Annotated in this window: 101 protein-coding genes, 1 tRNA gene and 3 pseudogenes (1 of these 105 running past the window's edge); 59 read left to right on the top strand and 46 right to left on the bottom strand. The window is 57.1% G+C overall.

The features are described from left to right. Positions 1-512, top strand: partial view of a chalcone isomerase family protein gene (locus tag V6F78_RS21270; RefSeq protein WP_047293091.1) — the 3' portion only. Its footprint begins 52 nt before the window's first position; only the last 512 of its 564 coding nucleotides appear in the window; the start codon falls outside the window, past its left edge; the stop codon is at positions 510-512. A gap of 151 nt (positions 513-663) precedes the next feature. After that, a complete protein-coding gene (locus V6F78_RS21265; protein WP_332728180.1) occupies positions 664-1,962 on the top strand; it encodes an MFS transporter in 1,299 nt (432 codons plus the stop codon). Between the two features lie 77 nt (positions 1,963-2,039). On the opposite strand, the gene V6F78_RS21260 is transcribed toward V6F78_RS21265, so the two are convergent. Next, positions 2,040-3,503 (bottom strand): glyceraldehyde-3-phosphate dehydrogenase, encoded by a 1,464-nt coding sequence (locus V6F78_RS21260; protein ID WP_047274047.1) that lies wholly within the window; start codon positions 3,501-3,503, stop codon positions 2,040-2,042. A gap of 286 nt (positions 3,504-3,789) precedes the next feature. On the opposite strand from V6F78_RS21260, the gene mfd reads away from it, so the two are divergent. After that, positions 3,790-7,239 carry a transcription-repair coupling factor gene (gene mfd, locus V6F78_RS21255; protein ID WP_047293086.1) on the top strand — a complete coding sequence of 1,150 codons (3,450 nt, stop codon included), beginning with the start codon at positions 3,790-3,792 and terminating at the stop codon, positions 7,237-7,239. A 24-nt stretch (positions 7,240-7,263) separates the two neighbouring features. Then, positions 7,264-9,966, top strand: coding sequence for a DEAD/DEAH box helicase (locus V6F78_RS21250; RefSeq protein WP_094990704.1), 2,703 nt, complete (start codon positions 7,264-7,266; stop codon positions 9,964-9,966). A gap of 66 nt (positions 9,967-10,032) precedes the next feature. On the opposite strand, the gene V6F78_RS21245 is transcribed toward V6F78_RS21250, so the two are convergent. The 3 genes from V6F78_RS21245 to V6F78_RS21235 all read right to left on the bottom strand — a co-directional run bounded on the left by V6F78_RS21245 (position 10,033) and on the right by V6F78_RS21235 (position 12,670). Beyond that, a complete protein-coding gene (locus V6F78_RS21245) occupies positions 10,033-10,770 on the bottom strand; it encodes an S-methyl-5'-thioinosine phosphorylase (RefSeq protein ID WP_047274042.1) in 738 nt (245 codons plus the stop codon). 12 nt (positions 10,771-10,782) lie between these two features. Then, positions 10,783-11,793, bottom strand: a complete 1,011-nt coding sequence (gene nagZ, locus V6F78_RS21240) for a beta-N-acetylhexosaminidase (protein ID WP_262380832.1) — start codon at positions 11,791-11,793, stop codon at positions 10,783-10,785. 169 nt (positions 11,794-11,962) lie between these two features. Next, on the bottom strand, positions 11,963-12,670 hold the full coding sequence (locus V6F78_RS21235) for a TetR/AcrR family transcriptional regulator (protein WP_047275664.1): 708 nt from the start codon (positions 12,668-12,670) through the stop codon (positions 11,963-11,965). A 259-nt stretch (positions 12,671-12,929) separates the two neighbouring features. On the opposite strand from V6F78_RS21235, the gene lexA reads away from it, so the two are divergent. Further along, positions 12,930-13,538: a transcriptional repressor LexA gene (gene lexA / locus V6F78_RS21230; RefSeq protein WP_047274037.1), complete on the top strand. Its 609-nt coding sequence runs from the start codon at positions 12,930-12,932 to the stop codon at positions 13,536-13,538. 12 nt (positions 13,539-13,550) lie between these two features. Next, positions 13,551-14,024 (top strand): SOS-induced cell division inhibitor SulA, encoded by a 474-nt coding sequence (gene sulA / locus V6F78_RS21225; RefSeq protein WP_047274035.1) that lies wholly within the window; start codon positions 13,551-13,553, stop codon positions 14,022-14,024. A gap of 64 nt (positions 14,025-14,088) precedes the next feature. On the opposite strand, the gene V6F78_RS21220 is transcribed toward sulA, so the two are convergent. From V6F78_RS21220 to V6F78_RS21190, 7 genes are all read right to left on the bottom strand, one after another. Further along, positions 14,089-14,325, bottom strand: coding sequence for a hypothetical protein (locus tag V6F78_RS21220; RefSeq protein ID WP_047275661.1), 237 nt, complete (start codon positions 14,323-14,325; stop codon positions 14,089-14,091). Between the two features lie 118 nt (positions 14,326-14,443). Continuing rightward, complete coding sequence (locus V6F78_RS21215) at positions 14,444-14,965, bottom strand: DUF6586 family protein (RefSeq protein ID WP_047293080.1); 522 nt, start codon at positions 14,963-14,965, stop codon at positions 14,444-14,446. Positions 14,966-15,234: 269 nt separating this feature from the next. Next, positions 15,235-17,862, bottom strand: a complete 2,628-nt coding sequence (gene topA, locus V6F78_RS21210) for a type I DNA topoisomerase (RefSeq protein WP_094990702.1) — start codon at positions 17,860-17,862, stop codon at positions 15,235-15,237. 114 nt (positions 17,863-17,976) lie between these two features. Beyond that, the gene (locus V6F78_RS21205; RefSeq protein WP_047274027.1) at positions 17,977-18,213 is read right to left on the bottom strand and encodes a DUF1653 domain-containing protein; all 237 of its coding nucleotides are present in this window, start codon (positions 18,211-18,213) and stop codon (positions 17,977-17,979) included. A gap of 107 nt (positions 18,214-18,320) precedes the next feature. After that, positions 18,321-19,496, bottom strand: coding sequence for an acetyl-CoA C-acyltransferase FadA (gene fadA, locus V6F78_RS21200; RefSeq protein WP_047274026.1), 1,176 nt, complete (start codon positions 19,494-19,496; stop codon positions 18,321-18,323). A 27-nt stretch (positions 19,497-19,523) separates the two neighbouring features. Then, positions 19,524-21,671 carry a fatty acid oxidation complex subunit alpha FadB gene (gene fadB, locus V6F78_RS21195; RefSeq protein ID WP_047274025.1) on the bottom strand — a complete coding sequence of 716 codons (2,148 nt, stop codon included), beginning with the start codon at positions 21,669-21,671 and terminating at the stop codon, positions 19,524-19,526. 301 nt (positions 21,672-21,972) lie between these two features. Further along, entirely contained in the window at positions 21,973-22,410 is a 438-nt protein-coding gene (locus V6F78_RS21190) for a hypothetical protein (protein ID WP_047274023.1), read from the bottom strand. Positions 22,411-22,516: 106 nt separating this feature from the next. Here V6F78_RS21190 and V6F78_RS21185 point away from each other — a divergent pair, with 106 nt between their 5' ends. Further along, positions 22,517-22,969, top strand: a complete 453-nt coding sequence (locus V6F78_RS21185) for a universal stress protein (RefSeq protein WP_047275652.1) — start codon at positions 22,517-22,519, stop codon at positions 22,967-22,969. A gap of 74 nt (positions 22,970-23,043) precedes the next feature. On the opposite strand, the gene V6F78_RS21180 is transcribed toward V6F78_RS21185, so the two are convergent. Beyond that, on the bottom strand, positions 23,044-24,957 hold the full coding sequence (locus V6F78_RS21180; RefSeq protein ID WP_048376947.1) for an ATP-binding cassette domain-containing protein: 1,914 nt from the start codon (positions 24,955-24,957) through the stop codon (positions 23,044-23,046). Positions 24,958-25,173: 216 nt separating this feature from the next. Here V6F78_RS21180 and V6F78_RS21175 point away from each other — a divergent pair, with 216 nt between their 5' ends. Further along, positions 25,174-27,102: a transglycosylase SLT domain-containing protein gene (locus V6F78_RS21175; RefSeq protein WP_047274019.1), complete on the top strand. Its 1,929-nt coding sequence runs from the start codon at positions 25,174-25,176 to the stop codon at positions 27,100-27,102. Positions 27,103-27,150: 48 nt separating this feature from the next. Here the strand turns inward: V6F78_RS21175 and V6F78_RS21170 are convergent, their stop codons facing one another. Beyond that, positions 27,151-27,957, bottom strand: a complete 807-nt coding sequence (locus V6F78_RS21170) for an MOSC domain-containing protein (protein ID WP_332728170.1) — start codon at positions 27,955-27,957, stop codon at positions 27,151-27,153. Between the two features lie 61 nt (positions 27,958-28,018). After that, positions 28,019-28,954, bottom strand: a complete 936-nt coding sequence (locus V6F78_RS21165) for a chemotaxis protein CheV (protein WP_047274015.1) — start codon at positions 28,952-28,954, stop codon at positions 28,019-28,021. Positions 28,955-29,559: 605 nt separating this feature from the next. Between V6F78_RS21165 and V6F78_RS21160 the strand changes: the two genes are divergently transcribed. The 3 genes from V6F78_RS21160 (at position 29,560) to V6F78_RS21150 (ending at position 31,949) form a co-directional block, all read left to right on the top strand. After that, positions 29,560-29,988 (top strand): hypothetical protein, encoded by a 429-nt coding sequence (locus V6F78_RS21160; RefSeq protein ID WP_047275646.1) that lies wholly within the window; start codon positions 29,560-29,562, stop codon positions 29,986-29,988. 414 nt (positions 29,989-30,402) lie between these two features. Further along, entirely contained in the window at positions 30,403-31,293 is an 891-nt protein-coding gene (locus V6F78_RS21155) for a sensor histidine kinase (RefSeq protein ID WP_332728168.1), read from the top strand. After that, a complete protein-coding gene (locus V6F78_RS21150; RefSeq protein WP_047274009.1) occupies positions 31,290-31,949 on the top strand; it encodes a response regulator in 660 nt (219 codons plus the stop codon). The genes V6F78_RS21155 and V6F78_RS21150 overlap by 4 nt, the downstream gene beginning before the upstream one ends. Here V6F78_RS21150 and yegS read toward each other — a convergent pair. Continuing rightward, positions 31,933-32,832 carry a lipid kinase YegS gene (gene yegS / locus V6F78_RS21145; protein ID WP_047274007.1) on the bottom strand — a complete coding sequence of 300 codons (900 nt, stop codon included), beginning with the start codon at positions 32,830-32,832 and terminating at the stop codon, positions 31,933-31,935. The two genes, V6F78_RS21150 and yegS, sit on opposite strands and share 17 nt — an antisense overlap. A gap of 416 nt (positions 32,833-33,248) precedes the next feature. Here yegS and V6F78_RS21140 point away from each other — a divergent pair, with 416 nt between their 5' ends. The 12 genes from V6F78_RS21140 to V6F78_RS21085 all read left to right on the top strand — a co-directional run bounded on the left by V6F78_RS21140 (position 33,249) and on the right by V6F78_RS21085 (position 48,386). Next, a complete protein-coding gene (locus V6F78_RS21140) occupies positions 33,249-34,685 on the top strand; it encodes an undecaprenyl-phosphate glucose phosphotransferase (RefSeq protein WP_047274005.1) in 1,437 nt (478 codons plus the stop codon). Then, positions 34,686-36,143, top strand: coding sequence for a mannose-1-phosphate guanylyltransferase/mannose-6-phosphate isomerase (locus V6F78_RS21135; RefSeq protein ID WP_332728166.1), 1,458 nt, complete (start codon positions 34,686-34,688; stop codon positions 36,141-36,143). Between the two features lie 67 nt (positions 36,144-36,210). Next, complete coding sequence (locus tag V6F78_RS21130) at positions 36,211-36,987, top strand: polysaccharide biosynthesis/export family protein (RefSeq protein WP_047274001.1); 777 nt, start codon at positions 36,211-36,213, stop codon at positions 36,985-36,987. Between the two features lie 19 nt (positions 36,988-37,006). Beyond that, the gene (locus tag V6F78_RS21125) at positions 37,007-39,001 is read left to right on the top strand and encodes a GumC family protein (RefSeq protein ID WP_332728165.1); all 1,995 of its coding nucleotides are present in this window, start codon (positions 37,007-37,009) and stop codon (positions 38,999-39,001) included. Further along, on the top strand, positions 39,001-40,191 hold the full coding sequence (locus tag V6F78_RS21120; protein WP_169839821.1) for a glycosyltransferase: 1,191 nt from the start codon (positions 39,001-39,003) through the stop codon (positions 40,189-40,191). The genes V6F78_RS21125 and V6F78_RS21120 overlap by 1 nt, the downstream gene beginning before the upstream one ends. Next, positions 40,181-41,509, top strand: coding sequence for a cellulase family glycosylhydrolase (locus V6F78_RS21115; protein WP_332728163.1), 1,329 nt, complete (start codon positions 40,181-40,183; stop codon positions 41,507-41,509). Before V6F78_RS21120 ends, V6F78_RS21115 begins: the two co-directional genes overlap by 11 nt. Next, positions 41,506-42,723, top strand: coding sequence for a glycosyltransferase family 4 protein (locus V6F78_RS21110; RefSeq protein WP_047293053.1), 1,218 nt, complete (start codon positions 41,506-41,508; stop codon positions 42,721-42,723). Before V6F78_RS21115 ends, V6F78_RS21110 begins: the two co-directional genes overlap by 4 nt. Beyond that, on the top strand, positions 42,714-43,814 hold the full coding sequence (locus V6F78_RS21105; RefSeq protein WP_047293051.1) for a glycosyltransferase family 4 protein: 1,101 nt from the start codon (positions 42,714-42,716) through the stop codon (positions 43,812-43,814). Before V6F78_RS21110 ends, V6F78_RS21105 begins: the two co-directional genes overlap by 10 nt. Beyond that, a complete protein-coding gene (locus V6F78_RS21100; protein ID WP_332728161.1) occupies positions 43,814-45,208 on the top strand; it encodes an O-antigen ligase family protein in 1,395 nt (464 codons plus the stop codon). The genes V6F78_RS21105 and V6F78_RS21100 overlap by 1 nt, the downstream gene beginning before the upstream one ends. Beyond that, the gene (locus V6F78_RS21095) at positions 45,205-46,026 is read left to right on the top strand and encodes an acyltransferase (protein WP_048376928.1); all 822 of its coding nucleotides are present in this window, start codon (positions 45,205-45,207) and stop codon (positions 46,024-46,026) included. The genes V6F78_RS21100 and V6F78_RS21095 overlap by 4 nt, the downstream gene beginning before the upstream one ends. Positions 46,027-46,035: 9 nt before the next feature. Beyond that, a complete protein-coding gene (locus V6F78_RS21090; protein WP_047293046.1) occupies positions 46,036-47,460 on the top strand; it encodes a lipid II flippase MurJ in 1,425 nt (474 codons plus the stop codon). After that, positions 47,457-48,386: a glycosyltransferase family 2 protein gene (locus V6F78_RS21085; RefSeq protein WP_047273984.1), complete on the top strand. Its 930-nt coding sequence runs from the start codon at positions 47,457-47,459 to the stop codon at positions 48,384-48,386. The genes V6F78_RS21090 and V6F78_RS21085 overlap by 4 nt, the downstream gene beginning before the upstream one ends. A gap of 59 nt (positions 48,387-48,445) precedes the next feature. On the opposite strand, the gene V6F78_RS21080 is transcribed toward V6F78_RS21085, so the two are convergent. Both V6F78_RS21080 and moaB read right to left on the bottom strand, forming a co-directional pair. Continuing rightward, positions 48,446-49,633 carry a molybdopterin molybdotransferase MoeA gene (locus V6F78_RS21080; protein WP_169862859.1) on the bottom strand — a complete coding sequence of 396 codons (1,188 nt, stop codon included), beginning with the start codon at positions 49,631-49,633 and terminating at the stop codon, positions 48,446-48,448. 22 nt (positions 49,634-49,655) lie between these two features. Further along, positions 49,656-50,195, bottom strand: a complete 540-nt coding sequence (gene moaB / locus V6F78_RS21075; RefSeq protein WP_047273979.1) for a molybdenum cofactor biosynthesis protein B — start codon at positions 50,193-50,195, stop codon at positions 49,656-49,658. Between the two features lie 79 nt (positions 50,196-50,274). Here moaB and mobA point away from each other — a divergent pair, with 79 nt between their 5' ends. Next, a complete protein-coding gene (gene mobA / locus V6F78_RS21070) occupies positions 50,275-50,844 on the top strand; it encodes a molybdenum cofactor guanylyltransferase MobA (RefSeq protein ID WP_047293041.1) in 570 nt (189 codons plus the stop codon). A 103-nt stretch (positions 50,845-50,947) separates the two neighbouring features. After that, positions 50,948-51,169: a YgdI/YgdR family lipoprotein gene (locus tag V6F78_RS21065; RefSeq protein ID WP_047273975.1), complete on the top strand. Its 222-nt coding sequence runs from the start codon at positions 50,948-50,950 to the stop codon at positions 51,167-51,169. 73 nt (positions 51,170-51,242) lie between these two features. On the opposite strand, the gene V6F78_RS21060 is transcribed toward V6F78_RS21065, so the two are convergent. Further along, the gene (locus V6F78_RS21060) at positions 51,243-52,133 is read right to left on the bottom strand and encodes an RluA family pseudouridine synthase (RefSeq protein ID WP_047293039.1); all 891 of its coding nucleotides are present in this window, start codon (positions 52,131-52,133) and stop codon (positions 51,243-51,245) included. Positions 52,134-52,333: 200 nt separating this feature from the next. Here V6F78_RS21060 and V6F78_RS21055 point away from each other — a divergent pair, with 200 nt between their 5' ends. Continuing rightward, positions 52,334-56,599: a dermonecrotic toxin domain-containing protein gene (locus tag V6F78_RS21055; RefSeq protein ID WP_332728157.1), complete on the top strand. Its 4,266-nt coding sequence runs from the start codon at positions 52,334-52,336 to the stop codon at positions 56,597-56,599. A gap of 85 nt (positions 56,600-56,684) precedes the next feature. On the opposite strand, the gene V6F78_RS21050 is transcribed toward V6F78_RS21055, so the two are convergent. Together V6F78_RS21050 and V6F78_RS21045 are read right to left on the bottom strand one after the other, a co-directional pair. Next, positions 56,685-56,921, bottom strand: coding sequence for a glutaredoxin family protein (locus V6F78_RS21050; RefSeq protein ID WP_047293035.1), 237 nt, complete (start codon positions 56,919-56,921; stop codon positions 56,685-56,687). Positions 56,922-56,999: 78 nt separating this feature from the next. Continuing rightward, positions 57,000-58,097, bottom strand: a complete 1,098-nt coding sequence (locus V6F78_RS21045) for an acyltransferase family protein (protein ID WP_047293033.1) — start codon at positions 58,095-58,097, stop codon at positions 57,000-57,002. A 174-nt stretch (positions 58,098-58,271) separates the two neighbouring features. On the opposite strand from V6F78_RS21045, the gene V6F78_RS21040 reads away from it, so the two are divergent. The 9 genes from V6F78_RS21040 (at position 58,272) to V6F78_RS21000 (ending at position 69,276) form a co-directional block, all read left to right on the top strand. Further along, complete coding sequence (locus tag V6F78_RS21040; protein ID WP_047293031.1) at positions 58,272-60,008, top strand: cation:proton antiporter; 1,737 nt, start codon at positions 58,272-58,274, stop codon at positions 60,006-60,008. Between the two features lie 127 nt (positions 60,009-60,135). Beyond that, complete coding sequence (locus V6F78_RS21035; RefSeq protein ID WP_047273963.1) at positions 60,136-60,450, top strand: DUF883 family protein; 315 nt, start codon at positions 60,136-60,138, stop codon at positions 60,448-60,450. A gap of 2 nt (positions 60,451-60,452) precedes the next feature. Then, positions 60,453-60,827 carry a phage holin family protein gene (locus tag V6F78_RS21030; RefSeq protein ID WP_047273962.1) on the top strand — a complete coding sequence of 125 codons (375 nt, stop codon included), beginning with the start codon at positions 60,453-60,455 and terminating at the stop codon, positions 60,825-60,827. After that, a complete protein-coding gene (locus V6F78_RS21025; RefSeq protein ID WP_332728153.1) occupies positions 60,824-61,165 on the top strand; it encodes a hypothetical protein in 342 nt (113 codons plus the stop codon). The genes V6F78_RS21030 and V6F78_RS21025 overlap by 4 nt, the downstream gene beginning before the upstream one ends. Before the next feature lie 144 nt (positions 61,166-61,309). Beyond that, positions 61,310-62,641: a deoxyguanosinetriphosphate triphosphohydrolase gene (locus V6F78_RS21020; protein ID WP_314400044.1), complete on the top strand. Its 1,332-nt coding sequence runs from the start codon at positions 61,310-61,312 to the stop codon at positions 62,639-62,641. Between the two features lie 369 nt (positions 62,642-63,010). Next, entirely contained in the window at positions 63,011-63,637 is a 627-nt protein-coding gene (locus tag V6F78_RS21015) for a response regulator transcription factor (RefSeq protein WP_047273956.1), read from the top strand. Positions 63,638-63,645: 8 nt separating this feature from the next. Beyond that, complete coding sequence (locus V6F78_RS21010; protein WP_332728197.1) at positions 63,646-65,220, top strand: transporter substrate-binding domain-containing protein; 1,575 nt, start codon at positions 63,646-63,648, stop codon at positions 65,218-65,220. Between the two features lie 21 nt (positions 65,221-65,241). Then, the gene (locus tag V6F78_RS21005) at positions 65,242-66,915 is read left to right on the top strand and encodes a recombinase family protein (RefSeq protein ID WP_332728150.1); all 1,674 of its coding nucleotides are present in this window, start codon (positions 65,242-65,244) and stop codon (positions 66,913-66,915) included. Between the two features lie 522 nt (positions 66,916-67,437). Then, on the top strand, positions 67,438-69,276 hold the full coding sequence (locus V6F78_RS21000; protein ID WP_332728149.1) for a hypothetical protein: 1,839 nt from the start codon (positions 67,438-67,440) through the stop codon (positions 69,274-69,276). A 58-nt stretch (positions 69,277-69,334) separates the two neighbouring features. On the opposite strand, the gene V6F78_RS22535 is transcribed toward V6F78_RS21000, so the two are convergent. After that, positions 69,335-70,147, bottom strand: a complete 813-nt coding sequence (locus V6F78_RS22535) for a methyl-accepting chemotaxis protein (RefSeq protein ID WP_420876386.1) — start codon at positions 70,145-70,147, stop codon at positions 69,335-69,337. A gap of 45 nt (positions 70,148-70,192) precedes the next feature. Beyond that, positions 70,193-70,948 (bottom strand): annotated as a pseudogene (locus V6F78_RS22530) (MCP four helix bundle domain-containing protein); the annotation flags it as partial. Positions 70,949-71,404: 456 nt separating this feature from the next. Between V6F78_RS22530 and V6F78_RS20990 the strand changes: the two are divergent. The 4 genes and pseudogenes from V6F78_RS20990 (at position 71,405) to V6F78_RS20975 (ending at position 79,154) form a co-directional block, all read left to right on the top strand. Further along, the gene (locus V6F78_RS20990; protein ID WP_048365704.1) at positions 71,405-72,319 is read left to right on the top strand and encodes a replication initiation protein; all 915 of its coding nucleotides are present in this window, start codon (positions 71,405-71,407) and stop codon (positions 72,317-72,319) included. A 941-nt stretch (positions 72,320-73,260) separates the two neighbouring features. Continuing rightward, positions 73,261-73,644, top strand: coding sequence for a hypothetical protein (locus tag V6F78_RS20985; RefSeq protein WP_043864217.1), 384 nt, complete (start codon positions 73,261-73,263; stop codon positions 73,642-73,644). A gap of 379 nt (positions 73,645-74,023) precedes the next feature. After that, a pseudogene (locus V6F78_RS20980) lies at positions 74,024-76,105 on the top strand (ATP-binding protein); the annotation flags it as partial. A 97-nt stretch (positions 76,106-76,202) separates the two neighbouring features. Next, positions 76,203-79,154, top strand: coding sequence for an HD domain-containing phosphohydrolase (locus V6F78_RS20975; RefSeq protein WP_332728139.1), 2,952 nt, complete (start codon positions 76,203-76,205; stop codon positions 79,152-79,154). Here V6F78_RS20975 and V6F78_RS20970 read toward each other — a convergent pair. Then, a complete protein-coding gene (locus V6F78_RS20970; protein ID WP_047275604.1) occupies positions 79,151-79,633 on the bottom strand; it encodes a GAF domain-containing protein in 483 nt (160 codons plus the stop codon). The two genes, V6F78_RS20975 and V6F78_RS20970, sit on opposite strands and share 4 nt — an antisense overlap. Continuing rightward, on the bottom strand, positions 79,626-80,519 hold the full coding sequence (locus tag V6F78_RS20965) for an ATP-binding protein (RefSeq protein WP_332728137.1): 894 nt from the start codon (positions 80,517-80,519) through the stop codon (positions 79,626-79,628). Before V6F78_RS20965 ends, V6F78_RS20970 begins: the two co-directional genes overlap by 8 nt. Before the next feature lie 165 nt (positions 80,520-80,684). Here V6F78_RS20965 and V6F78_RS20960 point away from each other — a divergent pair, with 165 nt between their 5' ends. Beyond that, positions 80,685-83,000 (top strand): response regulator, encoded by a 2,316-nt coding sequence (locus V6F78_RS20960; protein ID WP_332728135.1) that lies wholly within the window; start codon positions 80,685-80,687, stop codon positions 82,998-83,000. 28 nt (positions 83,001-83,028) lie between these two features. Here V6F78_RS20960 and V6F78_RS20955 read toward each other — a convergent pair whose 3' ends face one another. Next, complete coding sequence (locus V6F78_RS20955) at positions 83,029-83,514, bottom strand: glutathione peroxidase (RefSeq protein WP_332728134.1); 486 nt, start codon at positions 83,512-83,514, stop codon at positions 83,029-83,031. Positions 83,515-83,537: 23 nt separating this feature from the next. Further along, entirely contained in the window at positions 83,538-83,933 is a 396-nt protein-coding gene (gene msrB, locus V6F78_RS20950) for a peptide-methionine (R)-S-oxide reductase MsrB (RefSeq protein ID WP_070413044.1), read from the bottom strand. Positions 83,934-84,151: 218 nt separating this feature from the next. On the opposite strand from msrB, the gene V6F78_RS20945 reads away from it, so the two are divergent. Both V6F78_RS20945 and htpX read left to right on the top strand, forming a co-directional pair. Beyond that, positions 84,152-85,363: a pyridoxal phosphate-dependent aminotransferase gene (locus V6F78_RS20945; RefSeq protein ID WP_047273941.1), complete on the top strand. Its 1,212-nt coding sequence runs from the start codon at positions 84,152-84,154 to the stop codon at positions 85,361-85,363. A 313-nt stretch (positions 85,364-85,676) separates the two neighbouring features. After that, positions 85,677-86,564, top strand: coding sequence for a protease HtpX (gene htpX / locus V6F78_RS20940; protein ID WP_047273939.1), 888 nt, complete (start codon positions 85,677-85,679; stop codon positions 86,562-86,564). Between the two features lie 64 nt (positions 86,565-86,628). On the opposite strand, the gene V6F78_RS20935 is transcribed toward htpX, so the two are convergent. Further along, a complete protein-coding gene (locus tag V6F78_RS20935; protein ID WP_203305708.1) occupies positions 86,629-87,288 on the bottom strand; it encodes a thiopurine S-methyltransferase in 660 nt (219 codons plus the stop codon). A 101-nt stretch (positions 87,289-87,389) separates the two neighbouring features. On the opposite strand from V6F78_RS20935, the gene V6F78_RS20930 reads away from it, so the two are divergent. Continuing rightward, entirely contained in the window at positions 87,390-88,157 is a 768-nt protein-coding gene (locus V6F78_RS20930) for a DODA-type extradiol aromatic ring-opening family dioxygenase (protein WP_047273935.1), read from the top strand. A 97-nt stretch (positions 88,158-88,254) separates the two neighbouring features. Here V6F78_RS20930 and V6F78_RS20925 read toward each other — a convergent pair whose 3' ends face one another. Next, positions 88,255-89,916, bottom strand: coding sequence for a DEAD/DEAH box helicase (locus V6F78_RS20925; protein ID WP_047275591.1), 1,662 nt, complete (start codon positions 89,914-89,916; stop codon positions 88,255-88,257). Between the two features lie 373 nt (positions 89,917-90,289). Beyond that, entirely contained in the window at positions 90,290-91,045 is a 756-nt protein-coding gene (locus V6F78_RS20920; RefSeq protein ID WP_047273931.1) for a spermidine synthase, read from the bottom strand. A 161-nt stretch (positions 91,046-91,206) separates the two neighbouring features. Between V6F78_RS20920 and V6F78_RS20915 the strand changes: the two genes are divergently transcribed. After that, positions 91,207-92,553 carry a class II 3-deoxy-7-phosphoheptulonate synthase gene (locus V6F78_RS20915; protein ID WP_169839832.1) on the top strand — a complete coding sequence of 449 codons (1,347 nt, stop codon included), beginning with the start codon at positions 91,207-91,209 and terminating at the stop codon, positions 92,551-92,553. 44 nt (positions 92,554-92,597) lie between these two features. Here V6F78_RS20915 and V6F78_RS20910 read toward each other — a convergent pair whose 3' ends face one another. After that, positions 92,598-92,777, bottom strand: a complete 180-nt coding sequence (locus tag V6F78_RS20910) for a DUF1127 domain-containing protein (protein WP_047273927.1) — start codon at positions 92,775-92,777, stop codon at positions 92,598-92,600. Between the two features lie 96 nt (positions 92,778-92,873). Between V6F78_RS20910 and V6F78_RS20905 the strand changes: the two genes are divergently transcribed. Then, positions 92,874-93,731: a LysR family transcriptional regulator gene (locus V6F78_RS20905; RefSeq protein ID WP_332728129.1), complete on the top strand. Its 858-nt coding sequence runs from the start codon at positions 92,874-92,876 to the stop codon at positions 93,729-93,731. On the opposite strand, the gene V6F78_RS20900 is transcribed toward V6F78_RS20905, so the two are convergent. The 3 genes from V6F78_RS20900 to earP form a co-directional block, all read right to left on the bottom strand. After that, complete coding sequence (locus V6F78_RS20900) at positions 93,721-94,473, bottom strand: sulfite exporter TauE/SafE family protein (RefSeq protein WP_047293004.1); 753 nt, start codon at positions 94,471-94,473, stop codon at positions 93,721-93,723. The genes V6F78_RS20905 and V6F78_RS20900 overlap by 11 nt on opposite strands. Positions 94,474-94,615: 142 nt before the next feature. After that, positions 94,616-95,188 (bottom strand): elongation factor P, encoded by a 573-nt coding sequence (locus tag V6F78_RS20895; protein ID WP_047273922.1) that lies wholly within the window; start codon positions 95,186-95,188, stop codon positions 94,616-94,618. A 49-nt stretch (positions 95,189-95,237) separates the two neighbouring features. Next, the gene (gene earP, locus V6F78_RS20890) at positions 95,238-96,371 is read right to left on the bottom strand and encodes an elongation factor P maturation arginine rhamnosyltransferase EarP (RefSeq protein WP_169839833.1); all 1,134 of its coding nucleotides are present in this window, start codon (positions 96,369-96,371) and stop codon (positions 95,238-95,240) included. 135 nt (positions 96,372-96,506) lie between these two features. Here earP and V6F78_RS20885 point away from each other — a divergent pair, with 135 nt between their 5' ends. Together V6F78_RS20885 and V6F78_RS20880 are read left to right on the top strand one after the other, a co-directional pair. Then, positions 96,507-96,902, top strand: coding sequence for a hypothetical protein (locus V6F78_RS20885; RefSeq protein ID WP_094990676.1), 396 nt, complete (start codon positions 96,507-96,509; stop codon positions 96,900-96,902). Between the two features lie 24 nt (positions 96,903-96,926). Further along, positions 96,927-97,409, top strand: a complete 483-nt coding sequence (locus tag V6F78_RS20880; protein ID WP_047293001.1) for a GreA/GreB family elongation factor — start codon at positions 96,927-96,929, stop codon at positions 97,407-97,409. A gap of 19 nt (positions 97,410-97,428) precedes the next feature. On the opposite strand, the gene V6F78_RS20875 is transcribed toward V6F78_RS20880, so the two are convergent. Next, the gene (locus V6F78_RS20875) at positions 97,429-97,683 is read right to left on the bottom strand and encodes a hypothetical protein (RefSeq protein ID WP_047275577.1); all 255 of its coding nucleotides are present in this window, start codon (positions 97,681-97,683) and stop codon (positions 97,429-97,431) included. Between the two features lie 177 nt (positions 97,684-97,860). On the opposite strand from V6F78_RS20875, the gene V6F78_RS20870 reads away from it, so the two are divergent. From V6F78_RS20870 to V6F78_RS20850, 5 genes are all read left to right on the top strand, one after another. Beyond that, on the top strand, positions 97,861-98,181 hold the full coding sequence (locus V6F78_RS20870) for a DUF883 family protein (protein ID WP_332728126.1): 321 nt from the start codon (positions 97,861-97,863) through the stop codon (positions 98,179-98,181). A gap of 169 nt (positions 98,182-98,350) precedes the next feature. Then, positions 98,351-99,553, top strand: a complete 1,203-nt coding sequence (locus V6F78_RS20865; RefSeq protein ID WP_047293000.1) for an MFS transporter — start codon at positions 98,351-98,353, stop codon at positions 99,551-99,553. Between the two features lie 112 nt (positions 99,554-99,665). Further along, a complete protein-coding gene (locus V6F78_RS20860; protein WP_047275572.1) occupies positions 99,666-99,962 on the top strand; it encodes a DUF6388 family protein in 297 nt (98 codons plus the stop codon). Positions 99,963-100,079: 117 nt separating this feature from the next. Continuing rightward, entirely contained in the window at positions 100,080-100,409 is a 330-nt protein-coding gene (locus tag V6F78_RS20855; RefSeq protein ID WP_052959383.1) for a hypothetical protein, read from the top strand. A 110-nt stretch (positions 100,410-100,519) separates the two neighbouring features. After that, the gene (locus V6F78_RS20850; RefSeq protein WP_047292998.1) at positions 100,520-100,936 is read left to right on the top strand and encodes a low affinity iron permease family protein; all 417 of its coding nucleotides are present in this window, start codon (positions 100,520-100,522) and stop codon (positions 100,934-100,936) included. Between the two features lie 30 nt (positions 100,937-100,966). On the opposite strand, the gene V6F78_RS20845 is transcribed toward V6F78_RS20850, so the two are convergent. Then, positions 100,967-101,506 (bottom strand): DUF4142 domain-containing protein, encoded by a 540-nt coding sequence (locus V6F78_RS20845; RefSeq protein ID WP_047273904.1) that lies wholly within the window; start codon positions 101,504-101,506, stop codon positions 100,967-100,969. Positions 101,507-102,182: 676 nt separating this feature from the next. Between V6F78_RS20845 and V6F78_RS20840 the strand changes: the two genes are divergently transcribed. Further along, positions 102,183-102,869, top strand: a complete 687-nt coding sequence (locus V6F78_RS20840) for an S-type pyocin domain-containing protein (RefSeq protein ID WP_262374185.1) — start codon at positions 102,183-102,185, stop codon at positions 102,867-102,869. Next, complete coding sequence (locus V6F78_RS20835) at positions 102,857-102,994, top strand: hypothetical protein (RefSeq protein ID WP_254658336.1); 138 nt, start codon at positions 102,857-102,859, stop codon at positions 102,992-102,994. The genes V6F78_RS20840 and V6F78_RS20835 overlap by 13 nt, the downstream gene beginning before the upstream one ends. A gap of 250 nt (positions 102,995-103,244) precedes the next feature. Here the strand turns inward: V6F78_RS20835 and V6F78_RS20830 are convergent. Next, positions 103,245-103,334, bottom strand: a tRNA-Ser gene (locus V6F78_RS20830). A gap of 296 nt (positions 103,335-103,630) precedes the next feature. Between V6F78_RS20830 and V6F78_RS20825 the strand changes: the two genes are divergently transcribed. The 3 genes from V6F78_RS20825 to V6F78_RS20815 all read left to right on the top strand — a co-directional run bounded on the left by V6F78_RS20825 (position 103,631) and on the right by V6F78_RS20815 (position 106,379). Beyond that, positions 103,631-104,320: a crotonase/enoyl-CoA hydratase family protein gene (locus V6F78_RS20825; RefSeq protein ID WP_094990674.1), complete on the top strand. Its 690-nt coding sequence runs from the start codon at positions 103,631-103,633 to the stop codon at positions 104,318-104,320. Positions 104,321-104,535: 215 nt separating this feature from the next. Continuing rightward, entirely contained in the window at positions 104,536-105,324 is a 789-nt protein-coding gene (locus tag V6F78_RS20820; RefSeq protein WP_047294901.1) for a lysophospholipid acyltransferase family protein, read from the top strand. 83 nt (positions 105,325-105,407) lie between these two features. Next, on the top strand, positions 105,408-106,379 hold the full coding sequence (locus V6F78_RS20815; RefSeq protein WP_047273894.1) for a magnesium and cobalt transport protein CorA: 972 nt from the start codon (positions 105,408-105,410) through the stop codon (positions 106,377-106,379). A gap of 46 nt (positions 106,380-106,425) precedes the next feature. Here the strand turns inward: V6F78_RS20815 and V6F78_RS20810 are convergent, their stop codons facing one another. Then, entirely contained in the window at positions 106,426-107,154 is a 729-nt protein-coding gene (locus tag V6F78_RS20810; protein ID WP_047294902.1) for an amidotransferase, read from the bottom strand. A gap of 602 nt (positions 107,155-107,756) precedes the next feature. On the opposite strand from V6F78_RS20810, the gene V6F78_RS20805 reads away from it, so the two are divergent. Then, positions 107,757-108,206 carry a rhodanese-like domain-containing protein gene (locus V6F78_RS20805; RefSeq protein ID WP_047280139.1) on the top strand — a complete coding sequence of 150 codons (450 nt, stop codon included), beginning with the start codon at positions 107,757-107,759 and terminating at the stop codon, positions 108,204-108,206. Then, on the top strand, positions 108,203-109,024 hold the full coding sequence (locus tag V6F78_RS20800) for a c-type cytochrome (RefSeq protein WP_094990673.1): 822 nt from the start codon (positions 108,203-108,205) through the stop codon (positions 109,022-109,024). Before V6F78_RS20805 ends, V6F78_RS20800 begins: the two co-directional genes overlap by 4 nt. Before the next feature lie 173 nt (positions 109,025-109,197). Here the strand turns inward: V6F78_RS20800 and V6F78_RS20795 are convergent, their stop codons facing one another. From V6F78_RS20795 to V6F78_RS20755, 9 genes and pseudogenes are all read right to left on the bottom strand, one after another. Beyond that, a complete protein-coding gene (locus V6F78_RS20795; RefSeq protein ID WP_047273886.1) occupies positions 109,198-109,539 on the bottom strand; it encodes a ribonuclease E inhibitor RraB in 342 nt (113 codons plus the stop codon). A gap of 262 nt (positions 109,540-109,801) precedes the next feature. Then, positions 109,802-110,410, bottom strand: a complete 609-nt coding sequence (locus tag V6F78_RS20790) for an START domain-containing protein (protein WP_047294911.1) — start codon at positions 110,408-110,410, stop codon at positions 109,802-109,804. Positions 110,411-110,457: 47 nt separating this feature from the next. Continuing rightward, a complete protein-coding gene (locus V6F78_RS20785; protein WP_047273881.1) occupies positions 110,458-110,712 on the bottom strand; it encodes a YkgJ family cysteine cluster protein in 255 nt (84 codons plus the stop codon). A 153-nt stretch (positions 110,713-110,865) separates the two neighbouring features. Further along, positions 110,866-111,330: a hypothetical protein gene (locus V6F78_RS20780; protein WP_047275553.1), complete on the bottom strand. Its 465-nt coding sequence runs from the start codon at positions 111,328-111,330 to the stop codon at positions 110,866-110,868. 103 nt (positions 111,331-111,433) lie between these two features. Continuing rightward, positions 111,434-112,873, bottom strand: a complete 1,440-nt coding sequence (locus tag V6F78_RS20775) for an aminotransferase-like domain-containing protein (RefSeq protein WP_047273873.1) — start codon at positions 112,871-112,873, stop codon at positions 111,434-111,436. A 198-nt stretch (positions 112,874-113,071) separates the two neighbouring features. Further along, positions 113,072-113,884 (bottom strand): OmpA family protein, encoded by an 813-nt coding sequence (locus tag V6F78_RS20770; protein WP_047273872.1) that lies wholly within the window; start codon positions 113,882-113,884, stop codon positions 113,072-113,074. Beyond that, positions 113,881-114,237, bottom strand: a complete 357-nt coding sequence (locus V6F78_RS20765; protein WP_047275549.1) for a DUF4398 domain-containing protein — start codon at positions 114,235-114,237, stop codon at positions 113,881-113,883. Before V6F78_RS20765 ends, V6F78_RS20770 begins: the two co-directional genes overlap by 4 nt. A gap of 9 nt (positions 114,238-114,246) precedes the next feature. Then, positions 114,247-115,065 (bottom strand): substrate-binding periplasmic protein, encoded by an 819-nt coding sequence (locus tag V6F78_RS20760; RefSeq protein WP_047294915.1) that lies wholly within the window; start codon positions 115,063-115,065, stop codon positions 114,247-114,249. Positions 115,066-115,204: 139 nt separating this feature from the next. Continuing rightward, positions 115,205-115,343: pseudogene (locus V6F78_RS20755) on the bottom strand (hypothetical protein); the annotation flags it as partial.

The following is a 115,343-nucleotide window of genomic DNA, read 5'->3' as shown; positions in this document are numbered from 1 at the left end:
CCGACGAGGCAAAACCGATCAAGGAGGCGAACTTTCCTACTCAATTAAAAGACGGTTCTCAAACCCTACAGCGCAAAGGTCAAATCGTGCTGACGTACCTGTGGGCCGATGTCTACGCCGCGGCCCTGTTTGCACCTGCCAACATCAGCCCCCGGGACGCCTTTGAGCAGTTGCGCGACCTGCGCCTTGAGCTGTTTTATCTGCGCGACCTTGATCACAGCGACATCACCACCGCCTCTGCCACCATCCTCAAGCGTCAACACTCGCCTGCCACGCTGAGGACCCTCGAAGCGGGATTAAAAAAGCTACAGGGCAGTTTTGCCAACATCCAGCGCGGTGACCGCTATGCCCTGGATTACGACCCCGCTCGCGGCCTGAACCTGGAACGCAATGGTCAGGTCATCTTTACCAGCACTGACAAAGCGCTCGCCAAAGCGTACCTGGGCATTTGGCTCGCGCCCGAAGGCTTGCCCGAGCCACTGCGTCAAACCCTCTTGGCGCAAACACCCTGAGCACTCGGTAGTCACTTCATTAGTTGCCTACACATCTTGATACACATATGGTTACAAAACTGTTTGTCTGACTGGCGCAGGCCCGGACCAGGCAGTGTGGACGACTAAAAACATGGATACGCATAAAACAGATAACAGCGGGTGATTTCTGATGGCCTCCAGCGCAGGTAAAGGCAAGGCGATTTTTCGCGTTGTCAGCGGTAACTTCCTCGAAATGTTCGACTTCATGGTCTTCGGCTTTTACGCCACAGCCATCGCCAACACCTTCTTTCCAAGCAATAACGCCTTCGCTTCCCTGATGCTCGCGCTGGCCACGTTCGGTGCCGGCTTCTTGATGCGCCCGCTGGGTGCAATCTTCCTGGGCGCCTACATTGACCGCCATGGCCGACGCAAAGGGCTGATCATCACCCTCGCCCTGATGGCCATGGGCACTGTGCTGATTGCCTGTGTGCCGGGTTATGCCACGCTGGGCGTGGCGGCGCCGCTGCTGGTGCTACTGGGGCGTTTGTTGCAAGGGTTCTCCGCCGGTGTGGAGCTGGGTGGCGTCTCGGTTTACTTGTCAGAAATCGCCACGCCGGGCCGCAAAGGCTTTTTTGTCAGCTGGCAGTCCGCAAGCCAGCAGGCCGCGGTGGTCTTTGCCGGGCTGCTCGGCGTCTGCTTGAATCACTGGCTCAGCCCACAGGACATGGGTGAGTGGGGCTGGCGCATTCCGTTTTTGCTGGGCTGCATGATTGTCCCGGTGATTTTCGTCATTCGCCGCTCAATGGAAGAAACACCCGAGTTTGAAGCGCGCGAACATCGCCCTACCCTGCGGGAAATCATTCGTTCGATCAGTCAGAACTTTGGACTCGTCCTGGGCGGCATGGCGCTGGTGGTCATGACCACCGTGTCGTTTTACCTGATCACGGCCTACACCCCGACCTTCGGTAAAGCTGAACTGAACCTGTCGGATTTTGATGCACTGCTGGTGACGGTCTGCATCGGCGCCTCCAATTTCTTTTGGTTACCGGTGATGGGCTCACTGTCTGACAAGGTCGGCCGCAAACCCTTGCTGCTGGGCGCGACCATTCTTGCGATCCTGACCGCCTACCCGGCGTTGTCCTGGCTGGTGGCCAACCCGAGCTTCAGCCACTTGCTGATCGTCGAACTGTGGCTGTCCTTCCTGTACAGCTCGTACAACGGCGCGATGGTGGTGGCGCTCACCGAAATCATGCCGGTCGAGGTGCGGACCACGGGCTTCTCGCTGGCGTATAGCCTGGCGACCGCAACGTTCGGTGGCTTTACCCCGGCGGCGTGCACCTACTTGATCCACGTACTGGACAACAAGGCGGCCCCTGGTCTGTGGCTGACCGGCGCCGCCGTGCTGGGACTGATTGCCACCGTGGTGCTGTTCCGTGGCAACACACATGAACGGCGTACAGCCAAATCGGCCGTGACCAGTCACGCGTGATATCGCTGTACTGACGCCATAACACACCTACAAAAACGCCCCGAACCAGTCGGGGCGTTTTCAAGTGCGGCAGTCGCTTAGCGCGGGAACGCTGGCGGGTTAACCCCGGCCATGTCTTCCATCACGCGAACCACCTGGCAGCTGTAACCGAACTCGTTGTCGTACCACACGTACAGCACAACGCGGTTGTCGTTGCAGATTGTTGCTTCCGCATCAACCACACCCGCATGACGCGAGCCAACGAAGTCAGTGGAAACCACTTCCTGCGAGCTGACAAAGTCGATCTGCTTGTGCAGTTCGGAGTGCAGCGCCATGTGACGCAGGTACTCGTTCATTTCTTCACGGGTAGCCGGCTTCTCAAGGTTCAGGTTGAGGATGGCCATCGACACGTTAGGCGTAGGCACACGGATCGCGTTACCGGTCAGCTTGCCAGCCAGCTCAGGCAGCGCCTTGGCCGCAGCAGTAGCAGCGCCGGTCTCGGTGATAACCATGTTCAGCGCAGCCGAACGGCCACGGCGATCGCCTTTGTGGAAGTTGTCGATCAGGTTCTGGTCGTTGGTGTACGAGTGAACCGTTTCAACGTGACCGTTCACAATGCCGAACTTGTCATTGACGGCTTTGAGCACCGGCACGATGGCGTTGGTGGTGCAGGAAGCAGCCGAGATGATTTTGTCGTCAGCGGTGATCTCACCGTGGTTGATACCGTGAACGATGTTCTTGAGTTTGCCTTTGCCAGGCGCGGTCAGAACCACACGATCAACGCCAGGGCACGCCAGGTGCTGGCCGAGACCGTCGGCGTCACGCCATACACCGGTGTTGTCCACCAGCAATGCGTTTTGAATGCCGTACTGGGTGTAGTCCACCTCGGTCGGATTCTTCGCGTAGATCACCTGAATCAGGTTGCCGTTGGCGGTGATGGTGTTGTTTTCTTCGTCAACCACGATGGTGCCGTCAAACGGGCCATGCACGGAGTCACGACGCAACAGACTGGCACGCTTGACCAGATCGTTATCGGCGCCTTTGCGCACTACGATCGCACGCAAGCGCAGGCCGTCGCCGCCGCCGGTTTTTTCGATCAGGATGCGCGCCAGCAGGCGGCCGATACGACCAAAACCGTACAGCACAACGTCGGTGCCTTTACGGGCGTCAGCGTTTTGCTGACCCACAACGTCGGCCAGTTCTTCACGCACGAACTGCTCGGCGGTACGGCCATTGCCTTCGGTCTTGAACTTGACGGCCAGCTTGCCCAGGTCTACCGAAGCAGCACCCAGCTTGAGTTCGCTCATCGCTTTGAGCAGCGGGAAAGTTTCGTGCACGGACAATTCGATGTCATCGGACTGACGATGACGCGCAAAGCGGTGAGCTTTGAGAATCGCAATGACTGAACGGTTGATCAGGCTGCGGCCATAGATCGAGCTCACCACGTTGTTATTGCGGTAAAGCTGACCAATCAGCGGAATCATCGCTTCTGCGAGTGCTTCACGGTCGATCCATTCACCAAGACACTGGTCGGGCTTCTGAGTCACGGGAACCTTCCACATGTAGGGGCTGAAAAAAGGGGCTACATTATGCCGCCGCCTCTGGCCATGGGCAATGTGCGCCTGTCATGCGGGCTGACTGAAACGATTAAGCCCCAATATTTACAGGTGAAAAAAAACACTATGCACCGTTTTCCCTCGCCTTCTAAGGGCTTGCCAAGGGGGGACGGACTGCGTTTTACCGTTTCCCCGAAGGATTTGGCGCGCCATTAAAGACGGCGACTGACAGCCAACCCCTAGGCCCGTTACAATCGGCCTCTTTGCCGCAACGCTTGGAGCTCAACCTTCCGTGCCCGTCCTGCGACTACCCAAACTTCCTGCTACGGCAGGCAAACAGCACTGGGGCAACCTGCCCGGTGCCGCCCTGAGCCTCGCCATTGCCGAGGCCGCCAGCGCCGCCAAGCGCTTCACCCTGCTCCTGACCGCCGACAGCCAAAGCGCCGAACGCCTTGAGCAGGAGTTGAGGTTCTTTGCACCCGAGCTGCCCGTCTTGCATTTCCCGGACTGGGAAACCCTGCCCTACGACCTGTTTTCGCCGCATCAGGACATCATTTCCCAGCGCATCGCCAGCCTGTACCGGTTGCCCGAGCTGGATCATGGCGTTTTGGTAGTGCCGATCACCACGGCCCTACACCGCCTGGCACCGACCAAGTTTCTGCTCGGCAGCAGCCTGGTGCTGGACATCGGCCAAAAACTGGATGTAGAGCAGATGCGCACCCGCCTGGAGGCCAGCGGTTATCGCTGTGTCGACACGGTGTACGAGCACGGCGAGTTCGCCGTACGCGGCGCTTTGATCGATCTGTTCCCCATGGGCAGCAAGCTGCCTTACCGGATCGACCTGTTCGACGACGAAATCGAAACCCTGCGCACCTTCGACCCGGAGAATCAGCGCTCCATCGACAAAGTCGATTCGGTTCGCTTGCTTCCCGCACGGGAATTCCCCCTGCAGAAGGATGCCGTGACACGCTTCAAGGCACGGTTCCGCGAACGGTTCGACGTCGACTTTCGACGCTGCCCGATCTTTCAGGATTTGAGCAGCGGGATTACGCCAGCAGGTATCGAGTACTACCTGCCGCTGTTCTTCGACGAAACCTCCACCCTGTTCGATTACCTGCCCGGCGACACCCAGGTGTTCTCGTTGCCCGGCATCGAACAGGCCGCCGAGAACTTCTGGTCCGACGTGCGCAACCGCTACGAAGAACGCCGGGTTGACCCCTCCCGTCCTTTATTGCCGCCCGCCGAACTGTTCCTGCCGGTCGAAGACTGCTTCGCCCGCCTGAAAAGCTGGCCGCGGGTGGTCGCCAGTCAGGATGACCTGGACACCGGCAGCCGCCGCGAACGCTTCCCGGCGCAGCCATTGCCCAATCTTGCGATCGAGGCCAAGGCCAATCAGCCGCTGGCCGCCCTCTCGGGGTTTCTTGAGCAATTTGAAGGTCGCGTGCTGTTTACCGCCGAGTCCGCCGGTCGCCGCGAAGTCTTGCTGGAGCTGCTTGAGCGATTGAAACTGCGCCCCAAAACCGTCGACAGCTGGCCGGACTTCGTGTCCAGCAAGCATCGCCTGGCTATCACCATTGCCCCGCTCGATGAAGGCTTGTTACTGGACGATCCGGCGCTGGCCCTGATCGCCGAGAGCCCGCTGTTCGGTCAGCGAGTGATGCAACGCCGACGCCGTGAAAAACGCGCCGACGCCAACAATGACGCCGTAATCAAAAACCTGACCGAGCTGCGCGAAGGTGCGCCGGTGGTGCACATCGACCACGGTGTTGGCCGCTATCAAGGCCTGGCTACCCTGGAAGTCGACAATCAGGTGGCTGAATTCCTGACCCTCGAATACGCCGAAGGCGCCAAGCTCTATGTGCCCGTGGCCAACCTTCACCTCATTGCCCGCTACACCGGCAGCGATGACGAGCTGGCGCCCCTGCACCGCCTGGGCTCCGAAACCTGGCAAAAGGCCAAACGCAAAGCGGCCGAACAGGTTCGCGATGTGGCTGCCGAACTGCTCGACATTTATGCCCGTCGCGCCGCCCGCGAAGGTTACGCGTTCGACGACCCAAAAGCCGACTACGCAACCTTCAGCGCGGGCTTCCCGTTTGAAGAGACCCCGGATCAGCAGACCGCCATCGAAGCGGTGCGCGCCGACATGCTCGCGCCCAAGCCCATGGATCGCCTGGTGTGCGGTGATGTGGGCTTCGGCAAGACCGAGGTGGCCATGCGCGCGGCGTTCATCGCCGTGCATGGCGGGCGACAGGTCGCCATTCTGGTTCCCACTACCCTGCTGGCACAGCAACATTACAACAGCTTCCGCGACCGATTCGCCGACTGGCCAGTGCGGGTAGAAGTCATGAGCCGCTTCAAATCGGCCAAAGAGATCAATGCGGCGGTCGCCGATCTGGCCGAGGGCAAGATCGACATCGTGATTGGCACCCACAAACTGTTGCAAGACGACGTCAAAATCAAAAACCTCGGGCTGGTCATCATCGATGAAGAACACCGGTTCGGCGTGCGCCAGAAAGAACAGCTCAAGGCCCTGCGCAGCGAAGTCGACATTCTGACCCTCACCGCCACGCCGATCCCGCGCACGCTGAACATGGCGGTTTCGGGCATGCGCGACTTGTCGATCATCGCCACGCCGCCCGCCCGCCGCCTGTCGGTGCGCACCTTCGTCATGGAGCAGAACAACAGCACGGTCAAAGAAGCCCTGCTGCGTGAACTGCTGCGTGGCGGGCAGGTTTACTACCTGCACAACGATGTGAAGACCATTGAGAAATGCGCGGCCGATCTGGCCGAACTTGTACCCGAAGCCCGTATCGGGATTGGCCACGGCCAGATGCGCGAGCGCGAACTCGAACAAGTGATGAGCGACTTCTATCACAAGCGCTTCAACGTGCTGATCGCCTCGACCATCATCGAGACCGGTATCGACGTGCCGAGTGCGAACACCATCATCATCGAACGCGCCGACAAGTTCGGCCTGGCGCAATTGCACCAGTTGCGCGGCCGTGTGGGCCGCAGTCACCACCAGGCCTACGCCTACCTGCTGACGCCTCCACGCCAGCAAATCACCGGGGACGCGCAGAAGCGCCTGGAGGCCATCGCCAATACCCAAGATTTGGGTGCAGGCTTTGTACTGGCCACCAACGACCTGGAAATCCGTGGCGCCGGCGAGCTTCTGGGCGACGGCCAAAGTGGCCAGATCCAGGCCGTGGGTTTCACCCTGTACATGGAAATGCTCGAACGCGCCGTCAAGTCGATCCGCAAGGGCGAACAACCGAACCTCGACCAGCCGTTGGGCGGTGGCCCGGAGATCAACCTGCGGGTGCCCGCGCTGATTCCCGAGTCGTACCTGCCGGATGTGCATGCGCGACTGATTCTGTACAAGCGCATCGCCTCAGCGACCGACGAAGAAGGCTTGAAGGACTTGCAGGTCGAGATGATCGACCGCTTCGGCCTGCTGCCGGAACCGACCAAAAACCTGGTGCGCATTACCTTGCTCAAGCTGCACGCCGAACAACTGGGCATCAAAAAAGTCGATGCCGGGCCGCAAGGCGGGCGCATCGAGTTTGCCGCGGACACCCCGGTCGATCCGCTGGTACTGATCAAACTGATTCAGGGCCAGCCCAATCGCTACAAGTTTGAAGGCGCGACGCTGTTCAAGTTCATGGTGCCCATGGAACGCCCGGATGAGCGCTTCAATACCATCGAGGCGCTGTTTGAGCGCCTGACACCGAAGCCTTCTTGATGGGGCCCGCACAATGAAGTCCCCATGCCCCTGAACCCGACACCCCGACTGACCAAACCGCTGGCGTCAACGTGGGTCAGTCGGTTCAAAGAGCAAACCCTTGAGCGCGGCCGTCGCTACGCCAGGGAAAATCGCGTCAGAATCGCCAGGATCGGTGACAGCCAGATCACGTCCAGCTGTCAGGGTTCAGGCGAAAACCCCTACCGTCAAACCATTGAGTTGCGCGAGTCTGCCAAAGGCTCGTTGCTGCTGGTGGGCGCGACGTGCACCTGCCCTGTGCGCACCCACTGCAAGCACATCGCGGCCGTACTACTGAAGATTGAAGACACTTTGAATTACCCTGCTGCTGCCCAGGACGCCGAGCTTCTGGAAAAACTGCAAGCGGTGCTCGACGCGCGCCGTCCTGCCAACCTGCCCGAACAACTGATCGATGACGTGCAACCGGTGCCGCGCTTGTGGCTGGCCAGTGCCGAGTTCAGTGCGTTCGAGCCGCGCAACGGCAAAATGCAGCGTTACATCCAGCACCGCGCAGCGCTGTCTTTCAACTACCGGGAGCATTACGTCTCGGGGCAGAAAAACGCCGACGTGCTGATTCGCCAGGATGACCACGTGTTGCGCATCAAGCGCCACCCCGAAACCGAAAACGCCTACCGCGAGCAACTGCGTGCCCTGGGATTCAAAATCGCTACCCGCCAGAGCAAAGCCCTGCCTGAAAGTGCCGGCGAACTGTTTGAAATGGTCAACGACAGTGCCTGGCTGAATTTCACCCTCAACCAGATGAACAGCTTGCGAGACCAGGGCTGGGAGTTACAGATCGACGAGCATTTCGGCTTTGACCTGAGCCCTGTCGAAGACTGGTATGCCAACGTCGATGAAGCGCCGGAACGTGACTGGTTCGACCTGGAACTGGGGATCATCGTCAATGGCCAACGCCTGAGTTTGCTGCCCATCTTGCTGAACCTGATGCGCTCGCACACCGAGCTCCTCAGCCCCGAAAAACTGGCCAAACGCCGTGACGATGAACTGATTCTGGTGAACATCCCGGCCATTCCCAACAGCACCCACGTGCCGTTGCAAGTGGCCTTGCCCTATGGCCGCCTGAAACCCGTGCTGGCCACCCTGGGTGAGTTTTACCTGGGCGAACCGGGCGCCACGACCTTGCGCATCAAGAGCGCTGACGCGCCACGGCTCAATGCCCTGGACGCTATCCCCCTGCGCTGGGAGGGCGGTGAGCAGATTCGCGGGTTCGCCCAACGCTTGCGCGACATCAAGGATTTCAGCGTGGCGCCGCCACAGGGGCTCAATGCCACGTTGCGCCCCTATCAGCTTGAAGGCTTGAGCTGGATGCAGTCATTGCGCCAGCTTGAAGTGGGCGGGATTCTGGCGGATGACATGGGGCTGGGCAAAACCCTGCAAACCCTGGCGCACATTCTGTGCGAAAAAAACGCTGGCAGACTGGACCGCCCGGCCATGGTGGTGATGCCCACCAGCCTGATTCCGAACTGGATGGACGAAGCCGCGCACTTCACCCCGCAGCTCAAGGTGCTGGCACTGTATGGGGCCAGTCGCAAAAAACACTACGAACACCTCACCGAATACGACCTGATCCTGACCACCTATGCCTTGCTGCCCAAAGACATTGAGCGGTTGGCCAACGTACCGCTGCACATTCTGATTCTCGACGAAGCGCAGTACATCAAAAACCCGAACAGCAAAGCCTCACAGGCCGCGCGCGAACTGTCAGCACGCCAGCGCCTGTGCCTGAGCGGAACGCCGCTGGAGAACCATCTGGGGGAACTGTGGGCGCTGTTTCACTTTTTGCTGCCCGGGTGGCTGGGGGACGTCAAAACCTTCAACCGCGACTATCGGGTGCCGATCGAGCGCCAAGGCAACGATGAGCGCCTGCAACACTTGAACGCACGTATCAAACCGTTTCTGCTGCGCCGCACCAAAGAGCAGGTCGCCACCGAGCTGCCACCCAAGACCGAGATCATCCACTGGGTGGATCTGAACGAAGCGCAGCGGGACGTTTACGAAACCATGCGCCTGGCGATGGACAAGAAAGTGCGCGATGAAATCACCCGCAAAGGCGTCGGGCGCAGCCAGATCATCATTCTTGAAGCGCTGCTCAAGCTGCGCCAGGTGTGCTGCGACTTGCGGCTTGTGAGCGATAACCCGCCGAAAAAAGGCAGCACGTCGGGCAAGCTCGACAGCTTGATGGTGATGCTTGAAGCCTTGTTCGCCGAGGGCCGGCGCATTCTTCTGTTTTCGCAATTCACCTCAATGCTCGGACTCATCGAAGCTGAATTGAAGAAGCGCAACATTGCCTACGCCCTGCTCACGGGGCAAACGCGGGACCGGCGCACCCCCGTCAAAGACTTCCAGAGCGGCAAACTGCAGATTTTCCTGATCAGCCTCAAGGCCGGTGGCGTGGGTTTAAACCTGACCGAAGCGGACACTGTGATTCACTACGACCCGTGGTGGAATCCGGCCGCCGAGAACCAGGCCACCGACCGTGCCTACCGCATAGGGCAAGAAAAACCGGTATTTGTGTATAAGATGATTGCCCGCGGCACCGTGGAAGAGAAAATCCAGCACTTGCAGCAGGAAAAATCAGATCTGGCCGCAGGGGTTCTGGACGGCCGTAGTGCGGGAGACTGGAAGTTGCAGGACGACGACATTGAGGCGCTGTTCGCGCCCCTGCCACCCAAAACCGAAAAGCGTTAATCCCGATCCTGTAGCCGCTGACCAGCAGCGCCAGGCTTCGTCTGGCGGCTACAGCAGGTAAAGGGCTTACCCTGCCAGCACACGTGCCAACGTCGATTTGACCTTGCCCATGCCGTCGCGCAGGGCTTGTTCGATTTCGGCCATGGTAATGATTGCCGTGGACTTGCCCGCTGCCGGGTTCACCACCAACGCCAGACAGGCATATTCCAGTTCCAGCTCACGGGCCAGTGCCGCCTCGGGCATTCCGGTCATGCCGACAATGTCGCAGCCGTCACGCTCAAGGCGAGCAATTTCAGCCACTGTTTCAAGGCGTGGTCCTTGGGTCGCCGCATACACACCATGGGAGCTGTAGGAACACCCCTCGGCAGCCAATGCGCCAATCAACTGCTCGCGCAGGGATTCGGTGTAGGGATGGCTGAAGTCAATGTGCGTGACATGCTCCAGATCCCCCGCAAAAAACGTGTGCTCCCGGCCACTGGTGTAATCGATCAATTGGTGCGGTACGCAGAAATGCCCGGTGCCCATGGCCATATGGATGCCGCCTACGGCATTGACCGCCAAAATCGCCTGAGCACCTGCCTGTTTCAGCGCCCAAATGTTGGCGCGGTAGTTCACCTGATGGGGCGGGACCCGATGCGGGTGTCCGTGGCGCGCCAAAAACAACACTTCACGCCCAGCGAACTCGCCGACCTGAATGTCGGCCGAGGTCGGGCCATACGGTGTATCCAGCGCCAGCGAGCGCGTAATGGTCAAGCCTTCAAGCTGGGTCAGGCCCGTGCCACCCATAATTGCGTAAACCGTCATTGAAGCGATCCCTTAATCAATCAACTGAGCATCTTTGAGCGCACCGATCGCCACCTGCCAACGCGGATCCTGGCGGTAGTCGGTGCTGGCGAAGGCCTGACTACGCATGCGTGCAATGCGGGCTGAAGGCGTGACCTTCAGGCGCTGGGCCGCCGTGAGGGCCAGCTCCGCCGCCGCGCGGTCATTGCACACCAGGCCCATGTCGCAGCCGGCCGTCAAGGCCGCTTCGATGCGACTGGCCGCGTCACCCACGACATGGGCGCCGGCCATCGACAGGTCATCACTGAAAATGACGCCATCAAACCCCAGCTCACCGCGCAGAATGTCCTGCAACCAGCGACGGGAAAAGCCAGCGGGCTGGCTGTCGACCTTGGGATAAATCACATGAGCAGGCATGACGGCCGCCAACAGCTGACTCAGACGCGCGAACGGCACCAGATCGTGGCTGCGAATCTGTTCAAGGCTGCGCTCATCGACGGGAATGGCCACGTGGGAATCAGCTTCAGCCCACCCATGCCCCGGAAAATGCTTACCCGTGGCGGCCATTCCAGCGTCATTCATCCCGCGGATGAACGCACCAGCCAGGGTTGCAGCCCGCTGCGGATCGCCCTCAAATGAGCGGCTACCGACCACGGCGCTGCGCTGGTAGTCGAGATCCAGCACGGGCGCGAAACTCAAGTCCAGACCCACTGCCAAGACCTCAGTCGCCATGATCCAGCCACATTGCTCGGCAAGGTACTCGGCATTGGGGTTATCAGCAATGGCACGCATGGCGGGCAAGCGGACGAACCCCTGGCGCAGGCGTTGAACCCGCCCGCCCTCCTGATCCACCGCCAGCAGCAGGTCGGGGCGAATGGCGCGAATCGAAGCGCACAGTTCACGCACCTGACGCGGGTGCTCAATATTTCGCGCAAAAATAATCAGGCCGCCCACTTCAGGCTGGCGCAGCAGGTGTCGATCGTCAGCCGTCAGCCAGGTGCCGGCGACGTCCACCATCAAGGAGCCTTGCAAGGCAGAACTCATGGGTAATCCTTAGAAGAAAGTGCGCGTGCTTCCCGGCCCCGAATGCAGGCAGCGGCGTGCGCGCCTGCGGTGTGGGCAGCAGCCGTGAAGTGGGGACAGGGAAGCAAGGCGGGAATGAGCATGGCGGCAAGCTTAGCGGAACTGCGCAGGCACGCCCACCCGCGTCAGGTCAAAGCTTGGGGCTGGCCTGAGACGTTTTGTTGCGCGGGCGCATTTGTGCCGCCGCCATCGCAGGATCGACCACGCCACTTTCGGCACGCATGCCAGCGGCCAGAAAAGGCACCATCAAACGCATGACTTGCTCGATCGAGGTGTTAACCCCGAAATCGGTTTCGGCAATTGCGCGCAGCGCCTTGATTCCGGACATGCTGAACGCAGCCGCCCCCAGCATGAAGTGCACGCGCCAGAACAGTTCAATCGGCGGGATTTGCGGCGCAGCTTCATTGACCAGCAGCATGTAACGGCGAAACACCTTGCCATACATGTCTTCAAGATAGCGGCGCAAATGCCCCTGGCTCTGACTGAACGCCAACCCCAGCAATCGCATAAAGATGGACAGGTCGTTGCCGCTGCGCGGCTGAATCACCAACGCTTGCTCCACCAGCATTTCCAGCAGCTCTTCAAGCTCGGGACGGCTGTCCGGCCTGGCCTGACGCCGTTCCAGCTCACGGTCGAGGTTGGCGCAGAAAGGCCCGAGAAAGCGCGAAAAGACAGCCTGGATCAGCGCTTTTTTAGACCCGAAATGGTAATTCACAGCCGCCAGGTTGACCCCGGCTTTGCTGGTGATCAGCCGCAATGAAGTCTCGGCAAAACCTTTTTCCGCGAACAGCTGCTCAGCAGCATCAAGGATACGTTCAACGGTTTCCGACTGGGCCATGTCTACTCCGGCTGACAAACACTTAAACAGTTGTTTGAAACATACGTTTCAGTTTGTAAAAAGTCAAGGTGGGCATTCTTTTTGCGACCGGCCAGTCCGGCATTTAACCACAGCCTCGGAGGACGCGGTCTGTGCTGATAAAGTAGCCGCCTCACTGCTCATCGACGACCGTCCAGCGGACGGTTAAAAATGGAGCATTGCCAATGAGCCTTCACTGTATATAATCCCAGTCACTGTATAAAAAGACAGAGCGATCAACATGCTAAAACTGACGCCACGCCAAGCTGAGATCCTGGCCTTTATCAAACGCTGCCTGGATGACAACGGCTACCCGCCCACCCGTGCTGAAATCGCACAGGAGCTGGGCTTCAAGTCACCCAATGCCGCCGAAGAACACCTCAAAGCCCTGGCCCGCAAGGGCGCCATCGAAATGACGCCGGGCGCTTCCCGCGGCATCCGGATCCCCGGTTTCGAGGCCAGTGCCGACGAGTCCACCCTGCCCATCATCGGTCGAGTGGCTGCTGGCGCTCCCATACTGGCGCAGGAACACGTTGAAGAGTCCTGCAACATCAACCCGACCTTCTTCCACCCGCGCGCCGACTACCTGTTGCGCGTCCAGGGCATGAGCATGAAGGACGTTGGCATCTTTGATGGCGACCTGCTTGCCGTCCACACGTGCCGCGAGGCAAGAAACGGGCAAATCGTGGTAGCCCGTATTGATGACGAAGTAACGGTCAAACGATTCAAGCGAGAAGGCAGCAAAGTCTGGCTGATCGCCGAGAACCCCGATTTCGCGCCGATTGAGGTCAACCTCAAAGAGCAGGAACTGGTTATCGAAGGCCTGAGTGTCGGCGTTATTCGCCGTTAATAAGGAGGCGTCATGCAGTTCCCGCACACATCGCTACCCGCACAACTTCCTTTATTCGAGGCATTCATGGCTCAACCCATGCCCGCCACGATCAAGACTGTGCTTGATTCACCCTGGCGCGCAGAACCTGAAGTTTTCAGTGAACTGTCGCTACGCGGCGCTGCCGAGAACTGCTTGAGCCTGCTGGCCCCCATGCTTCGCGAACTCAGCGAGCAACAAGATGAGCGCTGGCTGACACTGATCGCTCCACCCGCCAGCCTGACGCAAAGCTGGCTGCGCGATGCTGGCCTGAACCGCGAACGCATTTTGCTGCTCCAGCCCAACGGCAACAAGAGCGCTTTGCAATTGACCTGTGAAGCGCTGCGCCTAGGCCGCAGCCACACGGTGGTGAGCTGGATAAACCCGCTCAACAGCACCGCACGTCAACAATTGATTGGCGCAGCCCTGATGGGTCAAGGGCAAAGCCTGAATATTCGATTGGGCTAAACAGCCCAGCACGGGGCTTCTATAGAACACAGAAGCCAGCCGTTGAACGGTTCACCCAAAACACTCAGTGAAGGATGCGCGGTCCTTCATCCTCTTTTTCAAGCTCGCCTTCGGCCAGCCGCCCCGCCATTTGCACACCAACACTCAACATGGCTTTTGCCACTTCAACATGCTGCCCCTGAAGAAAGGCCTTGGCGTCTTCAGAGAAGTTCAGCGTCACCAAAGACCCCTCGTCCTCAGCCCGGCGCAATTCGATACGGCCGTCAGGCAATTCGACAATTTCTAGAAAGGACGTTGGCATAAAAGTTGGTTCTCCACGAAAGCGCGGGATTATATCAGTCATCCCTCAGGAATTTGCCACGTTCTATGGCGCTTTAATGACGTCCTGATGAATGACCGTACAGTTTCAAACCCGACTTTTAGCACTCATTGAGTCCATCGCGAAAGCGCAGGGCCATTTTCTTAAGGCTTTGACGCCATTGCTCAAGGGTTTCGTGGCTGAGTGTTTCCTGCACGTCATCTTCCAGACTGACCACGTCAATCAAGGGTTGAAACACATCGACCTTGACCTTTTTAGGCGCCTGCAAGGGTTGATACAGGGCTGCATGCGCGGCCACTAACTGCGCCAGCCAAGTGCCCGGAGCCCGCGCCAGCTCCACCATTTCGGCCAGTTCTGGAATAGCGTTGGCGTCCAATACGTCTTGCGTCAGCAACAACTCCACACGATTAGCGTGAGCCTGCGGCAACCGATAGAAACCCGCAATTTCATGACACAAACCCAGCAGCGCGCCATACAAGTGAAACACTGCCGACTCACACTCTGCCTGTCGCAATGCTTGCGCATTCATGGCCCCGCCGTGTGATGCCTTATTCATGGCTTCCAGCGCCAAGCCCGCAAAATAAATTTTCTGATTGGTGCGGGTATAGAGTTCGTGAGCCATACAGGCGCTCCACAGCAAAAGGGTTAGGGCAGGTCGAGCAGTCTCAAGGAAATGAGGTGACAGGCGCAAGGGGCTTCACTCTTCTCGCCCTGAATCTGCGGCAACCGGATTGTTGCCTCTATAGCCTTTGACGCCTAGCGGGGCGTCCAGCGACGAAGTCGTCGCACGAAAGCATCAGTCTCCTGCCTGGTCGAGACCTCAACCACAGGTCAAAAAAAACCGCGCGGGGCATGCAGCCCTCGCGCGGTTTTTAGCCGTTCAGCAACGGATCAAGCGTCTTTGTCTTTGCGCTTGTCTTCAACTTTCCAGCTGGAACCGTCGTAGAACGCGCGCCAGCCTGTCGGCTTGCCGTCCACTTCAGTTTGCACGTATTGCTCCTTGGTCTTACGGCTGTAACGGATCACAGCAGGTCGACCTTCCGGGTCTTTCTTCGGCGCTTCACACAAGAAGTGGTACTTCGGATCGATTTCATCCTTATGCGCAATGATTTCAATCACCAGCGGTGCGCGGGTCTCACGGTTTTTCGGGAACTGGCTAGCTGCCAGGAACAGCCCCGACGCACCGTCACGCAGAATGTAGGTGTCATTGACCTTCTCGCACTTGAGCTCCGGCATTTTCACCGGGTCCATTTTCGGCGGGGCCGCTTCACCGCTTTTCAGCAGCTTGCGTGTGTTTTTACATTCCGCATTGGTGCAGCCGAAGAACTTGCCGAACCGGCCGGTCTTGAGCTGCATCTCGCTGCCGCACTTGTCACATTCCAGGCTCGGGCCTTCATACCCTTTGATGCGGTAGCTGCCTTCTTCGATTTCGTAGCCAGCGCAATCCGGGTTGTTACCACAGATGTGCAGCTTGTGCTTCTCATCCAGCAGGTAAGCATCCATCGCGGTGCTGCAAATCGGGCAACGGTGCTTGCCCAGCAAAACCCGCGACTCAGACTCACCCTCATCGTCCGCTGCGATCTCGTCGCCCGGCACCAGGTTGACGGTGGCCTTGCAACGCTCTTTGGGCGGCAGGCTATAGCCCGAGCAACCAAGGAATACACCGGTCGATGCGGTACGGATCTGCATCGGGCGCCCACATTCCTTGCACGCAATATCAGTCATCACCGGCTGGTTGGCACGCATGCCACTGTCCGGGTCCGCCGCCACTTCAAGTTTTTTCTTGAAGCTGCCGTAGAACTCATCCAGCACGTTCTTCCAGTCACGCTCGCCGTGCGCCACGTCATCGAGGTTTTCTTCCATACCGGCGGTGAAGCCGTAGTCCATCAGGTCGGAGAAACTCTCGGACAAACGCTCGGTAACGATGTCGCCCATTTTTTCGGAGTAAAAGCGGCGGTTGTGCAAGGCCACATAGCCGCGATCCTGAATGGTCGAAATGATGGCTGCATAGGTCGATGGACGACCAATGCCACGCTTTTCCATCTCTTTGACCAGGCTGGCTTCGGAGTAACGTGCCGGTGGCTTGGTGAAGTGCTGGGTCGGATCAAGGTTGATCAGTTTCAACACATCGCCCTGAGCCATGTCCGGCAACACATCGTCGTCGCCCGGCTTGGCAATTTGCGGCATGACCCGGGTGTAACCGTCGAACTTGAGGATGCGGCCTTTGGCGCGCAGCTCAAAATCACCGGCCGCCACACTCACGGTGGTGGACAAATATTTGGCCGGCAGCATCTGGCACGCCACAAACTGGCGCCAGATCAGCTCGTAAAGGCGCTCAGCGTCGCGCTCCATGCCCGACAGCTTGCTCGGGTGCATGTTCACGTCAGAAGGACGAATCGCTTCGTGAGCCTCTTGTGCGCCTTCCTTGCTGCTGTAGACGTTAGGTGCTGGCGGCAAATACGACGCGCCAAACTCACCTTCGATGTAGGTGCGGGCCATTTCAACCGCATCCGCCGACAGGTTGGTGGAGTCGGTACGCATATAGGTGATGTAGCCCGCTTCGTACAAGCGTTGAGCCATCATCATGGTTTTCTTCACCCCGAAGCCCAGGCGATTACTCGCGGCTTGCTGCAGGGTGGAGGTGATGAACGGTGCCGACGGCTTGCTGCTGGTCGGTTTGTCTTCACGCTTGGCGATGGTGTAGCTGGATGCCTTGAGCTTCTCCAGTGCTGCCATGGCTTGGGCTTCATTCAGCGGCTTGAAGGCCTCGCCTTTTTCGCGGGCCACATCGAAGCGCACTTTTGCGCCTTTGGCCGTGCCCAGGTCCGCATGAACTTCCCAATATTCTTCAGGGTTGAATGCCCGAATTTCGCGCTCACGCTCAACCACCAGCTTGACGGCCACCGATTGCACACGACCTGCCGACAAACCACGGGCAATTTTTGCCCACAGCAACGGCGAAACCATGTAGCCCACCACGCGATCGAGGAAACGGCGCGCTTGCTGGGCATTGACGCGGTTGATGTCCAGCTCGCCCGGTTTGGAGAACGCTTCCTGAATGGCTTTTTTGGTGATCTCGTTGAACACCACGCGCTTGTAGCGACTGTCATCCCCACCGATGGCTTCGCGCAGGTGCCATGCAATGGCCTCCCCCTCGCGATCCAAGTCGGTTGCGAGATAGATGGTGTCAGCATCCTTGGCGAGCCGGCGCAGCTCTTCGATGACCTTTTCCTTGCCGGGAAGGATCTCGTACTTGGCTTTCCAGCCGTGCTCCGGATCGACGCCCATGCGCGAGATCAGCTGCTTTTGAGCTTTCTCTTTCGGCGACAAAGCAGGCGCTTCGCCCACCGCGGCCTTGCCACGCTTGGCAGCCGGCTCTTTGCTGGCGCTAGCCGAACCGCTGGTGGGCAGGTCTCGGATATGGCCGATACTCGACTTCACCACGTACTCGTTACCCAAGTACTTGTTGATGGTCTTGGCCTTAGCCGGGGATTCCACAATGACCAGCGATTTGCCCATGGATCAGAAAATTCCTGAATTCTAGAAGTGAAAGGCGGTTCGCGCCTGACGCGGCACCGCTATATATAGTGGCAACAAGATGAGGTCAAGCGCAGGGTGCTGCGCAACGCCCGCTTATGGCCGGGAAAAAAGACTGGGTTCGGCCTCAATCAGTGCAAAGCGCGGTACTTGCTCGCCATCCACTTCGACCGTTTCCAAAAACATGCTCAATGGGCGCACCCAAAAACCGAAATCCCCATACAGGGCTTGGTAGAACACCACTTCCTCTTCGGTTTCAGAATGGCGAGCCACGTTGAATACCCGATATTGCGGCCCTTTGTAATGCTGATAGAGGCCCGGTTGTAGCGGCATGTTGCGACACCTTCTTTACAAATAAAAAAAATTAAAGCCCATGACGATTAAAAAGTCATAAAAACAAAAACCGGGGCACTTGGCCCCGGCTTCTGTCAACGCAACGCTTAGACGCGTTCGAAGACAGTTGCAATGCCCTGGCCAAGACCAATGCACATGGTGGACAACCCGAAGGTGCCGCCATTTTGTTTCATGACATTGAGCAAGGTGCCGGAGATACGCGCACCCGAGCATCCAAATGGATGACCCAGAGCAATGGCGCCGCCGTGCAGGTTAACCTTCTCATTCATCTTGTCGAGCACTTTCAAATCTTTCAGCACCGGAAGCGCCTGTGCAGCGAACGCTTCGTTGAGTTCGATGAAGTCAATATCGGCCATGCTCAAGCCCGCGCGCTTCAAGGCTTTCTGCGTCGCCGGAACAGGACCATAACCCATAATTGCAGGGTCTACACCTGCAACAGCCATCGAACGAATCACGGCCAGAGGCTCCAGACCCAGGTCTTTTGCACGCTGAGCGGACATCACGATCATGCACGATGCACCATCAGTGATTTGCGACGACGTACCGGCGGTTACCGTGCCGCCTTTAGGGTTGAACGCAGGTTTCAACGCCGCCAGGCTTTCCATTGTCGTTTCCGGACGAATGGTCTCATCGTAGTCGAAGGTTTTCAGGAAGCCATTTTCGTCATATCCCTGCATCGGAATAATTTCGTCTTTGAACTTGCCTTCAATCGTCGCCTTGTGGGCCAACTGGTGCGAACGAACGCCGAAAGCATCCTGTTGTTCACGCGTAATACCGTGCATCTTGCCCAGCATTTCAGCGGTCAGGCCCATCATGCCCGACGCCTTGGCCGCATACAGCGACATGTGCGGGTTAGGGTCGACGCCATGCATCATGCTCACATGACCCATATGCTCGACGCCGCCCACCACGAATACGTCACCGTTGCCGGTCATGATCGCTTGCGCCGCAGTGTGCAACGCGCTCATGGATGAACCGCACAGGCGGCTCACGGTCTGGGCTGCTGAGGTGTGCGGGATCTGGGTCATCAACGACGCCATGCGCGCGATGTTCCAGCCCTGCTCCAGGGTCTGGTTAACACAACCCCAAATCACATCTTCCACTTCGTTCGGGTCAACCTTGCTGTTGCGCTCCAGCACTTTGCTGATCAGGTGCGCAGACATGTCTTCAGCACGGGTGTTGCGGTGCATGCCACCCTTGGAGCGGCCCATCGGGGTGCGACCGAAGTCTACAATCACCACGTCTCTAGGATTCAAGCTCATAATTTCACTCTCACTCTAATGGGGCGCTTAACCGAAGAAGCTCTGGCCGTTTTTGGCCATTTCACGCAGCTTCGCCGTCGGGTGGTACAGCGCGCCCAGTTCAGCGTACTGATCAGCCAGGGCCACGAACTCTGCAACACCGACCGAGTCGATGTAGCGCAGGGCGCCGCCACGGAATGGAGGGAAACCGATGCCGTACACCAGGCCCATGTCGGCCTCGGCGGCGGTTTCAACGATGCCGTCTTCCAGGCAACGCACGGTTTCAAGGCACAGCGGGATCATCATCCAGTTGATGATGTCTTCGTCGGTGACGTCACGCTGCTCGTAAACGATCGGCTTGAGCACCTCAAGCACGCTTGAGTCGACGACTTTCTTCTGCTTGCCGCGCTTGTCCGCCTCGTAAGCGTAGAAACCCTTGCCGTTTTTCTGACCCAGACGCTTGGCTTCGTACAGCGCATCGATCGCTGAACGACGGTCATCTTTCATGCGGTCCGGGAAACCTTCCGCCATCACGTCGCGACCATGGTGGCCAGTGTCGATGCCGACCACGTCCATCAGGTACGCCGGGCCCATTGGCCAGCCGAATTTTTCCATGACCTTGTCAATGCGCACGAAGTCGACGCCAGCGCTGACCAACTTGGCGAAACCGCCGAAGTACGGGAACAGCACACGGTTGACCAGGAAGCCCGGGCAGTCGTTGACGACGATCGGGTTTTTACCCATTTTCTTGGCGTAGGCAACCGTGGTGGCCACAGCCAGGTCACTGGATTTCTCGCCACGAATCACTTCAACCAGCGGCATCATGTGCACCGGGTTGAAGAAGTGCATGCCGACGAAGTTTTCCGGACGCTTGAGGGCTTTTGCCAACAGGCTGATGGAAATGGTCGAGGTGTTCGACGCCAGAATGGCATCTTCCTTGACGTGGTCTTCAACTTCAGCGAGTACCGCCTGCTTGACCTTCGGGTTTTCAACGACCGCTTCGACCACCAGGTCCACGTGACCGAAATCACCGTAGGACAAAGTAGGACGAATACCATTGAGCACTTCAGCCATTTTGGCGGGGGTCATACGACCTTTATCAACGCGCCCCACCAGCAACTTGGCGGCTTCAGCCAGACCCTGCTCGATGCCGTGCTCGTTGATGTCTTTCATCAGGATCGGCGTGCCTTTGGAGGCCGACTGATAGGCAATACCGCCCCCCATGATGCCCGCGCCCAGAACGGCAGCCTGCTTCACGTCTTTGGCGATCTTGTCGTGGATCTTGGCTTTTTTCTTCAGTTCCTGATCGTTCAGGAACAACCCGATCAGGCATTGCGAGGCAGAGGTCTTGGCCAGCTTGGCAAAACCTGCCGCCTCCACTTCCAGTGCTTTATCGCGACCGAAGTTCGCAGCCTTCTGGATGGTTTTGATCGCTTCAACCGGCGCCGGGTAGTTCGGACCGGCTTGACCGGCCACGAAACCTTTGGCGGTTTCGAATGCCATCATTTGTTCGATGGCGTTCAGCTTGAGCTTCTCAAGTTTTGGCTGACGCTTGGCCTTGTAGTCCAGCTCGCCGCTAATGGCACGCTTGATCAGGTCCAAGGCTGCAGCGCCCAGCTTGTCGGCCGTCACTACAGCGTCAACGGCGCTGACTTTCAGCGCATCTTCAGCACGGTTTTCTTTGCCGGAGGCGATCCACTCAACAGCGTTGTCCACACCAATCAGGCGCGGCAGGCGAACCGTGCCGCCAAAGCCCGGATAGATGCCGAGCTTGACTTCGGGCAGACCGATTTTGGCGCTGTCGGCCATGACACGGAAATCCGCCGCCAGGCACATTTCCAGACCACCGCCCAGTGCAATTCCGTTGATGGCTGCTACGGTTGGGACATTGAGGTCTTCGAAGTCACTGAAGATCTTGTTGGCTTCGAGGTTGCCAGCAATCAGCTCGGCATCCGGCAACTTGAAGTTTTCGACGAATTCGGTGATGTCCGCGCCGACGATGAAAACGTCTTTGCCGCTGGAAACAATAACGCCCTTGACCGAAGCATCTGCCTTGATCGCATCGACTGCCTGACGCAATTCGTTCAGGGTTAGACGGTTGAACTTGTTGACGGACTCACCCTTGAGGTCGAACTTCAGTTCGACGATGCCACTTTCAAGAGCCGTAACCGTGATGGCTTTACCTTCGTAAATCATCAACTGATCTCCAGGATATGGAAGCTGAACAGTACACGTCGGACGCTAGCGTCTGGCTGGCAATGACGACACCGTCAATGCTAACGCCAATCCACCAGGCACACCCGCCAACGCGATATTCGGGGTTATGCGAACGCTGCCTGCACGGCAAACACTCGATTCATACGCCCGTTTGATTTGGGTGTCACACCTTCACGGAAAAGCGTGCGCTTGTCAATTGTCCGAAACAACGATGACAAAACGACCCATCAGTCAGTTCTTGCTCGCCTGCGCACGCCGCCGCGAGACGGTGGCAGCCCGCTCACGCGAGGGCTTTGAGGACTTCATCGATCGCCACCAGGACCTGCGATTCGCCTTTCTCGCCCCAGTACAGGGCGATCATCTGCTTGCCTGCTTCCACTTTGTATACGTTCGCCGGCAGCTTGCGAAACTGCGCCAACAAGCGCTCATCGGTGCAGACTTCACGCCATTGATTGACCCATATTCCCGGCGCGGATTGCCAATAACACCACACCTGCGGGTCGTTGCCGCGCCGCGGACGATGAAACTGCGCACATGAGCCGGGCGGCTCCGGCTCCAGCCAATGCGGCCATTCCTGAGGCGTCAATTGCATGGCCAAACCCATCCGCCGTGCTTCCATGCGCAGCGCCATACGCCCGCTTTGACGACGCGAAGGACGCAGCCAGGCAAGCGGACTCAAAATCAGCGCCAGGATTGACACCACTATCCATACCGTCATATGTGTACTCTCACTGCCTTCAAATTAATGCATTGACCCTGACTTGAACCAAGGCTCTGCAAAAGAGCCATACTCACGCCCATGACCGTTTACAGGAGCGCCTCACATGTCCACACCCAAACCCTACACGCATATTTTGGTTGCCGTAGACCTGACCGAAGAGTGCGACCCGGTGATTTATCGCGCCAGCGCCAGCGCAGAAGCCAATGGCGCCACGCTGTCTTTGATCCACATCGTCGAACCCATGGCCATGGCCTTTGGCGGGGATGTGCCGATGGACCTGTCACAGTTGCAACAACAACAGTTTGATCAGGCCAAAGAGCGCCTTGATCGGCTGATCGATATCTATCCGCAACTCACAAAAGAAAATTGCAAGCTGGCCTATGGCCAACCCCGACAAGAAATTCACAGTTTTGCCAAGGAGCATCACTGCGACCTGATCGTCGTCGGCAGCCACGGCCGCCACGGCCTTGCCCTGCTATTGGGCTCCACCGCCAACGACGTGCTGCATGGCGCGCCTTGCGACGTACTGGCGGTCAGCCTCAAAAAGCCCGACTGAGCACCCCCCGCGAGCAAAAAAGCCCGACCTTTTGATTAAAAAGGCCGGGCTTTTTCAGTTCAGCGACAGCTCAATCAGGCATCCAGCTCAGCCCAACGCTCCACCAGTTGCTCAAGTTCCGCTTGCAACGCTTCAAGCTTGGCAATCACTTCAGCCGTTTGTGCAGCAGGACGCTGATAGAAGCCCGCGTCAGCCATTTCAGCTTCGACTGCGGCAATCGCCTGCTCCTTGGCATCAATCTCGCCCGGGAGCGCTTCCAGTTCGCGCTGCAGCTTGTAGCTCAGCTTCTTTTTTGCCGCAACAGGTGCCGCCGGCGCTTGCGCGGGAGCTGCTGTGACCACGGCCGAGGTGAGGTCCGCCTTGCCGGATTTGCTTTCAGTCACGCCGAGCAAGCGCGGCGAGCCGCCCTGGCGCAGCCAGTCCTGATAACCGCCCACGTATTCACGCACCTTGCCTTCGCCTTCAAAGACCAACGTGCTGGTGACCACGTTGTCGAGAAATGCCCGGTCGTGACTGACCATCAATACGGTGCCCTTGAAGGTCAGCAAGACCTCTTCAAGCAGTTCGAGGGTTTCGACGTCGAGGTCGTTGGTCGGTTCGTCGAGGACCAGCAGGTTGGCAGGCTTGCTGAACAACTTGGCCAGCAGCAAGCGCGCACGCTCGCCCCCTGACAGCGCCTTGACCGGCGTGCGGGCACGCTGCGGGCTGAACAGGAAATCACCCAGGTAGCTGAGGACGTGGCGGCTTTGGCCATCGATATCGATAAAGTCACGGCCTTCAGCCACGTTATCGATAACGGTTTTTTCCAGGTCCAACTGATGACGCAACTGGTCGAAGTACGCCACGTCGATGCGCGTCCCCTCTTCCACCTTGCCGTTGGTAGGCTGCAAACCGCCCAGCATCAACTTGAGCAGGGTCGTTTTGCCCGTACCGTTGGCGCCCAGCAGACCGATACGGTCGCCGCGCTGCAACACCATCGAGAAGTCCTTGATCAGGAACGGACCTTCCGGGTGCGCGAAGCTGACGTTTTCCAGCACCATCACTTGCTTGCCGGACTTGTCAGCGGTGTCGAGCTGGATATTGGCTTTGCCGGTGCGCTCACGGCGCTCGCTGCGTTCAACACGCAGGGCCTTGAGCGCACGCACACGGCCTTCGTTACGGGTGCGACGCGCCTTGATGCCCTGGCGAATCCACACTTCTTCCTGGGCCAGGCGCTTGTCGAACAGCGCGTTCGCGGTTTCTTCCGCTGCCAGGCTGGCTTCCTTATGGACCAGGAAACTGGCGTAGTCGCCGTTCCAGTCAATCAGGCCGCCACGGTCCAGCTCCAGAATCCGGGTCGCCAGATTTTGCAGGAATGAACGGTCGTGGGTAATGAACAGCACGGCCCCCTGGAAGTCCTTGAGGGCTTCTTCGAGCCAGGCGATGGCACCGATGTCCAGGTGGTTGGTCGGTTCGTCGAGCAGCAGCAGGTCCGGCTCGGACACCAGCGCTTGCGCCAACAGAACACGACGACGCCAGCCGCCGGACAATTCGGCCAGGGTTTTGTCCGCCGGCAATTGCAAGCGGCTCAGGGTGCTGTCGACCAGTTGCTGCAAGCGCCAGCCGTCACGGGCTTCGAGGTCTTGCTGGACGTGCATCAACTTGTCCAGATCGGCGTCGGTGACGATGTTCTGGCTGAGGTGGTGGTACTGAGCCAGCAGCTCGCCCACACCGTCGAGGCCTTCGGCCACCACGTCGAACACCGTCCGTCCGTCGGCAACCGGCAACTCTTGCGGCAATTCGCCAATCTTGAGGCCGGGTGCGCGCCAGACAGAGCCGTCGTCGGGCTTTTGATCACCTTTTACCAGCTTCATCATGCTGGACTTGCCGGTGCCGTTGCGGCCGATGATGCACACCCGCTCTCCACGGGCGATCTGCCAGGACACCTTGTCCAACAACGGCGTAGAGCCGAAAGCAAGGGACACATCGCTGAATTTGAGCAGGGTCATGAGCTTCTCCAAAAACTGGGCGCGCATTCTACCTGATTTGCGCCTTCAGGCGGCCGGCTATTTATTGTTGGCCCTGCGCTTGCCTCCATTCAGTCGCAAGTTTCACCGCTGGGCCTGCAAGGCGTTCACGCGCTGCTGGCAAAAGGCTAAGCTACGACTCAATCAGTGCCGGGCTCCCCCTGCACACACCGCGTTTTTCATCTGTACGGAAGCCCCATGCGCAGTCGTCTCTTCAACTTTTTGTCCTGCCTGCTTCTCACCAGTTGCGCCGTGCAAGCCGCACAGGCCGCAGACCTGACCCAACAACGCCAACTGTACGACGAGGCCAAACGCGCCTTGGCCAAAGGCGATTCCGGCCCCTACTTCCGAAATGCCGATGCCCTGCGCAGCTACCCGCTGACGCCGTATCTGGCCTACGACGAACTCACCGCCCGCCTGAAAAGCGCCAGCAACGCTGAAATCGAGCAGTTTTTGGCGGCGCATGGCGACCTGCCGCAAGCCAACTGGATGAAACTGCGCTGGTTGCGCTGGCTGGCTGATCGCGGCGACTGGGCGACCTTTGCCAAGTATTACGACCCCAAGCTCAACTTTACCGAGCTGGACTGCCTGAACGGCCAGTACCAACTGGCGCACAACCAAAAAGCCGAAGGTTACGCCAGCGCGGAAAAACTCTGGCTGGTGGGCAAAGCACAACCGGCGGCGTGCGACGCCCTGTTCAGCCAGTGGGCCGCCGACGGCCAACTGACCGAACAAAAACGCTGGCAGCGGGTAAAGCTGGCGGCTGAAGCCCGCAATTACGGCCTGGCCACCACCCTGGCTAACGGCCTCAACACGCTAGGCCCACAAGCCAAAGTGATGATTGAAGTGGCGCAAAAGCCCGATCTGCTCAGCCAACCATCGCGCTTTCTGCCAGCCAGTGAGGCCATGTCTGACGCCGTAGGCCTGGGCTTGCGACGTTTAGCGCGACAGGACCCTGAGAAAGCGGCAGCACTGCTCGACACCTACGCCACCAACATGCATTTCTCACGGGATGAAAAGGTCGCCATCGCCCGTGAGATTGGTCTGACGTTTGCCCGCCGCTATGACAGCCGCGGCTTGGACATCATGACCAAATATGACCCCGAGCTGCGCGACAACACCGTCACCGAATGGCGCTTGCGCCTGCTGTTGCGCCTGGCACGCTGGGAAGATGCCTATCAACTGACCCGCCAATTGCCGCAGGATCTGGCCACCAGCAACCGCTGGCGCTACTGGCAGGCGCGCAGCCTGGAGCTGGCCGAACCGAAAAATCCGCAAGCGCAAGTGCTGTTCAAAAATGTGGCCCGCGAACGTGATTTCTACGGCTTCCTGGCAGCCGATCGGGCGCAGACCCCTTATCAGCTCAACAACAAACCGCTGGTGCTCAGCCCGCAACTGATTAACAAAGTGCGCAACACCCCCGGGGTACAGCGCGCACTGGAATTTCATGACCGCGGGCAAATCGTCGATGGCCGCCGTGAGTGGTATCACGTCAGCCGCCACTTCAATCGCGACGAAATGGTGGCGCAAGCCAAATTGGCCTACGACCGCAAATGGTATTTCCCGGCCATTCGCACCATCAGTCAGGCGCAGTATTGGGACGATCTGGACATCCGCTTCCCGATGGCGCACCGCGACACCCTGGTGCGCGAGGCCAAGGTGCGCGGCTTGCATTCCAGTTGGGTATTCGCCATCACCCGTCAGGAAAGTGCCTTTATGGATGACGCGCGTTCCGGTGTGGGCGCAAGCGGATTGATGCAATTGATGCCAGCCACAGCCAAAGAAACCGCCAGAAAATTCAGCATTCCGCTGGCATCGCCCCAACAAGTGTTGAACCCGGACAAGAACATCCAGCTGGGCGCCGCCTACCTGAGTCAGGTGCATGGCCAGTTCAACGGCAACCGGGTATTGGCTTCAGCGGCGTATAACGCAGGCCCGGGCCGTGTTCGCCAATGGCTGCGGGGCGCCAACCACCTGGGCTTTGACGTGTGGATTGAAAGCATTCCCTTCGACGAAACCCGCCAGTACGTGCAGAACGTGTTGTCGTACTCGGTGATCTACGGTCAGAAACTCAACGTGCCCCAGCCTCTGGTGGACTGGCATGAGCGGTATTTTGACGATCAGTGACCGCGGGTAATCCCCTGCAGGAGCGAGCGCACCTGCAGGGGCAACGCGTTATTCCAGCACAGTCACCGGCATGCCGACCTCCAGCAGGCCGTGGCTGTCGTTCACCAGGTTCTGCCCGAACATCGTGCCGCCTTCCTGCTTGCGGTAGCTCATCAGGGTATTCAAGGGTTCACGCTGGGCGTCACGCTCGCCGGTGTGCGGATCAATGGTGGTGAGGATGCAACGCGAGCATGACTTCACCACGCGAAACTCCACCTCGCCAATACGCACACGCTTCCAGCCATCTTCGGCAAACGCTGCACTGCCGGAGACAACGAGGTTGGGACGAAATCGCAGCATCTCCAAAGGTCGACCGACCTTGTCTGAAATGTCGTCGAGCGATGCCTGACCAATGAGCAACAACGGGTAACCATCGGCGAACGCCACTTTGTCGTCATCGCGGCCATAACCGGACTCGGTGGTCCGCGCCCGCTCCAGCGGCACATGCACCAGCCTCACGCTCTGGTTGATAAAGTGGCTCAACCACTGCGCCGCCTCATCGCCTGCATCGGGCACACGCAACGTGTCGCGCCAAATGGTCACACCGCGCAGGTCACTGTCGGCCTGAGGCAACGGCACGTCCAGCGCCTCAAAACCTTCGGTCGTCAGCGTCAGGCCGCCATTGGCATTCCACAAGGCCGAGAGTTGGCTCATCTGCGGGTGGGAGCGCTGGGTCAAAAAGCGCCCGGAGGCTTCATCCACCAGCATCCAGCGTCGATCACCCTCTACGCCCAACGTGTCCAGGCGCACCTGAGACAAGCTTTCGCCTTTGCCGGACTTGAGCGGGAATCGGTATATCGAACTTAGCTGCAGCATGAATCAGCTCCCTGCGGATTAAAAACGCCACAGTATACGAGCCGATCCTGCGTGCAAAGAATCAGGCGGGCACTTGATCCAGCATCAGACGCTGACGGACCACATCCACCAGTTTGTCCGGCTGGAATTTGGACAGGAAATTATCACAGCCCACCTTCTTGACCATGGATTCGTTGAAGCTGCCCGACAGCGAGGTGTGCAGCACCACGTATAGACCGCGCAGGCGCGGATCGTTACGAATCTCAGTGGTCAGGCGATAGCCATCCATCTCGGGCATTTCAGCATCGGTGAAGATCATCAACAGCTTGTCGGTCATGACCTGCCCGGCATCTGCCCAACCCTTGAGCATGTTCAGTGCCTTGAGGCCATCGCTGGCCACGTGCATCTTGACCCCCAACTGCGAAAGGGTTTCGCGCAATTGAGACAGGGCGACTTTGGAGTCATCGACCAGCAGCACTTCGCGGCCCCGCGCATGCTCCAGGATCGGATCTTCGAGCTTCTCGCGCGAGACCTTGGCGCTGTAGGGCACGATTTCGGCCAGCACTTTTTCAACGTCGATAATCTCGACCAGTTGCTCATCGACCTTGCTGATGGCGGTCAGGTAATGCTGACGCCCGGCGCTGGTGGGCGGAGGCAGGATGGCTTCCCAGTTCATGTTGACGATGCGGTCGACCCCGCCCACCAGAAACGCCTGAACCGAGCGGTTGTACTCGGTCACGATGATCGTACTGTCAGGACCGGGCACCAGAGGCCGCATACCGATGGCCTGCGACAAATCAATCACGGGCAGGGTCTGGCCACGCAGATTCACCACACCACACACAAACGGGTGTCGCTGCGGCATCAGGGTCAATTTGGGTAATTGCAGAACCTCTTGCACCTTGAACACGTTGATCGCGAACAGCTGCCGACCCGCCAGACGGAACATGAGAATTTCCAGTCGGTTTTCACCGACCAACTGGGTGCGCTGGTCTACCGTGTCGAGAATGCCGGCCATGAATAACTCCTGGGCGTGGGGGCTGAGTGTGTGGGGTCTGTTTGCGTTTGTTCGCAGCGGCGACGAACACCCGCCCTGCGCCATGCCTGGCTAAAGGTGACCCAGCGACGCTGGCTTACATTGAAACAGGAACAGACCCTAGCCTTATCGGCAGCAAAATCAGGACCTTGACCCCCTGCGCCAAACCGCCACACAAAGTGATGGCACTTTAACATCATCTAGTGCCATTATTGCTGCCTGCGCTTGACCCGAGCCCCCCTCACCTTTCTCCCTCGCGGGCCCCTCCTAAGGGATTCCCTGAGCAGCACTCAGGAAGGCCCTGATATTCGTGCTATTCGATTGCCATTATTGTGACCCCCTTCGCATTATATGAATCACGGCAGGAACTTTTTATTACTGAAACAGCGCTGTCTTGTGCCGTGAGGTGCATATCTGCGCACCGTGCTTTTTAAAACTTCCGAAGCGAACACATCCACTGCTTACACCCAAAAAGTTGCACTTAAATTCACCCAAAACGCTGATCCAGTTGCCATGCTCATGGGTGGCTTTTGCACGATGAGCCCGGACATTTACTTAAAAGGCGTTCCAGAAGAGTGAGAATAAGCATGTTCAATGGCAATGACCGGCCATTAGCGCTAGCCGACTTTTTAATCGAAGCTCAGGTGTTATTGACCACCGCAGAAGAATGCCTGACTCACTTGCGACTGATTCACCACGACGAAGACGCGATCGACTGCATGGTCAAGACCCTCTCCAGGCTGGAGAAACGCGCCAAAGCGTTGACCATCGCGCCCATTGCAGGCTTTTGCCAAACCCTGCGCAGCTTGCTCAGGCAGGCAAGAAACCTGGGCGCCCTGCACGAACCAACGGTCGAGATCCTGAAGGACTGCTTCAGTCTGCTGGCCTGGCAGGTTGAGTTGATAGACCCCCACACGGGCCAACTGACCCTCGATGACAGTGAACAAAAGCTGCTGATTACCTCTTTCACCGAACAGATCGAAGCCATGCAAACGGCTCCGCCGCCCCTCGGCTAGCCTCGTCCGCCCGCCTTCTCCCGGTCCATTTATTCAACGCCCGGCAGAAAGACAGCGTGCGCTGAATACATCATATGTCGATCATCTTGTAAGTTAATTCGCATATCAGACTATAGGCGCCGTTCAGGTGTTTGCAGTTAAGCGCCAACTAAGCTATCGACTTATTTCCTATTTAAGCGCGCACGCAAAACCTGTAATACGCCAACTAACACCGCTGGGCAGGGCGCCATTTAAATTGCGTCAAAGGCGACCCGCTTTAAATGAAGTGATACCATGCGCGCCGATCGTTGAGCCGGACGTCTGTGTCGCAGATCCGTTCAGGCTTCGCATCAGCCATGAACGTTGATCCCGTTAACTCTTTACCTGCCAGCCATCTGCCAGGTCCTTCAGCGAACACCTTTGGCTCCACACGCTATGCACGCCAGTCTCAAGTCATTCAAGCCTTTGTGCCCAACGGGTAAAACCGCTCGCCGGCTGACGGCAGCGCTTTGTCTTTGCTCTGCACTTTCAAGCCTCATCGTCTACTGGACCTGCGACGCATTGCCCACCCCGTTGATGCTGCTCGACCTGACCGCCCTGGCCAGCGTCGGGTGGCTGCTGCGGGACTCGCGCCACGCCATCCAGCTGCAACCCAAAGAACTGGCGGCCCGGATGATCGAAGTGCAGGAAAACGAACGCCAGCACTTGAGCCGCGAACTGCATGACGACATTGGCCAATTGCTGACCGCCGCCACCCTGCAAACCCACTGGCTGCAACGCCGGGTTCCCGACGACTTGCAAGCGCACTGCCTGAGCCTGTGCACGTTGCTGGAAGAAACCCTGACCAAGGTGCGCGATGTGTCCGCGGCGTTCAATCCACGCCAGATTGCCAGTCTCGGTATCGAAGTCAGCCTGCGGGCACATTTGATCAAGACCCTCGAAAACGCTTCGCTGGGCTGGACCTTCGAGTGCCACCCGCGTTTGAGCGATATTCAGGAGGAGATGGCGGTGGTCATCTTTCGCGTCACCCAGGAGTCCGTCACCAATGTGCTGCGCCATGCCAGGGCCAGCAACCTGCTGGTGCAACTGCGGCGCCAGGCTGACGGCCTGCAGTTGAGCGTGCGCGATGATGGCGTCGGCTTTGTCCCCGCCTGCAACCCCGCAGCGGCCGGGCAACGCGGCATGGCCGGGATGCTGGAACGGGTCGCGCAACTCGGTGGCACCCTGCGCGTGATCAGCGAACCCGGCGCGGGCGCCCACATTGACGTGTTATTGCCCTGGCCCCGGCGCACGCGGCAACGGGCACAGCTAGGCCCAACCTCATGACCTGCAATCTGCTGCTGGTGGATGACCACCTGTTGATTCGCGCCGGGGTCAAGGCGCTGGTCAACGACTTGCCGGGCTACGCGGTGATTGGCGAAGTCGAGGATGGCGGGCAACTGGTGGAGGCCGCCGAGCGACTTCAGCCGGACATCATTCTGCTGGACTTGTCGATGCGCCATACCGGCGGCCTCGAAGCCCTGCGTCAACTCAAGGCGGTTCTGCCACACAGCAGCGTGCTGATCCTGTCGATGCACACCGACCCGCACCTGATCATGCAAACCCTGGAAAGCGGCGCCCACGGTTACCTGCTCAAGGACACCAGTGCCGTGGAACTCGAACAGGCGCTGGGCGCGCTGCGCAACAATGAGCGCTACCTGAGCCCGGCCATTGCCCATACCGTGATCAATCAGGCGCTCAACCGCGGCCCTGACCCGTGCGCGACCCAGGCCCGGCAGCACAACCTGACAGAGCGTCAACTGGAGATCCTGCGCCTGATCGTGCGCGGCAAGTCCACCCGCGAAATTGCCTGCGGCCTCGGCCTGAGCATCAAAACCGTCGAAACCCACCGCGCCCAGGTCATGAAGCGTTTGCAGATCCATGACGTGGCCGGGCTGGTGCTGTTTGCCGTACGCGAGCAAATCATCAGCCTTGATGACTGACCAGCGGCGAATCGTCGGGCAAATGCACCTGCAAAGCGCCCTGACGCACTGAGAACCGGCTCGCTTCCTGCGCCATCGGCTCGCCGTCGAGGTTAATCGACAGCCCTTGCGCCGACGTGATTTTCACCCATGGCAGGCGTGCCCGGACAAACAGGTTGTCCATGCCCCAGCCCCCTTCCATCAGGCCCTTGAGGGTGCCGACCACTTCCTGCGGTGCAGGCAAGATGCTGATGTCCAGCAAGCCATCATCGGCCACCGCCGAGGGGCACAACTCATGGCCGCCCCCGGCCTGACGACCATTCCCAATGCCCAGCGCCAACAGATCGCCTTTCCAGTGAAAATCGGGGCCTTGCAATTCAGCGTAGGCCGCGTGCAACTCACTGAAGCGTGACAGGCCGGTAAACAGATAAGCCGCCCCGCCCAGCACCTTTTTCAAGTCCTCGGACGTATTGGCCGTCACCTGACTGCCAAAGCCGCCCGTGGCCATGTTCAAGAACAGTTCGCCGTCAGCATCGCCCAGGTCAATGCGCCGGGTCGGGGCATCCAGCAGTGCCAGCGCGTGCAGTGGCTCCAGCGGTACCCCGGCAGCCCGCGCAAAATCGTTGGCAGTGCCCAAGGGCAGCAGCACCAGACTCGCCTGCGCATCCGCTTTGGCCATCGCCTCGGCAATATCACGCAGGGTGCCGTCTCCCCCTCCGGCAATCAGGTGGGTATACCCCGCGTCGAGCGCTTCGTGCACCAGACGCTGCGCATCCCCCGCTTCCCAGGTCAGCCGCACGGCCAGCTCCCAGCCTTGCGCCCGCTGGTGTTCAACAGCAGCCCGCACGTCTTCGTTGAGTGCCTGCTTGCCATGCAAGATTAAAAAGGCCTTTGCTGCGCTCATTCATCGTCCCTCAAACAGTGAGTCTGGTGGGTTGGACAACAGCCAGATGAAAACGGCCTGTTGTTTTTTTAAAAGCGCATCGGCCCGGTCTACACGGCTCAAAACACGATTGAAAAACGGATCCAAAAATTTGTATTCGCGACAATCTGTTTCAAGTTCTTTACTACTGTTCATTCGCTGATACAGCCCCGCCTGACGCCTGCCAAACGCCGGAATACAAGGGTTTCAGCTTTGTTGTCACACAAAAAACAATCGCGTCTACACTGCTGATCAGACGCAAAACGTCAAGTAAAGAGTGATCAAAAACCACCGCAGATTCAGCGTCTGCTGGCTATCTGACGTAAAGCAGCATGGATGAATGGCATTGCTTTGCAGTCCGCGCCGTCGACAGGGGGCGCGATTAAGAAGGGATCCTTATGCGCTTGCAGCCCGTTGACAGCTTGTCCCTCACCCGCCCGAGCATGGTCGAGTACTTCTTGTTCGCCATTCGCGTGGTGCACGGCCTCACCGCCATCCTGCCCGGCCTGTTACTGCTGTTTTATTTGCGTGAGCAGCACCCGGAAACCACCAAAAGCTATTTCGCCGTGCTGATATTTTTCGGGGTGGTGAGCGTGCTGTTTTTCCAGGCGCTGGGGGTCTACGCCGAAAACATCTTCAGCAACCGCTGGCGCCTGCAACTCACCTTGTTCGCCTGGTCGGCGGCGTTTTGCCTGCTGTTGTTCATGCACCGCGCGCTGGACCTGTTCAACTACATCAGCAACGCCGAATTACTGGTGTGGTACCTCGGCAGCCTGCTGCTGTTCGGGGTCGAGCGGATGATTTTGCTGACCCTGTTCAAACGCCTGATGAGCCGCGGGATCTTCTTGCAACAGGCGGTCATTTTGGGTGCCACCGAAAACGGCGTGCGCCTGGCCGAATACCTGGCCCAGCATCAGGACATCCGCAGCGGGGTGATCGGTTTTATCGATGACCGCATGGCCCGCCTGCCCGACACCGTGGCCCACCTGCCGGTGCTCGGCAATACCCAGGACCTGGAAAAAATGATCCGCGAAGAGCGCGTCACGCAGATTCTGGTGGCGCTGCCCTGGTCGGCTGAAAACCGTCTGGATTACATCATCCGCAACCTGCGCAAGTTCCCGGTGAACGTACTGCTGGTGCCGGACATGATTGCCTTTCGGCATGCCCACAACCGCATCAGCGAAGTGGCCAATCTGCCGATGTTCAACGCTTCCGAAGTGCCCTTGCGCGGTTGGTCGCCGGTGTTCAAGCGCATTGAAGACATGGTGTTGTCGAGCGTCGCACTGATCCTGCTGTCGCCGGTCATGCTGCTGGTGGCGCTGGCGATCAAACTCGATTCGCCGGGCCCGGTGCTGTTCCGGCAAAAGCGTTATGGCTACAACAACCGGTTGATCGAAGTGTTCAAGTTTCGCTCGATGTACCAGAACCAGTCAGACTTCACCGCCGACAAACAAACCACCCGGGGCGACCCGCGAGTGACCCGGGTCGGGCGTTTCATCCGCAAGACCAGCCTTGATGAACTCCCGCAACTGTTCAACGTCTTCGCCGGCAGCATGTCCATGGTGGGTCCGCGCCCGCACGCCACGGCCACCAAGGCCGCCGGCATTTTGTTCGAAGAAGCGGTCCAGGAATACACCGCGCGCCATCGGGTCAAGCCCGGCATCACCGGCTGGGCGCAGATCAACGGGTATCGCGGCGAAACCGACACCTTGGAAAAAATCGAAAAACGTGTCGAGTTCGACCTCGAATACATCGAAAACTGGTCGGTCTGGTTCGACCTGTACATTTTGTTCCGCACGGTTCCGGCGGTCATCCTGACAAAAGAGGCGTTTTGAATGAGCACACTCATTCCGTGCATTATCGCCGGCGGTGCTGGCACACGACTGTGGCCTGTTTCACGGGAGGCCATGCCCAAGCCGTTTATGCGCCTGCCGGACGGTGAAAGCCTGTTGCAAAAGACCTTCTGGCGCGCCACTGGCTTGCGCGATGTGGGCCAACTGCTGACCGTGACCAACCGCGAGGTGTTTTTTCGCACCCTCGACGACTACCGGCAACTGAACAAAGGGGGCGTCGAATTGGACTTCATCCTCGAACCCTTTGGCCGCAACACTGCCCCCGCCATTGCCGCCGCAGCCCTGCACGTGGCACAGCGCTATGGCGAAGACGCGCAATTGCTGGTACTGCCTGCCGACCACCTGATTAAAGACATCGAGGCGTTCGCCAAGGCCGTCGACAATGCCCGCCAATTGGCCGATGAAGGCTGGCTGGTAACGTTTGGCATCGTGCCAGCCAAGGCCGAAACCGGCTTCGGCTACATCGAAAAAGGCCCTGCGCTGAACAGCGAAGCCTATGAAGTGGCCCGCTTCGTGGAGAAACCCGATGCCGCCACCGCACAGCAGTATCTGGACGGCGGTTTGCACCTGTGGAATGGCGGCATGTTCTGCATGCGCGTCGACAGTGTGCTGCGCGAGTTCAAGGCCTACGCCCCCGACGTACTGGCGGCGGTCAGCCATTGCCTGGAACACAGCCAGGTATTTCAGGGCAAACAGGAAATCCACCTCGAACTGGACAGCACCACCTTCGCCCTGGCGCCGGACATTTCCATCGATTACGCGTTGATGGAGCGCTCGAAAAAGGTCGCCGTGGTGCCCTGCAATTTGGGCTGGAGTGACATCGGCTCGTGGGAAGCGGTGCGCGAACTCAGCCCGGCTGACGCCAATGGCAATCAGTGCAACGGCGAAAACGTGCTGCATGACGTACACAACTGCTACATCGATTCGCCCAAGCGTCTGGTGGGCGGGGTCGGGCTCAATGACCTGATCATCATTGACACCCCGGACGCCCTGCTGATCGCTGACGCCAAGCGCAGCCAGGACGTGAAATACATCGCCCAGACCCTCAAGCGCCAGGGCCATGACGCTTATCGCTTGCACCGCACCGTCACCCGGCCGTGGGGCACCTACACCGTGCTCGAAGAAGGCCGCCGCTTCAAAATCAAACGCATCGTGGTCAAGCCGCAGGGCACGTTGTCCCTGCAAATGCACCACCACCGCAGCGAACACTGGATCGTGGTCAGCGGCATGGCCAAGGTCACCAATGGCGACGATGAATTTCTGCTCGACACCAACGAATCCACCTTCATCAAACCCGGCAAGACCCACCGTCTGGTCAACCCCGGGGTGGTTGACCTGGTGATGATCGAAGTGCAGAGCGGCGAATACCTGGGGGAAGACGACATCGTGCGTTTTACTGACATCTACGGACGTGTGCCGGTCGACGCCAGCAAAAACTGACTCAGGTTTTCCATTTGCCCAACACCCGCAAGGGAGCTGTGACCATGCATGCCAGGAAGCGCGAACAATGAAAAAAATCCTGTTGCTGTTGAGTGCCGTGTTGTTGAGTGCGTGCGGCTTGCCGTCCAAAGTGACACTGCCGGACGATGACGTCCTGCGCGAAGGCCACCGCGCCGGGCAAGCCCTGGCCGGAAAACCCTTACCCCTTGAACGCATCCGGGCAGGCGACACCTTGCGCATTGTGCGCAACACCGGGGAAGCGCCGTCGATCTCGGCATTCACCGCCAATTCGATCTACGAACTGACCCTGTTCAACGTGCGCACCGACGGCACGTTTTCTTACCCCTACATCGGCAGCGTCAAGGCAGCGGGCTTGACCCCCGACCAACTGACGGCCGTGCTGGAGAAGAAGCTGACCCACGTCTATCAAGACCCGTCGCTGACCATCAACTTCTCGCAAACCCCGAGCAACACCGTGTACGTAGGCGGCGCGGTGCAAAACCCGGCCACCCTGCAAGTCAACATCGCCACCACCCTGGAACAGGCCATCGTCGGCGCCGGGGGCGTGCTGCCCGTGGGCGACAGCAACAACGTGGCGCTGCTGCGTCAGGAAGACGACGGGCGCTACAACACGTATTTCTTCGATTACAAAAACTCCATCGCGCGGGGCAACAGCATGCAGGCACCGGTTTTGCTGCAGCGCGGCGACGTTGTGTTTGTGCCCAAGTCGTCAGTGGGCAATGGCATCGAGTGGGTCGACCTTTACCTCAACCAATTGATTCCGTTCACCAAGTCAATTGGCATCGGGGCGTCCTACGAACTGCGTAAAAACGACAATAACTAATCGCCAAAGGACTGCAGACATGATCAATATCCGTTCCTTCCGCGATGTGTTGCGCCTGTTCTTCATCTTCAAACGCGAAGTCAAAATCACCGTGCTGGTGACCTTCATCATCATCGTGCTCGGCGCGTTCCTGTTGCCCAACCGCTTTGAGTCCACGGCTTTACTGCTGGTCAAACCCGGCCGCGACACCAGCACCCTGCCGATCGAAATTGCCGACCGCCAGGCGGTGGTCATCCCCAGCGCCATGCGCGACCCGATCATCGACGAAGAACGCATCCTTACTGGCCGCCCGATCGTGCGCAAGGTGGCCGAAAAGTACCTCGATGACCTCTCACGGCAGCCACAGCCCACCGGCCCCATGGCGACGATCAAAAACGCCCTGAAAGCCACTGTGCAAGGGCTGGTCGACATCGGTCGCGGTTTTCTGCAAATGCTCGGGCTGGTGGAAAAGCAAACCCCGGTCGAGCGTCTGGCTGAGCAGTTGAGCAAAAATTTCAGCGTCACCCACGCCCCCGGCTCGTCGGTCATGGAGGTCAGCTTTACCTGGAATGACCCCAAGGTCGCCCAGCAGGTGGTGAAATCGTGGATCGACCAATACGAGCAGGAACGCACCTCGACCATGGGCCGCAAGAGCCTCTACGGCTTCTACGAAACCGAAGCGGCCGCCACCCAGGCACGCATTCTCGATTACCAGCGCCAGATCGAAAAAATCCTTAACCAGCTGGGCGCCGTCAGCATCGATGAACGCCTGAGCGACATCGCCCGCAACCTTAATAACCTCAAGGGCGAACACCTCAACACCACCCGCGCCGTGGCCTCCACCCAAAGCGGCCTGGAGACGATTCAGGCGCAGCTCGACAGCATGAAAAAAGAGATCAGCATCGGCCGCCAAATCAGCATTAACCCAGACCGCCAGGACTTGGCCCAACGCATCAACGCCAAGCTGATCGAACGCCAGGAAATGACCCGCACTTTCAAGGAGACCGCCCCGCCGGTCAAAGCGCTGGACGCGGCCATCGCCAACCTGCAAGCACTGCTCAACAAAGAAAAAGCGGTGGTACAACGCAGTGAAAACCTCGCCCCCAACCCGGTCTTTACGCGCTTGCAAAACAGCTTCGCCGATCAGCAGGCCAGCCTGAGCCGCCTTAAAACCCAGGCGGCCCAGCAAAAAGTGCAGCTTGAAAAACTGGAACAGGACCGCCGCGAAGCGCTGGCGCTTGAGCCTGAGCTGTCGCGCTTGCAACGCGAGCTGGCCGCCGCCGAAAAAAGTTTCGCGCTCTACAGCGACAGCACTGAAAAAGCACGCATTGACCGTGAACTGGACAAGAGCCGCATCAGCAACATCGCCGTGATCGAACAAGCCACGCTCAACCCCAACCGTGTCTTTCCCAAGAGCCTGTTGATGCTGTTTCTGGCCCTCCCGGTCAGCCTCGCGGTCGGCCTGCTGGCGCTGTATTTCTTTTACTTGCTGGATCAACGCATTCACGACGGCGACCACATCGAAGAGCGCTTCGGGGTCAAGGTCTGGACCAGCCTGCAAGACCTCAGCGACAACCAGCCCCAGCGCCGCAGCGCCTTCACCGCCAGCATGTACCGGCTGTATGGCGTGCTGCCGCTGGAGCAAGTGGCCGAGCGCGGGCTCAGCATCGGCCTGACCTCGGCGCGCCGGGGCGAAGGCGTGAGCTTTGTGATTGAGCACCTGCGCCAGTTGCTGCAAGAGCGCGGCCATCAGGTGCGCGTCGAAGGCACCGGCCCTGCGGCGCCGGGGGAAATCCTGCTGCTCAACGCGTCGGGGTTCTTCTCCAATCAGGAAGCCTTCGTGATTCTGCGCCAGGCCGACTTGATCTGCCTGATCGTGGAGGCCGAAAAAACCACCGTGCCGATCCTGCAAACCGCGCTCAACACCTTGAACACCGCGTTCAAGCGCGTGGACGGCATCATCATCAACCGCCGTCGTTTCGACATCCCGGAAAAGGTGTTGAACTTTCTGGCGCGGATACGGGGTAAAGCCTGATGCACATCGCCCTGCTGGCGCCTTTGGCGCCCGAACAAAACGGTATTGCCGACTACGCAGGGCACCTCAAGGCCGCCCTGTTGAGTCAAGGCGTTGAAGTGAGCACGCCGCTGGCCGGGATCGGCAACGACCCCGAACGCGCCCTGCAACGGGTGGCCAGCACTGACTGGCGCGGCATCGATCTGGTACATGCCGAGCTGGGTGGCGGGCGCCTGGCAGAGTTCCACGCCCTGCGTGCCTTGCGCGAACGCTTCCCCACACTGCCGCTGACGGCCACCGTGCATGACCCGGAGCGTCTGGTCTGGCGTCGCGCCCGGCTGCCATGGCCGTTATCACTGGCCAGCCGCCTGCCGTCACCGCTGCCGCAAATGGCCACCGTACTGGCCGACCCGTTGTGTCTGTATGAAGAACGGCAACTGGCCCGCAGCCTGACGCGCCTGGTCACCCTCACGCAGTCGGGCAACGACTGCCTGAAACAGCGCATGGGCCTGCGCAACGAGCAAATGGTGGTCATTGCCCATGGCAACTTGCTGATCCCGCCTGCGCCACTGCCTGATCTCAACCCGCTGAAGCTGTTGTATTTCGGCTTTATTTATCGCGGCAAGGGCATTGAGGATTTGCTCGAAGCCCTGGCCATGACCTTCATGCACAAGCCCGAACTCAAGCAACAACTGACCCTGACCCTGGCCGGGGGCAGTGAACCCGAAATGGCCTTCGAGTCGGGCGGCAGTTACCTGCACCTGTTGCGCCAGCGCATCGAGCAATTGGGCCTGGAAAACAGTATCGCCTGGCGCCTCGACCTACCAGCCAGCGACATTGCGACGGTCATTCAGGACCATCACGTGATGGTCCTGCCCTACCGCGAGTCAAGCAAGCTCAAGCTGTTGGGCCAATTGCGCGGCACCAGCGGGGCGTTGTCATGGGCCGCGGCCTGCGGGCGCGGGGTGATTACCTCGGACGCCCGTTCATTTGCCGAGGAAGTCGACCACGGCAACGGGGTGATTTACCCCCAAGGCAACGTCGCCGCGCTGGCCGCCGAGCTGGGCCATTTATGTGCCGACCCGTTGATGGCGGTACGCTGGGCCGAGCACGCCCAACAGATTGGCCAAGAACGCGTCTGGAGCGAAACCGCCGAGCGTTTTCACCAGATGTTCAAATCCGCCTGCTGGGGACGTACCCATGTGGCGTAAACCTGTGTTCTGGCTGCCCGCGCTGCTGATCGCCGTGATCGGGGTCAGCCTGTTGCCATGGAGCCCGCCCGTTGAAGCCCAGGGCACGACCTTGCGCGGGCCACGCCCGGTGGAATGGAAAGACTTTTTGGGGGTCAACGCGCAGTTTCAGTACTTCCCGCAGCCGGTGTATGAAAAACAGATGCAGCGCCTCGATGAGCTGGGGCTGGACTGGGTGCGCCTGACGATCCACTGGGCGATGATCGAACCCGAAGAAAACCAGCTGCAACTGGCGCCGCTGGATGGCGTGATGCAAGCCATCCGCGCTCACCAGTTCAACACCTTGGCCTACCTGGTCGGCTCAGCGCCGTTCGCCAGCAGCGTGCCCCCCGGCGAGCCCACCACCGACCTCTACCCGCCGAGGGATTTTTCCGTGTTTGCCCGGCACATGCTGATGCTGGCGCAACGCTACCCAAACGTGAACGTCTGGCAAGTCTGGAACGAGCCCAACATCATGTGGCTGCCCCAGGCTGACCCGGCCGAGTATTACCGCCTGCTGACCACCACCGCCAAGGCGATCCGCGACGTGCGGCCCGAGCAAAAAGTCGCCACCGCCGGGATGGCGTATTACAGCCAGATGCCCAAGCAATCGGGCCTGATGCTGGAAAAAATGCTCGAACAAGGCTTGGCCCAGCAAAACCTGATCACGGCCTACCACCCCTATTCGCAGTACCCGGAGGGCGATACCCCCGCCGACAATGACTTCCTGACCCGCGCCAACTTCCTCAACAGCGCCTTGCACGCTAAAGGCATTGCCCAGGTGTGGGCCACGGAATGGGGCTGGTCGAGCTACAACGGCCCGCAAGAAATGCAACTGCTGATCGGGGTCGATGGCCAGTCCGATTACACCTTGCGGCGGCTGGCGCTGATGAGCGCGATGGATTTTCAGCGCATCTTTTTGTTCAACCTCAGCGACCTCGACAGCCGCGCCAGCCCGCGTGACCAGTACTACGGCTTGCTGGACCTGCAAGGCAATCCAAAGCCCGTGTATGTGGCGTTGCAGAACTTCTTCAAGGTCACCGGCCCGCGTCTGGATCCGGCCGACGCGCCGCAAGTCGAGGGCGCGCCCAACGACCTGTACAGCATTGGCTGGACCCGGGACGACGGCAAACGCCTGTGGATGTTCTGGAGCGCCAGCGGCGATCAGGTGCAGTTGCCGGGCGTGACCCGGGCCACCCTGTACAACCCGCACACGGACACTGAAACCCCGTTGAGCGACGTGACGGCGATCAGCGTGCCGCTCACATCCAGTTTGCAACTGTTGGTATGGACGCCATGAAAATACTCTGGACCCTGCCCTATCTGCCCTGGCCAACCACCAGTGGCGGCAAGACACGCCAATACCATTTGCTGCGCAGCCTGGCCGCGCGCGGGCACCGGATCACCTTGCTGGTGCAATCTAAAACCGCCCTCGACGCCGCCACCCGCGCGGCCCTTGAGCCGTTTCTCGAGCGCTTGATCGTGCTCAGGCGTCGCCCCTTACGCAGCTTTAAAACCCTGCTGGCCGTGGCCTTGGCGCCCTACCCGATGCTGGCCGGCATCAACGGCGTGACGGCCCCGCTGGAACAGCAAGTGGGGCAACTGTTGCAAGAGCCGTGGGACGTCATCCAGATCGAACACAGCTACAGTTTTCAGCCGTTCGAACGTGCGCTGGCGGCCGCCGGACGCGACTTTATTCTCACCGAGCACAATGTCGAATCCGCCCTCGGGGCCGCCAGCTACGACCGTTTGCCGGGCTGGCTCAAGCCGTTTACCTCCTATGACCAGTGGCGCTACCGGCGCTGGGAAAAACGCGTGTTCGGGCTGGCCAAAGAACTGATCGCGGTCACCGAACAGGACGCACAGGTGATGCGCCAACTGACCCGCACGCCGGTGTCGGTGGTGGTCAATGGTGTCGACAGCGGGCATTACGCCCAGGTGCAACCGGACCGGCACAGCCAGCGCCTGCTGTTTGTCGGCAATTACGAATACCACCCCAACGTCGATGCCGTGGAATGGGCGCTGGACAGCATCCTGCCGCAGCTGTGGGCGCTCAACCCACACGTGCGTTTTGCCGTTTGCGGCTTTGGCCTGCCTGACCGCTGGCGTCAGCGCTGGACCGACCCGCGCATTGAATGGCAAGGCTTTGTCCCGGACTTGCGCGATTTACAGCGGCAGGCCGCCGTCTTTTTTGCCCCGTTACGCCAGGGCGGCGGCTCCAAGCTCAAAGTGCTCGAAGCCATGGCCGCCGGTTTGCCGGTGGTGACCACCGGGCAAGGCAGCTCGGGGTTGAAGGTCATCAACGGCGAGCACTATCTGGGCAGCGAACACCCGCAAGAATTGGCCCAACTGTTGAATACGGCACTGAGCGATCCCGCCCTGCTGCAACGTATTGGCGAGGCCGGACGCGCTTACGTCAGGGCCGAGCATGATTGGGCGGTGGCCGCGGCCCAGCTGGAACAGGTTTACACCCGTCTTCCCTCCTTAAAAGAAGAAGTCAGCGTATGCGCATAGGTCTGGATTACCGCCCCGCCGCGGGCTATGGCAACAGTGGCATTGGGCGTCAGGCGCTGGCGCTGGAAGCGGCGTTGCGCGCACACCCCGAGGTGCAATTGCAGTTGTTCGGCGTCGCCCCAGAAGATCACCCGCTGCGCCGCCGCGTCCATTGCCCGCGCTGGGGGGCGCCGCTGCAAAGCGTGCACCGGCTGCCCGGCCGGTTACGTTTTGAAGGCGGCTTCCTGCCGGGCGCCCTGCGCGAAGCCGGGATTGAAATTCACATCTGCAACTTCAACATGGGCTTGCCCCTGGGCGCCAAACCCCACGGCATGCGCTATGTGCTGCAACTGCACGATTTGTTCCAGCTGACCCACATCAACCACCACGGCTCTCGTCTCAAAGAGAAGGTCTACCGCACCAGCGACCAACTCTCGATCGGGCATTCGATCAAGGTTGCGGACCGCATCTGGACGCCCTCGCAATACACCGCGGATGAAGTGGTCAAGCGCTTCCCCGGCGCCAAAGACAAAGTGCGGGTGCTGCCCAATCTGGTCAGCGGCTTTGTCGGTGAACCGGCCGATATCAGCGAACTCAACCTGCCTGCGCGCTATTGGCTGGCAGTCGGCACCCGCGAGCCGCGCAAGAACATTCCCTGGCTCGTGAAGGCCTGGCAGGCAGCGCGTCAGCGCTCGCAACAGGTGCCGGAGCTGGTGCTGGTCGGCGCCCGGGAACACCTGCCTGAGCCCTTGCAGTCATTAGCCGGCCTGCATTTTGTAAGCGACCTGACCGACGCCCAACTGCACGCGGTGTACCAACACGCCGAACGCCTGTGGCAGCCTTCTTATGCCGAAGGGTTCGGCCTGCCGGTAATTGAAGCGTTGAGTGTCGGCACCTCGGTGGCCGTGGCCAGCGGCTCGGCACTGGATGAGATCACCCCGGCGCAGAGCCCTCGCTTCTCCCCCACTGACACCCAGGCCCTCACCGGGTTGATGGTGAGCCTGGCCAGTCAGGCCCCGGAAGACCCGCAGCAGATGAAAGCCTGGGCCGGCCGTTACGCGGACGAGGCTTACCGCGAGCGTCTTTATGCGCTGCTGGAGGAGCTTCGCTAATGCCTTTGGCGCTTCCGCTGGCGTTGATATTCAGCCTGCTGTTCGGGCTGATGGCCTGGGTGCTGCCGCCGCTCAGCGTGATCGTGTTGATGGTCGGCATCGCGGGGGTGGTGACGGTGCTGCGCCATCCGCTGTGGGGGCTGCTGCTGTTTGGCGTGCTCGCGACGTTTTTACCCTACACCACGGTCAATATCGGCTTTCGCACCACGGTGTCGGAGCTGCTGATCCTGCTGGTGTGGGGCAGCGTGCTGGTGCAAAAGCTGCTCAATAACCTGCCTCCCGCCCCCACACTGCTGCGCACCGAACGCTGGGTCCTGGCGTTGATGCTGTTCAGTGCCTTGCCGTTTCTGGTCGGCCAGTGGATGGTCAGCGCTGAAGGCAACGGGCCGGTCAATTGGGTGCGCTGGCTGCTGAACCTGTCGGTGCTGTTTTTGGTGCCACGGCTGCTGGAGACACCCAAAGCCCGCGAGCAGATGGTGATCGCGTTGCTGCTCGGCACGTTATTGCTGTTGCTGCTGTCGATCCCGGTGTACCTGCGGGACCGTTCTGCCAGCGGCATTACCTCTATCCTCGGCCACTTGGGCTATGGCGGGGTGAGCATGCTCGACGACCGCTTGCAGTCCTTTACCACGCGCATGAGTTCGCCGTGGATGCACCCCAACGTGACGGGCGGCGCCATGGCCTTGTTGGTGCCGTTGGCCCTGTGCTTCGGGTTTACCCGGCGTGGCTGGCACAGGCTGCTGGGGGTCAGTGTCGGCCTGCTGGGGGTGCTTGCACTGGCCATGACCGGCTCGCGCGGGGCGTTGATCAGCATGATGGTGGTGCTGATCTGGTGCGCCAGCCAACGCGTCCCCTACACCGGGCGCATGCTGCTGGCCGGGGTCGCAGCGGTGGTGGTGCTGTTGCTGGTGTACCCGCCGTTGCAAGAACGCCTGGCCGCCATTTTCTCCACGGCCGACACCGGCAGCACCAGTGTGCGCCTGGATGAATACCGGGCATTTCCCAACGCCATCGCCGCCTTTCCGCTGGGCATCGGCTTCAAGGTGGAGGCCGGGTTGGCAGGCACGGGTTTGCTGGGTATTTCCAACCTGTTCCTGAACTTTATGTACAAGCTCGGCCTGCCCGGTATGTTGCTGTTCATCGCGGTGATCGCCAGTTGGTGGCGCAGCGTGCGCCCGCGGCACACGCCCATCGCCCTGACGGCCGACACTTCAATCTGGTTCGGCACCACCGTCGGCCTGCTGGCTGCGCTGGTCAGCGGCCTGTTCGATCACTATTTCAGCTTCACTCAGGTGTTGATCGCCTTGTTCTGGCTGATGCTCGGCTTGAGCCTGCATGAAGCCCAGCGCCTCACACACAATGCCCCGGCGCCTTTTTCAGGAGTTCGCCCATGAAGCACCGTCTCTTTCACTCGCGCAACCTGCGTCAGGCCTTGCCCGAGTACGCCGAGAAAATGGGGGTCAGCCTTGAAGATCTGACCAACGCCTACGACTGGATGCTGGCCAATGACGTGTGCTTCGAACAGCCACTCAAAGGCGACACGTTGTGCTTCATCAGCTACCTGAACATCGAGCCACGCATCGAACCACCGCTGGCCCGACGGTTTTATGCGTTGCTGGGCCGCGAACTCAAAGGTGCGCTGATCCCGCTGTACGGCAAAAACTGGCCGACCTTGCGCGACCGCCTGCTGCGCGGGTGGGAGCTGGCCTACAACATTCTGATTTGCAAAATCCCCAGCCATACCGTGCGCCTGCTGTGGCTACGCGCGGGCGGGGCGAAAATCGGCAAAGGTTCGACGGTCTGGCGCAACACGGAAATCCTCGGCGTGGACAGCTTGCGCATCGGCGACGACAGCACCGTGGGCTGGCATTGCCAACTGGACGCACGGGGCGGACTGATTATTGGCAACCATGTGACCATCGCCTCGCACGTGCTGATTATTGCGGGCGGGCATGACGTGCAAGCGCCCGAGTTCTGGGCCATTGGCGGCCCGGTCTACATTCGCGACTACGCCTGGATTGCCAGCCGCGCCCTGCTCTCCTTCGGTGCCGACATCGGAGAAGGCGCCGTGGTGGGTGGCAACTGCGTGGTGTCCAAACCGGTGCCACCCTACGCCATCGTCGGTGGCCCCGATGCCACCATCAAAGGCGAACGCTGCCGCAACCTGAACTACAAAGTGGGCGGCAAAGGCCTGTTCACGTTGTTTCACTAGGGCCGGGCCATGTTCGGATCGACCCTGTGGCTGACCCTGGCAACCCTCACCGGACTCGCGGCGGGGTTCGCCCGCGAATGGTTGTTGGTGGCCGCATGGGGCGCGGGCGGGCGCAGTGACGGTTTTCTGGTGGCCATGTTTCTGCCCGAAGCGTTGCGCATGGCGCTGGCCGCCGGCTTGTTGAGTGCCGCCGCCTTGCCGCTGTACCAACAACGCACGGCGCTGGAGCAACGTGCCTGGCTCGGCGCGTTGGCCCCGCGTTTGTTGCTGTGCGGCCTGCTGCTGAGCGGGATTCTGGGGGTGGGTTCGCTGCTGTGGGTGCGCTTGATCGGCCCCGGCCTCGACAATCAGGGCTATGAACTGGCCAGCCACAGTTTGCGCATTTTGGCGTGGTGCGCGCCGGGCTTTGTGCTGCACGGCTTGTTTTGCGTGCCCTTGCAAGCCCGTTCGCGGTTCGTGCTGGCCGGGCTCGGATCGCTGCTGTTCAACCTGCCGCCGGTGATCTATCTGGCCTTCTTCAAGCACCAGTCCACCGCCGAGGGGCTGGCCAGCGCCTGCGTACTGGGCAGTGTGCTGATGCCGTCGGTGATGCTCCTGCCGCTGTACCGCGACGGCTGGAAACCCTGGCAGATGCAGGCCGCGCCCGGTGCCAGTCGCGAACTGCTGCAACGCATCGGCCCCTTGTTGAGCAGTAACCTGGCCAGTCAGGGGCTGGCCTTGCTGGAGCGGATGGTCGCATCGCTGCTGGGCGAAGGTTCGGTCACGTGGATCAACCTGGCGCGCAAGCTGATTAACCTGCCGCTGATTGCACTCATGAGTCTCAACCAGGTGTTACTGGGCCTGATGAGCGGCAGCTCGGGCGAGCAACGCCTGGGCCTGCTGCGCAAGGGGCTGGCCAGCGCCACCTTGCTGACCGTGCCCGCCGTGGCCGGACTGATTGGCGCTGCCGGCGCGCTGGTGCACCTGCTGCTGCCCAATCAGGCGGCCGACAGCCCCTTGCCCGAGTTGCTGGGGTGGTTTTCGGTGCCCTTGATGTTCGGCGCATGGAACGCCCTGCTCGCCCGTTATGCCTACGCGGCCGGTGATACGCGCCTGCCGCTGACCTGCGAGTTGATCGGCAGCCTCTTCAACGCGATCCTGCTGGCCGTGTTGCCCTGGTTTTTCGGCCTCATCGGGATCGCACTGGCGGCGGTGGGGGGCGTGGTGCTCACCGGCCTGCTGCTGATGCGCCGTCAACACCTGCTGGCTGACGTGCCATGGCGCAGCCATTGGTTGCTCGGGCTGGGCATGATGCTGCTGTCGGCCGGGCTGTTGCACCCGTTGCAGTCCATCTGGCTGCAATTGGGCCTGAGCACGGCGTTCGGCGCGTTACTGATGCTGGCCCTGGCGCTGTGGTTACGCCCGTGGCGCACTGACAACCCGGAGGCCCCATGACTGAGCCGCTCACCATTGCCTGCATCATCCCGACTTACAACGGTCGTCAGGAGCTGGAGCGCCTGCTCGACTCGCTGGCGCGCCAGCGTATCGAGTTCGACACTTTCATCGTCGACTCCAGCTCCCGCGACGGCACCTTCGAACGGGCGCAGGCACGCTGCCCGAACGTGCTGCGCATCGACAGCAAGGACTTCAACCACGGTGGCACGCGGCAGATGATGGTCGAGCGCCACCCGGATTACGCGGTGTGCGTGTTCCTGACCCAGGATGCCTATCTGGAGGACCCTGACGCGCTGGCCGCCATCGTTCGCCCGTTCAGCGACCCGACGGTGGGCGCAGTGTGCGGGCGACAGTTACCCCACCTGGACGCCGTGCCACTGGCGCAACACGCGCGGCAGTTCAACTACCCGCCCCACTCGCAGCTCAAAAGCCTTGCCGATGCGCCGCAGCTGGGGATCAAGACCGCGTTCATGTCCAACTCGTTTTCCGCCTACCGGCGTGAAGCCTTGCTCGCAGTGGGTGGTTTTCCCAACCACGTGATCCTCTCGGAAGACATGTACGTTGCCGCCAAAATGCTGCTGGCGGGCTGGAAAGTCGCGTACGAGGGCCAGGCGTGCTGTCGGCACTCCCACAATTACTCGCTCAAGGAGGAATTTCGCCGCTACTTCGACATCGGGGTTTTTCAGGCCCGCGAGCCCTGGATCAGGCAGGCGTTTGGCGGAGCCGGGGGTGAAGGGCTGCGCTACGTGAAATCCGAACTGCGGTTTTTAGGGCCGCGACGCGTGTTCAGTTGGCCGGGTTCGCTGCTGCGCAATGCAGTCAAACTGGGGGCCTACAAGCTCGGTCAGCAGGAGCGGCATTTACCCCCTCGCTGGAAGAAAAAACTCGGCATGTACCAGCGCTATTGGGACGGGCCGTTTGCCTGAATCGCGCGATGGCTGCGTCACTGGCAGCCATCGCGTGGTGCGTCAGCAGCTGCGCGGCGTTAGCCCAGCACTTCGCTCAACGGGATGAAACCCACTTCATCGCCCTGCGCCAGGGTACTGCCCTCGCGCACTTCCACCAGCCCTTCGGCCCACGCCGCGCTGCGCAGCACGCCTGAGCTTTGGTTCTTGTAGATAACCGCACGGCCCTGTTCCAGTCGCCCGCGCAAGTACTCGCGACGATTGCCCGGCTTGGCCCAGACGAACCCGGCCGGCACCTGAAAGGTCAGCGGCTCGACCGCCTGCACACCTTGACGGCGCAGCAGGTACGGCCGCGCCAGCAACGCAAAGGTCACCAGCGTCGAGGCCGGGTTACCCGGCAAGCCGATGACCGGCACGCCACGGTAATGCCCGCACGTCAGCGGTTTACCGGGTTTGATCGCCAGCTTCCACAGCGCCAGCTCACCTTCTTCACGCAGGGCAATCCCCAGGAAGTCAGCTTCACCGACGGACACCCCGCCCGTGGACAGAATCAAATCCACATCGCCCAATTCAACCAGGCGTTGGCGGGTGGTCGGCAAATCATCCGGCAAGATGCCCGCATCCAGCACCTCACACCCCAGGCGGGTCAGCCAACTGCACAGCAACACGCGGTTACTGTTGTAAATCTGGCCCGGCCCCAAGGGCTGACCCGGCTCAATCAGTTCATCCCCGGTGGACAACACGGCCACGTGGACCCGCCGAATCACTTCAAGCGTGGCGCAGCCCAGCGACGCGGCCAGCCCTTGCTCAATCGGCCCCAGGCGCGTACCTGCGGGCAATACCACCTCACCGACCGTGGTTTCCTGCCCTTGTGGACGAATGTTCTGCTGGACGCGCAGCGACTGAGTGAACACCACCCGCCCATCGGCCTGCACCTGCGCGTTTTCCTGCATTTCGACGCAATCCGCCCCGGCAGGCAACGGGGCCCCGGTGAAGATCCGCGCACAGGTGCCGCGTGCCAGCGCCTCGGGCGCCTGCCCGGCAAAAATGCGCTGGCTGACGGGCAACGGCTCACCCGTCCAGTCAGCAAGGTGCAGTGCGTAACCGTCCATGGCGCTGTTCGGCCAGGGCGGCAGGTCCAGGGTGGAGACCAGATCCTGCGCCAATACCCGCCCCTCGCAGGCGGCCAGTGGCAAGGTCTCGGTGTCGCGGATCGGCGCGGCTTCGGCCAGCGCCAGCAGGCGCGCAAGGGCCACTTCAACCGGCATCAATTCACCGGTGCGGCCCGGCTTACCCACGGGTTTCACAGGCCGCTGCCTGCTTCAGGTGCGCCACAAAATTGCAGGGGCGATGACGGGCGTCCAGTTGCTCGGCCAGAATCCCGTCCCAGCCCGTGCGTACGGCATTGGTCGAACCCGGCAGGCAGCACACCAGCGTGCCGTTGGCCAGACCGGCCAGGGCGCGCGATTGCACAGTCGAGGTGCCGATGTCGGCCACGGAAATCTGCCGGAACAACTCACCAAAACCGTCCACCTGTTTGTCCAGCAGGCAGCTCACGGCCTCGGGCGTGCTGTCGCGGGCCGTGAAACCGGTGCCGCCGGTCATCAGCACCACCTGCACGTCATCCTCGGCAATCCACTGCGCAACCTGAGCGCGGATTTTGTACAGGTCATCCTTGAGTAACACCCGCGCCGCCAATCGATGGCCCGCGTCAGTCAGGCGGTCGACAAACACCTGACCCGAGGTGTCGGTGTCGAGGGTGCGGGTATCGCTGACGGTCAGAACAGCGATGTTCAAAGGTACGAAAGGCGCATCAACCTTGGCTTTCATAGACGAGGTCCAGTTGTAGGAAGAACAGCCCGGTGTTATATCACAGCCCTTCTTTTGCCTGACTGCGCGGAGTCAATTCATGAACCGGTTCCCCTGCTCCATCCTGTTACTGGCGGGCGGACGCGGCCAGCGCATGGGCGGGCACGATAAAGGGCTGGTGCAGTGGCAGGGGCAGCCGCTGATTGCCCATGCCGTGAACGTGGTACGGCCTTTCACCGATGACCTGATTATTTCCTGTAACCGCAACCGCGAGCGTTACGCGGCCTTGGCCGATCAATGGGTCAGCGATGGCAACGACGACTTCGAGGGGCCATTGGCCGGTATCCGCGCCGGGCTGGCGGCCGCACGGCATACCCATTTGCTGGTGCTGCCTTGTGACGTACCGCAGATCGACGCCGCACTGATCGCCCGGTTGCTCGACACCGCCGCTCAGCAGCCTGCCCGACCGGTCATGGTGCGTCAGGGCGAACACTGGGAGCCGTTGCTCTGCGTGATCCCCGTGCAACACCGCGGCGTGTTTGATACGGCCTGGGAAAACGGCGAGCGCAGCCCGCGCAAAATCATGCTTGAGCTCAATGCACAGGCCTGCAAATGCGCCGACAATGATCCGCGGCTGCTCAACGTTAATACCCCGGATTTACTCAAATAAACGCAATAGCTATCCTTGCGCCACTCGTCAGGGAACTTGCTGACGATGTATACGTCTCAGGGTCAGTTACCTATAAAGCACATTCATTTGTTGGAGAAACACCATGACTCATCGGACTCTCGCCGCTCTCATGCTCACTGCTGGCCTGGCCGCCCTTGCTGGCTGTGCTTCGCCAACCGTGATCACGCTCAACGACGGTCGTGAAATCCAGGCAACCGACACGCCTAAGTACGATGAAGATTCGGGCTTCTACCAGTTCAAACAATTGGACGGTAAAGAAACCCGCATCAACAAAGATCAGGTGCGTACCGTTAAAGAGCTGTAAGTTTCATGCGTTAAAACAAAACCCGCCTGGTGCGGGTTTTGTTGTTTCTGGCCCGCCGTCGGTTGTGTGTTGCCTACCAGTCCAGCTTGATCCGGCTCTCGAAATAACGCGCCTGGCCTGTCACCGGATCGATAAAACGCAACGTTTTGGCCAGCAGTTTCAACGGATTGGCGTAGTCATCCACCGCATCCTTGATCACCTGCGGGTAAAACGGGTCGTTGCAAATCCCGGCCCCCAGCGCCGCCATGTGCACGCGCAATTGATGCTTCTTGCCGGTCACCGGCGATAACCCGTAACGCCACAGGTCACCATTTTTCTCGATCACACTGACGTGGGTCTCGGTGTTGCTGGCACCCGGCCCTTCCTGCATACGGAAGAACGGTTCGCCCTCGATCAAACGACTTTTATGCACGCGGGGGAGCGGCAGATCCGGCAACGCTGGCGCAATGGCTTCGTAGTGTTTGTCGATTTGGCGAGTGGGGAACAGCGATTGATACGCCGAGCGACTCGCCGGGTTGGCCGAGAACAGCACCAGCCCGGCGGTGTGCCGGTCAATGCGGTGCAAGGGCACCAGATTCGGATTGCCCAAGGTGCGAATCAGCCGCCGCAGCAAGGTTTGCTCGACGTATTCACCTGCCGGGGTGACGGGCAAAAAGTGCGGTTTATCGGCGACGACCAAATGCTCATCGGCATAAAGGATGGTCTCTTGCACGGGGATCGGCGTTTCGTTGGGCACTTCACGAAAATAGTGAATCCGCAGGCCTTCCTTATACGCCAGTTGCGGGCCCACTGGCCGACCGTCGGCGCCCAGCACCCGCCCACGGGCCATGCGGTCCAGCCACTGCTCACGGCTGATCGCACGAAAGTGATCACACAAACAATCCAGCACGGTCGACCATTCGCCCGGCGGCAGATACAGGGTGCTGGCTTGGTGCTCGGCGGCATTGAACGCGGGGGGCGACATAGTGAACTCGGCAGTGAAATGCAGCCGGGGATTATCGCCCACAGTCCCAGCCCAAGGAACCATCAATCGTCCGTTGCCCTATATATGTAGCCATTTTGCGCGCACACACCGGTACACACTGCTCACCTCTTAATCGCTTACCGGCGCTTGGCTGGACTCAAGCCAGGGCCGCACTACCTGACTATTGGTGAGTTATCTCTATGAGTGATGTGTTTCATCTATCGGATGCCTTGAGCGCCGAACTGGTAATGGCAAGCCCCGATGCCGAAAAGCAACTCATCCAGACCTGGACCGAGCTGGATACAGCAATTCAAACGGTATTGGCGGATCAACCTACCCTCGAATCAGTCCTGCAAAACCAATTGAAAACCCGTTTTCCTGACGCGTCAGGCGCGCTGAATCCTGAGCACCTGCTGGTTGAGATCAAACCCACCCATCCGGTTTCGACCGCAGATAGCTCGCAACCCCTGAGCGTCATGGATACGGTACTGGATACCTTTCGGACGGGGATTTACCCCCATTACCCGCAAAACCGGACCACTGTGGGCATGATTAACGCCGAGCCTGCCACAGGTCTTGATGCAGGCCTTTTTGAAACCTTTGTCGCGGACGCTCGCCAGCACGTGCGCAGCTATTTTTCGCAACAGACAACCGAGTTCTGGCAATCCCGGACCCCGCTCACCGGTGCCCTTTCCAGAAAGGCCTGGTTGCTGGACAAGCTCAGCGCATTGCTGGAGGCCGAGTCTCAATTGCTGTCTTTCGACAGCACACTGACGCCTGAGCACATCGTGCTGGTCAATCAGGTGGTGCGCTACCCAACCCTCGCGGCCCGCGCAGCGCTGACTGCTTTCTCGCGCCCGGCCGTCTACGCCTTGGCGCTAAAAACACCTGATGAACCTGATCAGGCTAATTTGACCGGTGCATTTGTCATCACGGCCCGTGATGGCACCGGCGCGGACAACGAACAGGGCGCGTATTCGATTCCGGAAAAAACAGCTGCGGTGCACATCCGTTCGACTGCCGATGCAGGCAAGGCGGTGCTGTACACACCCTCAGGTGGCTTGGAGGGTTTTGAATCGTTACAGGCATTGCACACTGAAATTGAACGACGCTGGCGCAGCCCTTCGGAGTTCGAATCGATGCTTGAACTGCTTTCAACGCAGGATCTAAACCGCATCGAGACGTGGGATAAAGGCGTGACCTCATCGCTTGAGGTGCTATTCAGTGAAATTCAGGTCTCATTGTTTGAGCATGTATTGACTGCGCATGACGACCAGCGTGAGCAGAACATCATTCATCTGCTGCTCAATTCGGCTAACCACTCCACGCAAGCCATTAAAGAAGGGCTGGCGCATGCCGTCGATTATGCGCACCGCTTCAAACAGGCCAATGCCCTCAATGCGCGATCTGTCAAACGTATTGCCAAAACGGCACGCGACTGGCTGCTTAAAGCCACGAGCGTTGACCGCCAGGCCTGGCTTGATGCGTCTGAGCACTATCAATTGATGAGCCTGATCGCCAATGAAAATGGCGCGCCCTCTCCAGCTCAATTTGGCGACCGACCGTTCCTGCTGCGTTATGCACGTGAACAAATACGCCAGCATATCCAGGTCGAATATGGATTGAACGTTGACCCGGATACCCTCCTGATTACGGTCACTGCCGCCGAGCGAGGATCGGGGCCTGTTATCCCGTTGACGGGCTGGGCGCCCTCGTCCTACACCGCCGCCAACAGTCTTTCACGCACCGGGCCGACTATCCAACTGGCCAGTACCACCCGAACCATGACTGAACTGGCGTTGGAGAATGTCAGTAAATTTGATATTGACTATGCACTGACGGCCCGCGTGACAACCCTTACCAGCGACGACACATCATCGTCACCACTGACGGCAGGGCAGATAAAAACCATCATTCGAACCGTCAATATTGGCGATAACTATGAAGCTTTCCTCAAAGACACACTCATCGACTCTCCAAAAGCTGTAGCGCGACGAGAGTCCGCCATGCAACTGATGCTTGCGCAACTGCGTGTGGATGCCCTGGAGGCCAAAATAACCGGGGACTTCTTCCCTGATCGGCTGGCTCGGGGTTATCGATGGGTTGAAGCGGCATTCAATGAAGCCTCTTCACCGTCGATCCCGGCAGTGGTGGAAGGGCATACGATTAAAGTTTTTCAACTGTTGATTAGTGAAGCCACCGTGCGCGGTGTGTTGATCTTTGGCACGCCACCGGATGTGGAAAAAGAAGATCCTGCACTGATGCTCGACCTTCTTGCGCCTCACCCGCATTTTGCCGTCCAATCTCTCGTGGTTTACACCCCGTCAGCCCCGGACGGCAAGCGTTTCCGTGAGTACGTAAGCCGTCAGCATCTGGCTAAAAAATTTCTGACCAACCCGCAGTTGAACGACTATTTCGTTTCGCGCGTCAGCCACAGTCATCAGGATCGTGTGCGCCGACTACTCAACAAAGGGTTGAGGGCACCGGATGCGAAACTGTTACCCGTTACTGGAAACTTTATCGAACAGGCGTGCCTTGCAGAAGCTCGCCACGCATTAGCCAATGCAGATGCACTGAGCAATTCAACCTCCGAAGTGAACCAGCTCACTGTTTGGAACAGCATTGAAACAACAGTGGATGTCGTGACCGCAGTGTTGCCGCTCAAAGTGACCGCGCCCATTGCGCTGGGACGCAGTTTGATGTCGCTGTGGAATTTCATCGACGCGCTCAAGCGCGACAGCCAGCGTGAAGCCATCGCCCATTGGGTGGGCATGATTTCGCACTGGGTGGACGCTGGTATCGATATTGGTGTGGGCATTGTCAGGGCCTCAAAGACGGTTGCAACACCCGCTCCGGCGCTTGATTCGAAATGGCGTTTCACCCAAAGCGTGTCCGACCTGACCTTGCGCACCGATGGGATCTACCAGGGTGTCTATGAAAAAATAATTTCACGCAGTGAGACTTCGCAGTTTTTCATTCATCAAGAGCAGCACTGGTTTCAAGTTATATACGATTCGCGCTTGAGCACATGGCGCGTGATGGATATGCGTAATCCGCAAGCCTGGTATCGCTCCCCTATTGCACGCGACAGTGCAGGCGTATGGCGCATCGAACATCCGCAGGCGGGTTTGCGCGGCGGTATGAAATCGACTCTGGCACCCTTTCGCGTGAGGGTCGCATTTCCGAACTTCAGTTTCAGAGAAGCCCGAAAATTACTGGACCAATTTGATTTTCCGCACGCCAACCAAAGTCGCCTGGAGCTGGATCTGGCGGAATACTTGGTCAAACATCACGAGTTTCCCATCTGGTCGCGACAGTACCTCAAACCGGGCCTGGGTGAAGCCGCCGCACGGGCGCAGGCTGCAAGTTCCGGTGCCAACGTGCGCTTGAGCAACAAACGCACCCTGCCCGCTGCGTCAGAGGATTTACCGGTAAAAAAAACCAAACAGCCCGTATTCTCAACCACCACGGCAGTCGTTGAGCCTCTAAACAGCACAAGCTGGAAGCGCTGGGGCAAAACGTTTAATGAGGCTCAATTAAAACCCCAGAGCATCAATCCACCCATTTCAAAAGTTACCGACGCGCTGGGCACTCATCGGGTCATCAACATAGACGGGCTCTATTACGAAATATTGCCGCAAGGCAACCTCGCCCAAGGCAATCGTGTATTTATCAAATACCCGGACAAGCCATGTAATAGCTACGAGCAATTAGGCTTGCGCATCCATGAAAGTCCCTTTTTACAGCCCCGGATGGCCGTCTTCACTGACGGAGCATGGACTGTATTCCCGCCATTTTTCCACAAGTCCCTCGCCCAGTTTGTCGGCTCCCTTCTACCTGCATTAACACCTGCATCACGCAGTGCACTGGCCAAAAAACTCTATCGTATGGCCGATGCTTCAAGCACGGACTTGACCCCTGCCCGCATGAGAAACATCAACAACACCTTGCATGGGTGGCGAGCAGGACAAGCGGTGCCCGACAACATTCACCTAGGTGACCCACTCGCGCTGTTGGCACAGGGAACAGGCATCGGTAACAAAACGTTCACCATGGGGCAACTGGCCCGCCGGGCATTTTTCAACCAGCTCGATCTGGTCTTGCTGGCCAGCGAACGGCTGCTGCTCACGGAGCCGTTAGGGTTGAACAAAATGATGAGGGGCCTGCTGGAACGCTTGGGGTTCGAGATCTATCCCGACGTCACCAGTGCGACTGAGCTGGTTTTCCGCCGCAAAGGCGCCAGCACCATTAACTACCTGCAACTACACCGTGTTGACACGCCACAGATTTCACTGGCCAAACCGCTGACGGAATCGGTCGACGACTTTATCCGGCGCAATCCTCTGTCGCCGCTTTCCATGGCGCTGAAGACAGCCAAACAGGAAGGCAAGTTGTTGACGTTCCTGGGCGGGGTTCAAGTTGCCCCGCTCAGCGACGTGCCGACCGGGTTCATCTATAGGGCCTGACACAGCGGCGTGAACCCCTGCTGCGCTGCGCCATGCCGAGCCATTCGATCAGCATGGGGCGGTGCATCAGCGGTTGGACGTCGACCTACCGCAGAAACGCCACAATCTGTTCGGTATCGAATGGCCAACCCAACTCGGCGCCCGTGTCCACGCGACGCAGGACAGGAATGCGCAACCCGTAGGCTTCAAACAGTGCCTCGCTGTCGGCAATATCGATCAGTTCGACCAGTAAACCGTGTTCGACCAGCGGCATGACTTCTGCTTCAGCGAGTTCACACAGATGACAACCCAGCGTGCCGAACAGTTGACATTCGGAAGGCATAATTCACGACCTGAGAAAAATAGGCGTTCATTCTAGGAGCCTCACCCTTTGTCGTCGACCCGAATCCGGCGCCGCCAGTCACTTGGCCGAGTCGGTCTGCGGGCGCCGGGGGCTGACGGCGAACGTGCGAGCACAATAGGCCGTGGCCCAATCCAGTACCGGTTTCTCGAAGAAACGATAGGCCAGCGCCCCGTAACACAGCACGGCGGCCATCATGAGCAGCAGAAACAGCGCGTTGTCCCACGGACTGTCAGGCCACGCCCCGACCCGTTGCCAAAGATGACCGATCACCCCCAACACCAACAAATGCGACAGGTAAATGGTGTAGGACATATCGCCGGTAAAAACCAGAAACGCGGGCACGCGAATCAACTTGCGGCGTTCCAGCAGCGCCAGCGAGCCCACGACGGCGCCGAACACCAGCCCTACTGACAGCATGCGCACCAGCCCTTCGGCAAAGAACAGCTTGTACCCGTAAATCAGCGGGAAACCCGCCAGCAGTGCGATCAGCAACGTCGTCCACACCCAAGCGGTCGGGACCTTGGCGCTGTGCTTGCTGTAAAAAAATAACGCCAGTGCGCTGCCCGCAATGAACTCCAGCGCATAGGGGTGAAGCATGATTTTCAATGCCGGATTGAAGTCTTGCCAATTGGCCAGCCCGTTGAAGGCAACCAGCCCGATCGCCCATAGCGCGAGCAACACCGGCAGGTGTTTTTCCCTGAAAAACAGCAGTCCGGTGAAGACCAGGTAAAACCAGAGTTCAAACACCAGTGACCAGGCCACCATGACCAGCAAGACGCGGTCATTGGGCAACAGCAAAAACGACATCAGCAGGTTCGAACTGCCGTGTGAGGTGTTCACCACCCCCGGCATCGCCAGGGTCACGCCGAGCGTAATGAAGAAGTACAACCAGTAGTTGGGGTAGATGCGCGACAGTCGATTGAACACAAAGCGCCGGGTTTGCACGGCGTTTTGAAAGCGCCCACGGGTCACGATGACCATGACAAAGCCGCTGATGACGAAAAAAAGGTCGACCCCCAGCTGAAAAAAATTCACCAGCGCTGGCAATAACAGATCGCCACCGGAATACTTCGCCTCCACCGACGCCATGTGAAATAACACCACCCCCAGAACGGCAGCGCCTCTCAAGCCTTGCAGGGAATACAGACGTTCCATAACGCTCCTGACGACTACGCTTGTCTTGCATCCATTTAGCAACTGGTTCTGAGCATAGCGAAGGACCGTCATTTTGGAATTTTGCCGTCAAACAATGATGCACATCAGCGCCGGCCCCTTCTATTTGCTGGATGCTCGCGACTTTTTTTATTTGAACTGACAGGGAAGACTCTTGTGTTTGCCAATTTATTGATCATCCTCGCCTCTTCGCTGGTGGTGATCGCCTTTTTCAGGCGATTGAAACTGCCGCCGGTACTGGGCTATTTGTGCGTGGGCCTGTTTGTCGGGCCTACCGCGCTGGACTGGATCAACGACAGCCCGAACCTGCCCGACCTGGCCGAGCTGGGGGTGGTGTTCCTGCTGTTTTCCTTGGGGCTGGAGTTTTCGTTGCCCAAGATGCTGGCGCTGCGCAAGGTGGTGTTCGGGTTGGGCAGCTTGCAGGTGCTGTGCACCTCGCTGGTGCTAGGGGCGCTGTTGTATGCATTTGGCATGAGCCTGAACGCCGCGTTCTTGCTGGGCGCCGGGCTCGCCCTGTCGTCCACGGCCATTGTCAGCAAGGAGCTCACCAGCCTGGGTGAAATCTTCAGCCGCCATGGGCAGAACGCCATTGGCGTCTTGTTGTTTCAAGACGTGGTCGCGGTGCTGTTGCTGACGCTGGTGCCGGTATTTGCCGGGAGCAGCGATCAGGCCTGGTACTGGGCACTGCCGATCACGCTGGGCAAAACCGTGATTCTGTTCGTGGGCCTGTTACTGGCCAGCCGTTTTCTGCTGCCGCGCCTGTTCCATGAAGTGGCAGCCTCGCGCTCGGCGGAGCTTTTTGTGCTGCTGGCGCTGGTCATTGTGCTGCTGACCGCTTGGCTCACGCACTTGTTGGGCCTATCGCCTGCCCTCGGGGCATTCCTGGCCGGGATGCTGTTGGGGGAAAGCCATTACCGCCATCAGATCGAAGCCGACATCCGCCCGTTTCGCGACATCTTGCTGGGGCTGTTCTTCGTCAGTATCGGCATGCTCATCGACCTGCAACTGTTCGTGCACGACGGTTTTCTGATCCTGGGCCTGACCCTGGCCTTGCTGTTAATCAAGGGCGGCGTTGTGGCGCTGTTGGTCAAGCTGCGCGGCAGCGAGGGCGAGACCGCGTGGCGCAGCGGCCTGGCGCTGGCACAAGGCGGCGAATTTTGTTTCGCGCTGATGGCGCAAATGCAAAGCAATGCCTTGATCCCGCCCGAAATGGCCAGTTACCTGCTGGCCGCCACGTTCTGCTCCATGCTGCTGACGCCTTTGCTGCTGCGCGCGGCGCCACAAATTGCCGCACGCTTGCATCGCAAGTCGTACGAAGAAGCCGAGCTGGAAGAGATCGCGGCGCAGAACGCCGAATTGCACGGGCATGTGGTGATGTGCGGCTATGGTCGCGTCGGTCAGTCCATCGGGCGGTTCTTGCGCAGTGAGCACCATGATTTCGTGGCGCTGGACTATGATCCTGAACGCATTCAGGAGGCCGCCAAGGTCGAGAGTTGCGTGCATTACGGCGACGCCCGGCGCGGCGACCTGTTACGCGCCGTGGGCCTGGACCGCGCGCGCCTGCTGGTGATTGCGGTCGACGACACGGATGTGGCCATGTGCGTGCTCAAAGAGGCGCGCCTGATCACGATTGATGTGCCGATACTGGTGCGCACCCGCGACGATAGCCTGTTGGTCGAGCTCAAGGCTGCCGGGGCAACCGAAGTGGTGCCCGAATTGCTGGAGTCGAGCCTGATGCTGGCCTCCCATGCGCTGATTCTGCTGGGCATCCCGGAACGCGCCGTTCGACACCGCGTAGACGAAGTCCGGCACAACCGTTACCACTTGCTGGACGGGTGCCTGGAAAACGCCGACGCGCGCGAAACGCCAGGCTTCAACCGCGAAGGCGAGTAATTTAAGGTAAGGTTTTGTCACAACGCACGGGTAACGGCTCCAGGGCCTGCCCGACACGAGAATTTCAGTGAACCTTCATTCACTGCCTACACTCTGAACCATCAAGAAGCCACTCACGGAGATCATCATGGCCCGCACTACAGCAAAAAATGCTCAAGAGATTTTGATGGCTGACTTCCAGACACTGGTTGCCGACACCGAACGCCTGCTGGAACACACCGCCTCGCTGGCGGGGGATCAGGCAGACGAACTGCGTGCACAGATCAAGGACAGCTTGCTCAAAGCCCGTGAATCCCTTGAAGAAACCAAGGAGTCACTGCAAGAACGCGGTCAGGCTGCGGTGGTGGCCACTGAAGATTACGTGCAGGCCAACCCTTGGCAATCGGTCGGTATCGCGGCGGGCGTTGGCTTTCTGATTGGTCTGCTGGCTACGCGGCGCTGAATATGACTGACGAATCCGGCTCCCCTCGTTCCTCACCGCGGCGCCTGGGTGCCGCCTTTCTCGGCCTGTTGCACAGCCATGTCGAGTTGCTGGGCATTGAGCTGCAAGAACAGAAAGCCCGTACGGTCAGCCTGTTGCTGTTTGCCGGGCTGGCCTTGGTATTCGGGCTGTTGCTGCTGATCGGGTTGTCGGCACTGGTGCTGATTCTGGTCTGGGACAGCTATCGTCTGGCCGGCATCATCGGGCTGTGCGTGTTCTACACCCTGGCCGCCATCTACTGTGGCCTGCGACTCAAAGCGGCCGTGTTCGATGAGTCCTCTCCTTTCAACGCCACGCTTGAAGAGCTGGCCAAAGACCGCGAGCGTTTGTTGCCATGAACCTGCCTGAAATGCCGCCCAAAGCGTCGCGTCGCGAGATGCGCAAGGTGTTGATCCGCTTGCGGATGGAAATGCACCGCCAGGAGATCCGCCACGAAACGCAGCAGATGCTACAGCCCTTGCAGAAAATGCGCGGGATGACGAGCAACTGGCAAGAAAGCCTGGGCATCAAGCACGCTCCGCTTTGGGGTGTCGGGGCGGTCACGCTGCTCGGGTTTCTGACGGGCAAAGGCGCCCGCACCAAGGGCACCGGCCGCCTGTCTCGCCTGATCGGCCTGACAACAGGTCTGTTGCCCTTGATCAAACTGGTGATTCAGAGCACAGCCCGCAAGCCTTGAACGTGTCCACATGATCGGCGCAGAGGGCAGCGAAGCAACACTCGCCTGCCCACTGCGTCTGTTCATTCTGAAACCTGATCCCCCTTGCACCCTCCTGCGTGAAGCGAGAAGCTGAACCCCTACTCACTGACGGAGCACCGCGCCTTGGATTGGCAGACCCTACTTAATCGCGAACGCCTCGGAAAACCCCATCACAGCCCTGAAGAACTCGGGCGCAGCCCATTCCATAAAGATCATGACCGCATCATTTTCTCGGGCGCCTTCCGACGCTTGGGCCGCAAGACGCAGGTTCATCCCGTCACCAGCAACGATCACATTCACACACGCCTGACCCATTCCCTGGAAGTCAGCTGCGTGGGCCGTTCCCTGGGCATGCGGGTGGGCGAAACCTTGCGCAGCGTCCTGCCCGACTGGTGTGACCCCGCCGACCTGGGGATGGTGGTGCAATCGGCCTGCCTGGCCCATGACATCGGCAATCCTCCGTTCGGCCACTCGGGTGAAGACGCGATTCGCAACTGGTTCCAACAGGCCGCAGACCGCGGCTGGCTGGACGACATGAGTGAAGCCGAGCGTCGGGACTTCCTGAGCTTTGAAGGCAATGCACAAGGCTTCAGGGTGCTTACGCAGCTGGAGTATCACCAGTTCGACGGTGGCACCCGCCTGACCCACGCCACGCTGGGCACCTTCCTCAAATACCCGTGGACAGCACGGCATGCGGACTCGCTGGGTTATAAAAAACACAAGTTCGGCTGCTATCAGAGCGAGCTGCCCCTGCTTCAAGGGATCGCTCAGAAACTGGGCCTCCCGCAACTTGAAGACGAGCGCTGGGCTCGCCATCCATTGGTGTACCTGATGGAGGCAGCCGACGATATCTGCTACGCCTTGATTGACCTGGAAGACGGTCTGGAAATGGACTTGCTGGCCTACCACGAAGTGGAAGCCTTGCTGCTGGGCCTGGTAGGCGATGATTTACCGCAAACGTATCGACAGCTCGGGCCCAAAGACTCAGAGCGGCGCAAGCTCGCCATTTTGCGCGGCAAAGCCATCGAACACCTGACCAATGCCGCGGCGCGCACGTTTGTCGAGCAGCAGGATGCGTTGCTTGAAGGCACGTTATCGGGTGATTTGGTCGAGCACATGCACGGCCCGGCAAAGCGTTGCGTGCTGGATGCCAAAAACATGGCTCGGCAAAAGATCTTCCAGGACAAACGCAAAACCCTGCATGAGATTGGCGCCTACACGACGCTGGAGATCTTGCTGAATGCCTTTTGCGGGGCGGCCCTGGAGCAGCACAAAGGGCGTACGCCCTCTTTCAAGAGCCGTCGCATCCTCGATCTGCTGGGTAATAACGCGCCAGCCCCTCACTGGCCACTGCATCGTTCATTCATGCGCATCATCGACTTTATCGCTGGCATGACCGACAGCTACGCCACAGAAATGGCCCGAGAAATGACCGGCCGCTCAAGCCCCGTCTGAGCCCCTGCTTTTCTATACACGGCTCATCCCGATAACGGATGAGCCCTGTATAGCCCTGTCAGAAAATGGCGTTTAACGCCAAAGAATTAAAACAATACAAATAAACACAACAACCAAATATCCCAACAGTATGTAGTACTTTTCCTTCATCGCACTAAATAACTGCTTTAAACCCCAAACATTCAAGCCAAGAAACAGCCAATCCCTTCAACAACCGGCTCTTCGCCTATTCAACTAACCGTACTCTCGCGCCTTAATTTGCGTAGGAATTTTCCCATACTACGTTTGTAGGCCAAAGGGTTCGTGTGCCCACTCCTATAACTGAGCTATGGTGCGCGCTTTCTATACCGTGCTTAACAGGAATTAACTATGACCACCGTTTTTATTGTCGACGACCATCCGGTTATCCGGCTCGCGATTCGTATGTTGTTAGAACATGAAGGGTATGAAATAGTCGGCGAAACCGACAACGGCGTGGATGCAATGCAAATGGTGCGCGAGTGTGTTCCCGATTTGATCATTCTCGACATCAGCATCCCGAAACTCGACGGACTGGAAGTGCTTGCACGCTTTAACGCCATGAACTCAACCCTTAAAACGCTGGTCCTGACAGCGCAATCCCCCACCCTTTTTGCCATGCGCTGCATGCAATCCGGGGCTGCCGGGTATGTGTGCAAACAAGAAGAACTGAGTGAACTTGTCAGTGCAATAAAAGCGGTCTTCGCGGGCTACAATTATTTCCCCAGTCAGGCCCTGGCACCCGAGCGTCACGAGGATGGGGATTCTTCAGAAATCGAATTATTCAAATCGGTCAACGACCGGGAGCTGATGGTTCTGCAGTTATTTGCACAGGGCAAGACCAACAAGGAAATAGCCAAAGGCATGTTTCTAAGCAACAAAACCGTGAGCACTTACAAGAAAAGACTCATGCAAAAACTAAAAGCGAATTCATTGGTTGATCTTATCGAATTAGCCAAACGCAATTCTTTAGTGTGAGAAACAGGATGCCCACGCGGTTAATACACTTCCTTTCACTGATCACAGGTTTCATTCTGTGCTGGCCGGTATTGGTGCAGGCCAACGGCCGTGACAACTATTCATTGCTAAGCCGCTCGGGCATCTATTATCAGGAAGCGCTTCTCGATAAGAATCAACGTACCTGGTTGCAGGAAAAGCGCATATTGCGGGTGGGTATTTCATCGCCGGACTACCCGCCCTTTGACATGACCACCAGTGGTCAGGATTACGAAGGGCTTACTGCCGATTACACAGGGCTTTTGTCCAAGGCGCTCAACGTCTCTATCCGGGTTCAACGCTTCTCTACCCGAGAACAAGCGATTGATGCACTCGTGCAGGGCACCATTGATTTGCTCGGCACCTCAAATGGCTACGAAGCCTCCAACCCCGACCTGGTCCTGTCCATTCCCTACGCGGTTGACCAACCTGTGCTGGTAAGCCGCGAAGGAGAAAATCGTTCGCTGACGCAAGGTCTGCAAGGCCTGCGCCTGAGCATGGTTTATCACTATTTGCCACTGGCGGATGTCAAAAAGCTGTATCCCAAGGCGATTGTCCAGTCCTACCCTTCCTATCAGAACGCAATAAATGCAGTGGCCTTTGATCAGGCCGACGTATTTCTTGGGGATACGATTTCAACGCACTACATGATTAACAAGGGCTATTTGAAGAACATCAAAATGGCCAACTTCAGCAAGCATGAAGCGTATGGTTTCAGTTTTGCCGTTCGCCGCGACAACCCCATGCTGCTGGACATTCTCAATACCACGCTGGCGGCCATCCCCAACAGCGAACGTGAAAGCATTGCCAAACGCTGGAGCGCAGGCAGCGACATCCTGCTCTCCGACCAAAAACTTCAATTGACCGAGCGCGAGGAACGCTGGCTGGCTAAACACCCCACGGTCAAAGTCGTGGTCAACGAAACCCTGGCCCCCCTCAGTTTTTTTGATGCGGAGGGTAATTTTCGGGGCATTACGGCAGATCTGCTGGAAATGATCCGACTGCGAACCGGCTTACGTTTCGAAATTCAGCGAACCCGCAGCCTGGGCAACATGATTGACATGATCCAGCATCACGAAACCGACATCATTTCAGCGATCAGCCCTTCGGAGTCCAGGGAGGGCCAACTCAACTTCAGCCGTCCCTATCTCGAAAACTCATTTGTTCTGGTGACTGAAAAAGGCCCCGACCACCCTTCAAATCTTGAACAACTGGCCGGTAAACGTCTCGCACTGACGCTGGGTAATCCACTTACCCCTTATCTTCGTAAAGCATTCCCCGGCATTACGCTGGTTGAAACAGATGACATCTATCAGGCCACACAACTCGTGGCTGAAGGCAAAGTTGAGGGGGCGGTCAACACGCTGGTCATTGCCAACTACCTGCTGGCGTCTCAATTATTTCAGGACCGGTTACAAATCAGCGCGACCATTGGCACCCAACCAGCCACGTTCTCGTTAGCGACGGCCCGTGATGCCAGCGAGCTGAGCTCCATTCTGGATAAAGCGCTGCTCAGCATTGCGCCTGATGACCACGGTAAGCTATTTTCTAATAAAATGAGATAGAACCTACCCGGAGCCGATTCAATGCCCAAGGCATACGCATACGTCAGATGGTCAACCGCCTTGCAAGGCGAAGAAGGCCGAGACAGCCACGACCGTCAAACCACCCCACTCCAAGCATTTACAGAGGTCACAGGCGTCCCCGTGGTCGAAACCGTTATCGACAAGGGGATCAGTGCATTCCGTGGTGCAAACGCCCGGATCGGCCAGTTAAAAGGGTTGTTGGACAGGATAGAGAGTGGAGAAATTGAGCATGGCGACTACATCATTGTCGAATCAATCGACCGACTAACCCGCCAGAAACTCACCGACTCCGTTGATCTAATCCAATCAATTCTCAAAAAAGGCGTGCGACTACACACCGTTTTCGACAACAAGACATATTCCTACGACGATCCAAGCCGCGACCTCGAAACCTTGATCCTAGTAGGTGTAATCGCAAAACGGGCACACGAAGAAAGCGACACCAAGAGCAAACGCCTGAAATCCGTGTGGGTAAAGAAGCGAGACACTGCAGAAACCAACGTTATAGGTAAACGATGCCCCTACGGCTTTCGCTTTGATGAACAAAGTCAATCTTTTATCATCGTTGAAGATGAAGCCCAAGAAATTCGCCAGATTTTCGACCTACTCAAACACGTTGGAGTATTGGAGAGCGTTAAGCAAGTAAATAAACATTCAAAACGCCGTTGGACTAGAACAGCAGTCCTTCAACTTATAAACAGCAAAAGCCCAATTGGCGTGCTACGTTTGCAACGACGCAACGAGAACGGCACCAAAGCGTTTGATCGTTATGTTCCCAATTATTTTCCAAAAATCATTGATGAAATAGAATTCAGTGCAGCCGTTGCTGCGATGAAAACCCGATTAAATGGGCGAAATTACGGACGTAGAACACCCCACCATTACAATATTTTCCGGCACTGCATCCAATGCGAAGAACATAAATGCGGGATGATTTTCAACTTACAAATATTAGGAACCGAGAAAAAACGCTACGCCTACCTTGTTTGCTCTAACAGAGCCGAACGAGTATGCGAATGTAGTAACAGAATTAGATTTGAGCTTGTTTTCGGCACATTCCTCGCTTTCGTTAGGCAATTATCGGAAAATCGTTACATTGACGAGCGGACAGACAAGAAGCGAAAAGACTTCACTTGGTTCAGCCAAGACCAATACAAGCAAATGGACACCGTAAACGACGCATTCAGCCGTTTCTTTTCCGTTCGTGATACTTCGGCACCAAAAGAAGAAATACGAGCCAAGAAAGCCAAGCTAACAACCGAAAAATCCACATTGGAGATGTTAGAGGCTTCGCTAGCTCAGTTTGACGGAATAATTCCAAATACATTTATCAGGCGTGTGGCCGATAGCGAAGCACGGATCACCGTGTTAGAAAGCGAGATCCAAAAACTTGAAGGCACGTTAGCAATCGAAGCGGAAACGCTCGAAATCACCACCTACGAAGACATAATAGCCCTATACGAAACAGAAGAAGGCCGATTGAAACTCAACACATTTTTCATCACCAGAGGAATCACCTTCGACGTTAAAATTGACAAAGAAACAAACCTCGTCGGCATGGACATTCGTATAAAAGGTGAAAAAGACTTTAATCTTTATACCCATCAATTTTTCAAACAAAAAGCTCCACTAACGCCATTTGGAATACCAGACCTTTCCCACATCATAAAATAAAATTAAGCCCCTCTAATAAACCGAAAATTGGAGGGGTTACACATTAACAATCCAAGGCGTTACACGTTAAAAACCAGAGCAAAAACAAAAGGCACCACGCTCTTAATCACCAGAAGAGCTTTTGACTTTCTTCAAAAAAAAATTTTTTAAAAAAATCTCTCGCATAATGCACTCCCCCGCACACGCCTCATGTATACGCACGCACCCACACACGTCTTTAGTTATCTATATATAGATATCATATACACTAGATAACTATAATAAAGATTACTACACCGCACGCACATACCCAACCAACACCACTATACAAAACCACCCACACCATCATGCTTGATATACATTTTTTATGTGGTTCAATATATGCATATGGTTCAAGTTTTCAAAGAAGCCCTTAGAAACATACCTGCTATGTTAACCATCCCACTTTTGCTACGCAAAAGATGTGACGGTTAACGCAGGTGCCTAGTCGGCAGGACAGAAGCAAAAGCCAAGAGCAAAGACCAACCCACTACTGAGTATGTAATGAATGACACCAACCTGCAAACAATCACGCTAACAAAAAGAGATAGGAACTACTCCAACCTGAAGGGGTTAGATAGTTCGTTAAGACACTCGCTCAGGCTCGATCAAAATGAGTATGACGACTTTGAATTCAATCCCAATCCAGACCACCCGAGTGTCGCCATTGTAGGTGGTCTTGAACAGATATTAACAAGGGAATTGGCAGAGCAATTACTGGCCGATTTCAACGACCAACTACAAACCAAGCTCATAGCGACAGAAGCGACTGACGAGATAGCAGCAGAAAAAGAAAAGCTGAGAAAACTCAAATCTAAACTGGTCAAATTCATAAACGCAACCGAACCAACCGAGATAAAAGAACATGTCACATCTGTAATGGAGGGGGAAAGGACGTTGGTAATCGAGAACTACGCCACCCTATTAAATCAACACAAGATTAGCCGCGTAGCCCAGAGGATCGACCTTTTAGAGAACTACACCACCAAGAAGCAGGAGATCGAGCAGAACGCACCAGATAGAGCCGTATCAAGGACGGTTAACAGGGTCAAGGAGATCATCCTTGTGATCCCCGAACCCAATAAATTGGCAATCACAAAGGGATACACAGACCTTTTGCAGAAAGCCATGCACCAGTTCTATCAAAAGAATTTCCCCAACAACAAGATGCTTTTTTCATTCAGCCACTTGGACGAGACAACCAACCACGTTCACGCCTTCCTTGACCTTCAAAACACAAAGACCGGAAAATATGATTTTTCAGCCCAAGAATTTGAATTCGCATCACAATACTACGCGAAGAATAAAGCTCACCTTGATAATATATCCGAACCGCCAACATTAGAAGACTTCAAACTTCCCTACCGTAGCGAAGAAAAGCAAAACCATAGGTTTATCCGAGAACGCGAGTCATGGAAGTCAAAAGTAATGCAGGCGGCCTTTTACGAGCACTTTAACAGCTTAGCCGCTCCATATGGCTTACAAGCCAAATTCCTACCTAAAACCAAGGATAACAAAGAATTCCTAAGCAAGATTGAGCAGGAGGCCAAGAAGCCCAAGAGCGAGCGAAGCCATAACTATTACACCAGACAAGTAGAGAAACTTGAGCAGGAGCTTACACAGAAGAAAGAAGAGCTGACCGAGCAAAAAACGAATGTCGTCACGCTTAACACCACGATAAGCGAGCTTCAAAATACTGTTTCAACATACCAGAATAAAATCCAAAACTTAGAGATGCACGCCACAGAGCAGCAAAAAGAAAATGCGAAGCTCGACCACCATAGGCAAATACTGTCCGAGGACATAACCGAGAAGACGAACAAAACCGAACAGCTAAAGATAAATTTCAAATCCACCAAAGAAAAAATGACCAAAGAACTACGCGAGCTAAGGAAGAAAATAGAAGAGGATACCGAAAGAAAATCAGTATTAGAAAAAGCGATTAAGGTCTACGAGGAAGAGCTTGAACCATTAATCAAAAAATTTGACATTCTGGTTGATCGAATACTTGAAGCCAAAAGGCTTGATGAAAATCCAGAGCAATTCTATAAGAGATTAAGAGAAAACACATATAAAATGGCAAGCCGCTTGGGTTCAGAGAAACGAAAGGATTACCTATTTAACGTTGGGGAACAACTAAAAGAACAAGGATTAGACCATGCCAAAGTGGAGTTAGGATTTACAGATAAAGTGAAACTTTTGGCATCCGACACGTTCACAAGAAAACAAGTTGTTGAGTTTGACAAGGAGGAAGCCCTGCAGGCGAAAGAAGCCAGAAAGAGAAGACTGCTAAAACTCAAGCCACCAAGCCCATTTCAAGACCCTTATGACCCATATAGCTAACTCATAAAAAAAGCCCCTAAAAGGGGCTTATAAATAATTTGCGAGCGTCATCTTGCTTTTAAAGCCTAAATTTTGAAACCATAGAATGCAAATCTACCGCAAGACGCGAAAGCTCTTGACTAGCCGCATTGGTTTGGTTAGCCCCCGCAGACGTTTGCATTGACAAATCCCTAATATTAACCAAATTTCTGTCAACTTCACGGGCAACCTGTGCCTGCTCTTCCGAAGCACTGGCAATAACCAAGTTTTTCTGGTTGATTGAGGTAATTGCTTCACTAATTACCTCAAGAGCATCATTAGCTTCCCGAGCAACCACTAACGTGCCATTAGCACGGTCTTGGCTCTCATTCATAGCATCAACTGCACGGCCTGTACCTGATTGAATACCTTCAATCATTTGTTCTATTTCAGCTGTCGATTGTTGGGTTCTATGAGCCAACGCACGTACCTCATCCGCTACAACAGCAAAGCCACGACCAGCATCGCCAGCCCTAGCAGCTTCGATGGCAGCATTAAGTGCCAGCAAATTTGTTTGCTCAGCAATTGAGCGAATTACTACCAGTACTTGACTAATTTCACCGGCACTCTGTGCCAAAATTTTAACTTCAGACGAAGTATCAGAGATATTACCAACGAGTTTATTAATGGACTCCAAAGCCTGACTAACCTTTTCACGGCCTTGATAGGTGCTTTTATCAGCAGCTTTAGAATCATCGGCAGTATTTACAGCGTTACGAGCCACTTCCTCAACCGCCGCTGTCATCTCATTTACCGCTGTAGCGGCTTGGTCGATTTCTGCACTTTGCTGGTTGAGTCCTCGATTAGTATCCTCCGTCACCGCATGTAACTCTTCAGAAGCAGAAGCCAGCATATTTGATGATTCGGAGATTCTTTCAATCGTATCATGCAAGCTAATCTGCATTTTTTTCAATGCAATTAGCAGGTGTGCAGGCTCGTCAGAACCATTTATCTTGATTCGTTGAGTTAAATCACCATCGGCAATTCTATCTGCAACTACCACCGCTTCAGCCAAAGGAGAAACGATACTCCGAGTAAGAACCACCGCGATTACAATCATCAGTATCAAAATAATAATCAACGCGACAACAATCATGAAAACAGCAGCATTAAATACTTTATTTGTTTGATCAGCAGCATGAACAGCACCTTTCTCATTAAACTTAATCAACTGATTTAAAAAAACCATCATTTGATCAGCATTATCAGCCAAAGGTCCATTTGCCATCTTAATTTCGTCAGCCCTTTCAGGTGAAGACAAAACTCCTTCTAAAATCTGACGCTGAACAGAAAGGTACTTTTCGTATGAGGTTTTAAATTTCTCGAAAATCTGACGATCCTCAGAGTCATCTATTTCCTTTTCATAACCTTTCAAGCTCATAGCAACATCTTGGTCTATACTTCTAACCAGATCAACGGTAGTATTTAGTTCGGTTTTCTCCTCCAAAATCAACGTTCGTAAAGTCAGTGCTCTGGCTCGCCCTAAACTACTCCCAACCACTCCCACAGCCTCGACTGCTGGCAACCACTCATTACGAATTTCGGCAGCTGCATCGTCCATTTGGTGTGCTTGGAATAAAGCGATCCCTCCCATAACCAAAACGAGTAATGCGATAATTGTGAACCCAATACCGGCTCGACTACCAATGTTCATACTTCTAATATTCATCGACCGCTCCTAAACCCAGACGTAATAAATCAATACTTGCTGTATCGGCAAAAAAAATAATTTCTTGAATGAAAAAACTCATATCCTTCAGTCTAATTGATAGGCAGCATTGATTTTCAACACAAACCACAGTACAAACTCACCACTTACAGGCGGTAGTGTAATTTCCATTTCCCTTTGCCTGCATCGTGCAGGCTTTTTTATGCCAATAAAAAACCCGCGACTAAGCGGGTTTTTTACCATCTAAGTTTGACAAACTTCGAAAGTGTGGCAACTTGAAAGGAGCAGAAAAAGAAAACCACCCGGCAAGGTGGCTAAGGATACTACAATAAAATTTTAAAAAACTTTAATCAACACACTCATTTAATCATCAAAAAGTTTATTGTCAAGTCATCTTCCAAGGTTTTCTTTTTCTAAACAACCAATTAGAAGAGGAAAACAATGGGATGTATAAAACTATTTGAGGACTACTTACCAAAGAGACCTTATCACACCGATGATTTAATCAGCGGCTTAAAAATCAACAAAAAAGAAAAAGCTAAACTTGCAAGACTAGTTCAGCCCAATGGGCCTACACATAGATATTGGATGGTTTTTGACCTCGATAAATCTAATGCAGGGATGCACTGGGATGACGTGGGAGCACCAGCCCCAAACCTAATAGCTCGAAATCCGGCCAATGGGCACGCTCATTTGCTTTACCTCCTACAAACACCTGTCCGAACCGCAATCGACGGCAAAACCGCCGCTTTACGATACGCTGCAGCCGTTGAGGCAGGCTTGCGTAGTCGTCTGGGAGCCGACAGAGGCTATTCCGGGTTGATCTGCAAGAACCCGATCAATTCCCACTGGATCGTCCACCAATGGCAGGCCGATCCATACACGTTGGACGACTTGGCCGACTACATCGACCTAACCCCTGAAAAGGCCAAAGAAAAGCCCATAGAGGATTATGGCTTGGGTCGTAACTGTATGCTTTTTGACCAATTAAGAGCGTGGGCATACAAGGCGATTCGTCAGGGTTGGCCGACCTATGAACAATGGCTAAACGCTTGCCTAGACCGTGCCACCGGCTACAACGTTAATTTTACTACGCCGTTGGACATTTCCGAAGTAAAGCACACGGCCAAAAGCGTGGCGAAGTGGACGCATAGAAACTTTAACCGGGGCACCTTTGACGATTATGTCGCAAGAACCCATACAAGCGAGATACAGGCTTTCAGGGGTAAACAGAAGGGCAAGACCAAGAGAGAACGAGGTATTATCTTACTTGAAGCAGGAGCAACCATTAAGGAAGTCATGAAGGAGTTAAATGTAAGCCGTAGAACTGTATTTTATTGGAGAAAGCAACCCTAGCATTATAATTAGTGCAAAAGCCTATATCAGATAATAGCACCCGGTGAGGGTGTTTCTTCTTCCTTTCCCGCCCATCCCCTCCCTTTCCTCCCCGTATCCCCCACATATACATACACCGCCCCACCGATATCGATATAACGCACGGAATTGGTCAAAATCGGCATTCTTCCACTCCGTTGATACAACGACACCAAGCCACACCACTACACGCCTAAAATAGCCAAATGCGTTATACCTCGCAGCATTATGGGTAGTGTAAAAAGCCTATATCAAAAACAGTCCAAAACAGCGTTAACCACTCAACCCAATACTTCCATAGGTTCGGAGATATGTCCCCCAACCTATATGTATGTATACATACATATCAAATTTCTCTCCTGATGAAAATTTCACACTTTTCAAAATTCATCAAAATGGGTGAATATCATTCACTGGGCTGATAAGCCTAAATATCCCGAAAGCGATTTGGGGCAGTAACCAAAAATCGACTTTTTACAAAAATTATTTTCTTGAAAAAATTGCCGTGAAAATTTAACGTTTTCATCGAATTTTTTTAGATATTTAATTTTTTAACCATTGAATTATGGCTTATTTACAGCAAAAAACCTTGTCAATAGCAAAACGAAAATAAATATAAGGTCGGACGTTAATGAGCAAATAGGGTTCAACCCTAAGCAAATCACTTAGTTGAAATTTGCCACAAAGCAGAACAAAAAACGACACTGCAAAAACTCAAAAATCGCTCTCAAATTAATTTCACAAAAAAATGTGGGGGATTGGTGACGTTAAAATTTCAAAAAAATCGAAAGTAGCCAATTTCCTACAATACATATCCCGGAAGCAAAACCTGAAATAGTTGAAGGTTCGGAGATATGACCTTGAAGCATTGACATATCAAAACCCTATGGTATTGGTATTATAACAACATAGGAGTTCTAATTATGAACAGGATGGAATATGCAGGAAAAATAGGCGGTATGGTTGGTGGATTTAAAAGACGTGAGCGTCAAAAATTTTTAATCATGTTCGTAAAGATAGTAGAAATGGATGAGCTTCATGATATCCGAATGACCTCAAACCTCGCTAAAAAGCTAATAGCAGCATTTTCAGGCTGCAAATCAATATCCAATGATGTTCTAATCAAGGAGTTTGCAAGAAGCGGGAACAGTGTAAAACAACAAAACCTTGATATGATTGTCCATTCATTAGTAGCACGATGGCAAGACCTTTATGAAGAACAGTGGAAAGAAGCAAAAATAAAAATAGACATTGAAGCCGACGAATACAAGCAATCTATTATCGAAAAGCTGGACATTAAACTATAAACACATGTAAAGCCCCACTTTACATACTTATACCCGTGAAGCTATTTTTCGCTTTGCGGATATACACATTCCTACACCGTAGGAATTTACAACCACTATGTATCCTGCCACGATACATACTTGTATCTTTAAACCAAATAATGACCTTCACGGACATATATCCTACTCACACAGAGTAGAAAATACCGCCTATCTTTTCGTTGAGCTAAGCAGCCATAGGTTCAAGGATATATCTCCAAACCATTAGCTATCACCCACAGCCTCACCCCCCCTTCCATTATCACTCCGTTGGCTATTTCCGTATCCGGCCCCCAATCAGGCGGATGCAGAGCCTCCACCCGCTTGGCGACCTAGATCACAATTATTAGAAACAGCTAGACCCTGCGAGCTGGGCATTATCAACAGTCGATGGCGCGGTTATGTCCCGGCCTCTGACAGCTACTGGCGCAATTACCATCGGCTGATTTATCAAATCATCATTGGCACCATGCTTCTGTTGCTGCTGTCACTGCTCTGGAACGCCTACATGCGTCGCCAGATCCAGCAACGCAAGCGGGCCGAGCGCGCCCTCAACGACCAGTTCGAATTCATGCGTGCGCTGGTCAATGAAACCCCCCACCCGATTTATGTACGCGACCGCGAGGGCGTACTGAAAACCTGCAACGACAGCTACCTGAAGACTTTTGCCGCCAAGCGCGAAGATGTGATCGGCAAAACGGTCATACAGACCCGGCGCGCCATCAGCAATGAACACGAGGCTCACGACTTTCAGTCAGATTATCTGCGTGTCATTCGAGAAGGCACGCCACTGATCATGGACCGTCAACTGCACGTAGGCGATCAGGCCATCACCATCTATCACTGGATACTGCCTTACCGGGATTCTCTGGGCGAGGTTCAGGGCGTCATCGGTGGCTGGATTGATATCAGTGACCGTCGCCAGTTGATGGACGAACTGCGGGCCGCCAAAGAGCGGGCCGACGAAGCAAACCGCGCTAAAAGTACCTTCCTGGCAACGATGAGCCACGAAATTCGTACTCCGATGAATGCCGTAATCGGCTTGCTGGAACTCACCCTCAAACGGGCCGACAAGGGGCAACTGGACAGGCCCTCCATCGAGGTGGCGTACAACTCGGCCAAGGACCTACTGGAATTGATTGGTGACATTCTGGACATCGCCCGTATCGAATCCGGTCGGTTGAACCTCTCCGCCGAGCGGGTCAATTTGCACGAGCTGGCCAACGCAGTCATTCGCGTGTTTGACGGCCTGGCCCGGCAAAAGAAACTGACCCTGGCTCTCCTATTCAATCCCGAACACGACGCCCCGGATGTCCTGATCGACCCTTTGCGCTTCAAACAGATCCTGACCAACCTGATCAGCAATGCCATCAAATTCACGGAACGAGGACAAGTCACGCTGCAAATGAATGTGCGACCAACCGAGGTTGCGGACCAGGTAGAACTGCAACTCAGCGTCCAAGACACGGGCATTGGCATTAACGAAGCCGATCAGGCCCGCTTGTTCCGACCTTTTTCCCAGGTTGAAAACACCGGGCAACTGGCCTTGGGAGGTGCCGGGCTGGGCCTGGTCATCTGCAGAAGCCTGTGCGAAATGATGGGCGGCACACTGGCACTCAGCAGTCAGCCGAACGTGGGGACGCAGGTACACATCACTCTGAAACTTCCTTCGTTGACGCCGTGCCTTGAGCAGGCGGAAAAAGAACCCGAAGTCGCCCAGAGCACACGCCCGTTAAACGTACTGGTCGTCGATGATCATCCGGCCAATCGCTTGCTGATGTGCCAGCAACTGGGGTTCCTGGGGCACATGTTTACGACTGCGCAGCACGGCGCTGCCGGGCTGGAACTCTGGAAACAGGGCGCATTTGACGTCGTTATTGCGGACTGCAATATGCCCGTCATGAATGGTTATGACTTGACCCGGGCCATTCGCCATATCGAACACGTCGAACAACGCCCGCCTTGCGTGATATTGGGTTTTACAGCCAACGCACAGCCTGAAGAACGCCTTAATTGCCAGGAAGCCGGCATGGACGACTGCATGTTCAAGCCCATAAGCCTGACGTTGCTCAGCAAGCGGTTGAACGAACTCAAACCGGTTTCAAACGAAGTCGCCTTTAACGTAGAAAGCCTTTACGCCCTGTCCGGCTCGGATCCGGTTCGAGTCAAACGCTTGCTCGAAGAGATCTTGCGCAGTAACCGCACCGACCTTGAGGAACTTCAAAAACTCCGTGCCGAAGACGGGTTGCCGCCATTTTCAGAGCTGGCGCACCGCATCAAAGGCGCAGCACGAATTGTCAGTGCCCAGCACTTGATTGCGCGATGCGAAGCACTTGAGCAGGCCGACCTGACGAATGTGGATGAATGCTGCAACCAAGTGGTACACGCCATGACGTCGATGGAACAAACACTGCTCGCAGAACTTGAGAAACTGAACCACTGATCAACGGCTCCGCACTGTGAACACAAAAAAAGCGCCGATTATCCGGCCCTACTATGCTTAAGGCGACCTGAGCATTGTTCACAGCGGAGCCCCTTTCATGCCCACAACTGCGCCAGCCAGCAAGCGTCAGTTTCCGCTGCATGTGCACATCAGTGTGATGTTTACCCTGCTTCTGATCGTGCTGGGCGTAACGCTGGGAGTTTTCAATTATTTGCAAACCACGCGCATTATCCTCAACAGCAGCCAACAGCTGTTTCAGCAAATCGAGCGGGATGTTCAGCAAGATTTACAACACACTTACCAACCGATTCGACATGCGTTAAGGCTGCTTGCCCTGAATGCCACTACGGGCATCGAAGGCTCAGAAAGCCGGATGGCGTTGTTGGAGCCCTTTGTCCAGACGCTAAAAGACAACCCTTCTCTGGCTGCGCTGTATCTGGGGGACGCGCAAGGTAATTTCTTTCTGGTCCGCCCCCTGCGCTCGCAAGCAGCGAAGGACCGCCTCTCTGCCCCGTCATCAGCCACCTACGAAGCCTGGAATATCCAACGCTCAGGCCAGGAAGCCGCCCCCCTGTCCCGGCACTTTTTCTACGATGACTCGCTGACGCTGGTTGGCCAGCGTGACAAACCCGATGAGTCATACGACCCGCGCCAGCGCAGCTGGTTTATCCCCGCCAGGGGCATACACGACGAAATCACCACCAGCCCCTATCTGTTTTTCTCCACCCGCGAGGTGGGTACGACGGTGTCCAGGCGCAGCTCCGCAAAAGTCGTCATCGGTGCCGACCTGACCCTCTCGCAATTGTCCGCCACACTCGCCCGACACAAAGTCACGCCCCACACAGAAATAGCCTTGTTCGATCAGGACAACACTGCGATTGCCTACCCTGACTATTCCCGTTTGGTAGCGGCGCCTGAATCCACTCAACTGCCAAAAGTCGATCAGCTCAGTTCGGCCTTGAGCACATTGATCGCCCAACCCGGTAATGCCGGGGCCGAGCTGTCGGCGGACCAACGGCAATGGATTGTGTCGCGAGCCGGGGTCACGGATGGTGGGCTTAATGGCCTGCAGTTAGCGCTGATGGTCCCCAAAGACGAATTGCTGGCCGATGCGTACCGATTACGCTGGCAAGGCGCCCTGGTTACGCTGGGTATTCTGTTGTTATGCCTGCCCGTGGGTTGGCTGGTGTCCCGAGTGCTGGTCAAGCCCCTGCGCAGGCTGGTGCAGGAAGCCGAAGCCATTCGCCGGTTCGACTTCAATTACCCCGCCAGCGCGCACTCACCCGTGTTGGAGATTGATCAACTGGCGTCCTCCATGCGCCGCATGAAAGAAACCCTGGCCAGTTTTTTCGAAATCACCGCGAGCCTGTCGGCGCACACCCGGTTTGAACCGTTGCTGCAATCGGTCGTACTGGAAACCATGAAAATCGCTCAAGCCCAGGCCGGGCTGATTTACCTGATAGACAACGATGGGCCTGAGCTTTCCCTCAAAGGCTTGATCATTGGCGATCAGCCCCGGGACGTGAACCTCCTGGAGGCAGCGATTAACGCGGACCCGCGCCAATACCCTGACTGGCTGCGCACGTTGCACCAAGGGGGCGATAGCGTGGTGTGTACGCTTAACCTTGAACAGGCGGGCATGCTGCACCCTGTGCTGCAAGCGCTAGACACCCACAGTGCGCACCTGCTTGGCATTCGGTTGCATAACCGCCACGGCGAAACAGTGGGCATTCTGGTGTTGCTGCTCAACAACAGTGATTCAACTGAAGACCGGGAACACCTGCGCCCTGACCGGATCGCCTTCATCCAGGCGGTGTCCGGGGCGGCAGCCGTGTCCATCGAGAGTCAGCGGTTACAGGCACGGCAAAAGCAGTTGCTCGACGCCTTCATTCAATTGCTGGCGGGGGCCATCGATGCTAAAAGCCCTTATACCGGCAGCCACTGTCAACGTGTGCCTGCCCTGACCCTGATGCTGGCGCAAGCCGCGTCTTCCAGTCAGTCACCCGAATTCGAGCATTACCGCCCCACCGACGAAGAATGGGAGGCGCTGCACATCGCGTCCTGGCTGCATGACTGCGGCAAAGTGACGACCCCCGAATACGTGGTGGATAAGGCCACCAAACTTGAAACACTGTACGACCGCATTCATGAGGTACGCACGCGCTTCGAAGTGCTCAAGCGCGATGCATGGGTCAATTACTGGCAAGGTCGGGCGCTGGGCGGCAACGATCAGCAACTGACTCAGATCCGCGAAGCGGTATTGGCCGCCCTCGATGACGATTTTGCCTTCGTCGCACGTTGCAATCTGGGCGGCGAGGCCATGGCCGAAGATGATCTGCAACGCCTGCAAACCATTGCCCTGCGTACCTGGACGCGCACACTGGATGACCGGCTGGGGGTCTCATGGGAGGAAAACAAACGCCAGACAACGCGTCAGGAACAGCCTTTGCCCGTGACCGAACCCTTGTTGGCCGACAAACCGGAACACCTGTTTGAGCGCAACGACTCCGAGCGAATTGAGCCCGACAACGTCTGGGGTTTTCAGCTGGATGTCCCGGCCTACAAATTCAATCGCGGCGAGCTGTATAACCTGAGTACAACCCGAGGGACGCTGACCCGCGAAGAGCGCTACATCATCAACAACCATATCGTGCAGACCATTCTGATGCTCAAGCACCTGCCCTTCCCCAGCTATCTGGGCAACATCGCTGAGATTGCGGGCGGCCATCACGAAAAAATGGACGGCACCGGGTATCCGAAACGGCTTAAGCGCGAAGAAATGAGCCTAGCGGCGCGGATGATGGCGATTGCCGATATCTTTGAAGCGTTAACCGCTTCGGATCGCCCCTACAAAAAGGGCAAAACACTGAGTGAAGCGCTGAGCATCATGGCAGCGATGTGCCACGACGCTCATATCGACCCTCACCTGTTCGCCCTGTTTATCCACGAACAGATTTTCATGCAATACGCCCGGCGCTTTCTTGAACCCGCGCAGATCGACGCGGTGGATGTCGACGCGTTGTTGCGCAAGGCCGGGCTTGCTGCTTAGCAGTCGCTCAAACGCAAAAAGATCGCCGCCAGCGCTTCAATGCCGACTTGATCCTGCTCGGTGAAACGGCCAATGCGTGGACTGTCCAGGTCTAGCACGCCAATCAGGCGACCGTCCTTGATCAACGGCACGACCAGTTCACTGTTCGACGCGCTGTCGCAGGCAATGTGGCCCGGGAACGCATGCACATCGTCAACCCGCTGAGTCTGACGGGTGGCAGCGGCTTCTCCGCAAACACCCCTCCCGAACGGGATGCGAACACAGGCGATCTGGCCCTGAAAAGGCCCCAGCACCAGTTCTTCATTGCGGTTGAGGTAAAAACCGGCCCAGTTGAGGTCGTCCAGTTGATGAAACAAAAACGCCGAAAACTGCGCAGCATTGGCAATAAAGTCACGTTCATCGGCCAGCAGCGATTCCAACTGCGCCGTTAACAGGGTGTAACCGTCCAGGCCTGCGCCTGTGGCGTTCAAATCAATCATTGGTTTGCTCCAGCAATTTCAATCCGACCCAGTAGCGCGCGAACTGGTAAGCGCAACGACCATTACGGTTGCCGCGCCCGGTCGCCCAACGCACTGCCAAAATATCCAGCGCTTGATCACGTTGCCACTGCAAACCGGCTTTGGTCGCCAATACGCCGATCCAGTGCTCAACCACGCTCAAAAAATGTTCTTGTGTGAACGGGTAAAACGACAGCCACAGACCAAAGCGGTCAGACAAGGCGATCTTGTCCTCCACGGCTTCGCTGGGGTGCAGTTCATCGTCCACGCGCTTCCAGTGTTCGTTATCGCTTTCTTGCTCCGGCACCAGGTGGCGGCGGTTTGAAGTGGCGTACAACAGGACGTTTTCCGGTGCCTGCTCCAGCGAGCCGTCCAGCACGCTCTTGAGCACCCGATAATCGCCCTCGCCCGCCTCAAACGACAAGTCATCACAAAACAGGACGAAACGCTGCTCCAGCCCCTGGAGGGCTTCAACCACCCTCGGCAGATCCGCCAGGTGATCGCGTTCGATTTCAATCAGGCGCAAGCCCCGCGGGGCATATTCGGCCAGCAGAGCGCGGATCAGCGAAGACTTGCCCGTGCCGCGCGAGCCCCAGAGCAATGCATGGTTGGCCGGTAAACCGTCAAGGAATTGCTGGGTGTTGCGCCCCAACTGATCGCGCTGCTTATCAATCCCGATCAAGTCGCTCAGGCGCATTTCAAGGCTGACGTCCAGCGCCTGCAAAAAACCCGTGCGGCCTTCTCGCTGCCAGCGTGCGGCATAAGCATGCTCCCAGTCCACCGGCTCGCGGACGGCTGGCAACAAGGGCTCAATGCGCGCCAGCACCGCGTCGGCACGCTCCAGAAAGGCATTCAGTTTAGAATCCACAACTTCTCCTCGGGCTGATACACAGGGTGCGCAGTGATCGAACGGGCATGGCGATCCATTCTCGACGTCACCGAAACCCGTCAGCAGGATGATCCCGGCACCGTGTGTCGGCTAACCTGTTAATCTCTGGTCCGGCGAAAAGAATGGAAACAGGTGCAGCACCCTATGGATATAAAACTCACCCACCGCCTGTCTTTCAAACAGGCGAGGCTGACAGTGCTGGTCGGCTTTGTATTGGGGACGCTGCTCAGCCTGCTACAAATTGGCATCGATTATGCCAGCGAAAACGCTGCCATCAATCGTGAAATCCAATCCTTGCTTGAGATCAGCCATAACCCGGCCTCACGCATTGCCTACAACCTCGACTCCGAACTGGCGCAGGAGCTGGTATTGGGGCTCTTGCGCTCGCCCGCCATCATTGGCGCGCAATTGAGTGACAACGACAAATCCATGCTGGCCTCGGTGCATGATCAGCCCGAAGACGGCCGCTATCGTACGCTGAGCGACTTTTTGTTCGGCGCCAACCGCTCATTCGATGACCGGCTCTACTTCAATCATTTGCCGGAACAAAGCGTGGGCGTGCTGCACCTTGAGGTGGACACTTACCCGTTTGGCAGCCGCTTCTTGCACCGGGCAGAAGTCACCCTGCTGACCGGCTTTGCCCGCAGCCTGATTTTGTCCGGGCTGCTGCTCGCGCTGTTTTACGTGATGCTGACCAAGCCTCTGGTGCGGGTGATTCGCGACCTGAGCAACAGCAAACCCGGTGATCCCAAACAATCGCGTATTGATTGCCCGCCCGGCCATGACGACGACGAAATCGGGGTGCTGGTCGACGTCGCCAACCAGCAATTTGACGCCCTGGTGCGGGAAATCGACCACCGGCGCAGCGCTGAGAACCGCCTGACCGAGTACTTGGCGCAACTGGAACACATCGTGTCGGCCCGCACCCAGGAGCTCAAGGCGATCAACGCGCGCCTGACGCAATCCAATGAAGAGCTCGAAACCGCCCGCAGCACGGCGCTGGAGATGGCCCAAGCGCGCTCGGCGTTTCTCGCCAACATGAGCCACGAAATACGCACGCCGCTCAATGGCCTGCTGGGCATGCTGGCTTTGAGCCTGGACAGCCCGTTGAATGCCGAACAGCATCAGCAACTGTCGATTGCCCACGATTCGGGCAAAGTGCTGGTCGAACTGCTTAATGACATTCTCGACCTGTCGAAATTCGACGCGGGGCAACTGGAACTCGAACACATTGCGTTCGACCTCGGTGCACTGGTCGAAGACACGGCCAACCTGCTGTCGCAGAATGCCGCCCCGAGCGTGGAACTGACGTGCCTGATTGACCCGCACTTTCCGGCACTGGTGATCGGCGATCCGACACGAGTACGGCAAATCGTCAGCAACCTGCTCTCCAACGCGCTGAAGTTCACCCGCTTTGGGCGCGTGGATGTGCGCCTGCATGCAGAAAACGACCGGGTGCGCATCGAGGTGTGTGACACCGGCATTGGCATTGCCCGGGAAGCCCAGGCGAGAATTTTCAAACCCTTTACTCAGGCTGGCGCAGGCATTACCCGGCAGTTTGGCGGCACAGGCTTGGGGCTGGCATTGACCAATAGCCTGTGCGAGGTCATGCAAGGGCGTCTGACCATTAGCTCCGAGGTGGGTTTTGGCAGCCAGTTCTGCGCCGACCTGCCGCTGCCCTGTCACACGCCGGCTCTTTCGCCCAAGCCATTGCAGGGCAAGGTCATTGCCGTCACCACCGCCAGCAGCGGCTTGTCTGAACTGCTTGGCAACCTGTTGCCGAGCTGGGGGCTGAACTATCAACGTTTTTCGATCGACGACTCACTGGCAGGCATTGAGCCTGACCTGCTGATCACCGATTGTCCGGAATGCCTGTTTGGCTTGCGGCCCGCGATCAAAGCGCCGATTTTGCTGGTCACGGCGTATGGCAACTTCATGCCCGGCGACCAAGTGAATGCCCTGGCCCCCCTGCAACAAAAGGCCCGCCCGCTTTCACGTAAAGCGCTCTATCAAAGCCTGCAGCACTTGCTGCAACACGACGATGACGAAGCCTTGAGCGTGCCGGCCAGCAGCCAGCCAACCGAACATCGGGCGCGAATCCTGCTGGTCGAAGACAACCCGGTCAACCAATTGGTGGCTAAAGGCATGTTGAGCAAATTGGGATGCGATGTGGCGGTTGCCGCCCACGGCGGCGAGGCCTTGAGTCAACTGGAGCGGCACGACTTTGACCTGGTGCTGATGGATTGCAACATGCCGGTCATGGATGGTTATGAAGCCAGTCGGCAGATCCGCCAGAGTGAGCGCTGGCCGGACCTGCCGATTGTGGCCCTGACCGCCAACGCCATGCCCGAAGAGCGCGAGCGCTGCCGGGCAGCCGGTATGAACGACTATTTGGCCAAGCCTTTCCGCCGTGAAGAACTTGAAGCCCTGCTGGACACCTGGGTGCCCTTGACGCCTTGAAAGGTTGGCCCGGTGTCAGCAAGGACGCTTAGCCGAGAAGTGCTTCTATGTCCGGTTTCAAGACATTCGGCTTGGTCGGTGGGGCGTAACGCTTGATGGTCTGACCGTCGGCACTGATCAGAAACTTGGTGAAATTCCACTTGATGGCGGTGGAGCCCAGCAACCCCGGCGCCCGGGTCTTCAGCGTCCTGAACAGCGGGTGTGCTTGGGCACCATTGACCTCGACTTTTTTGAACAGCGGGAAGCTCACGCCGTAATGGGTCTCGCAAAACTGCGAAATGGCCGCCTCGTCCCCCGGTTCCTGTTGCCCGAACTGGTTGCAAGGGAAACCAAGAATCACCAAGCCACGGTCCTTATACGCCTGCCACAGGGCTTCAAGGCCCTTGTATTGAGGCGTAAACCCGCAGTTGCTGGCGGTATTGACCACCAGCAGCGCTTTGCCATGGAAGTCGGCCAGGGTCTTTGTTTCCCCCGTCAGCGTAGTACAAGGGATATTCAACACGTTATCGGTCATGACGGCGCCTCGAAAAGTGATGGTCAGTCGCGCGGTACGAGATCCAGACACACCGAGTTGATGCAGTAACGTAGCCCTGTTGGCGGTGGGCCGTCGGGGAATACATGCCCCAGATGCGCGTCGCACGTAGCACACACCACTTCGGTGCGAATCATGCCGTGGCTCATGTCACGAATCTCAAGCATTGCACTTTCGCCAATCGGCTCATAGAAGCTCGGCCAGCCGCACCCCGAATCAAACTTGGCTGTTGAGTCAAACAAAGGCGCTTTGCAGCAGATGCAGTGGTAAACGCCATCTGTTTTGGTGGCGTTGTATTTGCCCGAGAATGGCCGCTCGGTGCCTTTAAGACGGCAGACGTTGTATTGCTCCGGGTCGAGCATGGCCTTCCACTCGTCCAGTGTTTTTTCCAACTTGTGCATGGTTATCCCTCTGTCACTGAAAAAGCCCCGACCAGTGGCTTTTCCAGGGGTCGGGTGGCACGTATGATTGCGCCTCGTTAAACGCCAGTCTGGCACCCGCGTTATCCGCATTCAAACGGATTGTTGAAGCGACGCGGATTGCCGCTGTGTGAAGGCACAGAATTTCCCAGTCAGGCATCACCTCTGGCTGGATCGTTCATTTTCGGGATCACATCGCCATGCAGGTCAGCAAATCAAACAAGCTCGCCAACGTCTGTTATGACATTCGCGGCCCAGTGCTCAAGCACGCCAAACGCCTGGAAGAGGAAGGCCATCGCATCCTCAAGCTGAATATCGGCAACCCGGCGCCATTTGGTTTTGAAGCCCCGGATGAAATCCTCCAGGACGTGATCCGCAACCTGCCCACCGCGCAGGGCTACAGTGACTCCAAAGGCTTGTTCAGCGCACGCAAGGCGGTGATGCAGTACTACCAGCAAAAACAGGTCGAAGGCGTCGGTATTGAAGACATCTACCTGGGCAACGGTGTGTCCGAGCTGATCGTGATGTCGCTGCAAGCCCTGCTCAACAATGGCGATGAGGTGCTGGTCCCGGCCCCTGATTACCCGCTGTGGACCGCTGCGGTAACGCTGGCAGGCGGCCATCCGGTGCACTACCTGTGCGACGAACAGGCCAACTGGTTCCCGGACCTGGCCGACATCAAGGCCAAAATTACTCCGAACACCAAGGCCATGGTCATCATCAACCCGAACAACCCGACGGGGGCGGTGTACTCCAAAGAAGTGTTGCAAGGCATGCTGGAAATCGCACGCCAACACAACCTCGTGGTGTTCTCTGATGAGATCTACGACAAGATCCTGTACGACGATGCCGTGCACATCTGTACGGCTTCGCTGGCCCCGGACGTCCTGTGCCTGACGTTCAATGGTTTGTCGAAATCCTATCGCGTCGCGGGCTTCCGCTCCGGCTGGATCGCCATTTCCGGCCCCAAACACAATGCCCAGAGCTACATTGAAGGCATCGACATGCTGGCCAACATGCGCCTGTGTGCCAACGTCCCGAGCCAGCATGCGATCCAGACGGCGCTGGGCGGTTATCAGAGCATCAATGACCTGGTGCTGCCTAACGGACGCTTGCTCGAACAACGCAACCGCACTTGGGAGTTGCTCAACGATATCCCGGGCGTCAGTTGCGTGAAGCCCATGGGGGCCTTGTATGCCTTCCCGCGGATTGACCCTAAAGTCTGCCCGATCCTCAACGATGAGAAATTCGTCCTGGACCTGCTGCTTTCGGAAAAACTGCTGGTGGTGCAAGGCACGGCTTTTAACTGGCCGTGGCCCGATCATTTCCGTGTGGTCACGCTGCCACGGGTGGATGAACTGGATCAGGCGATCGGCAGAATCGGTAACTTCCTGAAAACCTACCGTCAGTAATTTCCCAACATGCTGTGCGACACATCAAATGTCGCACAGCATGTTTTGTATGAAATATTCTTCACCCGCCACAACCGCTCGCCTCCTGCCCCCCTCCCCGCACCTCGCTAAAATCGCCATGCCTTGTATTTATTGACCCGAAACCGAATTTTCGCGTCTAAAAAAAGTCAATCCGTATTAGGAAATGGCTTTCTTGCAACTAGAATCAGCCTGTAGGACACAGTTTGAAATAGTCACTTGGTTGAATAGCCTGTAACAGCACCTTATATACCCGCATGCGGCAATACCTTAAGTCGAGGAGATTCTTACAACCATGATGCGCATTTTGCTGTTTTTGGCCACTAACCTGGCGGTCGTGCTGATTGCCAGCATCACCCTGAGCCTGTTCGGCTTCAACGGGTTCATGGCGGCCAACGGGGTTGATCTGAACCTCAGTCAGCTGTTGGTTTTCTGTGCAGTCTTTGGTTTCGCAGGATCTTTGTTCTCGCTGTTCATTTCCAAATGGATGGCGAAAATGAGCACCAGCACCCAGGTCATCACTCAACCCCGTACTCGTCATGAACAATGGCTGATGCAAACCGTTGAGCAATTGTCCCGGGAAGCCGGGATCAAAATGCCCGAGGTCGGGATTTTCCCCGCCTATGAGGCCAACGCCTTTGCAACAGGCTGGAACAAGAACGATGCACTGGTTGCTGTCAGCCAGGGCCTGCTGGAGCGTTTTTCTCCCGATGAAGTAAAAGCGGTTCTGGCTCACGAAATCGGCCACGTCGCCAATGGCGATATGGTGACCCTGGCCCTGGTGCAAGGGGTGGTGAACACATTTGTGATGTTCTTCGCCCGCATCATCGGCAACTTTGTGGACAAGGTGATTTTCAAGAACGAAGAAGGCCGCGGCATTGCCTACTACGTGGCGACGATCTTCGCAGAGCTGGTGCTGGGCTTCCTGGCCAGCGCCATTGTGATGTGGTTCTCGCGCAAGCGTGAATTCCGGGCTGACGAAGCAGGTGCTCACCTAGCGGGCACAGCAGCCATGATCAGCGCCCTGCAACGCTTGCGCTCCGAACAGGGCCTGCCTGTGCACATGCCGGACAGCCTGGCGGCCTTTGGTATCAATGGCGGCATCAAACAAGGGCTGGCCCGTATGTTTATGAGCCACCCGCCGCTGGAAGAGCGTATCGACGCACTGCGTCGCCGCGGCTAACGTTTACGGCGAACAAAAAAGGGCGACTTCGGTCGCCCTTTTTCATATCACGGTCCAGTGCGCGTCAGGCCGTTTTTTCCAGGCGGTAGACACGCTCAACCAATCGGGTTGCACCGCCTTTCAAAAACTTCCAGCTCTTACCCAGGATGTCCGGTTGCTCAAGGATCTCGATTGACCAATCTGCCGCCAAAAGACGCTGCACCTCCGCATCGGGCACGGAAAACGGCGGGCCTTGCATCTGCGACTGCTCGTAATCAAGGGTAATCAACAGGCCCCGGCAGCGCGCTGGCAAGATGCGTGTCAGATGGGCCGTATAGTCCTCTCGCATCTGCGGGGGCAAGGCGATGATGGCCGCGCGGTCATACACGCCCGAACAGGCCGCGACCTCCTCAGCGCTCAACGCAAAAAAATCACCACACAGCAACGTCACCGGCCCTGCCTCGTAGACCCTGAAGCCGCCCCGCTGACTGACCTTGGGTTCGAGGTCGTGTTCGCTAAAAAACGCCTGCACCGCTGTCTCAGACAGCTCAACGCCCAGCACCTCATAACCCTGTGCCGCCAGCCACGTTAAATCGAGGGTTTTTCCGCACAGCGGCACCAGCACGCGCGTACCGGGCTCAAGGCCGAGGTCGGGCCAATAACGCGCTAAATGGGGATTGACCTGCTCCAGGTGAAAGCCAATCTGATTACGCTCCCAACGGTCGTGCCAAAAATCAGCCTGCATGATTCACCTTTAAATTCGATGGATAACCACTAAAACTTATATTGGATTTAGATCATTGATCAGAACGAAGATGACGCATCTTAACCCTGAGGGCCCTGTTCATGCTTCCCAGCCTGTTTATTTCTCATGGCTCGCCAATGCTGGCACTTGAGCCCGGCGCCAGTGGGCCCGCCTTGACCCGTTTGGCCGCCGAACTGCCGCGCCCGAACGCTATCGTAATCATGTCTGCACACTGGGAAAGCGCGGAACTGATTGTCAGCAGCGGCGCGGCACCTGAAACCTGGCATGACTTTGGCGGATTCCCCCCTGCCTTGTTCGCTGTGCAATACCCGGCCCCGGGGAATCCCCAACTGGCCGCAAAGGTAGCGCAACGCTTGGCTGACAACGGTTTACCTGCCCGACTGGACCCGCGACGCCCTTTTGATCACGGCACCTGGGTGCCGTTGTCCCTGATGTACCCACAGGCCGATATCCCCGTGGTGCAGGTTTCTCTGCCCAGCCAGCGAGGCCCTGCCTTTCAGACACACATCGGCCGCGCCCTGGCCGGTCTGCGTGAAGAAGGCATCTTGTTGATCGGCTCCGGCAGCATCACCCACAACCTGCGCGAGCTGGACTGGCACGCAGGCCCCGAGCGCATCGAGCCGTGGGCCAAGGCATTTCGGGACTGGATGATTGAAAAACTCGAGGCTGACGATGAGGCAGCGCTTCACGACTACCGGCGTGCTGCCCCCCATGCCGCGCGTAACCACCCCAGTGATGAGCACGTGCTGCCACTGTTTTTCGCCCGTGGGGCCGGCGGGGCATTTCACGTCGCGCACGCGGGCTGGACGCTGGGTGCGCTGGGCATGGATATTTATCGATTTGGATGAAGGCAGGCTATCGACCTGACGTAGACCCACCTTCCGGACAAAAAAAATCCCCGAACACGTCGGGGATTTTTTTATCGATCAATCACTGCAGCAGTGATTAATCTTCGCGGTAGCGGCGCAGCTTGAGCTGTTTGCCGGCAACACGGGTGTCTTTCAGCTTGGCCAGCAGTTTTTCCAGGCCATCTTCCGGCAGTTCTACCAGGCTGAAGCTGTCACGCACCTGGATGCGACCGATTGCTTCACGTGCCAGGCCACCCTCGTTGAGGATAGCGCCCAGCAGGTTCTTGGCAGCGATACCATCACGCGCACCCAGCGCGGTACGGCAACGGGCACGGCCTTCGGCCAATGGAACCGGCGCACGACGCTCACGATCACCACGCTCAGGACGATCACCCGAACGTTCACGCGGCGCGCTGTTCGGCACCAGTGGACGCTCGCGCTCGATGGCCGCCAGGGTCAGGGCTTGACCGTTGGTGGCTTTGCGCAGCAGAGCGGCGGCCAGGGCACGCGGGCTGCAACCGATGTCGGCAGTCAGGCGATCCAGCAGATCACCGTGAGTCGATTCGGCATCAGCCACCAGCGGCGCCAGGCTGTTGGTCAGCTTCTTGATGCGAGCATCGAGAACGGCCTGAGCATCCGGCAGGCGAACTTCAGCAACCTTTTGACCGGTTACACGCTCGATCACTTGCAGCATGCGACGCTCACGCGGCGTTACCAGCAACAGCGCACGACCTTCGCGACCGGCACGGCCAGTACGGCCGATACGGTGAACGTAGGACTCAGGGTCGTACGGCATGTCAACGTTGAACACGTGGGTGATACGCGGAACGTCGAGACCACGTGCTGCCACGTCGGTCGCCACAACGATGTCCAGACGGCCATCCTTGAGGGAGTCGATCACGCGTTCACGTTGGTTCTGGGCGATGTCACCGTTCAGCGCAGCGGCTTTGTAGCCTTTGGCTTCCAGGGCACTGGCCAGATCCAGGGTCGCTTGCTTGGTGCGCACGAACATGATCAGGGCGTCGAAGTCTTCGACTTCCAGCAGGCTCAATACAGCCGAGGTCTTCTGGTCAGCGTGAACCAACAGGTGAGCCTGTTCGATCGCGGTAACGGTCTGAGTCTTGGTCTGGATCTTCACGTGTTGCGGATCGCGCAGGTGGCGCTCAGCAATGGCACGGATCGACTGCGGCAGGGTCGCGGAGAACAAAACGGTCTGACGGGTCGATGGCAGAGCCTTGAAGATCACTTCAAGGTCGTCCATGAAGCCCAGCTTCAACATTTCGTCAGCTTCGTCGAGAACCAGGTGGTTCACGGTTGCCAGTACTTTTTCGTCGCGACGCAAGTGGTCGCACAGACGGCCCGGTGTGGCGACAACGATCTGTGCGCCATTACGGATTGCTTTCAGCTGTGGGCCCATAGGCGCGCCGCCGTAAACGGCTACCACAGTTACGCCAGGCATTTGCTTGGAGTAGGTTTCGAAAGCGGTTGCTACTTGCAGCGCCAACTCACGGGTTGGCGCCAGGATCAGGGCTTGCGGCTCGCGCTTAGCAGGATCGATGCGGTGCAGGATCGGCAGGGCGAACGCGGCGGTTTTACCCGTACCGGTTTGCGCCTGACCAATCATGTCGTGACCGGCCATGATGATCGGGATCGATTGCTGCTGAATAGCCGAAGGTTCTTCGTAGCCAGTCGCTGCGACGGCTGCAAGAATATTCGGATTAAGATTAAAAGCGGCGAAGCCGCCGGTTTCCTGGGTCATGGGTCTGCCTCTAAGTGCATCCGCAAAGACCCATGCTCCAAAGCTGCGCATGCCGTGTAAGACTCAAGAGTCGCCCTGGCTGCTTTGTCGGCGGGGATTTGCGAAAACGTTTAAATGAATGGAGCGTTCAGGGTTGTCCGCGAAACGGACGAGCAGCCGAAGCGTGCTTCGGGAAATGCGACACCTAAACGTGGCCCGGCTAAAGGCCGGCGCGCACTATACCGGATTTATCAAAAAAAAGAAGCGTTTTTTTGAGGCAAAAAGCGCTGTATGCCTCTATAGACCGGGCCTTAAGGATATTTTGACCGGTTCAAAAAACGCCAAACCCTTGGCCACTCGGGGCCAAAGGCTAAAACGTTTCATCTTTGCGCATTCAGGTGGCAGGGCGAATGGCTTTGATCAACGGCTCCAGCGAGTACCCCAGCGTCGACGCCAGCGCTTGAGCACGCCCGGTGACCGCGTCCAGCGCCAGTGTCTGCTCCAGATCCGCAGGCACCATCAAGATCACGTTGCCCTCCTTCACCGGCAACTCCCAGTAATGGCGATGGTACAAACCGCGCAGCAGTGCCGCACCCAACGGTTTGCCATCATCGGTGGCCCACTGATTGATGATCAGCCAGCCGCCGGGATTGAGTTTCTTCTGGCAGTTTTCGAGGAACCCCCAGGCCAAGTGCCCGGACGCAGGCCCGAGGTCGTTATAAAGGTCGACAAAAATGAGGTCTGCCGACTCCGCACTGTCGAGCAACTCGAGGGCGTCCCCGATACGAATGTAAAGCCTGGGGTCATCGTCCAGGCCCAGGTACTCGATGGCCAGCCGGGGGACGTCAGGTCGCAGCTCGATGGCTTCGACATCGTCGAGGGGCAGAAACTTGAGGCAGGCCTGCGTCAGGGTGCCTGCGCCCAACCCTAAAAACAGGGCACTTTCAGGGGCTTCATGGCACAGCGCGCCGATCAGCATGGCGCGGGTGTAGTCATACTCCAGCCAGCTGGGATCAGCGGTGAAGACACAACTTTGCTCGATCGCATCGCCAAATTCGAGGAAGCGGTAATCCTCCACTTCAAGCACCCGAATCATGCCGAAGTCATCATGAACTTCGGCGAGCAGACGCTCAACGCGCTCCTCAGACATTTCCTCTCCTTGCCGCGACCCGGCACAACCCGGGCATCGCACTAAAAAACCACCACTCGGCGCCGAGCAGAAAGGCGCGATTGTCGGCCATAGCAGCGCGGCAGGTCACGCACTAATTTGCTGCTACCATGGCCCACCTCACTTCCACATTAGAGTCTGCGATGAGCCAATCCTGGAGCCCCGACAGCTGGCGAGCCCTGCCAATCCAGCAACAACCTGTCTACCCTGACGCCGCGCACCTGCTGCGGGTCGAACAAAGCCTGGCCAGTTACCCGCCACTGGTCTTTGCAGGCGAAGCACGCGAGTTGCGCCGCCAATTTGCGGAAGTCACACAGGGTCGGGCTTTTCTGCTTCAAGGTGGCGATTGCGCTGAAAGTTTTGCCGAGTTTTCCGCGGCCAAGATTCGCGACACGTTCAAAGTGTTACTGCAAATGGCCATCGTCATGACGTTTGCGGCGGGTTGCCCGGTGGTCAAAGTCGGTCGCATGGCCGGCCAATTCGCCAAACCGCGCTCGGCCAATGACGAAACCCTCAACGGCATCACGCTTCCGGCCTATCGCGGCGATATCGTCAATGGCATCGGTTTTGATGAAAAAAGCCGTGTACCGGACCCCGAACGCCTGGTGCAGGCTTACAACCAGTCCACCGCCACCCTGAACCTGCTACGCGCCTTTGCCCAGGGAGGTTTTGCCGACCTGCATCAGGTCCACAAATGGAATCTGGACTTCATCGCCAACTCGGCCCTGGCTGAAAAGTACAGCCAACTGGCCTCCCGCATTGATGAAACCCTGGCCTTTATGCGCGCTTGCGGCATGGACAGCTCGCCGCAATTGCGCGAAACCAGTTTCTTCACTGCCCACGAAGCGCTGCTGCTCAATTACGAAGAGGCCTTCGTGCGCCGCGACAGCCTGACCAACGATTACTACGATTGCTCGGCCCACATGCTGTGGATCGGTGACCGTACGCGCCAGCTGGACGGCGCGCATGTCGAGTTTTTGCGCGGGGTCCATAACCCGATCGGGGTCAAGGTCGGGCCGAGCATGAACACCGATGACTTGCTGCGACTGATCGACACGCTCAACCCGAACAACGACCCGGGCCGCCTCAATCTGATCGCACGCATGGGAGCCGACAAGGTGGGCGATCATTTGCCGCAGTTGATTCGTGCGGTCGAGGGTGCAGGCAAACAAGTGCTCTGGAGCTGCGACCCGATGCACGGCAACACCATCAAGGCCAGCAGTGGCTACAAAACCCGCGACTTTGAGCAGATCCTTCGCGAAGTGAAACACTTCTTCCAGGTGCATGAAGCCGAGGGCAGTTACGCAGGCGGCATTCACATCGAAATGACCGGGCAAAATGTCACCGAGTGCATTGGCGGCTCACGGCCGATTACCGAAGATGGCTTGTCGGACCGCTATCACACCCATTGCGACCCGCGAATGAATGCCGATCAGTCATTGGAGCTGGCGTTTTTGATTGCCGAAACCCTCAAGCAAGTCAAACGCTGAAACGTTGCGCCTGGCACCAGGCGCAAGGGCGCATGAAGACCCGTTTATTTGTTAAACGGGTCTTCCCAGAAGTGCCGATGACTTTCAATTTCTACGTCCGCGCGGCTCAGCCCCAGATCCTTGAGCGTTGCATCACTGATCCTGCGCAAACATGCCCGTTCGCGGGCTAACTGGTGCCACCGGACGAGCCGTGACCACACGGCTGAAACCTTATTACCTTTCATCGCTTGAGTCCTCCTGGGGGATGGCTCAAGTGTCTGTGTGGGCCTAAGATCAATCCAACGAATGTTTCTTATGCGACTCATCTCAGAGATTGATGAATGGCTGATTTCCCCAGCATAGATACCGACCTGCTGCGCACGTTTGTGGCGATTGCGGATCATGGCGGCTTCACCCGCGCCGCCGACGTTGTCAACCGCACGCAATCGGCAGTGAGCATGCAAATGAAACGGCTTGAAGAAGATGTCCTTCAATGCCCGCTTTTTCAGCGCGACGGGCGTAATGTTTCACTGACGACCGAAGGCTACGTCCTGCTCGGGTACGCGCGGCGCATTCTGAAATTGCACGGCGAGGTCTTCAATACCCTGCGCCAGCCGCACATGGTGGGCACGATCAAAATCGGCTCACCGGACGATTACGTGATGCGTTTTTTGCCCGGGGTGCTGTCGCGATTCGCTCAGGATTACCCGCTGATCAATGTGGAAGTGCATTGCGAACCCTCTGCGTTACTGCTGCAACGTAACGATCTGGACTTGACCATCGTCACCCGCAAGCCAGGCTCAGAACGAGGACAGATTCTGCGTCAGGAACGCTTCGTGTGGATGGTGGCCGAAGGTTTTACGCCCCATGAACAAACGCCGCTGCCACTGGCCATGTTCAACACCGAGTGTTTTTGCCGGGTCTGGGCCTGCAATGCGCTGGATGCGATGCAACGCGAATACCGGGTCGCTTATACCAGCGCCAGCCTGGCGGCCATTAATGCTGTGGTCAGCACGGGACTGGCCGTGACTGCGCAACTCGAGAGCCTGTTGACCCCCGGGCTGCGCATTGTCGGGGAAGCCGAGAATCTGCCTCAGCTACCGTCTGCCAGCATTGTATTGCTGCGCAAACCCATCACGACGCCGTCGCCGATTATTGAATGCTTCGCGCACTACATCGTCGATGGCTTCAAGCTTTGATGGCCAACAACCCGGCGCATACCAGCAAGAAGCCGCAATACAAGGCGCGCAGCACACGCTCGGGCAGCGCGTGTGCGACTTTTACGCCCCAACTGATACTCAGCAACCCGCCGATGGCCATGGGCACGCCCATCAGCCAATTGACCTCGTGATGAATGGCGTAGGTCAACAACGTGACGCTGGTACTCGGTGCCGCCAGGGCCAGCGACATGCCCTGCGCCACCACCTGCGACGTCCCGAAAACGCTGGTCAATACGGGCGCCGCGACCACCGCGCCACCTACGCCAAATAACCCGCCTGTGGTTCCCGCCAATGCCCCCAACGCGCCAAACCATGGCCAGCCGTAGCGAGAGCCTGTGGGCGCTTGAGCCGCAGCGCCATACAGTTTGATCAGGTTATAGAGCGTAATCGCCAGCAAAAACCCGACAAATCCCCACCGAATAATGCGCTGATCCAGCCCTACCGCCAGCATCGCCCCCAGCCACGCAAAGCAGAAACTCATGACCACCAGCGGTAACGCCTGACGCAGGTCGATGCGATTGCGCTGGTTGTAGCGATACAGCGCCACCAGCACATTGGGCACCGACATGACCAGAGCCGTGCCTTGCGCCATTTGCTGATCCAGACCAAACCACAGGCCCAGCACGGGAATGGCAATCAAACCACCGCCTATCCCGAACAATCCGCCCATCGCCCCCAGCGCGACACCCAACGCGGTGTACATCACAACATCCATCAACATCACTGCCCCTCATGGTGATCGGCCATCCTACCCAGTCGCAGGCCAGTGGCAAAGCTCAAAACCGGGCCTTGCGCACGATTTCATGAAGCAAAAAAAAACCCGACCTTGTGGTCGGGTTTTTGTCGTGCGGTGAACGCCAGGATTAAACCTTGGCGCGGCCCTTGTAGGAACCACCGTCACGGGTATCGATCTCGATCCAGTCGCCGATTTCAACGAAATCTGCAACGCTCAGCTCGGTACCGTTTTTCAGTTTGGCAGGCTTCATCACTTTGCCCGAGGTATCGCCACGAGCGGAACCTTCGGTGTAGTCAACCTGACGCACGATGGTGGTCGGCAGCTCCACGGAAACCAGGCGGTCTTCGAAGAAGATGGCTTCGCAAACATCGGTCATGCCTTCTTCAACGAAAGGCAGAACGGCTTCGATGTCTTCAGCGTTCAGCTCGTACATGGTGTAGTCAGTGGTGTCCATGAACGTGTAAGTGTCGCCGGAGATGAAGGACAGGGTCGCTTCTTTACGGTCCAGGATCACGTCGTCCAGCTTGTCGTCAGCGCTGTAAACGATTTCAGTCTTGTAGCCAGTCAGCAGGTTCTTCAGCTTGGTCTTCATGATCGCGCTGTTACGGCCCGACTTGGTGAATTCAGCTTTCTGAACCAACCAAGGGTCGTTTTCGAGCTTGATGACTGTGCCGGGTTTAAGCTCTTTACCAGTTTTCATTGCGAGTATCCGAATTTGGATTGAGATTTACAAAAATCTAGGCCGCGTATCATATCCAATTTCTATAAAACAGTACCAGCGCTTGCGCAAGATCAGCCTGGTTTGCCTGTTGTAGACACCAGCGCTCAGCATGGGCGGACAGTTGCTCCCAGTGTTCTTCTACGTCATTCCAGCTTTTGGTCATGTCCGCGCCCGCATTCCAGGCCAGCCACAGGTCGGTAATCGCCTGCGCGGCGGCCGGTGACAGGCCGTTGACGTATAACGCCAGGAAGGCTTTGAGCTTGACCCAATGCGCGTCCTCTTCTTGCTGGTAAATATGCCAAAGCATGGGACGAGCGGCCCACTGCGCCCGCACAAAGGAGTCCTCGCCCCGCACGGCATTGAAGTCACAACTCCACAAGATGCGGTCGTAATCCTCCTGCCGGACAAACGGCAACGCCTGAACAGTCAGCGTACCGCGCCGCTCAACGGTACCAGGCGATAACGCTTCAACATCAAGCCAGTGCAGCAGATCCGCCATGATCCGCCCTTGCGGAACCAGCAAATGCGTCGCGCGATGACCCGCTGACAAGGCTGACAGCCAACTGGCGAGGCCCGTGTTTTCATAAGCAAACAACGAGATCAGGCGCGCCTGCGGGTCTGGAAAGACGCCCAACGCTTGCAGGAACGCCTGCCGCGCCAGCGGATTCCGCTGAAAGGACTGACGTCGTGCGAGTAAATCGCCTTCGCGCAGCAAGCCGCCCGTACCAGCTTCAAAGCCGGGGAAAAAGAACATGCGTTTAAGGCCATCGGGCCGCAGCGAAGGCAAGCCGTGACAGCCGGCCACCCAGTCCTCTGCACTCAGGTACTCAAGATTGATCCACAACGCAGGGCTGACACGCTCTTTCATGGCGCGCAAATAAGCCTCTGGCAATTTGCAGCCGAACGCCTCGATCACTACGTCGGCCACCTCCACCGCCGCCCAGACCTGTGGCCACTGGCGAACCTCCACGCCCTGCTGCCATTGTTCACTGGTTGTGGCATCCGCCTCAGGACACAGCGGCACGAACGCGCGCAAATCGTCGACCCACAACCGCACCGCCAGATCATGCTCGGCCGCCAACTGACGGGCCAGACGCCACGTGACACCAATGTCGCCGTAGTTGTCGACCACACTGCAAAAAATATCCCAGGAGACTTTCATTCCGGGCTCCAACATTCAAAGGGCCGATTGTCCGCATAAAACAGCAGGGACAGAAGCGTTATGACGCATTAATCTGCGCGACAGTCGTGCGACAATCGCCGCTCACTCACACCACGCGCCCGCCCGGAGGCTGCCATGCCCGCTCGTCCGATTGCTCGCCGTCGATTGTCAGTCACCCTCAGCCCGCTTTCCCTGATCGGCTGTATTGCCCTTGGGCTTTGGTTCGGGTTTGTAGCGATAGCCCTGACGTGCGGGTTGATCTATCGCGCTGCCGGACCCGCTTCCCTGGCGCCTGTAGCCGCCCTCTTGCACCCGACGACACTGCCGTCGACGCCGCCGCCCGCCCCAAGCAATGTGATGTTTGAGCAATATCAGCAAAACCTGTATCAACACGAACAGCAGCAACGGCTGGAGCAGGCGCGTGACAGCAACCGCAACCTGGCAAACCCCACCTGCCAGTTTTGGCTACAGCAAGATCAGAACGCACCGACCGACAAAAGCCGCGCCAACGTGCTGCGTTTTTGCAATTAAACGAAGACCCGACCGTCCCTGCCTATGAACAAGATCGACGTACACCGCCTGTTACTGGAGAAACTCGAGATTGATCTCGATGTGCTGCAACGCGCGGCTCAGACCGCCTACGAAGCTGCCACCCACGAAGAAAATGTGGCTGAGAACAAGTACGACACCCTTGGGCTGGAAGCTTCCTATCTGGCAACAGGTCAGGCACGTCGGGTAGAGGAAATTCGCCAGGCACTTAAACGCTGTCAGGCCATGTCGCTGGAACCACTGGAACCCGCGCGCGGGATTCAGATCGGGGCGCTGGTGTGTCTCGAAACAGACAAGGGCACCTCGCAGTACCTGCTGCTGGCCCCTGATGCGGCAGGCTTGACGCTCAAGGCGAACGGGCAAACCGTCACCGTCATCACACCGCGCTCGCCACTGGGCGCTGCGCTGCTGGGCAAGTACCTCGACGACGAGGTGCAGATCAAGGTCGGGGCCGCAGTCCAGCATTTCAGCGTGCTGGAGATCGCCTGATCAGCCGCATCTACGCGTTTTACTTGGCCGCGGCCATCAGACGGTTCACTTCACTGCGCACCATGTTTGCGTATTCGGGCGGCGACATGGCGTCCAGCTCGGAACGGACCCATTCGGCCCATTTGCCCTTGCGCTTGGCACGCTCACCGAACAGACGTGCGGCATCGCCTTTGGCCTTACCCAGATTGCTCTGCCAAAGGTCAAACAGACGTGATTTTTCATCTTCAAGCGCAGCACGCTCAGCAAGGGGCTTATTGGCGAGATTGAAGCTCATGACAGGTTCCTGCGGCGTAATTTGGGCTACATCTTACACCTTCAAAAGAAGTGTCTCAGCCAGGTTTTTAACTACGCTGTCAGCTCAACACCGTACATCCCGCAAAACAGATGCAACTTTTCACGACCGGATTGACTCCATAACTCATCATCCTTTTCACCTGCAAGGAGTACCGCAATGGCTCGAAAAAACGCCGTACAAGCCGCTGAAGACCAAATCAAAGACCAGGCTTTCAGCGAGCTGCAAGACCTGATAGCCGAATCGGACAAGCTGCTCAAGGACAGTGCATCGCTGGTTGGCGAAGAAGGCGAAACACTGCGTGTACAGGTGGGCCTGAAACTCAAGCAGGCACTGGACTCCGTAAACAACGTTCGCGAACGCAGCAAGCCGGTGGTTGACGCAACCGAGCATTACATCGGCGGCCACCCCTGGCAGACCGTTGCGATTTCTGCCGGTTTCGGTCTGGTAGTAGGCCTGTTGCTGGGCCGTCGTAACTAAGATACGGCGACTGTCTCGGCCATCACCGAAACGTTGCATTTTCAAAGCCCTTCTCCCTCCGGGTGAAGGGCTTTGTCGTTGGCCTGCAAAAAACTTCGACATATTCAGTGACATGCACGGGCAGCAGTCCTGATACTTCACGCCACACTCCATGCCGATGAGACAGTCGATGTCCACCTCCCCTGCCGCTCACAAACCCCTGAGCACTGCCCTGATCCTGCTGATGGCCACTGCGACGGGCCTGGCCGTGGCCAGCAACTATTACGCCCAGCCTTTGCTGCACACCATCGCCCAAGAGCTGGGCTTGAGCATGAGCAGTGCCGGTACCGTCGTGATCACCGCCCAGTTGAGTTATGGCGCCGGCCTGCTGTTACTGGTGCCGCTGGGTGACCTGTTTGAGCAACGCCGCCTGATTGTCAGCATGACCGTCTTAAGCGCGCTGGGCTTGCTCTTGAGTGCTTTTGCCCCGTCGCTGACCCTGTTGCTGCTGGGTACGGCGGTCACCGGCTTGTTTTCTGTCTCGGCCCAGGTACTGGTGCCCATGGCTGCCAGCCTGACAGACCCGCAAAGCCGGGGCCGGGTCGTAGGCACACTGATGAGCGGCCTGCTGCTGGGTATTCTGCTGGCACGCACCGTGGCAGGCGCCCTCTCTTCGGCAGGCGATTGGCGCACCATTTACCTGCTGGCCGCCGCGCTCATGTTTATCAGCGCCATCGCGCTGTACTGCGCCCTGCCCAATCATCATCAGAGCGCAGGGTTGAGCTATCCGAAACTGCTGGGATCGGTATTTCGCCTGTTCGTGGAAGAGCCGGTATTGCGCCTGCGCGCGCTGTTGGGCCTGCTGACATTCTCGTTGTTTGCCTTGTTCTGGACCCCCCTGGCCTTTCTGCTGGCACTGCCGCCCTACGGTTATTCTGACGCGGTGATCGGCCTGTTCGGGCTCGCGGGTGCCGTCGGTGCGGTGGCGGCCAATTGGGCCGGGCGCATGGCTGACCGTGGCAAGGGCCAACAGGCCACCACTGCCGGTTTATTGGTATTGCTGGCGTGCTGGCTGCCCATGGCATTTGCCGGTAGCTCATTGACCGCCCTGTTGATCGGCGTGCTGGCCTTGGACTTTGCCGTGCAACTGGTCCATGTGAGCAACCAGAACGCCGTGTTTCAAATCCGGCCCGCGGCGCGCAATCGCCTTAACGCGGGTTACATCACCTGTTATTTCATTGGCGGCGCTCTGGGCTCGCTCGCGGGCGCACAAACCTACCCGGTTTACGGTTGGGAGGGCATCGTCATGGTCGGCGCCGTCATCGCGGCCCTGACCCTCGCAGTGTGGGGTTATGCCCTGCAACGAGAAAGCAAGCTGCAGCCTGTCGGGTAGCTCGTGTTGCGGCGCTTTTCATCACCGGGTGAAGCCGCTAGGATGCTCAACACCTTGAAAACGGCCTGTCTTGGCAGGTCGTTTATTGCCCTGAATGGCCCCGAGAATACGAATGATCCCTAAAGAATCCCGCAACGAACTGGCCCTGGATACGTTCATCAAAGGGCACCCTGAACTGATCGAAGAAATGAAAGACCTCAGCCACGAGGATCGCCAGCAGCAAATCCTCTGGGCATTTGAAGACGAAGCCCAAAGCCGTGGCCTCGAAGCCTGGGAGCTGGCCCTGGAACTCATCGCCCGCTCGCCGGAAGAATTGGCCGCGATGCGCCGGGAAGTGCATCAGGAAGTCGCTGAAGCCCTGGACATGAGCTGGGAAGAATACTGCAGCTTCAACGACATCGCCGTTTGAGCCTGACGCCCCCATGACGCGGCGATTACCGAGTAACCGCTCGTCACTTGGGTGGCACGAACATGTGCAGTTCACACACCAACATCATGTAGCCCTCCCCACTTTGGAGTCGACCTCATGATGACCTTGATTAAACACCTGTCTTTCGCCACTGCCTTGGGCATGGTGTCCGTCAGCAGCTATGCGGCCCCGTCTTCCACCGGCCCAACCCTTCCCGAAGGGCCCGCCCCCGCGCCAGCGACCCAAGGGATTGAGCCCACCATCAATCAGGATTCCAAAATCCACAACGATGCAAACACCCCGACGCACCCGTCAGTCGATCCGCGCATTCAAGGCAATGATCCAGGTCGTCAGGGCGGTATGAATACCGATGGCAATGGCCCGATAGGCGATGGCGAGCGCTCAGTCACGCCACCTTCGGTCTTACCCGGTTCAACCCAACCTTAATGCCGCCTGACGGGCAATGTTTCCACTGGAGATGAAAAGGTCGATGTAAGAAAAAAGAATTTCAAACACCTGCCGTGGTCCCAGTTATAACGACCACTCAGAGGCACAAGATGAAATTCGATACCTTTTCCCAAGGACTTGCCAAGCAGGCAGGAAGCCCCAGAACATTCCAGATCGCCATTTTACTGATCGTGATATGGGCTGTTTCGGGGCCCTGGTTTCATTACAACGACACGTGGCAACTGATCATTAACACCTCGACCACCATCATCACGTTCCTGATGGTGTTCCTCATTCAAAATACCCAGAACCGCGACAACGATGTGCTGCATATCAAAATTGATGAACTGCTGCGCGTGACCAAAGAAGCACAAAACGCCGTGCTCAACCTGGACGCGCTGGACACCAAAGAGCTGCACAATATTCGCAAGCAATACAAACGCATCGGTGAAAACCAGTCAGTGGAAGTGACCTGCACCGAAACGGTCATCACACCCAACGAAGAAACAACCGACGCCAAGGCCTAGCGACAGTGCGCTGACGCGCCACAGGGGCCATTAACTGACCGGTTTATCCACCTCACCTTTTTGATGGGTAGTCGCCAACTTCTTGGCCATGTCCAGATGCATCTCCAGCTTCGGCAAATACTTCTTCGCAAATGCTTTAAGCTGCGGCGACGTTGACTGGTGAGCTTGCTGCTTAAAGAGCGAAATAGCGTCTTCGTGGGTTTTTACCTGATTGGCCACATACGCCACATCAAACGACGCGCCTTCCTGCACTTGCAGCATCATCGTCTTGGCCTTGCTCAAGACATCTTCTTCAGCCGCCACCTCCAGCCCTTGCTTTTGAGCAATATCCTTAAGGTCACGGTTGGCATCGGTGTAATCCTTGATCACTTCCACGGCATAGCTGTTGATATCGACCGACTTGGTTTTCTGAATCGCCATACGGCTGTTCTCGATTTCCGCAATCCCTGCCGCAGACGCTTCGTCAACAAACTCAGCGGGGCTTGCAGCCACGGCAGAACCGGCCATGAACACGGCATAAGCCAACGCACAGCCCGCGACAAAACGCTTAGTGGCACTCGGGGTTTTCATAACATCCTCCAGAAAAAGGCAGGTTTATCTCTGCATTGAATCTGAAGGCGTATGCCGGTAAAGGTTTAGAAAAATCTGCCGGGAACGACGAATGGTCAATACATGGCACGGGTAGCTTTTTTTTACAAAATGACCTTGATTTATATGCATCAAACGGTGATTTACTTCTGACTATATCGATCCTGCGATTATGCAGTAGCGACTTTGATTGATATACCTCGAGATGCAGACATGACTTATCACCCATAAAAATGAACTAACTATTATCGAACCGCCAGGCCTCTTCTTGCTCACTGCGAAAAAGCGCTCCACACGGGCGAAAGGTAGATAGAAGGTCATTATTTATTAATCAAATAATGACCTTCCCAACATGCTTCACGACAGCACAATCAAATGCGGACTGGATATCCATCGAAAATATGAACAAGCATCACTGACATGTTCCACTAACAAGATCTGCCTGCTCAAGACCATCCCTACGCCACAGAGTAGTGGTACGCCGAGATGCAGAAAAAGACCTATTTAGCTCTTGGGCACGGTGCCAACGTGTCGTAGCACGCTACACCCTCTTTTACCCTCCCCCCCCCAAAGAAACACACAGTTGCGACTTCAAATTGACCAGGGCTAAGACTCGACTGCAGTCTTCATGCTCCAAATGAACTGACAGACACTTCGCATGAAAAAGGAAGGTAAAGACGACTCTTTTTCCGAACCACTCTGGAAAACGAAACGCCCAAACGGTGGTGCTTCTTGGGCTGCCTGGCAAAAACCGGCTCCGCCAGAACCGGTTTACATCCCAAAAGATGAATGGCCCTCACCCAAGGAACGCACAGACCTGGTGTTCGCCAAGTCCTGCGTCTCTGCAAACTGGTGCAGCACGGATGCAGGAACGGCCATCGAGCCCGCCTCCAACTTCGGGAAAATCATGGTCGTTGCCTCCATGATTTTGCCTTCTGCGTCAGATGCATTTGCAATGGCCATCGGCGCAGATGCCGGACTAGCCCGTATTGCTGGCGGCGGAATCATGCAAAAGCGCATGACGTGGGCAATACGTGGCGCGGGAGGACCGGTTAGCGTTTTTATAATGGGCATGCTCCCCACCAAAATGGGCGACGGTACACTCCATACTGACGAACAACTGCGCCGCATGAGCAAGGCCACTACACGGGTGCGCTTTCAGTTTCGACGTGATGCCGAAGGGGTACTACAGATTTACGGCATTCACACCGGCACGTCAGGTGATGACTCAGTACGCATCGTGCAAGTGAAGTGGAACGCAACCAAAACGGCGATGAAGGCTGAGCTAAATGGGATCACCATCCTTTGGACGCCACCCACAGTTCTTCAAGAATGCCGCCACTGACCTACCCCGACGAAAGCGGCAAGCATCTGGGCACCATTCTGGTACACCCTATCCCGGAGGACATCGACAGCCAGCTTGAAGGGCTTCCTGGCGTCAAGGATGTCCCGATGGGGAAAATGAGCTAACGCAAGATCAATAGACCTCAGTTATGGCGATACTTGGTTACCCCTAAACCTCTACTAACTATCCTACGCTTTCAAACGTTATTGCATGCCCATTTGAGGCATAGAGCCTGGAGCAGAGGCGGATGCTTTCATTGCAAAAAATAATCATCTACATGCCTCAGCATCATCCCCGCACCACATTTTCCAGACGCCCAAAACCACAAACCCCCGACTTTCTCTAGGAAAATCAGGGGTTTGTGTTTACTTAATGTGGCGGTGAAGGAGAGATTCGAACTCTCGATACAATTTCTTGTATACACACTTTCCAGGCGTGCTCCTTAAGCCACTCGGACACTTCACCGTATCTCTTCAAACATGTTCTGTCTGTCGAGGCGCGCTAATGTAGTCGAAACCTTTGAAGATGACAAATGTTTTTTCAGAATTTTCATGCGCTTACGCCATTTAGCCGTTTTTGGGCGTCTGGGCTGGGCCTTGTCGCTACATTCGCCGCGGCACAGGCGCCCGTTGGGTCCAAGGATGCGGGCTTATATATAGAAGAACCCTGCATAACAGCTGACTCACCAGTCAGTCACGGCGCTTTACCTGCGCCACGTGGCTGGGTAACGTCTGCTCCTCTTCAATACAAGGAATTGCGCCATGAGTGACCTGATTGCTTATCACCTGGAAGACGGTATCGCCACGCTGACCCTGAGCAACGGCAAGGTCAATGCCATTTCCCCGCAGGTTATCGCGGACTTCAATGCGGCGCTGGATCGCGCTGAACAGGATCGCGCTGTGGTGATCATTACCGGGCAGCCGGGCATTCTCTCCGGCGGGTATGACTTGAAGGTGATGACGGCCGGTCCTGAGCAGGCGGTCAATCTGGTGACTCAGGGTTCAACCCTGGCACGCCGCCTGTTGGCGCATCCATTCCCCGTGGTGGTGGCCTGCCCGGGTCATGCCGTCGCTAAAGGCGCCTTCCTATTGTTGTCGGTGGATTATCGGATTGGCGTCGACGGTCCGTTCAGTATTGGTCTGAATGAAGTGCAAATCGGCATGACCATGCATCACGCCGGCATTGAGCTGGCACGTGACCGCCTACGCAAGTCGGCATTTCATCGCTCGGTCATCAACGGTGAAATGTTTAACCCTCAACACGCAATGGACGCCGGTTTCCTCGATAAGGTGGTGCAACCCGAGGAGCTGCACACGGCGGCACTTGAAGCAGCGCGCCAGCTGAAAAAGATCAACATGAAGGCGCACAAGAACACCAAGCTCAAAGTGCGCAAGGCACTGCTGGACACGCTGGACAACGCGATCGAGCTGGATCAGGCCCACTTGATCTGAATGGTTGGCATCTCGACAGCAACTGCGGTCAAGGTGCCTCCCCCTGTTTTCCTGTGCGCCTTCGTTATTGTTCCGAAAACGCTCTATCCCGCCTCCGCACCCTAGCGTTGAAACATGCGCTTAAACATCAGCCATCTCCTACATGTATCGGAGTAATTGCCGAATACAGTGCACGTCCGTACACTGCGCCACCTTTTGTTTTGACGAGCCTGTAAATGCTACTTTCGTTCCGTATGTTGTTGATGAGTGTGCATTTTCTGATGGCCGGTATTCTCGGCGTGTTGCTCGGCCTGTGTCGGCCCTTCAACCCTGACAATAGCCGCCTCTGCGCGCGCCTCTACGCACTGCCGTCCAAATGGATCATGGGCTATAAGCTGAAAACCGAAGTCGGGCCGCTGATGGATAAGCCGCAAAGCTGCGTGGTCATTGCCAACCACCAGTCCAACTACGATTTATTCATCTTTGGCAATGTCGTGCCTCGTCGCACGGTGTGCATCGGTAAAAAAAGCCTGAAATGGGTGCCCCTTTTCGGCCAACTGTTCTGGCTGGCGGGCAACGTGTTGATTGATCGCGGCAATGCGCAGAAAGCGCGCAAATCAATGCTGACCACCACCCGCACGCTGCAAGAAAAAGACACCTCGATCTGGGTCTTTCCGGAGGGCACCCGCAACCTGGGCAAGACGTTGTTGCCGTTCAAGAAAGGCGCCTTTCAAATGGCGATTACCGCCGGAGTTCCGATTGTGCCGGTGTGTGTCAGTACCTACAGCCAACACCTGAAGCTCAACCGTTGGCACAGTGCCGATATCCAGATTCGCTCCCTGCCCGCCATCCCCACGGCCGGCATGACCCTGGACGACATGCCAAGGCTGATGGAGATGTGCCGCGAACAAATGCGCGACTGCATCGAGGCCATGGATCGCGAAGTGATGGCCCAGCAAGGCCGCCACGCGCCCGTCCAGAGTGACAGCAAGCGCAAAGGAACCGCCTCCCACCCGAACCTCTGAATGTTTGTCGACTCAAAGGGGGGCATTGCACGCTAAGCTGCATCTTCGTGCCCTAACCCTTTGAAGAAGAAGCGATTAGAACTATGGGGAGAGTTGTTGCTGCCGCGGTGTACAACGCTGGCAAAAAAATCAGCAATATCACGCTGGACGAGGGCAGTGACTGGGCTAAAAAACCCGGTCATTTCGTCTGGATCGGCCTTGAACAGCCTGATGCGCAAGAGATCAGCAATTTGCAGCGCCAGTTCAACCTCCACGAACTGGCCATCGAAGATGCCCTTGAGCAGCACAGCCGACCCAAACTGGAAACCTTCGGTGACGCGCTGTTTATCGTGATTTATTCGCCGATACGCCACGAAGGCAAACTGGAATTCGTCGAAACGCATATTTTCGCGGGTAACGGTTACATCATCACCTGCCGCAACGGGCATTCAGCCTCATACAAGGCCGTGCGCCAGCGTTGTGAGGCGCGCCCATTACTGCTGGATCACGGTGAAGACTTTGTTCTGTATGCGCTACTGGACTTTGTCACCGAAAGCTATCAACCCGTGAGCGAAGCGATTCATGCCGAGATCGAGGCACTTGAAAAAAGCATCATGAGCAATTCGCTGAAAGAGGCCGACATTGTGCATCTGCACGGTCTGCGTCGTGATGTGTTGCGACTGCGCCGCTATGTCGCGCCCATGGTGGAAATCAGTGAAGAACTGCAACGCCTGACTTTCCCGTTTATCGACAAGAACATGCGCCCCTATTTTCGGGACGTGCAAATTCATGTCACCCGCCAGATGGAAGACCTCTCCACCCTGCGCGACATCGCCAGCCAAACCATTGAAGTGGTGGTGCTGCTGGAGTCTTCAAGGCAAAGCGCTGTGCAGCGAAAATTCGCCGCGTGGGCGGCGATCCTGGCGTTTCCGACTGCCGTGGCCGGTATTTACGGGATGAACTTTCAGAACATGCCCGAGCTGAGCTGGCATTACGGTTACTTCGGGGTGCTGACGTTTATTGGCGTGGGCGTGACGACGTTGTGGGCCAGCTTCAAACGTTCGGGCTGGCTATAAGTCCGCGGGCGGACAAGTGCCCGCCCGCCTCACCTGCGCTCGCCCCTTATACGGCTTGCTTTTCAGGCTTGTGCGCCACAAAACGCATCATCCACTCTGCGACGGTCTGACCGTGATGGTCCTTGGCGAGGCTGGCAATGCCCGAGCCATAGACCTCAGCCCCTAACGCGTCCTGGCGCAGGTCCAGCAAGGCACGCGAGTAGTCGTGGATGAACTCGGGGTGCCCCTGGAAGCACAGCACCTGATCGTTGATGTGGTACGCAGCAAACGGGCAAAAATCGCTGGACGCAATCACCGTGGCGTTTTCGGGCAATGCGGTGACCTGATCCTGATGGCTGATGAGCAATGTCAGGTCTTCGACGGCGGGGCTCATCCAGGGCGCCTTGGCCGCCAACCTGTATTGGTGAGTGCCTACACCCCATCCCTGGCTCGCACGCTCGCTCTTGCCGCCCAACAACAGCGCCAGCAACTGATGGCCAAAGCACACGCCGAGCAACTTGTCGCCACGCTCATAGCGCGTCAGCAAATAACGTTTAAGGGTTTCAATCCACGGGTCGGTACCAAACGAGTCGGCCTTGCTGCCGGTCACCAGATACGCATCGTAGGTCTCATTGTCCGCGGGATATTCACCCTGCAAAACGTTGAACACTGTAAATTGCGCGGCGATCGGTTGTTGGGTAAACAGACGCTTGAACATCTGTCCGTAGCCCTGGTATTGATCCACAAACTCAGGGCGCAGAACGTCGGTTTCCAGAATGCAAATGCGTAACGACATAAAATTACCTGGCACGATGAATACAGAAGGGATGAAAACAATGCACAGAGCCTGCCTTGAAACGGCAATTCAAGGCAAGCACTGCACGCTTTGAAACGGTTGCGCAGGCTGCTTGGCGTGGTTGGGCGAACGGAACGTGTCCACCCAACCACGGGCTGACGAACGGTAGCTCACTAAGCACTCTGGTGTTTTGATTCTCCGTTGCGTCTAGCAACGGGGTGTCAGACATAACGGAGGACAGCTAATAGCGTTTTAGAAACTTTCCTCGCTGACATGATGTGAAAGGGTTCTAAGCGAGGCGAGAGACCGGCTCTAAGGTAAACCTGTCAGCCGCTGCGAAACGCAAGGACATGCCGTTACTGTCGCGCGGTGCTGTTTTTCAGGAATAACAATAAAGGCAGATCGCCATGCTCAAACACACCAAACTCCGCCAAGCAGGACTCATCCTTTTTGCCACCACCCTGTTATTGATCGTGCCGAATCTGACCAAGGTCATCGGCTGACCTCTCCTTTTTCAGACTCCTGGTCTTATTTATAGCGGTGACTTTCGAGGTTGGCACTTGTGTGCCAACCTCAAGGCTCGCCTTTATGGAGGGAACCCTATGCGCCCGTGGTTTACAGTCGTTGCGCTGCTCATGTGCAGCACTGCTCAGGCAGGCATCATTGACGTGAACCGCGCCGTGGATGAAATAAACGATGGCGCGCTGATCCTGGACCTGCGCAACAACAGCGATTTTGCGGCGGGCAATCTGCATAACTCTTTACAAGTCGATCTGACACTGGAAGATGGCACCGGCATTAGCGCGGAAGGCCTCGCCTATCAATTGGGCCTGGTCGTTCTGGACCCCAATAACACCATTGTGATTTACAGCGACACCAATCAACACGCCCTCGAAGCCGAAGACACCCTAATCAAACGTGGGTATTTCGGCGTCGTGAACGGCGGCAATTACGAGGAGTTGCGCGATGCGCTCTTCGATCACGTCTCGCTGACCGAGAACGTACTGCCCGGCGACGAACCCACCGACGACGACATTACAGCCAAAAATTGAAATTTATCTGCCTGCTTTTTACCGCCCTGTTCTGCCTGCCAACCTACGCCGCCCAGCTCACCCTCGAGCTGGGTAACACCCGCCGTAGCTGGCAAACGGCCGATTTGCTGAACCACCCTGCCACCCAAGAGGTGCGCATTGTTGATGATGTGTCCTATAAGCGCGACATGACTTATCGCGCAATTCCTGTGGCCACGTTACTGCAAGGCCTTTCACCTGACGATCATGTGCAAGCCGTCGCGCTGGACGGCTTTGCGGCGGAGCTCAACGCGGCAGCGCTGTTGAATCAACACGGCGCAAAGGCTTGGCTCGCCATCGAAGACCCCGAACACCCGTGGCCGCCACTGGGTAAGGGAAAACCCAGCGCAGGGCCGTTTTATCTGGTGTGGACAGACCCGCAAGCGGGTCACATCAGTCCGGAACAATGGCCGTTTCAAGTTGCGCGCTTTAAACGCCAACAGCCGGTCGCCGAGCGTTTTCCAGCGATGCGCCCCGATCCGTCACTGGCAGCCGATGCGCCAGCCAATCAGGGGTTTGTTGTCTTTCAGAAGCATTGCCTGGCGTGCCACCGGCTTAACGGCGCAGGCGACGCACAGTTCGGGCCTGATCTGAACATCCCTTACAACCCGACCGAGTATTTCGGCAAGGCATTCCTCACACGCTACATCCGCGACCCGCAAAGCCTGCGTCAATGGCCACAGGCCCGCATGCCCGGCTTTTCCAACGAGGTACTGACTGAAGCCGAACTGGCGCAACTGATCGAGTACCTGCAGCACATGACCACACGCAAGGTGGCGACACCTGAGCGTCAGCCATAAGCTTCTGGCTATCAGCGACATAGGCATTGGTGATTTCACCCCGCGCATACGCCCGTGGATACTTGCCGCCATTGTCGAACTTCCCTTTAGCCACCCCCTGCGGTGGCTTTTTTTTGCCTGCCATAACGCAAAATGGCCGGCCCGCAGGCCAGCCATCTGTGTCTTGAACCACTTTAATTCAGCAGGCCGCGCACCTCCTGTTTCACACCCCAGCCTTCAATAATCCCGCCAAGGGGTACGACTACGGCTTCAAAGTCTTGCTCAAAATCCCCGATGCCGCCGTAGGTGGCATACATCACCTTGCTCAACTCCAGATTCCAGGCACCGTCATCACGCACGTTAATTTGCGCATTTAGCGATTCTCCACAAAATTTTTGTGCTGCACGGCGCGCCCGCTCCTCATCCGGGAAAATGGCGTAAAACTCGATGGGATGAATACGTGAAAAATCAAAACCGCCTTCTTTCATGCGGCGCAGCACGTAGCTGCTGAGGTCTTCTTGATGGGCTGTGCTCATGAAACGTCCTCCTCGCAATGGATAGACTTTCAACGCTCCCCGAGATGCAACCGTCAATTCGTTGCGGGGATCAAGCATGTCGCGAACAAGATCAGAACCAGTCGAACACTTCGCTGGCCTGGTTGCAGATTAGCTCCGCCGCACAGCGCATGCCAAGCGCGGCGTTAAAAAAAGAAACGTTTATAGAAAACGGTTCTATTGCATCGCTGCCGCCTGACGCTTAACAGATGCGCTGTACAGCGTCAGGCAGCCTACAGAGCGCTTATTGCTTCTCTGCGCGCTCTTTGAGCGCCTTGAGGGTATTAAACGGGGCGTCCACTACGAACTTGTTCGCCAACCAGGATGGCACGCTGCCGCCTGGCTCAGTGTGAACCTGATAAGTGACTTCAGTCTGATCGGCCCCTTTGGGAACCATCTTCCAGAAGCCCTCTACCTGACTCACCCGCACAAAGCCTTTCTCTTCAGGCAGGTACTTGGGCACCTCTTTAAGGGTGCGAGTGACCGTACCGTCAGCCCCGACCGTGGTGGTGACTTCCAGAATCGAGTCGCGCGGCGTCACGGGCCAAGGGGTACTGAACTGCGTGTACGTCCAGCTCTTGTCGCCTTCGGTTTTAAGCAGTTTTTGCGACTTGCACTCGTGAATCCACTTGCACGCCCCCGCCACGTCTTCCTGCAACCCACGGACCTTGGCGATAGGTGCCTTGATCGTGGTCACACCTTGATAGGCCTTGTATTTCGAATCTTTGACTTCACTAAGCGACACTTTGATGCCGTCTTCATTCTTCGCCACTTGCCAGTTTTCTGCGTGAGCCGCGCTCACCATTAACACGCTCAAGCCACATGCAATTGCCACTCGATGCAACGAACCCATGGTCTTATTCCTTATTGTCGATGGTTTGTTCACTGGACATAAACACACTATGCCGCCGTCACCTGTTCCCACCACCCGATCAGGTTGATGGCTTCTTCCCGCGTGCTGCCACACACCTCGATGTCGGCCTTGAACGAACCGCACACGTCGGGACGTTCTGGCCGCCCGAACAAATCGCACAGGTTATCGACCGACAGATGCAGGCAGCGTTCCCCGGCGGGCTTGCCCTCGGGCATGCCGGGGATCGGTGTACTGATGGAAGGGGCTATACAACAAGCGCCACAGCCTTCACGGCAATTCATGACGTTAGCTCCTTAGACGGGGCAAAGTGCGTTGATGACAAGGGATAGTACTCGCTGGAACGGGCGTTTGAAATTGACCGTTCAGCCGAATGTGCGGATTAATGGCAGTGACTGAACAGTCAGTTTAGAAGCCCGTTTTCCGGCATTCGGCACTTATTGTTTGAACTGAAAATCCAGCGCCGCGCCTTCGATCTGCCGATCGCGGGCTTCGTTGCGCAATTGCAACTCCATTTCATTGCTCAATAAACGGCCGTTCAACTGAAACGGGCTGTCTTGTTCAGGCTTCTCGCCGAACATGTTGGGCAACAAAGGTTTGTGTTTTGGCATGGGGATCGTGCCCAGTGGCTGGAGCTGCTTGACCATGTCGGGCGGCAAACTCAAGTCCAGATTGGCACTGGGTATACGTTGCTTGGCAATTTGACGTGCAGACTTGGATTTACTGGCGATGGGTGCGCGTTTCTGGGTGGGTGTTTTTTTGGCACGGGCAGCGGGTTTTTCTGACGGTTTGACAGACTGGGTCGCAGGCTGTTGAGCGGGTGTCGCAGCCTGCGCCGACACAGCGCTGAACGCGGTCAGCACACCCACCAACACCAGCCTCACACAATAGGTCGCTTTCATAACTCCCACAGCTTTAACGATTTAGGCACCTATGCTCGCGCTTTAAACACATCGTTACAAGTCAACATTAGGCAAATTGCCATACCGTAATGTCGCATGGCCTTCAGTACAGGCCAGCGGCCTCCTGGCACAGCTGACTGGCGAGCATCCCCAATGTCATCAACGCACGTTCAGCTTCACGGTTCCACGCAGTGCCGCAATTGAGCCGGATGCAATGGTTGAACTGCTCGGTATTACTGAAGATCAACCCCGGCGCAATGCTGATGCCCTGCTGCAACGCTCGCACGTGCAACTCCTGGGTATTGACCCTGCCCGGCAGGCTGACCCACAAAATGAAACCTCCACTGGGTCGCGACATTTGCGTGCCTTCCGGGAAGTATTGCTGAACAGCCAACTGGAAGGCGCTCAGGTTTTTTCGATACTCCTGCCGGATATGCCTTAAATGACGGTCGTATCCGCCGTTTTCAAGGTAAGCCGCCACCCCCATCTGCGTCACACTGCACGCTGAATGGGTGGTGAATGTCTGTAAGCGCTGAATCTCGGATTGGTATTTGCCGGCAATCATCCAGCCAATACGCACGCCCGGCGACAAGGTCTTGGAAAAGCTCGAGCAATAGATGACGCGATCCAGGCGATCGTAGGCTTTGAGGGCCTTGGTGCGGCCCACCTCGAACATCAACTCGCCGTAAATATCGTCTTCGACAATCTGAATGTCGAAATCAGAAGCCAGGCGCAGCAATTGCTTTTGCCGCTCTTCCGGCATGGTGCCGCCCAGCGGATTGCTCAGGCGCGTGGTCAGAACCAGCGCTTTGATCGACCACTGGTTGGCTGCCAGTTGCAACGCTTCGAGGCTCATGCCAGTGGCAGGATCGCTGGGGATCTCGATCACTTTCAAACCCAGCAAATCAGCCAGTTGCAACAGCCCGTAATAGGTCGGGGACTCCGCAGCGATCAGGTCACCTGGGCGCGTCAGGGTCCGCAATGACATTTGCAGTGCATCAACGCAGCCGTGGGTGATGATCACTTCCGAGGGGTCGACCACCACGCCGGCATCACGCATGCGTATCGCCACCTGACGACGCAACGGCTCAAAACCGGGGCTGAACATGTAGCTGAACGCCCGCGGACTGTGGAAGCGCGTGACTTTGGCCAGTTGCTGATGCAGCGCCCGCACGGGCAAATAATCGACACTGGGCACCGCTGCACCCAGCGGGAACACCCCTTCACGCCGCGATTCAACCAACACTTGCTGGATGATGCTGCTGCGCGTCACCAGCCCTGGCCGCTCGACCCGGGCGATATCCGGTGTGGGGGCAGTCAGCGCAGGCGTTTGGTGAACGTAATAGCCTGATTGCGGGCGAGCGCGAATCAGCCCTTGATCTTCAAGGTTGGCGTACGCCTGCAAAACCGTGGCATGGCTGACATTGAGCTGCGAGCTCATCTTGCGCACAGACGGAACCCGTTCGCCCGGCTGATAGACGCCGCGCCGGATATCCTCGGCCAATTGCTGGGCGATGCGTTGATAAAGCAAAAGGTTGGTCATGGCGCAGCACTCGATGTTCAGGCGTTTTTTTTGTTGTGGAGAACAATACCGGAACAGTTTAGAAGTGTACGGGCACAGTTGTCATCCATCTGAGCCGTACAGTGCTGGGCGGGGTGTAACTGTATGGGTACAGACGGAACAGGGACGCCTGCAGTCGCTGCCCGGCAGCGACTGCATCTGATGCGCAGAGGTGGGGGATTAGCGGGCTGCGCCCAATTGACCTTTTTCGTCAGAAAAAACGATTTCAACCCGCCGATTCTGCGCCCGACCACGTTCCGTGGCGTTTACATCCACCGGGTATTCGTCGCCATAGCCTTCAACCTGAATCCGTTTTTCGTCGATACCCAGGTCAATCAGCACGTCAGCAACGGCTTGCGCACGGTCGCGCGAGAGCTTGAGGTTATCTTCTTTACCGCCCGTGCTGTCGGTGTAGCCTTCAATGCGCACAACACGCTTGGGGTTGAGTTGAAGAAACTGCACCAGTTTGAGCACGGTGCGATTGGCTGAGTTCTTCAGGTCCGCTTCACCGGTGTCAAACAGCACATCGCCCAAGGTCATGACCAGCCCACGATCCGTTTCGTTGGTCGCCAGGTTCAGGATTTGCTCTTCCAGCCATTGCCCCTGCTGTTGAACGCTCAACAGCTTGGCCTCACGCAAAGCCAGTTGCAGGCGTTGGCGCTCCAGTTCAAGTTTGGCGGCGCGTTCCTGATTGAGCACCTGCCGGGTGTGCTCCCGCGCGATATCGCTATAGCGCTGGCTCAAATAGGCGTAATGCGCAACATCGTCGCCACTGCCCCAGTAACTGGACAGACGCTCGGCACGGGCCAGCGACTCACCGGCCCTGATCACGTCCTTGGGTGCGATACGCAGCACATTGGTGTCTTCTTTAACCGACTGAAATTCGCTGGCCGCCTGTTGCAGTGCCTGTTCGCTGGCGTGATGCCCTGCACAGCCTGCAAGCCCTGCGCCGGTGATCAGTAACGCGCCATACATGACTGACTTGATGCTCATTGGGCCTCCGCCAGTTGTTTGCGCAAACGGGTGATACGGGTGTTGAGCACGTTCAGTTGCTCCTGACTTTTGAGGGTCAACACACGGGCTTCTGCCAGACGCGCATCCAGCTCTGCCTGTTCCGCCAGCATCCGGGCATCTTTATAAGAGCCCTCGGTCATCTCGGCCGAGGCCCGAGCCACCTTGTCTTCGGCCTGTTTGAGCTCGGCAATGTCCTCTGCATTGGCGCCCACGGCACGGGCTTGCTCCAGCGCCTGCTCGGTCAGGCGCATTTGTTCATTCGGCGCAGGATCAGCTGCACAGCCCGCCAAAGCCACAACGGCCAGGGCAGCAAAAAGTGGTCGAATTGTCACTGGGATTTCCTACTGTTTCGGAGCGTTGACCGGCTGTTGCAGCTGGTTTTTCCACCGCTCCAGGTTGCGTTGCAGCGCCGCCTCACTCAGGCCGGACGCCGGCAATTCTGTCATCTTTTTCGCGAGCTGTCCGCGTAACCAGGGCTCATTGCAGGCCGAGTCATGGGAAATGGCCAGAAACAGCCCCGGCTGATCAATCGGCTGTACATGGGCACGCACATCGTCACTGATCCCCAGCGTCTGAGCAGTGGCCATTCCCGCATAGCGCCCGGCCAGCACGTATTCGACCTGCCCCAGCAGCAACTTCTGGAAGGCCTGGGTCAGGCCGGGTTGTCGCTCCAGCGTGAGCTGGTGGCGGGCAAATGCGTCGAAGGTTTCAGTCATACGGGCTTTTTCAGAAAGCGCACCGGTATGGCCATGCAGGTCATCTGGCGTTTCATAGACAAGGGACGAGTCCGCGCGGGTCCAGACCAAATAGTCGTTGCGCACCAGCGGCGGGTGAATGTAATCCTGCGCAGTCAGCCCCGCCAGTGTCAGCGGCGCATCGACCAGCATGTCCATACGGCCCGTACGGACCTCGTTCTGCGCCTCGGACCGCTTACCGCCATAGAGCACCTCAACCTTGATGCCGAGGTCTTGCCCCACTTGTTGCAGAAGGTCGGCACTGGCTCCGATCAGATGCACAGGATCGGCCGGGTCGCGCCAGAGGTAAGGCGGCGCATCCGGGCTGCCCGTCACGATCAGGCGTTCGCATTTGCCTGCCGCCACCGACACGTGGGGCAGCAGCATCAGCCCCAGCAACCATCCGCTTAAATACCGCACATCCATCCCTCACACTCCGTTAAGCCCATTCAGACACACTAAAAAGCCCGATCACACAGACCATGAAGAATCAGCTAGAACACAACGTGCTCCGCCCTTCTCCACGGCCCGGATGATCGGGCTCTTTATAAGTGAAGCGACTGGATTAAACCAGCTTCTCCAACTCAGGTACGGCTTCGAACAAGTCCGCCACCAGGCCGTAATCGGCCACCTGGAAGATCGGCGCTTCTTCGTCCTTGTTGATCGCTACGATCACTTTGGAGTCTTTCATGCCCGCCAAATGC

The organism is Pseudomonas sp. ESBL9 (genome assembly GCF_036668715.1).
In the GTDB taxonomy this organism is placed as follows: Bacteria; Pseudomonadota; Gammaproteobacteria; order Pseudomonadales; family Pseudomonadaceae; genus Aquipseudomonas; species Aquipseudomonas lundensis.
The sequence above is the reverse complement of the archived record's forward strand: the minus strand, read 5'-3'. Positions and strand labels throughout refer to the sequence as shown.

What these genes read in the sequence shown, in the direction of transcription:
- V6F78_RS21265 (WP_332728180.1), top strand. Translation starts at nt 664, where the DNA reads ATGGCCTCCAGCGCAGGTAAAGGCAAGGCGATTTTTCGCGTTGTCAGC.
- V6F78_RS21260 (WP_047274047.1), bottom strand. Translation starts at nt 3,503, where the DNA reads ATGTGGAAGGTTCCCGTGACTCAGAAGCCCGACCAGTGTCTTGGTGAA.
- V6F78_RS21250 (WP_094990704.1), top strand. Translation starts at nt 7,264, where the DNA reads ATGCCCCTGAACCCGACACCCCGACTGACCAAACCGCTGGCGTCAACG.
- V6F78_RS21245 (WP_047274042.1), bottom strand. Translation starts at nt 10,770, where the DNA reads ATGACGGTTTACGCAATTATGGGTGGCACGGGCCTGACCCAGCTTGAA.
- nagZ (WP_262380832.1), bottom strand. Translation starts at nt 11,793, where the DNA reads ATGAGTTCTGCCTTGCAAGGCTCCTTGATGGTGGACGTCGCCGGCACC.
- V6F78_RS21235 (WP_047275664.1), bottom strand. Translation starts at nt 12,670, where the DNA reads ATGGCCCAGTCGGAAACCGTTGAACGTATCCTTGATGCTGCTGAGCAG.
- lexA (WP_047274037.1), top strand. Translation starts at nt 12,930, where the DNA reads ATGCTAAAACTGACGCCACGCCAAGCTGAGATCCTGGCCTTTATCAAA.
- sulA (WP_047274035.1), top strand. Translation starts at nt 13,551, where the DNA reads ATGCAGTTCCCGCACACATCGCTACCCGCACAACTTCCTTTATTCGAG.
- V6F78_RS21220 (WP_047275661.1), bottom strand. Translation starts at nt 14,325, where the DNA reads ATGCCAACGTCCTTTCTAGAAATTGTCGAATTGCCTGACGGCCGTATC.
- V6F78_RS21215 (WP_047293080.1), bottom strand. Translation starts at nt 14,965, where the DNA reads ATGGCTCACGAACTCTATACCCGCACCAATCAGAAAATTTATTTTGCG.
- topA (WP_094990702.1), bottom strand. Translation starts at nt 17,862, where the DNA reads ATGGGCAAATCGCTGGTCATTGTGGAATCCCCGGCTAAGGCCAAGACC.
- V6F78_RS21205 (WP_047274027.1), bottom strand. Translation starts at nt 18,213, where the DNA reads ATGCCGCTACAACCGGGCCTCTATCAGCATTACAAAGGGCCGCAATAT.
- fadA (WP_047274026.1), bottom strand. Translation starts at nt 19,496, where the DNA reads ATGAGCTTGAATCCTAGAGACGTGGTGATTGTAGACTTCGGTCGCACC.
- fadB (WP_047274025.1), bottom strand. Translation starts at nt 21,671, where the DNA reads ATGATTTACGAAGGTAAAGCCATCACGGTTACGGCTCTTGAAAGTGGC.
- V6F78_RS21190 (WP_047274023.1), bottom strand. Translation starts at nt 22,410, where the DNA reads ATGACGGTATGGATAGTGGTGTCAATCCTGGCGCTGATTTTGAGTCCG.
- V6F78_RS21185 (WP_047275652.1), top strand. Translation starts at nt 22,517, where the DNA reads ATGTCCACACCCAAACCCTACACGCATATTTTGGTTGCCGTAGACCTG.
- V6F78_RS21180 (WP_048376947.1), bottom strand. Translation starts at nt 24,957, where the DNA reads ATGACCCTGCTCAAATTCAGCGATGTGTCCCTTGCTTTCGGCTCTACG.
- V6F78_RS21175 (WP_047274019.1), top strand. Translation starts at nt 25,174, where the DNA reads ATGCGCAGTCGTCTCTTCAACTTTTTGTCCTGCCTGCTTCTCACCAGT.
- V6F78_RS21170 (WP_332728170.1), bottom strand. Translation starts at nt 27,957, where the DNA reads ATGCTGCAGCTAAGTTCGATATACCGATTCCCGCTCAAGTCCGGCAAA.
- V6F78_RS21165 (WP_047274015.1), bottom strand. Translation starts at nt 28,954, where the DNA reads ATGGCCGGCATTCTCGACACGGTAGACCAGCGCACCCAGTTGGTCGGT.
- V6F78_RS21160 (WP_047275646.1), top strand. Translation starts at nt 29,560, where the DNA reads ATGTTCAATGGCAATGACCGGCCATTAGCGCTAGCCGACTTTTTAATC.
- V6F78_RS21155 (WP_332728168.1), top strand. Translation starts at nt 30,403, where the DNA reads ATGCACGCCAGTCTCAAGTCATTCAAGCCTTTGTGCCCAACGGGTAAA.
- V6F78_RS21150 (WP_047274009.1), top strand. Translation starts at nt 31,290, where the DNA reads ATGACCTGCAATCTGCTGCTGGTGGATGACCACCTGTTGATTCGCGCC.
- yegS (WP_047274007.1), bottom strand. Translation starts at nt 32,832, where the DNA reads ATGAGCGCAGCAAAGGCCTTTTTAATCTTGCATGGCAAGCAGGCACTC.
- V6F78_RS21140 (WP_047274005.1), top strand. Translation starts at nt 33,249, where the DNA reads ATGCGCTTGCAGCCCGTTGACAGCTTGTCCCTCACCCGCCCGAGCATG.
- V6F78_RS21135 (WP_332728166.1), top strand. Translation starts at nt 34,686, where the DNA reads ATGAGCACACTCATTCCGTGCATTATCGCCGGCGGTGCTGGCACACGA.
- V6F78_RS21130 (WP_047274001.1), top strand. Translation starts at nt 36,211, where the DNA reads ATGAAAAAAATCCTGTTGCTGTTGAGTGCCGTGTTGTTGAGTGCGTGC.
- V6F78_RS21125 (WP_332728165.1), top strand. Translation starts at nt 37,007, where the DNA reads ATGATCAATATCCGTTCCTTCCGCGATGTGTTGCGCCTGTTCTTCATC.
- V6F78_RS21120 (WP_169839821.1), top strand. Translation starts at nt 39,001, where the DNA reads ATGCACATCGCCCTGCTGGCGCCTTTGGCGCCCGAACAAAACGGTATT.
- V6F78_RS21115 (WP_332728163.1), top strand. Translation starts at nt 40,181, where the DNA reads ATGTGGCGTAAACCTGTGTTCTGGCTGCCCGCGCTGCTGATCGCCGTG.
- V6F78_RS21110 (WP_047293053.1), top strand. Translation starts at nt 41,506, where the DNA reads ATGAAAATACTCTGGACCCTGCCCTATCTGCCCTGGCCAACCACCAGT.
- V6F78_RS21105 (WP_047293051.1), top strand. Translation starts at nt 42,714, where the DNA reads ATGCGCATAGGTCTGGATTACCGCCCCGCCGCGGGCTATGGCAACAGT.
- V6F78_RS21100 (WP_332728161.1), top strand. Translation starts at nt 43,814, where the DNA reads ATGCCTTTGGCGCTTCCGCTGGCGTTGATATTCAGCCTGCTGTTCGGG.
- V6F78_RS21095 (WP_048376928.1), top strand. Translation starts at nt 45,205, where the DNA reads ATGAAGCACCGTCTCTTTCACTCGCGCAACCTGCGTCAGGCCTTGCCC.
- V6F78_RS21090 (WP_047293046.1), top strand. Translation starts at nt 46,036, where the DNA reads ATGTTCGGATCGACCCTGTGGCTGACCCTGGCAACCCTCACCGGACTC.
- V6F78_RS21085 (WP_047273984.1), top strand. Translation starts at nt 47,457, where the DNA reads ATGACTGAGCCGCTCACCATTGCCTGCATCATCCCGACTTACAACGGT.
- V6F78_RS21080 (WP_169862859.1), bottom strand. Translation starts at nt 49,633, where the DNA reads ATGCCGGTTGAAGTGGCCCTTGCGCGCCTGCTGGCGCTGGCCGAAGCC.
- moaB (WP_047273979.1), bottom strand. Translation starts at nt 50,195, where the DNA reads ATGAAAGCCAAGGTTGATGCGCCTTTCGTACCTTTGAACATCGCTGTT.
- mobA (WP_047293041.1), top strand. Translation starts at nt 50,275, where the DNA reads ATGAACCGGTTCCCCTGCTCCATCCTGTTACTGGCGGGCGGACGCGGC.
- V6F78_RS21065 (WP_047273975.1), top strand. Translation starts at nt 50,948, where the DNA reads ATGACTCATCGGACTCTCGCCGCTCTCATGCTCACTGCTGGCCTGGCC.
- V6F78_RS21060 (WP_047293039.1), bottom strand. Translation starts at nt 52,133, where the DNA reads ATGTCGCCCCCCGCGTTCAATGCCGCCGAGCACCAAGCCAGCACCCTG.
- V6F78_RS21055 (WP_332728157.1), top strand. Translation starts at nt 52,334, where the DNA reads ATGAGTGATGTGTTTCATCTATCGGATGCCTTGAGCGCCGAACTGGTA.
- V6F78_RS21050 (WP_047293035.1), bottom strand. Translation starts at nt 56,921, where the DNA reads ATGCCTTCCGAATGTCAACTGTTCGGCACGCTGGGTTGTCATCTGTGT.
- V6F78_RS21045 (WP_047293033.1), bottom strand. Translation starts at nt 58,097, where the DNA reads ATGGAACGTCTGTATTCCCTGCAAGGCTTGAGAGGCGCTGCCGTTCTG.
- V6F78_RS21035 (WP_047273963.1), top strand. Translation starts at nt 60,136, where the DNA reads ATGGCCCGCACTACAGCAAAAAATGCTCAAGAGATTTTGATGGCTGAC.
- V6F78_RS21030 (WP_047273962.1), top strand. Translation starts at nt 60,453, where the DNA reads ATGACTGACGAATCCGGCTCCCCTCGTTCCTCACCGCGGCGCCTGGGT.
- V6F78_RS21025 (WP_332728153.1), top strand. Translation starts at nt 60,824, where the DNA reads ATGAACCTGCCTGAAATGCCGCCCAAAGCGTCGCGTCGCGAGATGCGC.
- V6F78_RS21015 (WP_047273956.1), top strand. Translation starts at nt 63,011, where the DNA reads ATGACCACCGTTTTTATTGTCGACGACCATCCGGTTATCCGGCTCGCG.
- V6F78_RS21010 (WP_332728197.1), top strand. Translation starts at nt 63,646, where the DNA reads ATGCCCACGCGGTTAATACACTTCCTTTCACTGATCACAGGTTTCATT.
- V6F78_RS21005 (WP_332728150.1), top strand. Translation starts at nt 65,242, where the DNA reads ATGCCCAAGGCATACGCATACGTCAGATGGTCAACCGCCTTGCAAGGC.
- V6F78_RS21000 (WP_332728149.1), top strand. Translation starts at nt 67,438, where the DNA reads ATGAATGACACCAACCTGCAAACAATCACGCTAACAAAAAGAGATAGG.
- V6F78_RS22535 (WP_420876386.1), bottom strand. Translation starts at nt 70,147, where the DNA reads ATGCTGGCTTCTGCTTCTGAAGAGTTACATGCGGTGACGGAGGATACT.
- V6F78_RS20990 (WP_048365704.1), top strand. Translation starts at nt 71,405, where the DNA reads ATGGGATGTATAAAACTATTTGAGGACTACTTACCAAAGAGACCTTAT.
- V6F78_RS20985 (WP_043864217.1), top strand. Translation starts at nt 73,261, where the DNA reads ATGAACAGGATGGAATATGCAGGAAAAATAGGCGGTATGGTTGGTGGA.
- V6F78_RS20975 (WP_332728139.1), top strand. Translation starts at nt 76,203, where the DNA reads ATGCCCACAACTGCGCCAGCCAGCAAGCGTCAGTTTCCGCTGCATGTG.
- V6F78_RS20970 (WP_047275604.1), bottom strand. Translation starts at nt 79,633, where the DNA reads ATGATTGATTTGAACGCCACAGGCGCAGGCCTGGACGGTTACACCCTG.
- V6F78_RS20960 (WP_332728135.1), top strand. Translation starts at nt 80,685, where the DNA reads ATGGATATAAAACTCACCCACCGCCTGTCTTTCAAACAGGCGAGGCTG.
- V6F78_RS20955 (WP_332728134.1), bottom strand. Translation starts at nt 83,514, where the DNA reads ATGACCGATAACGTGTTGAATATCCCTTGTACTACGCTGACGGGGGAA.
- msrB (WP_070413044.1), bottom strand. Translation starts at nt 83,933, where the DNA reads ATGCACAAGTTGGAAAAAACACTGGACGAGTGGAAGGCCATGCTCGAC.
- V6F78_RS20945 (WP_047273941.1), top strand. Translation starts at nt 84,152, where the DNA reads ATGCAGGTCAGCAAATCAAACAAGCTCGCCAACGTCTGTTATGACATT.
- htpX (WP_047273939.1), top strand. Translation starts at nt 85,677, where the DNA reads ATGATGCGCATTTTGCTGTTTTTGGCCACTAACCTGGCGGTCGTGCTG.
- V6F78_RS20935 (WP_203305708.1), bottom strand. Translation starts at nt 87,288, where the DNA reads ATGCAGGCTGATTTTTGGCACGACCGTTGGGAGCGTAATCAGATTGGC.
- V6F78_RS20930 (WP_047273935.1), top strand. Translation starts at nt 87,390, where the DNA reads ATGCTTCCCAGCCTGTTTATTTCTCATGGCTCGCCAATGCTGGCACTT.
- V6F78_RS20925 (WP_047275591.1), bottom strand. Translation starts at nt 89,916, where the DNA reads ATGACCCAGGAAACCGGCGGCTTCGCCGCTTTTAATCTTAATCCGAAT.
- V6F78_RS20920 (WP_047273931.1), bottom strand. Translation starts at nt 91,045, where the DNA reads ATGTCTGAGGAGCGCGTTGAGCGTCTGCTCGCCGAAGTTCATGATGAC.
- V6F78_RS20915 (WP_169839832.1), top strand. Translation starts at nt 91,207, where the DNA reads ATGAGCCAATCCTGGAGCCCCGACAGCTGGCGAGCCCTGCCAATCCAG.
- V6F78_RS20910 (WP_047273927.1), bottom strand. Translation starts at nt 92,777, where the DNA reads ATGAAAGGTAATAAGGTTTCAGCCGTGTGGTCACGGCTCGTCCGGTGG.
- V6F78_RS20905 (WP_332728129.1), top strand. Translation starts at nt 92,874, where the DNA reads ATGGCTGATTTCCCCAGCATAGATACCGACCTGCTGCGCACGTTTGTG.
- V6F78_RS20900 (WP_047293004.1), bottom strand. Translation starts at nt 94,473, where the DNA reads ATGTTGATGGATGTTGTGATGTACACCGCGTTGGGTGTCGCGCTGGGG.
- V6F78_RS20895 (WP_047273922.1), bottom strand. Translation starts at nt 95,188, where the DNA reads ATGAAAACTGGTAAAGAGCTTAAACCCGGCACAGTCATCAAGCTCGAA.
- earP (WP_169839833.1), bottom strand. Translation starts at nt 96,371, where the DNA reads ATGAAAGTCTCCTGGGATATTTTTTGCAGTGTGGTCGACAACTACGGC.
- V6F78_RS20885 (WP_094990676.1), top strand. Translation starts at nt 96,507, where the DNA reads ATGCCCGCTCGTCCGATTGCTCGCCGTCGATTGTCAGTCACCCTCAGC.
- V6F78_RS20880 (WP_047293001.1), top strand. Translation starts at nt 96,927, where the DNA reads ATGAACAAGATCGACGTACACCGCCTGTTACTGGAGAAACTCGAGATT.
- V6F78_RS20875 (WP_047275577.1), bottom strand. Translation starts at nt 97,683, where the DNA reads ATGAGCTTCAATCTCGCCAATAAGCCCCTTGCTGAGCGTGCTGCGCTT.
- V6F78_RS20870 (WP_332728126.1), top strand. Translation starts at nt 97,861, where the DNA reads ATGGCTCGAAAAAACGCCGTACAAGCCGCTGAAGACCAAATCAAAGAC.
- V6F78_RS20865 (WP_047293000.1), top strand. Translation starts at nt 98,351, where the DNA reads ATGTCCACCTCCCCTGCCGCTCACAAACCCCTGAGCACTGCCCTGATC.
- V6F78_RS20860 (WP_047275572.1), top strand. Translation starts at nt 99,666, where the DNA reads ATGATCCCTAAAGAATCCCGCAACGAACTGGCCCTGGATACGTTCATC.
- V6F78_RS20855 (WP_052959383.1), top strand. Translation starts at nt 100,080, where the DNA reads ATGATGACCTTGATTAAACACCTGTCTTTCGCCACTGCCTTGGGCATG.
- V6F78_RS20850 (WP_047292998.1), top strand. Translation starts at nt 100,520, where the DNA reads ATGAAATTCGATACCTTTTCCCAAGGACTTGCCAAGCAGGCAGGAAGC.
- V6F78_RS20845 (WP_047273904.1), bottom strand. Translation starts at nt 101,506, where the DNA reads ATGAAAACCCCGAGTGCCACTAAGCGTTTTGTCGCGGGCTGTGCGTTG.
- V6F78_RS20840 (WP_262374185.1), top strand. Translation starts at nt 102,183, where the DNA reads ATGAAAAAGGAAGGTAAAGACGACTCTTTTTCCGAACCACTCTGGAAA.
- V6F78_RS20835 (WP_254658336.1), top strand. Translation starts at nt 102,857, where the DNA reads ATGCCGCCACTGACCTACCCCGACGAAAGCGGCAAGCATCTGGGCACC.
- V6F78_RS20825 (WP_094990674.1), top strand. Translation starts at nt 103,631, where the DNA reads ATGAGTGACCTGATTGCTTATCACCTGGAAGACGGTATCGCCACGCTG.
- V6F78_RS20820 (WP_047294901.1), top strand. Translation starts at nt 104,536, where the DNA reads ATGCTACTTTCGTTCCGTATGTTGTTGATGAGTGTGCATTTTCTGATG.
- V6F78_RS20815 (WP_047273894.1), top strand. Translation starts at nt 105,408, where the DNA reads ATGGGGAGAGTTGTTGCTGCCGCGGTGTACAACGCTGGCAAAAAAATC.
- V6F78_RS20810 (WP_047294902.1), bottom strand. Translation starts at nt 107,154, where the DNA reads ATGTCGTTACGCATTTGCATTCTGGAAACCGACGTTCTGCGCCCTGAG.
- V6F78_RS20805 (WP_047280139.1), top strand. Translation starts at nt 107,757, where the DNA reads ATGCGCCCGTGGTTTACAGTCGTTGCGCTGCTCATGTGCAGCACTGCT.
- V6F78_RS20795 (WP_047273886.1), bottom strand. Translation starts at nt 109,539, where the DNA reads ATGAGCACAGCCCATCAAGAAGACCTCAGCAGCTACGTGCTGCGCCGC.
- V6F78_RS20790 (WP_047294911.1), bottom strand. Translation starts at nt 110,410, where the DNA reads ATGGGTTCGTTGCATCGAGTGGCAATTGCATGTGGCTTGAGCGTGTTA.
- V6F78_RS20785 (WP_047273881.1), bottom strand. Translation starts at nt 110,712, where the DNA reads ATGAATTGCCGTGAAGGCTGTGGCGCTTGTTGTATAGCCCCTTCCATC.
- V6F78_RS20780 (WP_047275553.1), bottom strand. Translation starts at nt 111,330, where the DNA reads ATGAAAGCGACCTATTGTGTGAGGCTGGTGTTGGTGGGTGTGCTGACC.
- V6F78_RS20775 (WP_047273873.1), bottom strand. Translation starts at nt 112,873, where the DNA reads ATGACCAACCTTTTGCTTTATCAACGCATCGCCCAGCAATTGGCCGAG.
- V6F78_RS20770 (WP_047273872.1), bottom strand. Translation starts at nt 113,884, where the DNA reads ATGAGCATCAAGTCAGTCATGTATGGCGCGTTACTGATCACCGGCGCA.
- V6F78_RS20760 (WP_047294915.1), bottom strand. Translation starts at nt 115,065, where the DNA reads ATGGATGTGCGGTATTTAAGCGGATGGTTGCTGGGGCTGATGCTGCTG.